General features: G+C 71.8%; 60 protein-coding genes, 1 other RNA gene and 4 pseudogenes (1 of these 65 cut by a window edge). 30 read left to right on the forward strand and 35 right to left on the reverse strand.

Annotated elements, in window-relative coordinates:
- The 5 genes and pseudogenes from ACZ59A_RS02840 to ACZ59A_RS02860 all read right to left on the reverse strand — a co-directional run.
- A protein-coding gene (locus tag ACZ59A_RS02840; protein WP_470954607.1) for a type I polyketide synthase crosses the window boundary here: on the reverse strand, nt 1-1,007 show its 5' end (the start). It extends 8,902 nt beyond the left edge of the window; only the first 1,007 of its 9,909 coding nucleotides appear in the window; the start codon lies at nt 1,005-1,007; its stop codon lies beyond the left edge, outside the window.
- A gap of 34 nt (nt 1,008-1,041) precedes the next feature.
- Nucleotides 1,042-11,361, reverse strand: a pseudogene (locus tag ACZ59A_RS02845) (SDR family NAD(P)-dependent oxidoreductase); the annotation flags it as partial.
- A 65-nt stretch (nt 11,362-11,426) separates the two neighbouring features.
- Nucleotides 11,427-21,260, reverse strand: a complete 9,834-nt coding sequence (locus tag ACZ59A_RS02850; RefSeq protein ID WP_470954610.1) for a type I polyketide synthase — start codon at nt 21,258-21,260, stop codon at nt 11,427-11,429.
- Nucleotides 21,261-21,322: 62 nt separating this feature from the next.
- Nucleotides 21,323-26,908 (reverse strand): annotated as a pseudogene (locus tag ACZ59A_RS02855) (type I polyketide synthase); the annotation flags it as partial.
- A 73-nt stretch (nt 26,909-26,981) separates the two neighbouring features.
- Nucleotides 26,982-36,548: an SDR family NAD(P)-dependent oxidoreductase gene (locus tag ACZ59A_RS02860; protein WP_470952643.1), complete on the reverse strand. Its 9,567-nt coding sequence runs from the start codon at nt 36,546-36,548 to the stop codon at nt 26,982-26,984.
- 236 nt (nt 36,549-36,784) lie between these two features.
- On the opposite strand from ACZ59A_RS02860, the gene ACZ59A_RS02865 reads away from it, so the two are divergent.
- Complete coding sequence (locus tag ACZ59A_RS02865; protein WP_470952646.1) at nt 36,785-37,852, forward strand: 3-dehydroquinate synthase family protein; 1,068 nt, start codon at nt 36,785-36,787, stop codon at nt 37,850-37,852.
- An 11-nt stretch (nt 37,853-37,863) separates the two neighbouring features.
- Here ACZ59A_RS02865 and ACZ59A_RS02870 read toward each other — a convergent pair whose 3' ends face one another.
- Both ACZ59A_RS02870 and ACZ59A_RS02875 read right to left on the reverse strand, forming a co-directional pair.
- Nucleotides 37,864-38,790: an ROK family protein gene (locus ACZ59A_RS02870; RefSeq protein WP_470954613.1), complete on the reverse strand. Its 927-nt coding sequence runs from the start codon at nt 38,788-38,790 to the stop codon at nt 37,864-37,866.
- Entirely contained in the window at nt 38,787-39,221 is a 435-nt protein-coding gene (locus ACZ59A_RS02875; protein ID WP_468056110.1) for a type II 3-dehydroquinate dehydratase, read from the reverse strand. The genes ACZ59A_RS02870 and ACZ59A_RS02875 overlap by 4 nt, the downstream gene beginning before the upstream one ends.
- Nucleotides 39,222-39,444: 223 nt before the next feature.
- Between ACZ59A_RS02875 and ACZ59A_RS02880 the strand changes: the two genes are divergently transcribed.
- From ACZ59A_RS02880 to ACZ59A_RS02890, 3 genes are read left to right on the forward strand one after another with little or no spacing between them, the layout of a single operon-like run.
- Nucleotides 39,445-40,611, forward strand: coding sequence for a DegT/DnrJ/EryC1/StrS family aminotransferase (locus tag ACZ59A_RS02880; RefSeq protein WP_470952649.1), 1,167 nt, complete (start codon nt 39,445-39,447; stop codon nt 40,609-40,611).
- Nucleotides 40,608-41,726 (forward strand): Gfo/Idh/MocA family protein, encoded by a 1,119-nt coding sequence (locus ACZ59A_RS02885; RefSeq protein ID WP_470952652.1) that lies wholly within the window; start codon nt 40,608-40,610, stop codon nt 41,724-41,726. Before ACZ59A_RS02880 ends, ACZ59A_RS02885 begins: the two co-directional genes overlap by 4 nt.
- Nucleotides 41,723-42,418, forward strand: a complete 696-nt coding sequence (locus ACZ59A_RS02890; protein ID WP_470952654.1) for an HAD-IA family hydrolase — start codon at nt 41,723-41,725, stop codon at nt 42,416-42,418. The genes ACZ59A_RS02885 and ACZ59A_RS02890 overlap by 4 nt, the downstream gene beginning before the upstream one ends.
- A gap of 90 nt (nt 42,419-42,508) precedes the next feature.
- On the opposite strand, the gene ACZ59A_RS02895 is transcribed toward ACZ59A_RS02890, so the two are convergent.
- Nucleotides 42,509-45,346: a helix-turn-helix transcriptional regulator gene (locus ACZ59A_RS02895; protein WP_470952657.1), complete on the reverse strand. Its 2,838-nt coding sequence runs from the start codon at nt 45,344-45,346 to the stop codon at nt 42,509-42,511.
- Between the two features lie 552 nt (nt 45,347-45,898).
- Here ACZ59A_RS02895 and ACZ59A_RS02900 point away from each other — a divergent pair.
- Entirely contained in the window at nt 45,899-46,471 is a 573-nt protein-coding gene (locus ACZ59A_RS02900) for a hypothetical protein (RefSeq protein ID WP_470952660.1), read from the forward strand.
- A 303-nt stretch (nt 46,472-46,774) separates the two neighbouring features.
- Here the strand turns inward: ACZ59A_RS02900 and ACZ59A_RS02905 are convergent.
- The 4 genes and pseudogenes from ACZ59A_RS02905 to ACZ59A_RS02920 all read right to left on the reverse strand — a co-directional run.
- Nucleotides 46,775-47,020 (reverse strand): annotated as a pseudogene (locus tag ACZ59A_RS02905) (transposase); the annotation flags it as partial.
- Between the two features lie 136 nt (nt 47,021-47,156).
- A complete protein-coding gene (locus ACZ59A_RS02910) occupies nt 47,157-47,804 on the reverse strand; it encodes a hypothetical protein (protein ID WP_470952663.1) in 648 nt (215 codons plus the stop codon).
- Nucleotides 47,805-47,826: 22 nt separating this feature from the next.
- Entirely contained in the window at nt 47,827-48,477 is a 651-nt protein-coding gene (locus ACZ59A_RS02915; protein ID WP_470952666.1) for a hypothetical protein, read from the reverse strand.
- A gap of 84 nt (nt 48,478-48,561) precedes the next feature.
- Nucleotides 48,562-49,309 (reverse strand): annotated as a pseudogene (locus ACZ59A_RS02920) (transposase).
- A gap of 143 nt (nt 49,310-49,452) precedes the next feature.
- Between ACZ59A_RS02920 and ACZ59A_RS02925 the strand changes: the two are divergent.
- Nucleotides 49,453-49,752, forward strand: a complete 300-nt coding sequence (locus tag ACZ59A_RS02925) for a hypothetical protein (RefSeq protein ID WP_470952669.1) — start codon at nt 49,453-49,455, stop codon at nt 49,750-49,752.
- A 468-nt stretch (nt 49,753-50,220) separates the two neighbouring features.
- Entirely contained in the window at nt 50,221-50,361 is a 141-nt protein-coding gene (locus ACZ59A_RS02930; RefSeq protein WP_470952672.1) for a helix-turn-helix domain-containing protein, read from the forward strand.
- Nucleotides 50,362-50,627: 266 nt separating this feature from the next.
- On the opposite strand, the gene ACZ59A_RS02935 is transcribed toward ACZ59A_RS02930, so the two are convergent.
- The 4 genes from ACZ59A_RS02935 to ACZ59A_RS02950 all read right to left on the reverse strand — a co-directional run bounded on the left by ACZ59A_RS02935 (nt 50,628) and on the right by ACZ59A_RS02950 (nt 53,321).
- Nucleotides 50,628-51,113 carry a glycine-rich domain-containing protein gene (locus ACZ59A_RS02935; RefSeq protein WP_470952675.1) on the reverse strand — a complete coding sequence of 162 codons (486 nt, stop codon included), beginning with the start codon at nt 51,111-51,113 and terminating at the stop codon, nt 50,628-50,630.
- A gap of 318 nt (nt 51,114-51,431) precedes the next feature.
- Nucleotides 51,432-51,626 (reverse strand): hypothetical protein, encoded by a 195-nt coding sequence (locus ACZ59A_RS02940; protein ID WP_470952678.1) that lies wholly within the window; start codon nt 51,624-51,626, stop codon nt 51,432-51,434.
- On the reverse strand, nt 51,623-52,030 hold the full coding sequence (locus ACZ59A_RS02945) for a hypothetical protein (RefSeq protein WP_470952680.1): 408 nt from the start codon (nt 52,028-52,030) through the stop codon (nt 51,623-51,625). The genes ACZ59A_RS02940 and ACZ59A_RS02945 overlap by 4 nt, the downstream gene beginning before the upstream one ends.
- Nucleotides 52,031-52,136: 106 nt before the next feature.
- Entirely contained in the window at nt 52,137-53,321 is a 1,185-nt protein-coding gene (locus tag ACZ59A_RS02950; RefSeq protein ID WP_470952684.1) for a helix-turn-helix domain-containing protein, read from the reverse strand.
- Between the two features lie 151 nt (nt 53,322-53,472).
- Between ACZ59A_RS02950 and ACZ59A_RS02955 the strand changes: the two genes are divergently transcribed.
- Nucleotides 53,473-53,622, forward strand: a complete 150-nt coding sequence (locus ACZ59A_RS02955; protein ID WP_470952687.1) for a hypothetical protein — start codon at nt 53,473-53,475, stop codon at nt 53,620-53,622.
- 375 nt (nt 53,623-53,997) lie between these two features.
- Here the strand turns inward: ACZ59A_RS02955 and rnpB are convergent.
- Together rnpB and ACZ59A_RS02965 are read right to left on the reverse strand one after the other, a co-directional pair.
- Nucleotides 53,998-54,401: RNase P RNA component class A (rnpB, locus tag ACZ59A_RS02960), an RNA gene on the reverse strand.
- A gap of 40 nt (nt 54,402-54,441) precedes the next feature.
- The gene (locus ACZ59A_RS02965; protein WP_470954616.1) at nt 54,442-55,017 is read right to left on the reverse strand and encodes a Uma2 family endonuclease; all 576 of its coding nucleotides are present in this window, start codon (nt 55,015-55,017) and stop codon (nt 54,442-54,444) included.
- A 218-nt stretch (nt 55,018-55,235) separates the two neighbouring features.
- Here ACZ59A_RS02965 and ACZ59A_RS02970 point away from each other — a divergent pair, with 218 nt between their 5' ends.
- The 3 genes from ACZ59A_RS02970 to ACZ59A_RS02980 all read left to right on the forward strand — a co-directional run bounded on the left by ACZ59A_RS02970 (nt 55,236) and on the right by ACZ59A_RS02980 (nt 58,509).
- The gene (locus tag ACZ59A_RS02970; RefSeq protein WP_470952690.1) at nt 55,236-56,900 is read left to right on the forward strand and encodes a glycoside hydrolase family 13 protein; all 1,665 of its coding nucleotides are present in this window, start codon (nt 55,236-55,238) and stop codon (nt 56,898-56,900) included.
- 78 nt (nt 56,901-56,978) lie between these two features.
- Nucleotides 56,979-57,776, forward strand: coding sequence for a peroxide stress protein YaaA (yaaA, locus tag ACZ59A_RS02975; RefSeq protein WP_470952693.1), 798 nt, complete (start codon nt 56,979-56,981; stop codon nt 57,774-57,776).
- Nucleotides 57,777-57,873: 97 nt separating this feature from the next.
- The gene (locus ACZ59A_RS02980) at nt 57,874-58,509 is read left to right on the forward strand and encodes a bifunctional 4-hydroxy-2-oxoglutarate aldolase/2-dehydro-3-deoxy-phosphogluconate aldolase (protein ID WP_468054139.1); all 636 of its coding nucleotides are present in this window, start codon (nt 57,874-57,876) and stop codon (nt 58,507-58,509) included.
- A gap of 13 nt (nt 58,510-58,522) precedes the next feature.
- Here ACZ59A_RS02980 and ACZ59A_RS02985 read toward each other — a convergent pair whose 3' ends face one another.
- From ACZ59A_RS02985 to ACZ59A_RS03000, 4 genes are all read right to left on the reverse strand, one after another.
- Nucleotides 58,523-59,656, reverse strand: coding sequence for a bifunctional RNase H/acid phosphatase (locus ACZ59A_RS02985; protein WP_470952697.1), 1,134 nt, complete (start codon nt 59,654-59,656; stop codon nt 58,523-58,525).
- A 3-nt stretch (nt 59,657-59,659) separates the two neighbouring features.
- Nucleotides 59,660-60,403 (reverse strand): zinc ribbon domain-containing protein, encoded by a 744-nt coding sequence (locus tag ACZ59A_RS02990; RefSeq protein WP_470954619.1) that lies wholly within the window; start codon nt 60,401-60,403, stop codon nt 59,660-59,662.
- A gap of 64 nt (nt 60,404-60,467) precedes the next feature.
- On the reverse strand, nt 60,468-61,337 hold the full coding sequence (locus ACZ59A_RS02995) for a Nif3-like dinuclear metal center hexameric protein (RefSeq protein ID WP_470952700.1): 870 nt from the start codon (nt 61,335-61,337) through the stop codon (nt 60,468-60,470).
- A 90-nt stretch (nt 61,338-61,427) separates the two neighbouring features.
- Complete coding sequence (locus tag ACZ59A_RS03000) at nt 61,428-62,462, reverse strand: ABC transporter substrate-binding protein (RefSeq protein ID WP_470952703.1); 1,035 nt, start codon at nt 62,460-62,462, stop codon at nt 61,428-61,430.
- A 204-nt stretch (nt 62,463-62,666) separates the two neighbouring features.
- On the opposite strand from ACZ59A_RS03000, the gene ACZ59A_RS03005 reads away from it, so the two are divergent.
- Both ACZ59A_RS03005 and ACZ59A_RS03010 read left to right on the forward strand, forming a co-directional pair.
- Nucleotides 62,667-64,484, forward strand: coding sequence for a hypothetical protein (locus tag ACZ59A_RS03005; RefSeq protein ID WP_470952706.1), 1,818 nt, complete (start codon nt 62,667-62,669; stop codon nt 64,482-64,484).
- A 104-nt stretch (nt 64,485-64,588) separates the two neighbouring features.
- Nucleotides 64,589-64,759 (forward strand): hypothetical protein, encoded by a 171-nt coding sequence (locus ACZ59A_RS03010; protein ID WP_470952708.1) that lies wholly within the window; start codon nt 64,589-64,591, stop codon nt 64,757-64,759.
- A gap of 150 nt (nt 64,760-64,909) precedes the next feature.
- On the opposite strand, the gene ACZ59A_RS03015 is transcribed toward ACZ59A_RS03010, so the two are convergent.
- The 3 genes from ACZ59A_RS03015 to ACZ59A_RS03025 all read right to left on the reverse strand — a co-directional run bounded on the left by ACZ59A_RS03015 (nt 64,910) and on the right by ACZ59A_RS03025 (nt 67,864).
- Nucleotides 64,910-65,863, reverse strand: coding sequence for a 3-oxoacyl-ACP reductase (locus ACZ59A_RS03015; RefSeq protein WP_470952711.1), 954 nt, complete (start codon nt 65,861-65,863; stop codon nt 64,910-64,912).
- Nucleotides 65,848-66,933, reverse strand: a complete 1,086-nt coding sequence (locus ACZ59A_RS03020) for a Zn-dependent alcohol dehydrogenase (RefSeq protein ID WP_468054127.1) — start codon at nt 66,931-66,933, stop codon at nt 65,848-65,850. The genes ACZ59A_RS03015 and ACZ59A_RS03020 overlap by 16 nt, the downstream gene beginning before the upstream one ends.
- 76 nt (nt 66,934-67,009) lie before the next feature.
- Nucleotides 67,010-67,864, reverse strand: coding sequence for a MaoC/PaaZ C-terminal domain-containing protein (locus ACZ59A_RS03025; protein ID WP_470952715.1), 855 nt, complete (start codon nt 67,862-67,864; stop codon nt 67,010-67,012).
- A gap of 300 nt (nt 67,865-68,164) precedes the next feature.
- On the opposite strand from ACZ59A_RS03025, the gene ACZ59A_RS03030 reads away from it, so the two are divergent.
- A complete protein-coding gene (locus ACZ59A_RS03030) occupies nt 68,165-69,358 on the forward strand; it encodes a sensor histidine kinase (protein WP_470952717.1) in 1,194 nt (397 codons plus the stop codon).
- The gene (locus tag ACZ59A_RS03035) at nt 69,355-69,960 is read left to right on the forward strand and encodes a response regulator (protein ID WP_470952720.1); all 606 of its coding nucleotides are present in this window, start codon (nt 69,355-69,357) and stop codon (nt 69,958-69,960) included. Before ACZ59A_RS03030 ends, ACZ59A_RS03035 begins: the two co-directional genes overlap by 4 nt.
- A 7-nt stretch (nt 69,961-69,967) precedes the next feature.
- Here ACZ59A_RS03035 and ACZ59A_RS03040 read toward each other — a convergent pair whose 3' ends face one another.
- Together ACZ59A_RS03040 and ACZ59A_RS03045 are read right to left on the reverse strand one after the other, a co-directional pair.
- Complete coding sequence (locus ACZ59A_RS03040) at nt 69,968-71,467, reverse strand: MFS transporter (protein ID WP_470952723.1); 1,500 nt, start codon at nt 71,465-71,467, stop codon at nt 69,968-69,970.
- An 86-nt stretch (nt 71,468-71,553) separates the two neighbouring features.
- Nucleotides 71,554-73,770, reverse strand: a complete 2,217-nt coding sequence (locus ACZ59A_RS03045; RefSeq protein ID WP_470952725.1) for an acyl-CoA dehydrogenase — start codon at nt 73,768-73,770, stop codon at nt 71,554-71,556.
- A gap of 268 nt (nt 73,771-74,038) precedes the next feature.
- Between ACZ59A_RS03045 and ACZ59A_RS03050 the strand changes: the two genes are divergently transcribed.
- The 5 genes from ACZ59A_RS03050 to ACZ59A_RS03070 all read left to right on the forward strand — a co-directional run bounded on the left by ACZ59A_RS03050 (nt 74,039) and on the right by ACZ59A_RS03070 (nt 78,044).
- Nucleotides 74,039-74,632 carry a class I SAM-dependent methyltransferase gene (locus tag ACZ59A_RS03050; RefSeq protein ID WP_470954622.1) on the forward strand — a complete coding sequence of 198 codons (594 nt, stop codon included), beginning with the start codon at nt 74,039-74,041 and terminating at the stop codon, nt 74,630-74,632.
- A gap of 24 nt (nt 74,633-74,656) precedes the next feature.
- The gene (locus ACZ59A_RS03055; protein ID WP_470952727.1) at nt 74,657-75,559 is read left to right on the forward strand and encodes an N-acetylmuramoyl-L-alanine amidase; all 903 of its coding nucleotides are present in this window, start codon (nt 74,657-74,659) and stop codon (nt 75,557-75,559) included.
- Nucleotides 75,560-75,721: 162 nt separating this feature from the next.
- On the forward strand, nt 75,722-76,579 hold the full coding sequence (locus ACZ59A_RS03060; protein ID WP_470952729.1) for a hypothetical protein: 858 nt from the start codon (nt 75,722-75,724) through the stop codon (nt 76,577-76,579).
- Nucleotides 76,580-76,701: 122 nt separating this feature from the next.
- Entirely contained in the window at nt 76,702-77,712 is a 1,011-nt protein-coding gene (locus ACZ59A_RS03065; RefSeq protein WP_470952732.1) for an LLM class F420-dependent oxidoreductase, read from the forward strand.
- Nucleotides 77,713-77,750: 38 nt separating this feature from the next.
- Complete coding sequence (locus tag ACZ59A_RS03070; protein ID WP_470952735.1) at nt 77,751-78,044, forward strand: hypothetical protein; 294 nt, start codon at nt 77,751-77,753, stop codon at nt 78,042-78,044.
- Nucleotides 78,045-78,165: 121 nt separating this feature from the next.
- Here the strand turns inward: ACZ59A_RS03070 and ACZ59A_RS03075 are convergent, their stop codons facing one another.
- The 4 genes from ACZ59A_RS03075 to ACZ59A_RS03090 form a co-directional block, all read right to left on the reverse strand.
- Nucleotides 78,166-79,617 (reverse strand): hypothetical protein, encoded by a 1,452-nt coding sequence (locus tag ACZ59A_RS03075; protein WP_470952738.1) that lies wholly within the window; start codon nt 79,615-79,617, stop codon nt 78,166-78,168.
- Nucleotides 79,618-79,742: 125 nt separating this feature from the next.
- Nucleotides 79,743-80,843, reverse strand: coding sequence for a prenyltransferase/squalene oxidase repeat-containing protein (locus ACZ59A_RS03080; protein ID WP_470952741.1), 1,101 nt, complete (start codon nt 80,841-80,843; stop codon nt 79,743-79,745).
- A complete protein-coding gene (locus tag ACZ59A_RS03085; RefSeq protein WP_468054103.1) occupies nt 80,840-81,574 on the reverse strand; it encodes a class I SAM-dependent methyltransferase in 735 nt (244 codons plus the stop codon). Before ACZ59A_RS03085 ends, ACZ59A_RS03080 begins: the two co-directional genes overlap by 4 nt.
- 59 nt (nt 81,575-81,633) lie before the next feature.
- Nucleotides 81,634-83,004 carry a glycosyltransferase family 4 protein gene (locus ACZ59A_RS03090; protein WP_470952743.1) on the reverse strand — a complete coding sequence of 457 codons (1,371 nt, stop codon included), beginning with the start codon at nt 83,002-83,004 and terminating at the stop codon, nt 81,634-81,636.
- 362 nt (nt 83,005-83,366) lie between these two features.
- Here ACZ59A_RS03090 and ACZ59A_RS03095 point away from each other — a divergent pair, with 362 nt between their 5' ends.
- Both ACZ59A_RS03095 and ACZ59A_RS03100 read left to right on the forward strand, forming a co-directional pair.
- Nucleotides 83,367-83,984, forward strand: coding sequence for a TetR family transcriptional regulator (locus ACZ59A_RS03095; RefSeq protein WP_468054099.1), 618 nt, complete (start codon nt 83,367-83,369; stop codon nt 83,982-83,984).
- Nucleotides 83,985-84,167: 183 nt separating this feature from the next.
- The gene (locus tag ACZ59A_RS03100) at nt 84,168-84,794 is read left to right on the forward strand and encodes a response regulator transcription factor (RefSeq protein WP_468054097.1); all 627 of its coding nucleotides are present in this window, start codon (nt 84,168-84,170) and stop codon (nt 84,792-84,794) included.
- 209 nt (nt 84,795-85,003) lie between these two features.
- Here the strand turns inward: ACZ59A_RS03100 and ACZ59A_RS03105 are convergent, their stop codons facing one another.
- Together ACZ59A_RS03105 and ACZ59A_RS03110 are read right to left on the reverse strand one after the other, a co-directional pair.
- Nucleotides 85,004-85,237 carry a ferredoxin gene (locus ACZ59A_RS03105; RefSeq protein WP_470952746.1) on the reverse strand — a complete coding sequence of 78 codons (234 nt, stop codon included), beginning with the start codon at nt 85,235-85,237 and terminating at the stop codon, nt 85,004-85,006.
- On the reverse strand, nt 85,237-86,703 hold the full coding sequence (locus ACZ59A_RS03110) for an aldehyde dehydrogenase (RefSeq protein ID WP_470952749.1): 1,467 nt from the start codon (nt 86,701-86,703) through the stop codon (nt 85,237-85,239). Before ACZ59A_RS03110 ends, ACZ59A_RS03105 begins: the two co-directional genes overlap by 1 nt.
- A 67-nt stretch (nt 86,704-86,770) precedes the next feature.
- Here ACZ59A_RS03110 and ACZ59A_RS03115 point away from each other — a divergent pair, with 67 nt between their 5' ends.
- Genes ACZ59A_RS03115 through ACZ59A_RS03125 form a run of 3 tightly spaced genes read left to right on the forward strand, consistent with a single transcriptional unit; the run spans nt 86,771 to nt 88,797 of the window.
- Nucleotides 86,771-87,862 carry an MBL fold metallo-hydrolase gene (locus ACZ59A_RS03115; protein WP_470952751.1) on the forward strand — a complete coding sequence of 364 codons (1,092 nt, stop codon included), beginning with the start codon at nt 86,771-86,773 and terminating at the stop codon, nt 87,860-87,862.
- A 46-nt stretch (nt 87,863-87,908) separates the two neighbouring features.
- The gene (locus ACZ59A_RS03120) at nt 87,909-88,304 is read left to right on the forward strand and encodes a nitroreductase/quinone reductase family protein (RefSeq protein ID WP_470952754.1); all 396 of its coding nucleotides are present in this window, start codon (nt 87,909-87,911) and stop codon (nt 88,302-88,304) included.
- A gap of 28 nt (nt 88,305-88,332) precedes the next feature.
- Nucleotides 88,333-88,797, forward strand: coding sequence for an SRPBCC domain-containing protein (locus ACZ59A_RS03125; protein WP_470952757.1), 465 nt, complete (start codon nt 88,333-88,335; stop codon nt 88,795-88,797).
- 12 nt (nt 88,798-88,809) lie between these two features.
- On the opposite strand, the gene ACZ59A_RS03130 is transcribed toward ACZ59A_RS03125, so the two are convergent.
- Both ACZ59A_RS03130 and ACZ59A_RS03135 read right to left on the reverse strand, forming a co-directional pair.
- Nucleotides 88,810-89,916 (reverse strand): LCP family protein, encoded by a 1,107-nt coding sequence (locus ACZ59A_RS03130; RefSeq protein ID WP_470952760.1) that lies wholly within the window; start codon nt 89,914-89,916, stop codon nt 88,810-88,812.
- Between the two features lie 306 nt (nt 89,917-90,222).
- Nucleotides 90,223-90,597, reverse strand: coding sequence for a hypothetical protein (locus tag ACZ59A_RS03135; protein ID WP_470954625.1), 375 nt, complete (start codon nt 90,595-90,597; stop codon nt 90,223-90,225).
- 509 nt (nt 90,598-91,106) lie between these two features.
- Between ACZ59A_RS03135 and ACZ59A_RS03140 the strand changes: the two genes are divergently transcribed.
- From ACZ59A_RS03140 to ACZ59A_RS03160, 5 genes are read left to right on the forward strand one after another with little or no spacing between them, the layout of a single operon-like run.
- Nucleotides 91,107-92,387: a prenyltransferase/squalene oxidase repeat-containing protein gene (locus tag ACZ59A_RS03140; protein WP_470952763.1), complete on the forward strand. Its 1,281-nt coding sequence runs from the start codon at nt 91,107-91,109 to the stop codon at nt 92,385-92,387.
- The gene (locus tag ACZ59A_RS03145; RefSeq protein ID WP_470952766.1) at nt 92,387-93,019 is read left to right on the forward strand and encodes an SCO2322 family protein; all 633 of its coding nucleotides are present in this window, start codon (nt 92,387-92,389) and stop codon (nt 93,017-93,019) included. The genes ACZ59A_RS03140 and ACZ59A_RS03145 overlap by 1 nt, the downstream gene beginning before the upstream one ends.
- Before the next feature lie 5 nt (nt 93,020-93,024).
- Nucleotides 93,025-94,194 carry a CbiQ family ECF transporter T component gene (locus ACZ59A_RS03150; RefSeq protein WP_470954627.1) on the forward strand — a complete coding sequence of 390 codons (1,170 nt, stop codon included), beginning with the start codon at nt 93,025-93,027 and terminating at the stop codon, nt 94,192-94,194.
- A complete protein-coding gene (locus ACZ59A_RS03155) occupies nt 94,191-95,813 on the forward strand; it encodes an ABC transporter ATP-binding protein (RefSeq protein WP_470952768.1) in 1,623 nt (540 codons plus the stop codon). Before ACZ59A_RS03150 ends, ACZ59A_RS03155 begins: the two co-directional genes overlap by 4 nt.
- Entirely contained in the window at nt 95,810-96,655 is an 846-nt protein-coding gene (locus ACZ59A_RS03160; RefSeq protein ID WP_470952771.1) for an ECF transporter S component, read from the forward strand. The genes ACZ59A_RS03155 and ACZ59A_RS03160 overlap by 4 nt, the downstream gene beginning before the upstream one ends.
- Nucleotides 96,656-96,779 lie beyond the last annotated feature (124 nt).

Here is a 96,779-nt window from a genome sequence, read left to right on the forward strand (position 1 = left end):
ATCGGATCGCCCAGCGACGTACCGGTCCCATGTGCCTCCACCGCGTCGACCTCGACGGACGACACACCCGCATTGGCGAGCGCCTGCCGGATCACACGCTGCTGCGACGGACCATTCGGCGCCGTGATGCCGTTCGACGCACCATCCTGGTTCACCGCGCTGCCCCGCACCACGGCAAGCACCTGGTGGCCGTTCGCCCGCGCATCCGACAACCGCTCCAGCAACAGCAGACCGACACCCTCGGCCCACGCCGTACCGTCCGCACCAGCCGCGAACGACTTGCACCGACCATCCGGAGCAAGACCACGCTGCCGCGAAAACTCCACAAAACTCCCCGGCGTCGCCATCACCGCGACACCACCGGCCAACGCCAGCGAACACTCACCCGACCGCAACGCCTGAACCGCAGAATGCAACGCCACCAACGACGACGAACACGCCGTATCCACCGTCACCGCAGGCCCCTCGAAGCCGAACGCATACGCCACCCGGCCCGATACCAGACTCCCTGCCGCTGCCGCCGCTTCGTAATCGTGGTACATCAATCCGGTGAATACGCCGGTCCGGCTGCCCTTGAGCCCGGTGGGGTCGATACCGGCGCGCTCCAGCACCTCCCATGACGCCTCCAGCAGCAATCGCTGCTGGGGGTCCATCGCCAGGGCCTCACGCGGGCTGATCCCGAAGAACGCGGGATCGAATGCGTCCGCGTCGTGCAGGAATCCGCCCTCCCGCACGTACGACTTGTCCGGCTGGCCAGGTGTGGGGTCGTAGACCTTGCCGATGTCCCAGCCGCGGTTCACCGGAAACGAGGAGATGCCATCGCCACCGTCGGACACCAGCTGCCAGAGCTGCTCGGGCGAAGCGACGCCGCCCGGCAGGCGACAGGCCATCGAAACGATCGCGATGGGCTCGGCCGCGGCCGCCAGGGCCTGGTCTCGCTCCTCCTTGAGCTGCTCGTTCTCCATGAGCGAGGCGCGCAAGGCGGTGATGAGCTTTTCCTCGGACACAGACATTTCAGTTCCTCCGTAGCCCGCGACGGGGTCAGTTGTTGGTGGTGCCCATCGCCCGTTCGATAAGGCTGTCGACGTCCATGTCTGCGATGAGATGCGATTGGCTCTCTCGGATTTGAGGTGCCGTCGCCCCGGAGTTCATCAGCTCCACCAGCTTTTCCAGCACCCCCAGATCCTGGAATCGCTGGAGCGGCACGGTCGCCAGCACACGGCGCAGTCCGGCCTCATCCACTTCGGAAATGTCACTTATACCCGCCTCCGGCACCAGTTCCGTTCGCAGGTGCTCGGTGAGAACCGCAGGCGAGGGATAGTCGAAGATCAGCGTGGCGGGCAGCCGAATTCCCGTCGTGCTGGCCAGGCGATTACGCAGCTCCACGGCGGTGAGCGAATCGAAGCCGAGTTCGCTGAATGCCTGCCCCGCCGCGATATTCGTCGCATCGGCGTGCCCCAGCACCACGGCGATCTCTCCGCACACCAGCTCCAGCAGCAGTGCCGTCTGCTTCTCGACGGGCAGCGCCGTCAGCCGGTCCGCCAGGGGCTCACCCGTCGGGACACCGCCACCGGCGGCGGCACGGCGTGGCTGACGCACCAGCCCGCTCAACATGAGCGGCAGCTGTCCGGCCCGCGCCTGTTCCGCCAAGCTGATGAAGTCGAACTTCAGCGGAACCAACACCGGTTCCTCAGCGCGCAGACCGGCGTCGAACGACGTCATGCCTTCTTCGGTGGACAGCGGCTGCACTCCGCCGCGATTCATGCGGGCCTGGTCGGCCTGGTCCAGCGAGTTGGTCATACCGCTGATCTCGCCCCACAGGCCCCATGCCAGGGACACGGCGGGCAGCCCCTGCGCCCGCCGCCACTGCGCGAATGCGTCCAAGAAGGCGTTCGCCGCCGAGTAGTTGCCCTGCCCCGGACTGCCGAGCACTCCGGACGCGGAGGAGAACACCACGAAGGCGTCCAGATCCAGATCCGCGGTCAGCTCATGCAGCACCCACGCCGCATCGACCTTCGGCCGGAACACCGCGCCCAGACGCTCCGGGGTCAGGCTCGCGATCACCCCGTCATCGAGCACACCCGCCGTATGCACCACACCCGTCAGCGGCGCATCCGCGGGAATGCCCGCCAGCAGCTCGCGCAGGGAGGCACGATCGGCCACATCGCAGGCCATGATGTCGACCCGGGCGCCAAGGGCCTCCAACTCGGTCCGCAGCTCCTGCGCACCGTCCGCCGCCGCTCCTCGGCGGCTGGTCAGCACCAGGCTCCGCACACCGTGTGTCGACACCACATGCCGCGCAATCGCTCCGCCGAGCGTTCCGGTTCCCCCAGTGATCAACACCGTGCCTTCGGAGTCGAAGGCGGGCGACGTTTCCTGCTGGGGAGAGGCAGAGGTTGCCACGAGTCGTGGCGCGTATGCGGTGCCTGCGCGGACCGCGACCTGGGACTCGTCCGAGGCCAGGATGCTCGCGATCAGCTCCTCGGACGGCTCGCCTCCGTCCACATCCACCAGCACCACGCGGCCGGGGTTCTCCACCTGCGCTGAGCGCACCAACCCCCACACCGCCGCACCAGCCGGATCGCTCACCTCGGCGTCACCCTCAACGCCCACAGCACCCTCGGTGACCACGACCAAGCGGCCGGGCTCGGTCGAGGCCAGGAAGGTCTGCAACGACCCCAAGACCTCGGCACACAGCCGGTGCACTCCCTCGGCACCCTTCTCACCGGACCGGGCCCCCACCACCGTCACAGCAACCGGCTCCGCACCGGCCTGCGCCTCCAGCGCAACCCGCGACCACTCCACCCGGAACAGCCCATCGCTCCCCGCCGCAGCCCTCAGCTGCTCACCGGATACAGCCCGCATCACCAACGACTCCACCGACGCCACCGGCACACCGCCACCATCAGCGATCTCCAACGACAGCCCCTCAGACCCCACAGACGACAACCGCACCCGCAACACCGACGCCCCCGCCGCATGCAACGTCACCCCGTTCCACGCAAACGGCAACAACACCCCGTCGTCGTCCGGCTTGACGAACGCACCCGCGTGCAACGCCGCATCCAGCAACGCCGGATGCAACCCAAACCCCGACTCGCCGCCCGCATCCGAACCCAAAGCGACCTCGGCGAACACCTCGCCATCGCGCCGCCACACCGACCTCAACCCCTGGAACACCGGCCCATAGCCATAACCCCGCGCAGCCAGCTCCCCATACAGGCCCGACACGTCCACCGCCTCGGCCCCCACCGGCGGCCAGACCTCAAAGCCAAACCCGGCAGCCGGGCGCTCATCGCCCAACACACCGCGAGCGTGCCGAGTCCATGCCCCATCAGTCCCAGGCCCCTCGGCCCGCGAGTACACGGCGACCGAACGCGCCCCATCGGCCTCAACCCCGCCGACCGACACCTGCACCCGCACCGCACCCGTGTCCGGCACCACCAACGGCGCCTCGATCACCAACTCCCGCAACGACCCCGCGCCCACCTCATCCCCAGCACGGACCGCCAGCTCCACCAACGCCGCACCGGGCAACAGCACCACACCCGACACCGCGTGATCAGCCAGCCACGGCTGCACAGCCAACGACAACCGACCACTGCACACCACACCACCGGAGTCGGGAACACTCACGACGGAGCTGAGCAGTGGATGGCCCACCGACAGCGCAAGGTCGCCCGCAGATTCGTCCGGGATCAGCCAGTAGCGCTGCCGTTGGAAGGCGTACGTCGGGAGGTCAATGCGGTGTGCGCCCGTGCCCGCGAACACCTGCTCCCAGGCGACCTCGACCCCCCGGACGTGCAGCCGCCCAACGGCGGTGAGCAGCGCGCGGGGCTCATCGGCCACATCGCGGCGCAGGGTCGGCACACCGTCCTGCCCCACCATCGCGGTCAGAACACCATCCGGACCCAGCTCCAGGAACGTGGCCACCCCCTGCTTCCGCAGCACCTCCACCCCGTCGGCGAAGCGGACCGTGCCACGCACGTGCTCGACCCAGTACTCCGGCGAACACAACCGCGCAGGATCAGCCAGCTCACCCGTCAGGTTCGACACCACCGGAAGGCTCGGCTGGCTGTAGCTCAGACCGGCCGCGACCTGGCGGAAGTCGTCCAGCATCTCGTCCATGAGCGGCGAGTGGAAGGCATGCGACACCCGCAACCGCTTGACCCGACGACCCCTTGATTGCAGCTCGGCCGCGATGCGCAGCACCCCGTCCTCACCGCCGGACACCACCAGCGACGTCGGTCCGTTGATGGCCGCGATGCTCTCGCCGTCGGTCAACAGCGGGGTGACCTCGTCCTCGGCAGCCTCGACCGCCACCATCACGCCGCCCGCCGGAAGCCCCTGCATCAGGCGACCCCGGGCCACCACCAACGCCGCCGCGTCCTCCAGGGACCACACACCCGCCACATACGCGGCCACGACCTCGCCGATGGAGTGTCCCGCCACGTAATCGGGCCGCACGCCCCACGACTCCACCAGACGGAACAGCGCCACCTCCACCGCGAACAACGCAGGCTGCGCAAACCCCGTCTCGTCCAGCAGCTCGGAATCCCCGAAGACGATCTCCTTCAACGACCGCCCGAGAGGAAGGTCCACGGCAGCACACACCTGGTCGAACGCCTCCGCGAACACCGGATACGCCGCATACAGCTCACGCCCCATACCCACCCGCTGCGACCCCTGACCGGTGAAGACAACCCCCAACCGGCCGGAGGACACCTCCTCACCGCGCACCGAGGCCAGCGCATCCCGCGCCGCGTCGGCAGAGTCCGCCACCACCACCGCACGGTGATCAAAATGCGCCCGCGACGTCGCCAACGAGAACGCCACATCCGCCAGACTCACCGTGTCGTGATCGCCCAGGTAGGCCGCCATCCGCTCCGCCTGCGCCTGCAAGCCCTCAGCCGACTTCCCCGACACCACCAACGGCACCACCAGCGGCACCACACCACCGGACACCACACGCTCGACGGCAGGCTCCTCCACCACCTGCTCCAGCACCACATGCGCGTTCGTCCCGCTGATACCGAACGACGACACCGCCGCCCGGCGCGGCCGATCCGTCTCCGGCCACTCACGCGCCTCGGTCAGCAGCTCCACCGCACCCGCAGACCAATCCACCTGCGGCGAAGGGGCATCCACATGCAGCGTCTTCGGCAGCACACCATGCCGCATCGCCTCGACCATCTTGATAATCCCGGCCACACCCGCAGCAGCCTGCGCATGCCCGATATTCGACTTCAACGACCCCAACCACAGAGGTGAGTCGGACGGACGCTCCTGGCCGTACGTCGCCAACAGCGCCTGCGCCTCGATCGGATCGCCCAGCGACGTACCCGTACCGTGCGCCTCCACCACATCAACCTCGACGGACGACACACCCGCGTTCGCCAGCGCCTGCCGGATCACACGCTGCTGCGACGGACCATTCGGCGCCGTGATGCCGTTCGACGCGCCGTCCTGGTTCACCGCGACGCCTCGGACCACGGCAAGCACCTGGTGGCCGTTCGCCCGCGCATCCGACAACCGCTCCAGCAACAGCAGACCGACACCCTCGGCCCACGCCGTACCGTCCGCACCAGCCGCGAACGACTTGCACCGACCATCCGGAGCAAGACCACGCTGCTGCGAAAACTGAATGAAGGCGATAGGCGTCGACATGACGGCCACGCCGCCCGCCAATGCCAGGGAGCATTCTCCGGACTGCAATGCCTGGACTGCGGAATGCAATGCCACCAACGACGAAGAACACGCCGTATCCACCGTCACAGAGGGACCTTCGAGGCCAAGGGCATAGGAAACGCGGCCCGAGACCAGGCTTCCCGCGGCTACGGCCTCGGAGTAGTCGTGGTACATGGCTCCGGCGAAGACTCCGGTCCGGCTCCCGCGCAACGAGGTCGGGTCGATACCCGCCCGCTCCAGCACCTCCCACGACACCTCCAGCAGCAACCGCTGCTGCGGATCCATCGCCAGCGCCTCACGCGGACTGATCCCGAAAAACCCCGGATCGAACTCACCCGCATCATGCAAGAACCCGCCATGACGCACCGACGACTTCCCCACCCGGCCAGGATCCGGATCAAAAAGATTCGCCACATCCCAGCCACGGTCCTCCGGGAACAGGGAAATACCATCCCGGCCCTCCGACACCAGCCGCCACAGATCCTCGGGCGAACTCACACCACCCGGCAGACGGCAGCCCATCGCCACAATCGCCACCGGATCATCCGACACCGGCCCTACGACAGCCGAACCCACCACCGGCTCAGCCGCCACCTCGCCCACCAATTCCCCGCGCAAAAACTCCGCCAACACCACCGGCGACGGATAGTCAAAAATCAACGTCGCAGGCAACCGCAAACCAGAAACCGCATTCAACCGATTCCGCAACTCCACCGCCGTCAGCGAATCAAATCCCAAATCGCTGAACGCCTGCCGCGCCCCCACACTCCCGGCACTCGCATGCCCCAACACCACCGCCACCTCACCACACACCACATCCACCAACACCCGCCCCTGCTCCTCACGCGACAACCCCAACAACCGACCGGTCAAGGAGTCGCCGGTGGTGGTGTCGCCGGAGCTGGCGGTGCGGCGCCGTGGCTGGCGCACGAGCCCACGGAGCATCGCGGCCAGTTGGCCCGTCTCCGCGTGGTGGGCAAGGGAGGTGAAGTCGAACTTCACCGGCACCAACGTCGACTCGTCGGCGCAGAGGCCGATGTCGAACTGCGCCATGCCCTCATCGGAGGACAGCGGCTTGATGCCACTGCGGATCATCCGGGCCTGGTCGGCCTGGTCGAGCGTGCTGGTCATACCGCTGGTCTCGCCCCACAGGCCCCATGCCAGGGACACCGCGGGCAGCCCCTGCGCCCGCCGCCACTGCGCGAACGCGTCCAGGAACGCGTTCGCCGCCGAGTAATTGCCCTGCCCCGGGCCACCGAGCACTCCGGACGCAGAGGAGAACACCACAAAGGCGTCCAGATCCAGATCCGCGGTCAGCTCATGCAGCACCCACGCCGCATCGACCTTCGGCCGGAACACCGCACCCAGACGCTCCGGGGTCAGGCTCGCGATCACCCCGTCATCGAGCACACCCGCCGTATGCACCACACCCGTCAGCGGCGCATCCGCGGGAATACCCGCCAGCACATGGCTCAGATCCTCGCGGTCGGCCACATCGCACACGATCACCCGGACGTTCGCCCCGAGCTGCTCCAGCTCGGTGTTCAGCTCCTCGGCTCCGGCCGCGGCCATGCCTCGACGGCTGGCGAGCACGAGGTTGCGTACGCCGTGCTCCGATACGAGGTGGCGGGCGACCACACCGCCCAAGGTCCCCGTACCCCCGGTGATCAGAACCGTGCCCTCGGGGTTCAGCGGGGATGCCGACGTGGCGTTCTTCGCAGTCGTGCGCACCAGCCGTGGCGCGTATGCGGTGCCTGCCCGGACCGCCACCTGGGACTCGTCCGAGGCCAGGATGCTCGCGATCAGCTCCTCGGACGGCTCACCTCCGTCCGTATCCACCAGCACCACGCGGCCGGGGTTCTCCACCTGCGCGGAACGCACCAACCCCCACACCGCCGCACCAGCCGGATCGCTCACCTCAGCGTCACCCTCAACGCCCACAGCACCCTCGGTGACCACGACCAAGCGGCCGGGCTCGGTCGAGGCCAGGAAGGTCTGCAACGACCCCAAGACCTCGGCACACAGCCGGTGCACCCCCTCGGCACCCTTCTCACCGGACCGGGCCCCCACCACCGTCACAGCAACCGGCTCCGCACCGGCCTGCGCCTCCAGCGCAACCCGCGACCACTCCACCCGGAACAGCCCATCGCTCCCCGCCGCAGCCCTCAGCTGCTCACCGGATACAGCCCGCATCACCAACGACTCCACCGACGCCACCGGCACACCGCCACCATCAGCGATCTCCAACGACAGCCCCTCAGACCCCACAGACGACAACCGCACCCGCAACACCGACGCCCCCGCCGCATACAACGTCACACCATTCCACGCAAACGGCAACAAAACCCCATCCCCACCACCGCCGCCCGACTCCACGAACGCACCCGCATGCAACGCCGCATCCAGCAACGCCGGATGCAACCCAAACCCCGACTCGCCGCCCGCATCCGAACCCAAAGCGACCTCGGCGAACACCTCGCCATCGCGCCGCCACACCGACCTCAACCCCTGGAACACCGGCCCATAGCCATAACCCCGCCCAGCCAACTCCCCATACAGACCCGACACGTCCACCGCCTCGGCCCCCACCGGCGGCCAGACGTCAAAGGAGCGGGCAGGGGCCGGTACCTCGTTCGCGAGCTGACCGCTGGCGTGGCGAGTCCACGGCGTCTCGGACACCGCATCGTCGGGCCGCGAGTACACCGCGACCGGACGCGCCCCATCGGCCTCAACCCCGCCGACCGACACCTGTACCCGCACCGCGCCCGTGTCCGGCACCACCAACGGCGCCTCGATCACCAACTCCCGCAGCGATTCCGCGCCGACCTCATCCCCGGCACGGACCGCCAGCTCCACCAGCGCCGCGCCGGGCAACAACACCACACCCGACACCGCGTGATCAGCCAGCCACGGCTGAACAGCCAACGACAACCGACCACTGCACACCACACCACCGGTATCCGGCACCGGCATGACAGTGCTGAGCAACGGGTGCTCGGCCGCCAATGCCCCATCGGCTGCCGAAACGCCAGACGTCAGCCAGAAGCGCTGCCGCTGGAAGGCGTACGTCGGCAGATCGACGCGGCGCGCACCCGTCCCCGCGAACACCTGCTCCCAGTCGACCTCGACACCGCGCACGTGCAGCCGCCCGATGGCGGTGAGCAACGCGCGGGCCTCGTCGGCCACGTCGCGGCGCAGGGTCGGCACACCGTCCTGCCCCACCATCGCGGTCAGAACACCATCCGGACCCAGCTCCAGGAACGTGGCCACCCCCTGCGCCCGCAGAGCCTCCACCCCGTCCGCAAAACGGACCGTGCCACGCACATGCTCGACCCAGTACTCCGGGGAGCACAGCCGCGCAGGGTCAGCCAGCTCACCGGTCAGGTTCGACACCACCGGCAACTGCGGATCGCTGTAGGACAGACCCGCTGCGACCTGGCGGAAGTCATCCAGCATCGCGTCCATCAGCGGCGAGTGGAAGGCATGCGACACCCGCAACCGCTTGACCCGACGCCCCTCAAAACGCCCGACCACCGCCAAGACCGCGTCCTCAGCCCCAGAGAGCACCAGTGACGTCGCCCCATTGATGGCCGCGATGCTCACACCCTCGGTCAGCAGCGGGGCGACCTCATCCTCGCTGGCCTCGACCGCCACCATCACGCCGCCCGCCGGAAGCGCCTGCATCAGCTGGCCCCGCGCCACCACCAACGCCGCCGCATCCTCCAACGACCACACACCCGCCACATACGCGGCCACAGCCTCGCCGATCGAATGCCCCGCGACGAAGTCGGGCCGCACGCCCCACGACTCCACCAGACGGAACAGCGCCACCTCCACCGCGAACAACGCAGGCTGCGCAAACCCCGTCCCATCCAGCAGCTCGGAATCCCCGAAGACGATCTCCTTCAACGACCGCCCGAGAGGAAGGTCCACGGCAGCACACACCTGGTCGAACGCCTCCGCGAACACCGGATACGCCGCATACAACTCACGCCCCATGCCAAGCCGCTGCGACCCCTGACCGGTGAAGACAACACCCAACCGGCCGGAGGACACCTCCTCACCACGCACCGAGGCCAGCGCATCCCGCGCCGCATCAGCAGAATCCGCCACCACCACCGCACGGTGATCAAAATGCGCCCGCGACGTCGCCAGCGAGTAGGCCACGTCGGCCAGGCTCACCGCGTCGCGACCCTCCAGATAGGCCGCCAGCCGCTCCGCCTGCGCGCTCAGCGCGTCCGCCGACTTCCCCGACACCACCAACGGCACCACACCACCGAAAGCGACACGCTCAACCGCAGGCTCCTCCACCACCTGCTCCAGCACCACATGCGCATTCGTCCCGCTGATACCGAACGACGACACCCCCGCACGCCTCGGCCGATCCACCTCCGGCCACTCACGGGCCTCGGCCAGCAGCTCCACCGCACCCGCCGACCAATCCACCTTCGACGACGGCGCATCCACATGCAGCGTCTTCGGCAGCACACCCCGCCGCATCGCCTCGACCATCTTGATCACGCTGGCGACTCCGGCCGTCGCCTGGGTGTGGCCGATGTTGGACTTCAACGAGCCCAGCCACAGGGGACGGTCGGCCGGGCGCCCTTGGCCGTACGTGGCCAGCAGCGCCTGGGCCTCGATCGGGTCGCCCAGCGACGTACCCGTACCGTGCGCCTCCACCGCATCGATGTCCGTACCGATGAGACCGGCATTGGCGAGGGCCTGCCGGATCACCCGCTGCTGCGACGGACCATTCGGCGCCGTCAGACCATTCGACGCACCATCCTGATTCACCGCACTGCCCCGCACCACCGCAAGCACCTGGTGGCCGTTCGCCCGCGCATCCGACAACCGCTCCAACAACAGCAGACCGACACCCTCAGCCCACGCCGTACCGTCCGCACCGTCGGCGAACGCCTTGCAGCGGGCGTCCGCCGCCAGGCCGCGCTGCCGGGAGAACGCGACGAACGCACCCGGGGAGGCCATCACCGCGACGCCACCGGCCAGCGCGAGCGAGCACTCGCCCGAGCGCAGCGCCTGCGCGGCCAGGTGGATGGCCACCAGGGCCGAGGAGCACGCCGTGTCGATGGTGACCGCGGGGCCTTCGAAGCCGAAGCTGTAGGCCACGCGCCCCGAGGTGACGGCGCCCGCGCTGCCCGTGAGCGCATAGCCCTCGGCGCCGTCCTCGCCGTCCTCCAGGCTGGGGATGTAGTCCTGCGGCTTGGCTCCGGCGAACACGCCCACGCTGCGTCCGCGCAATGTGGCCGGGTCGATGCCAGCCCGCTCGAAGACCTCCCAGGACGCCTCCAGCAGCAGCCGCTGCTGCGGATCCATCGCCTGCGCCTCGCGCGGGCTGATGCCGAAGAAGGCCGCGTCGAAGTCGGCCGCGTCGGCGACGAAGCCGCCTTCCCTGACGTACGACTTCCCGGAGCGCTCGGGGTCCGGGTCGTAGATGCTCTCCAGGTCCCAGCCCCGGTCGGACGGGAAGGGGCTGATGCCATCGGTGCCACCGGCGACGAGCTCCCACAGGTCCTCGGGCGATGCCACCCCGCCCGGCAGACGGCAGCTCATGGCGACGATCGCGATCGGGTCCGTCTTCTCGGACTCGATCTCACGCAGCCGCGTATGGGCCTGGGAAAGGTCGGCGAGCGCACGCTTGAGGTAACCGCGGAGCTTGTCGTCGTTCGTCGTCATGGAAGGTTCTCCCCCTCAGGAGGTTCGGGCGGTGGTGCCGACGGTCACGAGGAGCCGAGCTCGCTCTCGGCGAAGTCGAAGAGCTCGTCGTCGGAAGCCGAGTCGAAGTCGAACTCCTCGTCGGCCTCGAAGGCGCCGTCGGCCGACGCCCACCTGGTGGCCAGCGCCTGGAGGCGCTTGACCACCTGTGTTTTCACCGTGTCCTCCAGGGCCGTGGATCCGAACGCCGCTTCCAGACGGTCGAGTTCGGACAGCACGGACACCTCGGGAGTGACCAACTGGTCCAGCAGATACCCGGCAAGAGCGGCAGGCGTCGGGTGGTCGAACACCGCGGAGGCGGGCAGTGTCAGCCCGGTGGCAGCCGTGAGCCGGTTGCGCAGCTCCACGCCGGTGAGGGAGTCGAACCCGATGTCCTTGAAGGCGCGGTCCGGCGCGATGACGTCCTTGCCCGGTCGGCCGAGGACGGTCGCAGCGTCGCCACGTACCAGCTCCACCAGGGTGCGCCGCTGCTCCGGTTCCGGCATCGACGCCAGACGGTCGGCCAGCGAGCCACCGGCAGCGGGGATCCCACCGGCCGCCGCAGGCACGCCCGCGGTGCGGCGAGGCCGGCGCACCAGCCCCCGCAGCATCGGCGGGAGCAGGTCTGCCCCCGCCTGTTCCGTCAGGGAGGCGATGTCGAACTTCACCGGCGCCAGCACCGCGTGCTCGCCACGCAGACCGACGTCGAACAGGTCCATGCCCTCTTCCGAAGACAGCGGTTCGATACCGGCGCGGCTCAACCGGGCCAGATCCGCGTCGCTCAACTTCCCCGTCATGGCGCTGGATTCGGCCCACTGCCCCCATGCCAGGGACACCGCGGGCAGCCCCTGCGCCCGCCGCCACTGCGCGAACGCGTCCAGGAAGGCGTTCGCCGCCGAGTAGTTGCCCTGCCCCGGACCACCGATCATTCCGGACGCGGACGAATACAGGACGAACGCGTCCAGGCCCAGATCGGCGGTCAGCTCGTGCAACACCAGGGCCGCATCGACCTTCGGCCGGAACACCCCGCCCAGCCGGTCCGGGGTCAGGCTCGCGATCACCCCGTCATCGAGCACACCGGCCGTATGCACCACTCCGGTCAGCGGCCTGTCCTCGGGTACGGCGTCCAGCACCGTACGCAGGGCATCGCGATCCGCCACGTCGCACGCGACCAGTGCGACGCTCGCCCCGAGCCCTTCCAGCTCGGTCTTCAGTTCTTCGGCACCTGCCGCCGCCGGTCCACGGCGGCTGGTGAGCACCAGATGGCGGACGCCGTGGGCGGACACCAGGTGACGGGCGACCACGCCACCGAGCGTTCCGGTGCCACCGGTGATCAGCACCGTGCCCTCGGGGTTCAGCGCCCGCTCCGCACCCGCCTGGGCGGACGTCGTGGAGTGCCGAGCCAGCCGCGGCGCGTAGACGTTCCCCGCCCGCACCGCCACCTGCGGCTCGCCCGAGGCCACCACGGTCGCGATCAGCTCATCGGACGGCTCATCCCGGTCCACATCCAGCACCACCACGCGGCCCGGGTTCTCCGCCTGCGCCGAGCGCACCAGACCCCACACCGCGGCACCCGCCGGGTCGGTGACCTCCGCGTCGCCGGACACCCCGACCGCGCCCCGCGTCACCACGACCAGGGGGTGCGTGGCGGACGAGGCGAGGAATGCCTGCAGTCCGGTGAGCACCTGTGCGACAAGCGCGTGGGCGCCCTCGGCCCCGTCCTCGGACGACATCGCCTCCAGCGACGTCACCTCCCCCAAGGCGACGGAACCGGCGGTGCCGACCCGATCGCCCTCGGGCCGTATCGCCACTGGGGACCACTCGACGTGGAACAGCGCGTCCTGTCCGGCCGTCGCCCTCAGTTCCTCGTCCGCGATCGGCCGCAGCACGAGCGAGTCCACCGACGCGACCGGCGCGCCCTCGCCATCAGCGATCTCCACCGACAGCGACGCGGGGCCGGTGGACACGAGCCGCACCCGCACCTCCGACGCGCCCGTGGCGTGCAGGGTTACGCCACGCCACTCGGCGGCCCGGCCCGGAAGCCCGGCAGCCTGTGCCGCGAACTCCAGAAGCGCCGGGTGGATGCCGAAATGCCCGGCAGTGGCGGTGTGCTGCTCGCCGAGTCCGATGTCGGCGAAGACATCGGTGCCGCGAGTCCACACCTGACGCAGCTCTCCGGAGAGGGCTTCCACCGGGGCGGGCTCCGCGTCGGCCGGAGGCCATACGTCCACGTTCGTCGGCGGGTTCGCCTCGGCGGCCGCCAGCGTCCCGGTCGCATGACGGGTCCAGGGCGCCTCGCCCTTCTCGGGCCTGGAGTAGATGTCCACCGGTCGCCGACCGGTGTCGTCCGAGGCGCCCACCGAGACCTGTACCCGTACCGAGCCCGTTTCCGGCAGCACGAGCGGCGCCTCGCTCACCAGCTCCGACAGGGAGCCCGCGCCGACCTCGTCACCCGCCCGAAGCGCCAGCTCGACCAGCGCCGACCCGGGTACGACGGGCACGCCCGACACCACATGATCGGCGAGCCACGGCTGCGCGGCCAACGACAACCGTCCGGTGCACAGCACACCGCCCGTGTCCGGAACGGCCACCACGGCGCTGAGCAGCGGATGATCCATCGATACGTCGCTCATGGCCGGTGTGCTCGCGGCCAGCCAGAACTTCTCCTGCTGGAAGGCGTACGTCGGCAAATCGACGCGGTGCGCGCCCGTGCCCGCGAACACCTGCTCCCAGTCGACCTCGACCCCCCGGACGTGCAGCCGCCCGATGGCGGTGAGCAGCGCGCGGGCCTCGTCGGCCACATCCCGGCGCAGGGTCGGCACACCGTCCTGCCCCACCATCGCGGTCAGAACACCATCCGGACCCAGCTCCAGGAACGTGGCCACCCCCTGCGCCCGCAGAGCCTCCACCCCGTCCGCAAAGCGCACCGTGCCACGTACATGCTCGACCCAGTACTCCGGGGAGCACAGCCGCGCAGGGTCAGCCAGTTCGCCCGTCAGGTTCGACACCACCGGAAGGCGCGGCTGGCTGTAGGACAGACCGGCCGCGACCTGACGGAAGTCGTCCAACATCGCGTCCATGAGCGGCGAGTGGAAGGCATGCGACACCCGCAGCTTCTTGACCCGACGACCCTCAAAGCGCTCCGTCACCGCCGAGACTGCATCTTCAGCTCCGGAGAGCACCAGAGACGTCGGTCCGTTGATGGCCGCGATGCTCACGCCGTCGGTCAGCAGCGGGGCGACCTCGTCCTCGCTGGCTTCCACGGCCACCATCACGCCGCCCGCCGGAAGGGCCTGCATCAGGCGACCACGGGCCACCACCAACGCCGCCGCATCCTCCAACGACCACACACCCGCCACATACGCGGCCACAACCTCACCGATCGAATGCCCCGCGACGTAGTCAGGTCGCACGCCCCACGACTCCACCAGCCGGAACAGCGCCACCTCGACAGCGAACAGCGCAGGCTGCGCAAACCCCGTCTGGTCCAGTAGCTCGGACTCGCCGAAGACGATCTCCTTCAACGACCGCCCGAGAGGAACATCCAGGGCCGCGCACACCGCATCGAACGCCTCCGCGAAGACCGGATAGGCCGCGTACAGCTCACGCCCCATACCAACCCGCTGCGACCCCTGACCGGTGAAAACAACCCCCAACCGGCCCGAAGCCACCTCCTCACCACGCACCGAGGCCAGCGCATCCCGCGCCGCATCAGCAGAATCCGCCACCACCACCGCACGGTGATCAAAATGCGCCCGCGACGTCGCCAGCGAGTAGGCCACGTCGGCCAGGCTCACCGCGTCGTGATCGCCCAGGTAGGCCGCCAGCCGCTCCGCCTGCGCCTGCAGGCCCTCAGCCGACTTCCCCGACACCACCAACGGCACCACACCACCGAAAGCGACACCCTCAACCGCAGGCTCCTCCACCACCTGCTCCAGCACCACATGCGCGTTCGTCCCGCCGATGCCGAATGCCGACACGCCCGCACGCCTCGGGCGGTTCGCCTCCGGCCACTCGCGCGCCTCCGTCAGCAGCTCGACCGCGCCCGCCGACCAATCCACCTTCGACGTCGGCGCGTCCACGTGCAGCGTCTTCGGCAGCACGCCCCGCCGCATCGCCTCGACCATCTTGATGATCCCGGCGACACCCGCCGTGGCCCCGGTGTGGCCGATGTTGGATTTCAGGGCTCCCAGCCACAGGGGCCGGTCGGCCGGGCGTTCCTGGCCGTACGTGGCCAGCAGCGCCTGCGCCTCGATCGGGTCCCCCAGCGACGTACCCGTACCGTGCGCCTCCACCGCGTCGACATCGGCGGACGAGACACCCGCGTTGGCGAGGGCCTGCCGGATCACCCGCTGCTGCGACGGACCGTTCGGCGCCGTCAGACCATTCGACGCACCGTCCTGATTCACCGCACTGCCCCGCACCACCGCAAGCACCTGGTGGCCGTTCGCCCGCGCGTCCGACAACCGCTCCAGCAGCAGCAGACCGACACCCTCGGACCACCCCGTGCCGTCGGCGGCCTCCGCGAACGCCTTGCAGCGGCCGTCCGCCGCCAGGCCGCGCTGCCGGGAGAACTCCACGAACACGCCCGGCGTGGACATCACCGCGACGCCACCGGCCAGCGCCAGCGAGCATTCGCCGCTGCGCAGGGCCTGGGTCGCGGAGTGCAGCGCCACCAAGGACGACGAGCATGCCGTGTCGATGGTGAGCGCGGGCCCTTCGAGCCCCAGCGTGTAGGAGATGCGCCCGGAGGCGACGCTCCCCGCGCTGCCGGTCAGCGCGTAGCCCTCGGTGCCCTCGGCGCCGCCGCCGAGGCGCGGGGTGTAGTCCTGCGATCCCATGCCGGTGAACACGCCCACGTCCTTGCCACGCAGGGACGTCGGGTCGATTCCGGCCCGTTCGAAGACCTCCCACGAGGTTTCCAGCAGCAGCCGCTGCTGGGGGTCCATCGCCAGCGCCTCACGCGGGTTGATGCCGAAGAATCCGGCGTCGAAGGCCGCGACGTCGTGCAGGAATCCGCCGCGACGCACATACGACGTGCCTGCGGCGTCCGGGGCGTCGGAGAACAGATTCTCCAGGTCCCAGCCCCGGTCGGTCGGGAAGTCGCAGACCGCTTCGCGCCCCTCGGACAGCAGGTCCCACAGCTCCTCCGGGGACCGCACCCCGCCGGGCAGTCGGCAGCTCATCGCCACGATCGCGATGGGGTCGTGGGCGGCGGACGAGCCCGGCTCGGCCACGGTATCCGCAGGGGCAGCGGCAACCTCCGTTGCCTGGTCGCCGAGGAGTTCGGTGCGCAGATGGTCCGCCAGCGCCACCGGGTTGGGGTAGTCGAAGACCAGGGTGGCCGGGAGTCGCAATCGGGTGGCGGCCATCAGGCGGTTGCGCAGTTCCACCGCCGTGACCGAGTCGAACCCGATCTCCTTGAACGCCCGTGCCGCCGCCACGGTCTCGCGGTCCGCGTGTCCCAGTACGGAACCCGCCTCCCCGCGCACCAGGTCCGTCAGGGTCCGGCGCTGCTCGGCGCCGGACAGCTCCAGCAGCCGGGCGCGGAGCGCGGAGGCGGTGCCGTCCGTCGCGTCCTCGCTGGTGGCGGCCAGCAGGTCGGTGACCTCCGGGAGGCCGCGCAGCAGCGGCCGCGGCCGCGCCATGGTGAACGTCGGCGCGAAGCGGCTCCAGTCCATTCCGGCGACGACCAGGTGTGCCCGGTCGTGCTCGACCGCCCGTGCCAGTGCGGTGACGGCGAGGTGCGGGGCCATGAGGGTGACGCCGAGCCGGGTCATCTCGGCGGCCATCGACTCGTCCACCATGCCACCGCCCGCCCAGGCGCCCCAGGCGATCGAGGTGGCGGTGCGGCCTCGGGCGCGGCGGCGCTGGGCCAGGGCGTCGAGGTAGGCGTTGGCACCGGCGTACGAGGTGAGGCCGGAACTGCCCCAGGCGGTGGCGCCGGAGGAGAAGAGCACGAACGCGTCCAGTTCGTGATCGGTCAGCACCTCGTCAAGGTTCCTGGCCCCGGCGATCTTGGCGTTGCCCATCTCGACGAACCGCTCCACGTCGAGTTCGGACAGGGGCGCCTCGGTCTGGTTCGCCCCGGCGAGGTGCAGTACGGCGGTCAGGGGGTGTTCGTCGGGGACGAGGTCGAGCAGCCCGGCGACGGCGTCCCGGTCGGCGACGTCGCAGGCGGCGATGGTGACCTGTGCGCCCCGTTCTTCCAGCTCGGCGCGGAGATCGGCGGCGCCCGGGGCGTCGTCCCCCCGGCGGCTGGTGAGGATCAGATGCGTGGCGCCCCGCTCGGCCAGCCACCGGGCCACATGTGCGCCGGTGCCGCCGGTGCCACCGGTGATCAGTACGGTCCCGGCCGGTGTCCAGGGGGTGGCGGGCGGGCCGTCCAGGGGCGCGCGCAGCATACGTCGGGCATAGAGGCCGTCGGTACGGATGGCGAGCTGGTCCTCGCCGTCCGCCGCCGCCAGCGCCGCGCAGAGCAGGCCGATCGTGCGGCCGTCGGCGTCGGCGGGCAGGTCGACCAGACCGCCCCAGGTGTCCGGGTGGTCGAGTGCCAGTACGGTGCCGACCCCCCACATCATGTGCTGGAGTTCGCTGGTCAGCTCGGCGGAGTCGGCCACCGCGACGCCGCCGGAGGTGACCGCCCAGAGGGGGGCGGTGATTCCCGCGTCGCCGAGTGCCTGCACCAGGGTGACGGTGTTGATCGCGCCCCGTGACCAGGTGGAGTGGACGGGGTGGGGGCGGTCGTCGAGAGCCAGGAGGGACAGGACACCGGCCACCGGCTCGTCGGGCAGCAGTTCGGCGAGCTGCTCGCGCTCGCGGTCGTCGGCCTCGATGCGGAGGATGCGTACGCCGCGCTCGGTGAGGCCGTCGAGGATCGCGTCGGTGAGTGTGCCCGGCTCGGCGCCGAGCACCACGAGCCAGGTGCCGGAGGCCGTGTGGGGGCCGGAGTTCACGCGCTCCCAGTCGAGGCGGTAGAGCCATCCGTCGACAACGGACTGTTCGTGCTGTCGGCGCCGCCAGGACGACAGCGCGGGCACCACCTGGTCCAGCACCGAGACGTCCAGTTGCAGGTCGTCGGCGAGCGAGCCGGTGTCTCCGGAGTCGATGGCGGCCCAGAACACCGCGTCGGCCGGGTCGGCCGCCCGCATGGGCTTGTCCCCCGCGTCCAGCCAGTAGCGCTGGTGCTGGAAGGGGTAGGTGGGCAGGGTGACATGCCGGGTACCGTCCTGGTCGAACGCGGCCGTCCAGTCCACGTCCACACCCGCCGCGTACGCCTCACCCACCGAGGACAGGAAACGTCGCAGCCCGCCCTCGTCACGCCGCAGCGAACCCACGACGACGCCATCGACGCCTGCCGCGTCCATGGACTCGCCCAGCACGAACCCGAGCACGGGATGCGGGCTCATCTCGACAAACACCCGCTGGCCACGGTCCAGCAGCTGCCCGGTGACCTCGTCCAGCAGCACCGTCCGGCGCAGATTCCGGTACCAGTACGCGGCGTCCAGACCGGCGGTGTCCAGCACCTCACCGGTCACCGTCGAGTGGAACGGAATAGCCGAGGAGACCGGGCGCACCGAGCCCAGCACCTCCAGCAACTCCGCCTCGATCTGCTCCACCTGGGCCGAGTGCGAGGCGTAATCCACCGGCACCCGGCGAACCCGCACCCCCTCCGACTCCAGGGCCTCCATCAGCGCGTCCAGCGCACCGACCTCACCGGCCACCACCGTGGACGACGGACCGTTGACCGCCGCCACCGACAGCCCCTCGCCCAGCCGGCCCGCCACCACGTCCACCGGCAGCGCCACCGACGCCATGCCCCCACCACCGGCCAGCCGCGAAGCGATCACCTGGCTCCGCCGCGCCACCACCAAGGCACCGTCCTCCAACGACAGCCCACCCGCCACACACGCCGCCGCGATCTCCCCCTGGGAATGCCCCACCACACATCCCGGCACCACGCCGAACGAACGCCACAGCCCGGCCAGCGACACCATCACCGCCCACAGAACCGGCTGGACCACATCCACCCGCTCCAACAGGGCCTCATCGCCCAGCGCGTCGCGGAGCGACCAGTCCACGAAGGGCGCCAGCGCCTCTTCACACGCGGTCATGTGCTCCGCGAACACCTGGGACGAGGCGATCAGTTCGCTGGCCATCCCCACCCACTGCGCCCCCTGCCCGGGGAACACGAACACCACATCACCAGCACCAGCACCCGCACCACCGCCGCTCCCACCCGACAACCCCAGCAGCCCGGACAGGGCGTCACTACGAGAGTCCGCCACCACCACACCACGACACTCAAAGTCCGAACGCCCCACCAGAGACGCGCCCACATCGCGCAGCTCGACCTCGGGGTTGCTCCCCACGAAGGACGCCAGCCGCTCCGCCTGCGCGCTCAGCGCCTCCGGCGACTTCGCGGACAGCACCAGCGGCACCACACCCTCCGGCGCCGGGGCCCGCTCCACGGCCTCGCTCTCCACCCCTTCGAGAATCACATGGGCGTTGGTGCCGCTCAGCCCGAAGGAGGAGACGCCGACGCGGCGCGGCTCATCGCGCCGGGGCCACTCGCGGGCCTCGGTCAGCAGCTCCACCGCGCCCGCGGACCAGTCCACTTCCGGTGTCGGCTCGTCCACGTGGAGTGTCTTCGGCAGCACCCCGTGCCGCATGGCCTCGACCATCTTGATGACCCCGGCCACACCGGCGGCCGACTGGGCGTGGCCGATGTTGGACTTCAGGGATCCCAGCCACAGGGGACGGTCCTCGGCGCGCTCCTGCCCGTACGTCGCCAGCAGCGCCTGCGCCTCGATCGGGTCGCCCAGCGACGTACCCGTACCGTGCGCCTCCACCACATCGACATCCACCGCCGACAACCGCGCGTTCGCCAACGCCTGCCGGATCACCCGCTGCTGTGCCGGACCATTCGGCGCCGTCAAACCATTCGACGCACCATCCTGATTCACCGCGGAACCCCGCACCACGGCCAGCACCTCGTGGCCATGACGCCGCGCGTCCGACAGCCGCTCCAGCAGCAGCAGCCCCACGCCCTCGGAGAAGCCGGTGCCGTTGGCGCCCGCCGCGAACGCCCTGCACCGGCCGTCCGGGGAGAGCCCGCGCTGGCGGGAGAACTCCACGAACATCTGGCTGTCGGACATGACGGCCGCGCCACCGGCGAGCGCCATCTCCGATTCGCCGGAGCGCAGCGACTGCACGGCGAGGTGAATGGCCACCAGCGACGACGAGCAGGCGGTGTCCACCGTCACCGACGGGCCTTCGAGGCCCAGGGTGTACGACACCCGGCCCGAGGCGAAGCTGCCCGCGCTGCCCCGCCCGAGGTACGCCTCCAGGTCCTCGGGAACCTCATGCACCCGGGGGGCGTAGTCGTGGTGCATCAGCCCGGTGTAAAAGCCGATGTTCCGGCCGCGCAGGGAGGCCGGTGCGATACCGGCCCGTTCGAAGACCTCCCATGAGGTCTCCAGCAGCATCCGCTGCTGCGGGTCCATGGCGAGGGCCTCACGAGGGGAGAGCCCGAAGAACGCCGCGTCGAACCCGGTGGCGTCCTCGATGAAGCCGCCCTCGCGCACGTAGGACTTCCCGGGCACGTCGGGGTCCGGGTCGTACATCCCCGCCACGTCCCAGCCGCGGTCCGCGGGGAACTCCGAGATGGCGTCGACGCTCTCGGACACCAGCCGCCACAGGTCCTCGGGAGAGGTCACCCCGCCCGGCAGACGACAGGCCATGCCGACGATCGCGATGGGTTCCCACGCCTTTTCCTCGACCTCGCGCAGCCGCCGAGTGGCCTGACGCGCGGTGGCGACAGCCTTGTTGAGGTAGTCGCGGTACTTCGTGTTGTCCACCATGGAAGGTCAGCTCCTCGCGGGAATCCAGCAGGCCGGGGCGTCGGGAATCACTGAATTCGTCAGGAAATACTGAATTCGTTGTCGATGATGTCGAAGACCTCGTCGTCGCTCACCGACGCGAGATCGTCGTCGCTCTCGCCTCCGGCCGTTGAGTCCGGGCTCCACTTGGCCGCGAGGGCCTGCAGGATCGTGGTGACCCGGCCGCGCACGGCGGGGTCGTCGGCCACCGAGGCGAGCGCGGCCGCCAGCTTCTCCGCCTCGGTCACCGCGTGGTGGACAGCGGGACCGCTCTCCGGGACCAGCCCTTCCCGCAGATGGCGCACCAGGACTTCCGGCGTCGGGTGGTCGAAGAGCAGGGTGGCGGGCAGCCGCATCCCGGTGGCCGCGGACAGCTTGTTGCGCAGTTCTACGGCCGTGAGCGAGTCGAGCCCCAGTTCCTGGAAGGCCCGGCCCGGCTCGATGGCCTGCACGCCGGTGTGTCCGAGCACCACCGCGGCCTCCGCCCGCACCAGGTCCAGCAGGGTGGCCGCCTGCTCGTCCTCGGTGAGCCCGGCGAGTCGTCGGCGGAGCGAGTCGGCCGTGGCGAGATCGGTGCGCCGGGCCCTGGCCTCGGCGGCGACGATGCGGCGGGCCTCGGGCAGGCCCTGGAGCAGCGCGCTCGGCCGGGCGGAGACGAAGGCCGGGACGAACTTCTTCCAGTCGATGCTGGCGACGGTCATCGTGGTCTCGCCGCCGGTCAGCAGCTGCTCCAGCGCGGAGAGCATCGGCTCGGGCGGTACCGGGCCGATGCCCTGACGGCGCAGCTGTGGCGCCGAGGTGGCATCGACCATGCCACCGCCCGCCCAGGCTCCCCAGGCCACCGAGGTGGCGGGCTTGCCGAGGCCGCGCCGGTACTGGGCGAGGGCGTCCAGGTAGGCGTTTCCGGCGGAGTAGGCGCTTTGGCTGCCGCTCCCCCACACTCCGGCGATCGAGGAGAACAGCACGAACGCGTCGAGGGAGTGCCCGTCGAGCAGTTCGTCGAGGTGTGCGGCCCCGGCGGCCTTCGCGGACACGATGTCGGCGAACTCCGCCACGGTGGTGTCGGCAAGTGCGCCGAAGCCGTTGACTCCGGCGGCGTGCACCACGGCCCGGACCTTGTCCCCGTCGGCCTCCAGCCGCGCCAGGAGTTCCGCGAGCGCCTGCCGGTCCGCCACATCGCAGGCGCCGAGGGTCACGCGGGCGCCCATCGCGGCGAGTTCGGCCTGGAGGTCGGTGGCACCGGGGCTGTCCGCGCCGCGACGGCTGACGAGTACGAGGTGTTCGGCGCCCTTCCCCGCGAGCCACTTCGCGACATGGGCGCCGAGTGCTCCCGTACCGCCGGTGATGAGGACCGTGCCCGAGGGCCGCCACGCGGGCTCGTCCGCGGAGCGGTCGAGCCGCGCCCGCTCCAGGCGGCGTACGAACACCCCGTCCTCGCGCAGCGCGAACTGGTCCTCGCCCTCGCAGCCCCCGCCCAGCACGGTGGCCAGCCGCGCACACGCCGGGGCGTCGAGCTTCGCGGGGAGGTCGACCAGTCCGCCCCAGCGCGCGGGGTGTTCCAGCGCGGCCACCTGGCCGAGGCCCCAGTGCGCGGCCTGGGCCGGGCACCGTACCGGGTCGGTGGCGTCGATGGTCAAGGCATCGGTGGTCACCGCGCCCGTGGTCACCGCGCCCTGGGTGGCGGACCACAGGGGTGCGTCGATCGCCGCGTCGCCCAGCGCCTGGACCAGGGTGAGCGTGGCGGCGAGTCCTCGGGTGACGCCCGGCCGGTCGGGGAGCGCGGTCTCGTCCAGGGCGAGCAGCGACAGTACGCCCGCGAGGTCGTGCCCCTCGGCGAGTTCACCGATCCGCTGGGCGAGCGCCGCACGGTCGGTGTCGGCCACCGGCAGCAGGAGGGGCTGCGCGCCGTGCTCGCTCAGCGCGGCCAGGCTCGCCCGTACGACATCGTCGTCCGCGTGCGCGGCGGGAGCCGCGACCAGCCAGGTGCCGGTGGTCGAGGGGGCGTCGGGCACCTCGGCCTGGACCCAGCCGGTCCGGTACGCCAGGCTGTCGAGACCGGACGCGTGGTTCTGGCGCGCCAGCCGGGCTTCGGCGAGCTGTTCCGGTGTGACCTGGCGCCCGATGAGCGCGTCGATCCGCGCGACGGGCATGCCGCTCTGGTCCGTGACGGTCACCTGCCACACGTCGTCGCCCTGGGGTACGAAGTGCGCGCGCAGCCGTGCGGCGCCGTGCGCCCACAGCGTGACGCCGTTCCAGGAGAAGGGCAGGCGGGGAAGGCCGGTGCCGTAGATCAGCGGGGCGTGCAGCGACGCGTCGAGGAGCGCGGGGTGCAGGGCGAACCGGGCCGCGTCCTCCCGCTGCTGCTCCGGCAGGGCCACCTCGGCGAAGATTTCCTCGCCGCGGGTCCACACCGCGCGCAGCCCCTGGAACGCGGGCCCGTACTCGTATCCCCGCTCCGCCAGTCGCTCGTACACCGTGCCGACGTCCAGCGGTACGGCGGTGGCCCCGGCCGGTGGCCAGGCCGCCGGCGGCTCGGCGGGCTCCGGGCTCTCGGCCACCAGGGTGCCGCTGGCGTGGCAGGTCCACTCCGCGTGGGCCCCCTCCGCCACCGTCCCGGACTCGGGCCGGGAGAACACGGACACGGCCCGGCGGCCGGTCTCGTCCACCCCGCCGACCTCGACGCGCACCTGGATGTCGCCGTCCGGCGGCAGGATCAGGGGCGCCTCGATCACCAGTTCCTCGATGACGCCGCAGTCGACCTCGTGGCCCGCGCGGAGGACCAGGTCCACGAAGCCGGTGCCGGGCAGGAGGGCCGTGCCCCACACCGCGTGGTCGGCCAGCCAGGGGTGCGTACGGGTGGACCAACGCCCCGTGAGAACAAGGGCGTGGGAGCCGGGCAGCTCCACTGCCGCGCCCAGCAGGGGGTGGTCCGGTGCGGACAGCCCCGCGGTCGCCACATCGCCCGTCGGACGCTCGGCCCGCAGCCAGTAGCGCTCGTGCTGGAAGGGGTAGGTGGGCAGGGTGACATGCCGGGTGCTGGACTGGTCGAACGCGGCCGTCCAGTCCACGTCCACACCCGCCGCGTACGCCTCACCCACCGAGGACAGGAAACGCCGCAGCCCACCCTCGTCACGCCGCAGCGACCCCACCACGACGCCGTCCACGCCCGCCGCGTCCACCGACTCGCCCAGTACGAATCCGAGCACCGGATGCGGGCTCATCTCGGCGAATACCCGACGCCCGCTCTTCAACAGCGCACCGGTCACATCCCCCAGCAACACCGGCTGCCGCAAATTCCGATACCAATACCCCGCATCGAGTTCAGCGGTATCCAGCACTTCGCCCGTCACCGTCGAATGGAACGGAACCGACGAGGACACCGGGCGCACCGAACCCAGCACCTCCAGCAATTCGGCCTCGATCTGCTCCACCTGAACCGAATGCGACGCGTAATCCACCGGAATCCGCCGGACCCGCACCCCCTCCGACTCCAGAACCTCCACCAAAGCCTCCAGCGGGCCCACCTCGCCCGCGACCACCGTCGACGACGGACCGTTCACCGCCGCCACCGACAGCCCCTCGCCCAACCGCTCCGCCACCACATCCGACGGCAGCGCCACCGACACCATTCCCCCGCCCCCGGCCAGCCGCGAAGCGATCACCTGGCTCCGCCGCGCCACCACCAGCGCACCGTCCTCCAACGACAGCCCACCCGCCACACAGGCCGCCGCGATCTCGCCCTGCGAATGCCCCACCACACCCACCGGCTCGACTCCGAACGACCGCCACAGCCCCGCCAGCGACACCATCACCGCCCACAGAACCGGCTGGACCACATCCACCCGCTCCAACGCGTCCTCGTCGCCCAGCACATCGAACAAAGACCACCCCACAAACGGCGCCAGGGCCTCGGCACACCGCTCCATCCACCCCGCGAAAACCTCCGACTCCCCCAACAACTCCGCCGCCATACCCACCCACTGCGCCCCCTGCCCGGGGAACACGAACACCACATCCCCGGAACCCGCGCTCACGCCCGCGCCCGCCAGTCCCGACAACCCGCTCGCAGCCTCACCGCACGAACCCGCCACCACCACACCACGGCACTCGAAACCCGAACGCGCCACCAACGACGCCCCCACATCGGAAAGCTCAACGGCGGGGTTCGCGGCCAGGAAAGACACCAGACGCCCGGCCTGCGCGCTCAACGCCTCCGGCGACTTCGCCGACAGCACCAGCGGCACCACGCCGCCCGGCACCACCCGCTCGTCCTCCGCCGCCGCCTCGGGCTGTTCGAGGATCACATGGGCGTTGGTGCCGCTGATGCCGAACGAGGACACCCCGGCCCGGCGCGCACGGCCCGTCTCCGGCCACGCACGCGATTCCGTCAGCAGCTCCACCGCGCCCGCCGACCAGTCCACCGCCGACGTAGGCGCATCCACATGCAGCGTCTTCGGCAGCACCCCGTGCCGCATCGCCTCGACCATCTTGATGACCCCGGCCACACCGGCAGCCGCCTGCGCATGCCCGATGTTCGACTTCAACGACCCCAGCCACAGGGGCCGGTCCTCGGCCCGCTCCTGCCCGTACGTCGCCAGCAGAGCCTGCGCCTCGATCGGATCGCCCAGCGACGTACCCGTACCGTGCGCCTCCACCACATCGACATCCACCGCCGACAACCGCGCGTTCGCCAACGCCTGACGAATCACCCGCTGCTGTGCGGGGCCGTTCGGCGCCGTCAAACCATTCGACGCGCCGTCCTGGTTCACCGCGGAACCCCGCATCACAGCCAGCACCTGGTGGCCGTTCGCCCGCGCGTCCGACAGCCGCTCCAGCAGCAGCAGACCGACACCCTCGGACCAGCCCGTGCCGTCGGCGGCGTCCGCGAACGCCTTGCAGCGGCCGTCCACGGCCAGGCCGCGCTGCCGCGAGAACTCGATGAAGCTCCCCGGCGTGGACATCACGCACACGCCACCGGCCAGCGCCAGCGTGCACTCGCCCGAGCGCAGGGCCTGCGCCGCGAGATGCATCGCGACCAGCGACGACGAACACGCGGTGTCCACCGTCACCGCCGGGCCCTCGAAACCGAGGGTGTACGACACCCGGCCGGACACCACGCTGCCCGCGCCACCGGTCAGCACATAGCCCTCGATCTCCTCGGATCCCGTGCCCATGCGCGGCGCGTACTCCTGACCGGCGACACCGGCGAACACTCCGACGTGGCGGTCGGGCAGCCCGGTGGGGTCGATCCCGGCCCGTTCGAAGACCTCCCACGACGTCTCCAGCAGCAGCCGCTGCTGCGGGTCCATCGCCAGCACCTCACGCGGGCTGATCCCGAAGAACCCGGCGTCGAACCCGGCGACGTCGTCGAGGAAGCCGCCCTCCCGTACGTACGAGGTCCCCGACGCGTCCGGGTCCGGGTCGTACAGCCCCGCCAGATCCCAGCCACGGTCCGCCGGAAACTCCGAGATCCCGTCCACACCCTCGGACACCAGCCGCCACAGATCCTCGGGCGAGGCCACCCCGCCCGGCAGACGGCACCCCATCGCCACGATCGCGATGGGTTCCGTCCGTGCGCTCTCGGCCTCGCGCAGCCGCTCACGGGTCTTCTGCAGCTCGGTCGAGACCCGCTTGAGGTAAGCGAGGGACTTGTCTTCGTTCGTCATGGTTCCTCGTCTCGTATGTCCGTAGGGCGGCGGGTCAGGCGAGCCCGAGTTCGTTGTCGATGAAGGCGTAGACGTCGTCCGCCGTGGCCGAGGCGAGCTGGTCCGCGTCGGTGCCGTTCGTCTCGGCCGCGGCCTCGTTGAGCCGCGCGCCCAGGACGCGCAGCCGGGTGCTGATCCGGGCATCGGTGAGGTCCTGGGTGAGGAGGGCGGCCACCGTCGCCTCCAGCGAGTCCAGGGTGGACGCGACCGGGTCGGTGTCCTGGGACAGCTCCTGACGCAGATATCCGGCGAGCAGGGTCGGGGCCGGGTAGTCGAAGACCGCGGTCGCGGGCAGCCGCAGACCGGAGGCCCGGCCGAGGCGGTTGCGCAGTTCCACCGCGGTCAGCGAGTCGAATCCGGCGTCCTTGAACGCGCGGTCGGGCACGATCAGCTCCGGGTCCCGGTGGCCGAGTACGGTGGCGGCCTCCTTCCGCACCACCTCCAGCACGTGGTCCGCCCACTCCTCGGCGGGGAGCGTGGCCAGCCGCTCGGCGAGGCTCCGGCCGGTGGGCGCGCCCGCGCGCGCCGCGCGGCGCGGGGGGCGTACCAGGCCGCGCAGCAGCGGATGCAGTTCGCCGTGCTCGGCGTGGCCGCGGAGCGCCGTCAGATCGAGCCGGGCGGGCACCACGGCCGCGTCGTCGCCCAGGAGCGCCGCGTCGAACAGGGCCGTTCCCTCGTCCGCGGTCAGGCCCACCATGCCGTCGCGCCGGGTGCGCTGAAGGTCGGCCTCGGTCAGCCCGCTGGTCATCTCGCTGGCCAGCGACCAGAAGCCCCAGGCGAGGGAGACGGCGGGCAGGCCCTGGGCGCGGCGCTGCCGTGCGAGGGCGTCGAGGAAGGCGTTCGCGGCGGCGTAGTTGGCCTGGCCGGGGTTGCCGAGGACGCCCGCGGCCGAGGAGAAGAGGACGAACGCGGCGAGGTCCAGATCGCGGGTCAGCTCGTGCAGATGGAGCGCGGCGTCGGCCTTCGGCCGGAACACGCCCGCGATGCGCTCGGGGGTGAGCGCGGGGACCACTCCGTCGTCGACGACGCCCGCGGTGTGCACCACGCAGGTCAGCGGGGAGTCGGCGGGGAGGGACGCCAGCAGGCGGGCCAGCGCGTCGCGGTCGGCGGCGTCGCACGCCTCGATGCGGACGGTGGCGCCGAGCCCGGTCAGTTCGGCCCGGAGTTCCGCCGCGCCGGGTGCGTCGGGGCCCCGCCTGCTGGTGAGCAGCAGGTTGCGGACTCCGTACGCGGTGACCAGGTGGCGGGCCAGCAGGGCGCCCAGGGTGCCGGTGCCGCCGGTGATGAGCGCGGTGCCGTCGGGGTCCGGGCGGCGGGGCACGGTGAGGACGGCTTTGCCGGTGTGGCGTGCCTGGCTGAGGTGGCGGAAGGCGTCCGGGGCGTGGCGTACGTCCCAGGCGGTCAGGGGAAGCGGGGTCAGGGTGCCGTTGTCGAAGAGTGCCACCAGCTCGGCGAGCATCTGCCCGATGCGCTCGGGTCCGGCTTCGGCGAGGTCGAAGGCGCGGTAGGCGACGTCGGGGTGGCGCTCGGCCACGTCGGCGGCGTCGCGGATGTCGGTCTTGCCCATCTCCAGGAACCGGCCGCCGCGGGGCAGCAGGCGCAGCGAGGCGTCCACGAATTCCCCGGCCAGGGCGTCGAGTACGACGTCCACCCCTCGGCCCTGGGTGGCGTCGAGGAATTCCCGCTCGAAGGTGAGGGTGCGGGAGTTGGCGATGTGGTGGTCGTCAAGACCGGTGGCCCGCAGTGTCCGCCACTTGCCGGGGCTCGCCGTGCCGTACACCTCGGCGCCGAGGTGGCGGGCCACCTGGACGGCCGCCATGCCGACGCCGCCTGCCGCGGCGTGGACGAGGACCGCTTCCCCGGGCTGGACGGCGGCCAGGTCGTGCAGTCCGTAGTAGGCGGTGAGGAAGGCGATGGGGGTGGCCGCGGCCTGCGGGAAGGTCCAGCCCGCGGGGATACGGACGAGGGTGCGGTGATCGGCGACGGCCTCGGGGCCGAAGGCCCGGCCGGGGAAGAGGCCCATCACGCGGTCGCCGGGGGCCAGTCCGGTCACTCCGGGCCCGGTATCCAGGACGACTCCGGCGCCTTCGCCGCCGATGGCGGCGCTGCCGGGGTACATGCCGAGCGCGATGAGGACGTCCCGGAAGTTCATGCCCGCGGCGCGGACGCCCACGCGGACGTGGCCTTCGGGGAGGCTGTCCACCGGGTCGGCGGACACCAGGGCCAGATGGTCGAGCGTGCCGGGCTCGGTGGTGTCCAGGTGCCAGGCGCGGGTGCCGGTGGGGAGGGTGTCGTCGGGGAGGGCGAGTCCCTCGGCGGTGGCCCTGACCAGCCGGGGCGCGGCTGCCTCGCCCTCGCGTACGGCGAGTTGGGGTTCCCCGGTGGCGAGCGCCGTGGAGAGCGCGGTGCGCGAGGCGGGGTCCTGGTCGAGGTCGGCCAGGACGATCCGGCCCGGGTTCTCGGACTGGGCGGAGCGCACCAGGCCCCAGACCGCCGCCGCGGCCGGGTCCGCCGTCTCGCCGTCGCGTACGGCGACCGCGCCGCGGGTGAGCACGACCAGCCGGGCCGTGTCGTCCTCCGGTTTGGCGAGGAACGCCTGGAGTTCGGCGAGGACGCGCGAGGTCAGCGCGTGGGCGTGGGCGGTGTCCGGTCCCTCGGCGACGGCTTCGACGATCTGGGCCGCCTCAAGACCGCCGGGTCGCGCTTCGGTGGGCGGAGCGTCGGTGGGCAGGGCGTCGAGGGCCCCCGCCTCGGTGGGCAGCGGTGTCCACGCGGTGCGGAACAGCGCGTCGTGGAGGGGTGCCGCCTCCGCCGGGCGCAGCCGTTCGGCCGCCACGGGGCGGAGTACGAGCGCGTCGACGGTGGCGACCGGGGCGCCGGTCCGGTCGGCGATCCGCAGCGACACCGCGTCGCCGCCGACCGGTTCCAGCTGGACGCGGAGGGCCGACGCGCCGGAGGCGTGCAGCCGTACCCCGGTCCAGGCGAAGGGCAGCAGGCGCTCCTCGCCCTCGGGTTCGGCGATGGCGCCGAAGGCGCTGAGGTGCAGCGCGGCGTCGAAGAGGGCGGGGTGGAGGCCGAAGCGCCGGGCGTCGTCGTGGTGTTCCTCGTCGAGGGCGACCTCGGCGAACACCTCTTTGCCGCGGGTCCACACCGCTCGTACGCCCTGGAACACCGGGCCGTACGCGTACCCGGCGGCGAGCCGTTCGGGGTAGAAGTCGGTCACCGGGCGGGGCTCGGCGTCCGCCGGGGGCCACGCGGTGAGGCCGGGCCCGGCGTCCGGTGCCGCCGCCATCAGGGCGCCGGTGGCGTGCCGGGTCCACGCGGCGGCCGCGGGGTCCGCGTCGGCGGGACGGGAGTACACGCCCACCGGACGGTCGCCGGTGTCGTCCGGGCCGCCGACGCAGACGCGTATGTCCACGGCGCCGGTGTCGGGCAGCGGCAGGGGCGCTTCCATGACGAGTTCGCGCAGGCGGTCCGCGCCGACCTCGTCACCCGCGCGTACGGCGAGCTCGACGAGCGCGGTGCCGGGCAGCAGAACGGTTCCCGAGACGGCGTGGTCGGCGAGCCAGGAGTGGGTGACCAGGGACAGCCGCCCGGTGCACACCACACCGCCGGAGTCGGGGAGCTGGACGGTGGCGGTGAGCAACGGGTGCTCGGCGGGGCTGATGCCCGCCGCGCTCATGTCGCCCGCGAAACCGCCGGTGTCCAGCCAGTAGCGCTGGTGCCGGAAGGCGTAGGTGGGCAGGTCGACGCGGTGTGCGCCGGTGTCCGCGAACACCGCCCGCCAGTCCACGTGGGCGCCGCGCGTATACGCCCGGGCGACGGCCGTGAGCACGGCGTGGGGCTCCGGCCGGTCCTCGCGCAGGCTCGCCACGCACTCGGTCCCGGAGGGCAGGTACTCCTGGGCCATGGCGGTCAGCGCCGCGCCGGGGCCGAGTTCCAGGACGGTGGTCACGCCCTGCTCGCCCAGGGTGGCCATTCCGGCGGCGAAGCGTACGGTGGCGCGTACGTGGTCCACCCAGTACTCGGGGGTGCACAGCCGCTCGGGCTCGATGACCGTGCCGGTCAGGTTGGACACGACGGGGAGGGTGGGCGCGGTGTAGCGCAAGGCCCGGGCGACGTCGGCGAACGCGTCCAGCATGGGGTCCATCAGCGGCGAGTGGAAGGCGTGGGACACCCGGAGCCGCTTGGTCTTGTGGCCGCGGGCCGCGAATCCGGCCGCGAGATCGGTCACCGCCCGCTCGTCGCCGGAGATCACCACGGAGTCCGGCCCGTTGACCGCCGCGATGGCCACCCGGTCGGACAGTTCCGGGGTGATCTCGTCCTCGGTGGCCTGGATGGCCACCATGGCTCCGCCCGGGGGCAGTTCCTGCATAAGCGTGCCACGGGCCGCCACCAGAGTCGCGGCGTCCTCCAGGGACCACAGGCCCGCCACATGGGCGGCGGCCAGCTCGCCGATGGAGTGTCCGGCGACGAAGTCCGGCCGTACGCCCCAGGATTCGACCAGGCGGTAGAGGGCCACCTCGACGGCGAAGAGGGCCGCCTGGGTGCATCGCGTCTGGTCCAGCAGCGCGGCTTCGGGGGTGTCCGGCTCCGCGAACACCACGTCGCGCAGGGAGCGTCCGAGCCGGGCGTCCAGGGCGGCGCACACCTGGTCGAAGGCGGCGGCGAAGACGGGGTACGCGGCGTACAGCCGCCGCCCCATGCCCACGCGCTGGGAGCCCTGGCCGGGGAAGACGACGGCGAGCCGCCCGTCACCGGGGGTGGCGGGCGAGTGCTCGTCGTGGAACGCGGCGAGGGCGGCCAGCGCCTCGTCCCGGGACGCGGCCACCGCCACGCCACGGTGGCCGAACTCCGGCCGTGCGGCCAGCGACGCTCCGACGTCGGCGAGTTCGGCGGCGGGGTGATCGGCCAGGAAGGACGCCAGGCGTTCGGCCTGGGCGGTCAGCGCCTCCGGCGACTTCGCGGACAGCACCAGCGGCACCGCGCCCTCCGGCACCACCCGCTCGCCCTCCGAGGCCACTTCGGGCTGTTCGAGGATCACATGGGCGTTGGTGCCGCTGATGCCGAACGAGGACACCCCGGCCCGGCGCGGACGCTCCGTCTCCGGCCACGCACGCGATTCCGTCAGCAGCTCCACCGCACCCGCCGACCAGTCCACCGCCGAGGTCGGCGCATCCACATGCAGCGTCTTCGGCAGCACCCCGTGCCGCATCGCCTCGACCATCTTGATGACCCCGGCCACACCGGCAGCCGCCTGCGCGTGGCCGATGTTCGACTTCAACGACCCCAGCCACAGGGGCCGGTCCTCGGCCCGCTCCTGCCCGTACGTCGCCAGCAGAGCCTGCGCCTCGATCGGATCGCCCAGCGACGTACCCGTACCGTGCGCCTCCACGGCATCGACGTCGGCGGGGTCCAGCCCGGCGTTGGCGAGGGCCTGCCGGATCACCCGCTGCTGCGACGGACCGTTCGGCGCCGTCAGACCATTCGACGCACCGTCCTGGTTCAGCGCGGATCCCCGTACGACCGCCAGTACTTCGTGGCCATGGCGCCGGGCGTCCGACAGCCGCTCCAGCAGCAGCAGGCCGACGCCCTCGGACCAGCCCGTGCCGTCGGCGGCGTCCGCGAACGCCTTGCAGCGGCCGTCCACGGCCAGGCCGCGCTGCCGCGAGAACTCGATGAAGCTCCCCGGTGTGGCCATCACCGCGACGCCACCGGCCAGCGCCAGCGTGCATTCACCCGAGCGCAGGGCCTGCGCCGCCAGGTGGATCGCCACCAGCGACGACGAACACGCGGTGTCCACCGTCACGGCCGGGCCCTCGAAACCGAAGGTGTACGACACCCGGCCGGACACCACGCTGCCCGCGCCACCGACACCGAGGTAGCCCTCGATCTCCTTGGACGGCCGGTGCACACCCGAGGTGTAGTCGTGGTACATCACCCCGGCGAACACGCCGGTGTGGCTGCCGCGCAGCGTCGCGGGGTCGATTCCCGCCCGTTCGAAGACCTCCCACGAGGTTTCCAGCAGCAGCCGCTGCTGCGGGTCCATCGCCACGGCCTCGCGCGGGCTGATCCCGAAGAACTCCGCGTCGAAGCCCGCCGCGTCGTCGAGGAAGCCGCCCTCGCGCACATACGACGTCCCTGCCACGTCCGGATCCGGGTCGTACAGCCCCGCCAGATCCCAGCCACGGTCCGCCGGAAACTCCGAGATCCCGTCCACACCCTCGGACACCAGCCGCCACAGATCCTCGGGCGAGGCCACCCCGCCCGGCAGACGGCACCCCATGCCCACGATCGCGATGGGCTCGTCCGCGAGAGACGTGGCGGGCCGGGTGGCGGCCGGTGCGGCGGTGTGCTCGCCGAACAGCTCCGCGCGCAGCCGACGCGCCAGGGCGAGGGGGGTGGGGTGGTCGAACGCCAGGGTGGCGGGCAGGCCGAGCCCGGTGGCCGACCGCAGCCGGTCGCGCAGCCGGACGGCGGTGGCCGAGGTGAACCCCAGCTCGCTGAAGGCCCGTTCGGCGTCGATCCGGTCCGCCGCCGGGAGTTCGAGCACCACGGCGGCTTCCGCGCGCACCATCGCGAGCAGCGCGGTGGTCCGTTCGGCCTCGGGGAGCGCGGCGATCCGCTCGCGCAGGGCGGACCCGGCGGTGTCGCCGGGCGCGCCGGGCCGGGCGGGGGCGTCGATCAGGCCGCGCAGTACGGCGGGGACCGGGCCGTCGCGCAGCGCGGCGTGGTCGAGCTTCAGCGCGACGAACGCCGCTTCGTTCCTCGCGCAGGCGGCGTCGAACGCGACGAGCGCCTGCTGCTCGGCGAGCGCTCCCGCGCCGGGCGGTACGGCCCCACCGGGCGGTACGGCACCGTCGACAGGTGCGCCCTGCCACGGGCCCCAGCCCAGGGACAGGGCGGGCAGGCCGTGTGCGCGGCGGTGGTGTGCCAGCGCGTCGAGCGTGGCGCTCGTGGCGGCGGCGTCCCGGTGGTCTCCGGTGGCGCCGAGGGTGCCGGTGGCGGAGGAGAGCGTCAGGAACAGGGACAGTTCGCGGTCGCGGGTCAGCTCGTGCAGGGCGAGCGCACCGGCCACGGCGGCCTCGGGCCCGGCCGCGTGCACCACGGCCGTGAGGGGTGGCCGCGCGGCGTCCAGGGCGGTCCGCAGGGCGGCGCGGTCCGTGAGGTCGCAGACGGCCACGGCCACCCGGGCGCCGAGACCGGTCAGCTCGGCGCGGAGGTCTTCGGCCGCCTCGCCCCCGGGGCCGGGTGCGGTGAGGAGCAGCAGGTGGCGTGCTCCGTGCGCGGCCACCAAGTGGCGGGTGACGGCGGCGCCCGGCACGGTGGCCGATCCGCTGACGACCACGGTGCCCTCGGGGTCGAGGGGCGGCGCGGACACCTCGTCGGGGTCCAGCGACACCCGGGCGAGCCGGGGCAGCAGGACGACGCCGGAGCGCACCGCGAGCTGCGGTTCGTCGCAGGCCACGGCGGTCGCCAGCGATGCCGTGCCGGTCGGGCCGTCCGCGTCGAGGTCGATCAGCGCGATGCGGCCGGGGTGCCGGGTCTGCAGCGAGCGGACCAGGCCCCACAGGGGTGCGGCCGTGAGGTCGGTGACGTCCTCGTGTCCGCCGGTGGCCACCGCGTGGCGGGTGACGACGGCCAGCCGCACGGAGCTGAGCCGGTCGTCGGCGAGCCACGACTCCAGTTCGGCGGCGGTTTCGGCGGCGCGTCGCGTGGCCGGGTCGGGGTGGGCGGGGCCGCCGGTCAGGTCCAGCAGCAGCACCTCGGGCAGCGTGCCGTCCGCCGCCTCCGCCAGCGCGGCGCGCGCGGCCGCCAGGTGGGGGTGGACGTCGTACGCCACGCCCTCGGCGTCCAGCTGCGCGGCCGGGCCGCCGAGCGGGTCCGGTCCCCCGGCCAGGGATCCCCCGACCAGCGCCCAGCGGTGCGGCGGTTCCGCCGTGGGCGACAGGGGGGTGCGCGGAATCCAGTCGAGCCGGAACAGGCTGTCGTGGTGGCCGCTGCTGGACGCGCGCAGCCGGGCGCGGACCTCCAGCAGCTTATGGCGGGTGATCTTGCCCGACGCGGTCCGGGGGATCGCGTCGATCTCGTACAGCTCCTCCGGCACCTTGAAGTACGACAGCCGGTCGCGCCACGCGGTGAACAGCCGCTGGGTGTCGATCCCCTGGGGCCCGGGCACCACGAACGCCACCGGGACCTCGCCGAGCAGATCGTGCGGCTTCCCCACCACCGCGATGTCGGCCACGCCCGGGATCGCCCGGACGGCCTCTTCCACCTCGCCGGGGTGGATGTTCTCGCCCGCGCGGATGATGAGTTCCTTGATGCGGCCGGTGATGGTGAAGTACCCGGCCTCGTCACGGCGGGCCAGGTCGCCGGTGTGGTACCAGCCGTCCTTCAGGGCGGCGGCGGTGGCCTCGGGCTGGTTGTGGTAGCCCGACATGACGCTCGGGCCGCGCACCCACACCTCGCCCTCCGCCCCGTCGGCGACGTCCACGCCGCGCTCGGGGTCGACGAGCCGTACGCCGAGCCCGGGCACCGGAAGCCCGCACGAGCCCTCCACCCGGGCACCGACGGGCCAGTTGACGGTGATCGAGCCGCAGGTCTCGGTGGATCCGTAGGCGTCGATCAGCGGGACGCCGAAGACCTCCTCGAACGAGCGGCGGAGCGCGGCGGTGGTCACGGCGCCGCCGACCAGCGCCACCCGCAGGTCGGGCGCGGTGAAGCCGTGGTCGCGCGCGGCGTCGAGCAGATAGTGCAGCAGGGTGGGGACCCCGGCGAGGAGGGTGGCCCGCTCCTCCTTCAGGGCGCGCAGGACGTCCTCGGCGGAGAGCCCGTCGACGATGCGGGCGGTGGCGCCGACGGAGGCTACCGAGAGCACACAGGCGATATGGGACAGGCTGTGGAACAGGGGCAGCGGCCACACCACGCGGTCCTCGGGGCCGAGCCCCGGCACGGGCACGTAGCAGGCGGCGACCGACCACAGGCAGTTGCGCTGGGTGGACAGCACGCCCTTGGGCTTGCCGGTGGTCCCTGAGGTGTAGAGCATCCACGCCAGGTCGTCCAGGCCGAGGTCGTCCCGGGCGGGGGTGGCGGGGTCGGTGGTGGTGAGGGTCCCGTAGGGCAGGAAGCCGGACGGTGTGGCGGGGGCGGTCTCGTCGTGGACCAGCACCACCGTCAGATGCGGTCGCCGGGGCAGCAGTCGGCCGAGCTGCCCGGCGTGGGCGTGATCGGTGATGATCACTCGGGCGCCGCTGTCGTCGAGCAGATGGGCCAGCTCGGCGTCGGTGCTGCGGGGGTTGACCGGTACGCCGACCGCACCGGCCCTGGCGATGGCGTAGTAGCTCTCCACCGTCTCGACGCGGTTGCCGAGGCATATCGCGGCCCGGTCGCCGGGCTGGAGGCGCAGTTCGGCGAGGTGTCCGGCCAGCCTGCGGGTGCGCAGCTCCAATTCCCGGTAGCTCACGCTGGTTCGGGCATCGCGGTAGGCCGGTTTGTCGCCGAAGCGCCGGGCCTGCGTAACGAGCAGCTCGTGCAGCGGGCGGATCAGCTCCGTGCGCAACATGTCGTTATCCCTCCGGACGGATAAGAGACGGGCATGCCGCGGTGGCAGAAGGGCGCCTCACCCGCTCCAGTCTCGTCACGGCAGGCCCCGAATTACCCCCTGATCACCCCCCTATGTCATCCCTAACTTGATGAGTGATGCAGGTAATGCCCGGGGGTCTTGGATGGCCCCGGTGCACCGGCACTAGATTCGGCGACGGGGAATTCCCGGCATCGCTCATGGAGGGCTGACAGCGCATGACGACGTCCGATCGTCCGCATACCCGCGTCACCGTGGAACTCGGCGACCGTTCCTATCCCGTCGACATTGGGCCGGGTGTCCGGAATTCGCTGTCCGAGGTGATCGCGGGGCTCGGCGCGCAGCGTGTGGCGGTGGTTTCCGCCCGGCCGGAGGACTGGCTGCCCGATCCCGGGGTGCCCTCGGTGGTATTGCCCGCCCGCGACGGCGAGACGGACAAGACGCTGTCGACGGTGGAAGAACTGTGCCGCGAGTTCGTCCGCTTCGGCCTGACCCGGTCGGACGCGGTCGTATCCTGCGGCGGTGGCACCACGACCGATGTCGTCGGACTGGCCGCGGCCCTGTATCACCGGGGCGTCCCGGTGGTGCATCTGCCGACCTCGCTGCTGGCCCAGGTGGACGCCAGCGTCGGCGGGAAGACGGCGGTGAACCTCCCCGACGGGAAGAATCTGGTGGGCGCCTACTGGCAGCCCGCCGCCGTGCTGTGCGACACCGACTATCTGCGGACGCTGCCGGCGGCGGAAATGCTCAACGGTTACGGGGAGATCGCCCGCTGTCACTTCATCGGCGCCGGTGACCTGCGCGGGCTCACGCTGCCGGAGCAAATAGCGGCGAGTGTGGCGCTCAAGGCGTCGGTGGTTTCCGCGGACGAGCGGGACTCCGGACTGCGCCATGTGCTCAATTACGGCCACACCCTGGGCCATGCGCTGGAAATCGTCACGAATTTCCGACTGCGGCACGGGGAGGGGGTGGCGATAGGGACGGTTTTCGCCGGACGTCTCGCCCTGGCCCTGGGCCGGATCGACGAGGCGCGGGCGGCGGAGCACCTGGAGGTGGTGCGGGGCTACGGGCTGCCGTACGCGCTGCCCGCCGACGTCGACCCGGGGCGACTGATCGACGTGATGCGGCTGGACAAGAAGGCGACGGACGGGCTCACCTTCGTCCTGGACGGGCCCGGCGGTCCGGAGCTGGTCTCCGGACTCGCCGAGGAGACGGTCGCCGCGGCGCTCGCCACCATGGACCGGGACACCGCCGACCGGGACACCATGGATCGGGACACCGCGTGAGGCGGCAGGGGTCAGGCCGGGCCCGGTAGTCCCTTGGCCAGCAGGACGGCGCCGTGCAGGGAGGACAGTCCGCCCAGCCGCGCCGGGCGGACCGGCGGCAGCGGATGCCCCGGCCGCTCCAGCGCCGCCGTCCGCTCGGCCACCATCGTCACCAGGTCCGGCATCGCCGCCGCGAAGCCCCCGCCGATCAGCACGAGCGAGGGGCTGAGCAGTTCGGATACGCCGGTCACGGCCGCCGCCAGGGCCGTGCAGCTCTCCCCCAGCGTCGTCAGGGCCCACCGCTCCCCCCGCCCCACGGCGTCGCGCAGCCCGGTGAACGTCACCTCTCCGCCGCGCCGTCGGCCCGCCCGGCGCAGCGTGGCCGGGCCCGAGGCCACCGCCTGGACGCAGCCGCGGCGGCCGCAGTCGCATGGCGGCCCGTCGCGGTCCACGACCAGGTGGCCGACCTCACAGGAGCCGCGGCCCACACCGGGGAGGGGAGCGCCGTTCAGCACGATGCCCCCGCCGATACCGGTGCCGACCCCGAGGTAGAGCAGGTCGGGGCAGCCCGCTTCGTGCGCTTCGGCGAGCGCGGCCAGATCGCCGTCGTCGGCGCAGCTCACCTCGACGTCGCCGAACAGCGCGGACAGCGCGCCGCGCAGGTCCACTCCGGCCCACGCGGGGCGGCTGGGCCAGGCGAGGACCGTGCCGGTGGCGTCGAGGGTGGCGGGCATGGCGACGCCGACGCCGGTGAGCCGCTCGGGGTGGCCGCCGGACAGCCCCCTGACGTGGTGCGCCAACAGCTCCAGGTCAGGCCCGGCGTCGCCGGTGGCGGGCCAGGGGAAGGCGGACTCGGCGATGCTCAGGTCGTCGTTTTCGAGCCGCAGCGCCACCTTGGTGCCGCCGACGTCGATTCCCAGATAACTGATGGCTACCTTCCTCCGGTAGCGGACACTCAGTCCGGCACCTTTTCCAGCAGGGCTCGGGCGGCGAGCCGGTACCCCAGTGCGCCGAGCCCGAAGATGACGCCCGCGGCCAGCGGACCCGTCACCGACTCGTGGCGGAACTGCTCGCGCGCCCAGACGTTCGACAGATGCACCTCTATCCATGGCCTCGGATAGTTGGCGAGGGCGTCCCTGAGTCCCCATCCGGCCATCATCAGGGCGGCCGGATTGATGATGGCGCCGACCGTGTCGTAGTTCCCCTGAATGGTTCGGATGATCTCGGCTTCACCGTCGAACTGGAAGGAATCCACTTTCCAGCCGCGGTCCGCGACCTCTTCGCCGACCCAGCGCTCGATGTCCTCAAGGGTGTCGGTGCCGTAGATCTCGGGCTGACGTGTTCCGAGTATGCCGAGATTCGGTCCGTTCACCAACAGCAGCCTACTCAATGCGTACCTCACCAGGTGGGGTTGGCTGAATTACAGCAGCTAAACGTGGCCGTGGCCATTTGTAGCACGGCGGCCGTGGAGGCGAGGCGAGAAAATGACCGAGCAGGATTGTAAGGGGGGCCATAGGGGGGTCCTCAGGGGAATGACGATTCCCCTGGCGCCGGTTAGCGTGCTATTGCAACCACCGGGGGCGTTTCCATAACGCAAAAGGAGTAGGGAAATCATGGGTAATGGTGTGCGACTGGGATCAGAGCTCCCGGCGTGGCCGCAGTTCGGCGACGAGGAGCGGGTCGGTCTGATCCGGGCCCTGGACCAGGGGCAGTGGTGGCGCATCGGGGGCGGTGAGGTGGACGCCTTCGAGGCCGAGTTCGCCGCGGCCCACGGCGGCGAGCACGCGCTCGCGGTCACCAACGGAACGCATGCGCTGGAACTCGCCCTGGAGGTGCTGGGCGTCGGCGCCGACACCGAGGTCATCGTTCCCGCGTTCACCTTCATCTCGTCCTCGCAGGCCGCGCAGCGGCTCGGCGCGGTGGCCGTCCCCGTGGACGTCGACCCGGACACCTACTGCATCGACCCCGCGGCCGTCGAGGCGGCCATCGGCCCGAAGACCCGCGCCATCATGCCGGTGCACATGGCCGGTCAGATGTGCGACATGGACGCGCTGGACAAGCTGTCCGCCGACTCGGGCGTGCCGCTGGTGCAGGACGCGGCCCACGCGCACGGTGCCCAGTGGCGCGGCAAGAAGGTCGGTGAGCTGGGCTCGGTCGCGGCGTTCAGCTTCCAGAACGGGAAACTGATGACCGCCGGGGAGGGCGGCGCCGTGCTGTTCCCCACCGCCGAGCTGTACGAGAAGGGCTTCGTACGGCACAGCTGCGGGCGTCCGCGCACGGACCGCGGCTACCACCACCGCACCTCGGGCTCCAACTTCCGGATGAACGAGTTCTCCGCGTCGGTGCTGCGCGCCCAGCTCGCCCGGCTGGAGGACCAGATCACCACGCGTGAGGCACGCTGGCCGGTGCTGAGCCGGCTGCTCGCCGAGATCCCCGGTGTCGTGCCGCAGTCGACCGACGACCGCGGCGACCGCAATCCGCACTACATGGCCATGTTCCGGATCCCGGGCATCACCGAGGAGCGGCGCGCCGAGGTGGTGGACACGCTCATCGAGCGCGGGCTGCCCGCGTTCGTGGCCTTCCGCGCCGTCTACCGTACGGACGCCTTCTGGGAGGTCGCCGCCCCGGAGCTGTCGGTGGACGAACTCGCCCGCCGCTGCCCGCACTCCGAGGCGCTGACCCGGGACTGCGTGTGGCTGCACCACCGGGTGCTGCTGGGCAGCGAGGAGCAGATGCACGAAGTGGCCGCCGTCGTCGCCGACGTACTCGCGAGCGCATGAGCGTCCCTTCGTATCGCGAGCGGCCGATCCGGACCGCGGTGGTCGGGCTCGGCTGGGCGGCCGGTTCGATCTGGCTGCCCCGGCTCACCCGCCACGCCGCCTTCACGGTGACCGCCGCGGTGGATCCCGACGAGCGCAGCCGCGCGGCCATCGCCGCGACGCCGGCCGGAGCGGAACTGCCGCTGCTGGCCGCGGTCCACGACATCGACCCCGCCACGGTGGACCTGGCCGTGGTGGCGGTGCCCAACCATCTGCACTGCGCCGTGGCCGCCGAACTGCTGGCCAAGGGCATCCCGGTGTTCCTGGAGAAGCCGGTGTGCCTGACGTCCGAGGAGGCCGAGCGGCTGGCCGACGCGGAGCGCTCCGGCGGCGCGGTCCTGCTGGCGGGCAGCGCGGCCCGGTACCGCGCCGATGTGCGCGCGCTGTATCAAATCGGCGCCCGGCTGGGCCACATCCGCCACATCGAGCTGGCCTGGGTGCGCTCACGCGGCGTACCCGACCGGGGCGGCTGGTTCACCCAGCGGGCGCTGGCGGGCGGCGGGGCGCTGGTCGACCTGGGCTGGCACCTGTTCGACATCGCGGTTCCGCTGCTCGGTTCCACCACGTTCCGGCATGCCGTGGGCACCGTGTCCTCCGACTTCATCACCCAGACGTCCTCGGGAGCCGCGTGGCGCGGCGAGGACGGCAGCGCGGCCCGCTCGGGCGACACCGACGTCGAGGACACCGCGCGCGGATTCCTCATCACCGAGGACGGCCGTTCGGTCGTCCTGCACGCGAGCTGGGCGTCGCACGAGGCGCTCGACACCACCCGGATCACGATCGACGGCAGCGGGGGCAGCGCGACGCTGCACTGCACCTTCGGGTTCAGCCCGAACCGTCTGGAGCGCTCGACCCTGACCCGCACCGTCGACGGCAGCACCCGCCCGGTGGCCGTGCACACCGAGCCGATCGGCACGGAGTACGACCGGCAGCTCGACGCGCTTCCCGCGCTGCTGGCCGATCCGGCGGAGCGGGGCCGCGCGATCGAGGAGGTCCGGCGGACCATCGGTGCCATCGAGCGGGTCTACACCTCGGCCCGGGTCGCCCGGGAGCCCCGGCAGCGGGAGTACATATGAGCAGCGAACCGAACAGCCACGGCCGACCGCCCTTCGACGCGGCCGCCACCCCGGTCACCTCGGTGGTCTTCGACCTCGACGGGGTGCTCGTCAACAGCTTCGCGGTGATGCGCGAGGCGTTCACCCTCGCCTACGCCGAGGTCGTCGGCGAGGGCGAGCCGCCCTTCGAGGAGTACAACCGGCACCTGGGGCGCTACTTCCCCGACATCATGCGCATCATGGGCCTGCCGCTGGAGATGGAGGCTCCGTTCGTCCGCGAGAGCTACCGGCTCGCCCACCGCGTGGAGATGTTCGACGGTGTGCCCGAGCTGCTGTCGGAGCTGCGCGACCGCGGGCTGGGGCTCGCCGTGGCCACCGGGAAGAGCGGCCCCCGGGCACGTTCGCTGCTCGAACAGCTCGGCATCCTCCCGCTGTTCGACATCGTCCTCGGCTCGGACGAGGTGGACCGCCCCAAGCCCGCGCCGGACATCGTGCTGAAGGCGATGGAGGTGCTGGACGCACGGCCCGACCGGACCGTGATGGTCGGCGACGCGGTCACCGACCTGGCCAGCGCGCGCGGCGCCGGGGTCACCGCCGTGGCCGCGCTGTGGGGTGAGACGGAGGAGGAGACGCTGCTCGCCGCGGAGCCCGACGTGGTGCTGCGGAAACCGGCCGAACTGCTGGAGCTGTGCCCGGTGGTGGCGGTTCCGTAAGGCCGGCTCCCTCTCAGGGTCCCCGCGTGGCGGGGCGGTGTGCGTACACCGCCCCGGCACTGCGATGTCCGGCGCCTGACGGCCCCGCTCTCAGGCGCGTTTGGCGAGATCGGCCCGCAGGCAGTCCGGCAGCCCCCGCCTGCTCTTGATGTCGAGCTTGCGGTAGACCCGGGTGAGGTGCTGCTCGACCGTGCTGGGGGTGATGAAGAACTTCTCCGCGATCTCGCGGTTGGTGTATCCCATCACCGCCAGGGAGGCGATACGCCGTTCCGAGTTGGTGAGGGAGGCGATCGCCGATGTCAGCTCCGGCTCGGCGCGCTCGTCGTAACCCCGCATGTCGGGAAGGAGCTCCTGGCACAGCGGCGCCGCCTTGCACATGTTCGCCACATGCCACGCCCGGCGCATGACCATGCGCGAACGGCGGTGCCTGCCCAGGGTGTGGTGGGCGCGGCCCAGATCGGCGAGGGCCCTGGCCAGTTCGAAGGTGTCACCGGCCGCCTCGACGATGTCGGCGGCCTCGCTGAGCAGCTTGGGCCGCTGACCGGGCGAGCTGAAGGTGGCCAGCAGCCGCAGCGACAGCGCGCGGGTGACGGTGTCGTTGACACCCGGCAGCGCGAGCTGATCCTTGACCAGCCGCTTGGCCTGGTCGCGGTTGTTCTGCCGCAGCCACGCCTCCGCCGCGCTGGTGCGCCACGGCACGATGCCGGGCAGGTCCAGGCCCCAGCCGCGCATGAGTTCACCGCAGGTGAGGAAGTCGGCGAGGGCGGCGTGAGTGCGGTCGGTGGCGAGGTAGTAGTGGCCCCGCGCCTGCAGATAGTGCAGCCCGTAGCGGCTCTGGAACAGGGTCACCGGGAAGGACTGGCTCACCAGTTCGGCAGCCGTCTCCAGGTTGCCCATCCTGGTGTGCGCCAGGATCAGACAGCCGAGCGGAAGCCCGACAGCGGTGCCCCACCCCCGGGCGGACACCAGATCCAGCGCCGCCTGGGCCTGTTCCGCCGCGGTCGGCAGATCCCCCTTGCGCAGCGCGATCTCCGCCTCCACCGCGGCGTAGATGGCCTGCCGGGTCGGCGTGGAGGTGGTGTCGCGCCTGCCGTCGGCGTTGTGGCAGCGTGCCGCGGCGGCGCTCAGTTCGCCGCCGTAGACCAGGCTGAGCAGGGCGAGCAGAGTGGACTCCTCCGCCCAGGGGGAGTCGTAGTTCAGATCCGACTGGCCCAGTGCCCGGGTGGTCCGCTCCCGCGTGTCATGGCTGTGCCGGTGGATGAGGCCGCTCGATAAGACGGCGACCGTACGCAGCCCCGGGTCCGCCCCCTTGGCCGTCGGGGTGCTCTGCGGACCGGCCGGTACGGCGCCGCCGTGGAGCCGGCCCGCGAGCGGCGGATACGAACAGGCCAGCCACATCTCCAGGTCCCGCACCTCGTCCGCGACCTCACCGGAGGGCTCGCGCGCGGTGTCCCGTACGAGGCCCAGCAGGTCGCCCGCCTCCTGCGCGCGGTCCAGCCACAGGAGCTGGCGTATGAGGGAGACCGTGTCCCCGAGGCCGAGCCCGCCGCCCCTCGCCGCGGCCGTCAGCGCGGTGAGGTGGCGGGCGGAGGCGGACGGGTTGAGCTGCCATTCGGCCTGGGCGAGCTTGGCCCGGATCGCCGTACGGGCCTTCTCGTCCGGGCTCGATCGCCGGGCCAGCTCCAGGCAGTCCACCGTCAGGCGCACCTCGCCGTGGAGCGACGCGTGCCCCGCCGCCTCCAGCAACAGGGCCGTCGCCCACGGGTCCCGGACGTCGCCCGCCCGCAGGAGATGGCGGGCGACGACGACCGGCGGGGCGCCCCGGCCGTGCAGCAACTGGGCGCAGCGATGGTGCAGGCGCGCCCGGTCCGGGGCGGGCAGGTCGTCGAGTACGGTGCGGGCGATGGCGGGATGCCGGAACCGGCCGTCCCGGAGCATCCCGGTCTCGGCCATGACCTGCAGGGCGCGTGCGACGGTGGTGGCATCGGTGTCGCTGTTGCCGTCGGCTCCGCCCTCGGTGTCGCCGTCGCCGTCGCCGTCGCCGTCGCCGTCGCCGTCGAGCAGCGTGACGAGATCCTCGGGCCAGACGTCGTCGCCGTGGACCGCCATGGCCCGGGCCACGGACAGCATCACCGGATCGCTGCGGTAGAGGCAGCCCAACAGGGCCCGGCCGTAAGCGCGTTGAGGACCGGCGCCGCCCTCGGCCTCGTCCTCGATCAGCGCGTGGAGCAGCAGCGGATTGCCACCGCTGAGGTCGTGAAAGCGCTCGGCGACGGTTTCGTCCATCGCCTCCGTGTGCTTCCGCTGGAGCACTTCGCGCACACCCGCGAGGGTCAGCCGCGCCAGCGGAAGCCGGACGGTGTGGGGCTGCCGGACGATTTCCGCGTGGAAGGGCGAGTGCGCCGCCCTCGGCTCGGGCTGTTCGGCGAGCAGAAGGAGCATGCGCGCCGAACCGAGCCGTCGGACCAGATGCAGCAGACACTGCCGGGACGCCTCGTCCGCGTGTCCGATGTCGTCGACCGACGCCACGATCGGGGTGTCGGCCGACAGGTCGAAGAGCGGGCCCAGCAGGTCGTAGTGGATCTGCGCCCGGTTGCGGTCCACGGCCTCCCGCATGGAGTACGTGGCCGCGGAGACCATGAGTTCGCGCAGTACCGTTGCCGCCCGCTGGCGCAGACCGGGCGGCAGGCCGGGGCTGTCGAACAACTGGCTGAGAACGCCGAAGGGCAGATCACGCTCTCCCGGAGAGCACGTGGCCGTCAGCGAGACGATGTCCGTCCCCGCCGCACGGTCAGCGACCTCGCGCAGAATCGCGGTCTTCCCGAAGCCGATGGCCCCCTCCAGCAGGACGACCCGGCCCGTCCCCATGGCGCAGTCCCTGAGCCAGCCATCGACCCGCATGAGCTGCTCATTTCGTTCGACCAGCACCCATAACCTCCTGATTCATTCCGGACTCGATGATATGAATCCAGTAGGTCAAATCTCCCTAGTTTCGATCACCAAGTACTGGGCAACGTCTTGCACCATGTGGCCCCCACGCACCAGGGTGTGAATGACCCATGGCGCGAATTGGTCCACGGCACGAAGGGCCGGGGTTCACGTCGCCGCGCCCCCGGCATCGCCGCGGCTCCCCGCCCCCTCGGAACTAGAGGGTGTCCCCGCACTCCGCGTTCCACGGAGACGAACGTTGCGGCGAGCTGGTCGTGGAGAGACACCGCGCGGGGGTGGGTGTCGGACGCACACCGCGCGCATGGCGCTCCACCAGGGCGCCCGCCCAGGCACGGCACCCTCGCGCATGCGTACGAGACCAGTCCGCGCCCGTGGCGCGCACGTACCCGCGATTCACTACTTGTGCGGAACGGTGGGTAGGCAACGGTGGAGGTACATCCGGGCGAAAACCCATGACACATCCTCATGACCCGGAAAAGTTTCCCGAGCAACTCTGGCTACGAGTTTCCAAACAGTGGGAGGGGAAGCGCCATGTGGGCCACCACGGAGTTCGGCTCGTTTCATGAGGGCAGGCCCGCGGCCGTCCTGGCTGACGGCAGCGAGCCCAAGCCGGTGTACTTCGACGTCGGCAGCTCGGGCACCGTCCCGTCCACGAGTGACTGGTGGGTGTACGACGGCACGCTGGGCGCACCACGGGCGGCACAGCTGCGGGGCGCGTGCGCGTGTGGCTGGCGTGGGGACAGCGTGTATCCCATCGACTGGGATGAGGTGGTCGACGCCCGGATCGACATGGACATCTCGGGCCCGCACGACGACTGGGAGCAGCACGTCGAGGAGGTCCGGGCGCGGTCGGTTCCGCTGCCGGTGGGGCTGGAGGCACTGCTGACGCAGGTGGAGGAGCAACTGACCGCACTGACGGTCGAGGCACCGCTGGCCGCGCTGAGAGGGGTGGCCATTCTGGAACGCGTCACCAAGCGCGTCGGGCACGAGGCGGCATACGGCGCGCAGGCCGACGAGCTGTCCTGGGAAGCGATCGGGCAGGCGCTGGGGCTCGATGAGAGGACCGCCCGTTCCCGTCTGCTCCACTACGGCCTCAGAAGCTGATCCGGGACCGAAGCGCTGATCCGGAACCGAAGCCCGGAAAGGGCCTCCGACGTGGGTCGCAGGCCCTTCCAAGCGGGTGGCGGCGGACGAGTCGGCCTGTACGCCGGGCCCTGTCTCCCTCCAGGGTCGATCAAGATCTGACCTGCCGGTTTGCCCGCCCCTCGCCGCCGGGACTTCCCAGGGACTTTCCGCCAGGTCCGTGCCACGCATCCAGCAGATCTCGTCGGCACATGACTCGCCCACCAGACCCCAAGCGGAAGCTCGGCGGCCCCTGCCTCCGGGGGTGAATGCCACTAAGAGCGGCTAACACAATGAGCTGAGTCGTCGGTGGGTGATCAGGCAGCAGGCGAGTTTGAGGAACGCTTCGTGGATGTCGGCTCGCCGTTCCCAACGGGTGCGCAGGCGCCGGAAGCCGTGGAGCCACGCGAAGGTCCGTTCCACAACCCAGCGGGCTGGCATGATGCCGCGGGCGCGGACCTGGTTGCGGTAGATGTCGTGGTCGTAGCCGCGGTCGGCGAAGAGTGAGTCGGGTCTGCGGCGGGGGTGGCCGACCCACTTCGTAGTCGCGGGTGGTCAGCTCCAACGCCCGTCCTCCGTCCGGATAGGTCGCATCGTCTTCGCTGGTCAGGATGACTACGGGTATAGAGGTAGACCTACGGTTGGCCCCCTGATCTACGGGGTTTGCCTACGCGGGGTACTTCCGCATGAACGCTTCCACCCCATCGATGAGTCGTCGCACCTGGTCTCGGTCGTAGGTGCCGTAGTCGCCGTGCGCTGCCTTGTTCCGGAGGTCCATCCAGGCGGTGACCTCCTTCTGCTGCAACCCGTCATAGACGTTGGCCTTCTTGAGGTCGGCGTTCATGGTGTCGGCCTTCTTCGGCCTACCTGCCACTTGGGTTACCACGCCGTTCTTCACGCAGAGGGCACGCACGTGGACTTCGAGGGACGTCCCCGTGATAACTGCCGCTGCGTCTTTGTACCCCTTGGCGAGCAGTTGTTCCGCCATCTCCAGGTAGTCCCGGTAGGTGTCTGCATGCACCAACTCAACGACCGATTCAACCCACCCAGAAACGAGGTCATCACGAAGACCAATAGCGACGACGCGTACTTCTCGAAGTCGGTGAGGCTGGATCTTACGGCGCGCAGCGTCCAGTTGCTTCATGTACGCGGAGTTCGGCCGCGACGCACGCTCAATCGCAGCTTCCAACCGGTTACTAAGCACCACGGCGTCCTCTCCATCTTCCAGAAGATGTCGAGTTCCGTTGCGTGTGTAGTTTTCAGATGCCTTGATCAGAAAGTTGAGCTGGTCGACTACCTTCTCAACGTTGGCCATCCCCGTTCCCTTCGTTTTCGCGCTACGCCGGGTACTTGAGCATGAAGTCACGAACGCCGCTTGCTAGCGCCCGAACTTCATTGATGTCGTACTTCTCGTAGCTCCCGTGGGCTGCTTGGTTCCGCAGATCCATCCACGCCGTCACCTGCTTCTCCTGAAGCGTCGCGTAGACGTCAGCCTTCTTGAGATCGGCGTTCATGACGATGGCCTTCTTCGGCGTTCCGTCAGCTAGCTCTGTGTCAACGCCGTTCTTCACGCACAGCGCCCGCACGTGGACCTCAAGGGCCGTCCCGGCAATGACCGCTGCGGCATCCTTGTACCCGGATCGGAGCAACGTCTCCGACATCTCCAGGTAGTCGCTGTGAGTGTCGGCGTGGACCATCTCAACAACAGACTCGGTCCAACCGGCATTTAGGTCATCGCGAAGGCCAAGTGCAATGCTGTAGATCGCGCGAATCCTATTTGTCGTCCGCATATCGTCGCGATGGTGGTCAAGCTGACGCACGTAACTGCTGCCAGGGACAGCCAAGCGATCGATGGCCGACTCAAGCCGACTCGCAAGGAGCTTCGCCCGGTCTGACGACAGCACCCCCTCTGCCCCCCTGCGGAGAATCTCCTGATACTCACCAATCAGGACGTCGAGCTGCTCCACCATCTTGGCTGTGTCCAGCAACGTAGCCTCCAAGCTCAAGTTGATCTCAACGGAACGGATCAGGATATGACCTGACTGTGTCCCTGCACCAGGGAGTTACAGCGGCTAGCACAATGAGCTGAGTCGTCGGTGGGTGATCAGGCAGCAGGCGAGTTTGAGGAACGCTTCGTGGATGTCAGCTCGCCGTTCCCAACGGGTGCGCAGGCGCCGGAAGCCGTGAAGCCACGCGAAGGTCCGTTCCACAACCCAGCGGTAGGTGCCCAGTCCGGTGCCATGCCGGGTTCCGCGCCGTGCGATGGCCGGCATGATGCCGCGGGCGCGGACCTGGTTGCGGTAGATGTCGTGGGCGTAGCCGCGGTCGGCGAAGAGTGAGTCGGGTCTGCGGCGGGGGTGGCCGACCCGGCCGCGGACCGGTGGGATCGCGTCGAGCAGGGGCAACAGCTGAGTGACGTCGTTGCGGTTGCCTCCCGTGAGCAGCCGGCCCGTCCTCGGTCGACCGGCGAGGGGCCCGTGCGCTGCCCCCTTTTAGTGCCCTGACATGGGAGGAGTCGACCACACAGTGGGACCAGTCCAGCCGCGAGGCCGCGTTGAGTTCGGCCAGCAGGACCTCGTGCAGCCGCTGCCACACTCCGGCCTCGTTCCAGTCCCGCAGCCGCCGCCAGCACGTCATACCCGAGCCGAAGCCGAGCTCCTGCGGCAGGTACTCCCACTGGATTCCGGTGTGCAGCACATACAAGATCCCGCACAGCACGTCCCGGGCCGGCAACGGCTTGCGACCCGGATATCGGAACCGCCGCTCACGCTGCGGCAGCAACGGCTCCAGACGATCCCACAGGTCATCGACACGATCCACGGCGACATCCCCACACCAGACCGAACGCTCAACTACTGCCCCGGACACGGCAACCAGGGCCGATCCACCTCATTTTGTTAGCCGCTGTAAGTGACGGGCAGGGTCAGCATCTGGAAAATCGCAATTTGGCGCACCGTCATACCGTGACAATTGAGAGCGTCAGCGCACTCGACCTCACCTGCGAGAGCTCCGAGGACAAGTTCGACGTGACCTGTATTATGAAGAATATGAATGCCCGATGGAATTTCTCATGGAGGGACGGAGAATGGCTGGCCACACGAACTCCTTCCGCTGACGACAACCTTCAGCTTGCTGTCGAGACGCTGGTCATCTCGTTCGGGGAGAGCTGGCAAGCGGTTGATAATTACTTTCAGGTGTGGCGCAATATGGAGCTGGAGCGCGGCACAGAGTATTCTGTCTCCACCCCGAGCGCCCTTGTGTGAAGAATTTCACATGACACGGCGGAGATCGGCGACTTGTATGACCAGTTCGAGGATGTACGCCTGCCTGTCGATGAATTCGTGGCCCTTCTGGTGGATCTTTCGGTGACCATGCGGACCCGGTGAGGCGCTTTGCTTCGCACTCAGCGGGGAGGGTGCGCCCTAGCTCACCGTGCAGGCGTACGTGCTCGGTCTCCGGGTTCACTCACCGACCCGTGCTGGTGCAGCAACGATTCGAGCGACGGCGCATGTATGTACTCGGTCGCGATCCATGGCTGCCCGGCATCGGGATCGGCGTCCACGAGCGCGGCGGCGTGAAATCCCCCGACGCGCCGGATTGCCTCCAACTCCTGGGAGAAGCGCTGACGGAAATACGTCCACCAACGCGGGCTTCACGACCTTGATCGCCACCGCGCGAGGACTGCGGTAGCCGAGGTAAACGACATCCATCGCGCCCGCGAGCGCGCGGGCATGGACAGGCAGGCGATGAACCGCATCGAGCAGGGGCACCAGGCGGCGTCCCTCGACAGCCTCATCCGGATCGCCGACCCCCTCGAAGTACCGCTCGCCGGGCTGGTGCACGGGGTGGAGCCCCGGGCCCCGGAGGGGTAGTACGCCGCAGCGGTCAGCATCTGGCGTACACGCCGACCAGCCGAGCGACTGCCCCGGGTTCCCCGTCCGCGCGCCACGAGGGCGACGCACAGACGGGGCCCGTGCTGGTCAGTCCTCCGGTTCAGGGTCCGGTGCCGGGACGATGAAACCGCGGAGCGGACGCCTCGGCGTCCCGCTCGCGACCTCTGCGTCCTGGCGGGCCCGGATAGCATCTACAACCGTCTGGTACTTCGGGTCTGTCCACTCCATGGCTTCAAGGTAGCGGCTCAGGTGCCCGGGTTCTTGGGCATCGGCGGCGGCGTGGGATTGGGCCCGATGGGACCACATCCGCCCGGCTTCGTGTGACCGCAGTCGGCCGCGACTGAGACCAGCCCATCATTCGGCAGCCGCCACAGGTCGCGGTCGACGCTGTACCCGGTTTCCTCGATGAGCGCCGTCGTGCGGTCGAGGATGTCCTGCGTCTGCCGCTCCGGGTCGGGCCGCTCCGGGTAGTGGTGGACGATCCCGCCGAAGCGGTCGCACAACTCGGCGTAGATGTTCGTGTGGAGGATGAGAGCGTGCCAGCCCTCGTCGACCACGCGGGACGGGGCGATGTCCGCGGTGCGGTACTGGGCTGCGGTAGCGACGAACGCGATGGCTTGGTCGACGATCCGGCCCGCCATGGCCTCGGTCATGCCGGGGTTGTTGTCCGTGACGGTCGCGACGACGGCGGAGTACTCGTCGTTCGCGAGTAAGCGGGTAGCTTCGGTCATGCGCCTATCTCTCTCTGTGTGTGGTGGTGCGCGGTCTCCGTCCCGGTCGCCAGCCGTCCAAGCACGCGATTGGGGCGGGGCTTTCTCTTTCGGCGGGGCCCCGGCATGGAACCGGATCAGCAACGGCCCGCCCGGTCTATGGGGCCGCGGCGGCGACGGCCTCTCGCACCGCGCGGTGCAGTCGGTCGCCGAAGTGGCACCGTTCGCTGTTCCGGCAGTCGGGGCAGTCCATGGCGTGGTCGAGGAATACGCTCCAGGCGGTCGGCTGGGCGACGCGCGGCGCGGCGGCCGTCCGGCGGACCTTCCTCCAACGGCCCTTCACTGCTGCCGCCTGGCGGGCTCGTGGCGGGCGAGGCGGGTGCCGTCGAACGGGTCGCGCTGCTTGGGGAAGGTGGGCGCGCAACTGGGGCAGGCGTAGACGGTGCCGCCCCCGGCGCTCCCGCCGTATCCGATCGCGACCACGACCGGTTGGCGGGTCGGCTTCTGGCAACGGGCGCAGACCTGAGACGTCACCGGGCGCCCTCCTCGTCGGGCTCGGCCAGCGCCCGGGCCACGGCCAGGCACAGCAGATGGAAGTCGGTCAGATACCCGTCGGGGTCCAGCGGGATGCGCCAGTGCAGGCGCGGGCCCTCCGTCCAGTCCTCGGGCGGTACGCCGAGGTACGTGATCTCGGCGCCGTGCGCGCCGAGGGCGTGGATGCCCCTCCGCGGACGGCCCCAGTCCTTGGCGTCACCGCTGGGGATGAACCAGTACATGAGGCTGTAGTCCGCGATGACGGCGCCGGACCGGTTTCCGAGTAACGCGAGGACACATTCGCCGATATCGGCGGGTACGCGGATGACGTCCCAGTACGGGCCGACCTCCACCATTTCTACTTCGTTACGTGGCGGGGTCCAGGGCAGAGCTCTGGTCGTCATGGTCGGCTCCATGCAGACGGATGTGTTGACCGTCACATCGTGCCGACGTGAAAAGGCCGGAACTATCAGAGCCGACTGATAGTCCCGGCCAGAGATTGACGGAGCGTTACGCGCCCAGCCAAGCGCCGAATCCGGTGAACGTCTCCGGCATCGACCGCCGAGCATGCGCCAGACCTGCGTACGTCTCACGCACCATCGGGTGGTACCTGGTCTGCTGCGGAGCCACCTTCCGAGCCTTCTGCAGGCTGCCGAAACTGTCCTCCGTGCGCCCCATCCACAGCTGCGCCCGCGCTACCTCAGCATGGTGGTGAGCCAGCCGCGACGGCGGCCAGTCCTCCGGCAGAGCCAGCCCCTTCGCAGCCGCCACCGCCTCGGGGTACATGTCCCGCTCGGCCAGGGTCGACACCTTGTGGACACCCACGTTGGACGGACCGAAAGCCAACCAATGCGTCTCGATCGCCTCGCCCGTGCGCGTCGCAATTCGCTCGGCCTCAGCGAGGTGCCCGTCCGCCGCGTCCCCGTCCTTACTGCGGGCCGACAGCACAGCGGCACCCAGATGGAGTTGCCCGGTCACCACGTCGCGCTCACGACTCGGCGCGGCCTGCTCCATGGTGGACATCCCCATCTTGATCAACCGGTGCCCAGTGCCGTACTGCGCGGCCCGCAGGTAGACGAGAGCGCGCATGTACTGGCGCATCCCGCTCAGCACCGGGTCGGAGCCGCGCTGAGCAGCCCACTCCACCCGGTCCAGTGCCACGGTGCACAGGTCCGCGTAGCCGAGCTTGGTGGTGACGTCGTAGGCGGTCCGGTACGCGGAGGCGAGGATCTGCCAGGCCCGGTCCGAGCCGTCCTCGTACGCCGCGGCGGTGGCCTCATGGATCAGCCCCGGCAGCTCGGCCGCCGCGTTCTTCAGATCCGTGGCACGCACCAGGGCGCACAACCGCTCGGCGTCACCGTGCAGTTCGTCGAGCCCGCGAGGAGCAACCTCGGGGTCGGCGCCGAGATCGTAGACGTCCAGAGCCTCCCGGATGGGCTGGATCAGGCCGTCAATGTGGTCGTGACGCAGCTCGGCGAGGTAGGGCTGGCCAGTGAGTTCGGAGACGGGCACGGACAGGGCGCGCGCCAGTGCGCCGATGACAGAGGGGCTGGCGGGCATGTTGCCCTGCTCAACCTTGGTGAGGGTTGAGTACGAGACGGCGCTCTTGTTGGCCAGCTCAAGCTGTGTCAGATGGCGGGTTTTGCGCGCCTTCGCGATCCGCGTGCCGGTGTGCTCTTCGATGCTCTGTGGCATGCTGAACTCTCCCGTTCTGTCTCGACATCAGAACGGTACCCCTGGTCGGCTCCGGGGGTACTTCGATCGGCCCCCGCTTGACTGCGGGGCCGACGTGTGTTCGGGCCCCGAGAGCGGGAGCGCCCGCTGGGCCGGTCTTATGATCCACGGCGTGGACATCCCCGACAGACTCATCGCCCTCCAGCAGACCGCCGACGCCGAGCACGACACCCAGTGGAAGCACTGGCGCGACGCCGCGGTCACCGAGCACGCCCGGGAAGCCGGGTTCGCGGTGAGCGCGGGAGCGGGCGTTCGTTCATGATCACCACCTGCGGGAGGCTCGGGGCTGGCGGACGGTGAGCCGGTTGCCGCGGGCGCCGTTGCACCGCAGGTGCGCGCTGCGGGCGTTGGCGGGATCAAGGAAGGCTGCCGCCCCGGCTGAGGGGCACGGCGTGGCACCGAGTGCGCCCTCCAGCTCCCCCAAGACCCCACACCCGACAACCTGGAGCGGGCCCGGCAACTCCTCGCCGCCTCCGGCACTCTGCCGGAGCAGCTTCGGGACCAGTTGGCGGACGTGCTCGCGGCAGCGGCACGAGGGCCCAATATGTGACTCCCGACTGGAACCCCCTCAGAACCCCCTTGGGGGTGGCAAAGAAGCGCTCCCCACCCGGTTTGACCAGGTGGGGAGCGCGGGCGGCGGACGAGTCGGCCTGTACGCCGGGTCCTGTCTCCCGTGGGCCTTGCGGCCCGCGGGGAGGCGGCCATCCATCTAGGACCGACGTTGCCGTCGGCCTCGTGCGGTCTACCCGCGGACTCGGGCGGGCAGCCCTCGATCATCCGCGCAGAGCCGCCTTGCGGTGGCTCCTCTTGACCTTGCTCCGGGTGGGGTTTACCTAGCTGCCCAGGTCACCCTGGGCACTGGTGGTCTCTTACACCACCGTTTCACCCTTACCGAGGACCAAAATCCCCGGCGGTCTGTTTTCTGTGGCACTGTCCCGCGGGTCACCCCGGGTGGGCGTTACCCACCACCCTGCCGTGTGGAGCCCGGACGTTCCTCGGCGGGACCCCGAAGGATCCCGACGCGACCGCCCGGCCGGCTCGTCCGCCGTAGTGACCATGGTACCGGCCCGGGTGGGGCGGCTCAGACGAAGTCGGTCGTCTCCAGCGAGAAGGAGAACGGGGCAGGCAGGTCGAGCTGCTTACCGAAGGGGACCGTGACGTGCTGGCGGTAGTCGGCGCCCTCCGGGTCGCTGAAGAGCGTCACGTCGCTCTTCTCCCGGTCGATGAGGAGGTAGAAGGGGATACCACCGCGCGCGTAGCAGTGGCGCTTGGCCTTGCGGTCCCGGTCCGGCTTGGTCGAGGTGACCTCGACGACCATAGATACGCCCTCGCAGGGCATCCAGGACTCGGCACCCCGGAACAGCCGCAGTTCGGTGGGGGCGAAGGTGCCATCGGGAATCATGTGGTTGCGTACACACAAACCCCCGCGCGGGACCTTGAGGCCCTTGTTGCCGGAGAAGTCCATGTCCGTGACGGACTTCCTGATCACCTGCTTCACGATCACATTGATGTGATCTTCGTGGTCCCCGTCCGGCGGCGGTGTCACGACGATTTCCCCCTCGATCAGCTCGGCCCGGAAGCCTTCCGGCGTATCCAGGGCCAAGAAACCCTCCAGCAGGACGTGGTCGTGGTCCTGCGTGAGCGGTTCGTGTGCCATGGCGCTCATGCCACCCTCTTCCCTGTCTCGCCGCAAGCCTAGGTACCGAGGGGGTCGGTACCCGGCCGAAAGGGTCTTCCTCACTCGATCGTGGCACAGAAGCGCGCACGCCGGGGCGGCTCCGGCGGGCGATCTTGCCCTCTCGACAGGGCGCGGCGGGGCCCTGGACACTGCTTCGACGGCTGGGCGCCAACGCCGATACCAGGAGCGAGGGCATCATGAGCAAGAACAACAGCGACTGGTGGCGGCAGGCCGTCGTCTACCAGATCTATCCCCGCAGCTTCGCCGACTCCGACGGCGACGGGATCGGCGATCTGCCCGGGGTCACCGGTCGGCTGCCGTACCTCGCCGGGCTCGGCGTCGACGCCGTGTGGCTGAGCCCGTTCTATCCGTCCGCGCTCGCCGACGGCGGGTACGACGTGGCCGACTACCGGGACGTCGATCCGCGGCTCGGCACCCTCGACGACTTCGACCGGCTGGTCGCGGAGGCGGACCGGCTGGGGCTGAAGGTGATGGTGGACATCGTCCCCAACCACACCTCGAACGACCACGCCTGGTTCCAGGAGGCCCTGCGCGCGGGCCCCGGCAGTCCGGCCCGTGAGCGGTATGTCTTCCGCGAGGGGCGGGGGCCGGGTGGGGGGCTGCCGCCGACCGACTGGGTGTCGTGCTTCGGCGGGCCCGCGTGGACCCGGCTGCCCGACGGGCAGTGGTATCTGCATCTCTTCGCACCCGAGCAGCCCGATCTCAACTGGGACCACCCGGAGGTGCGCGCCGACTTCCTCACCACGCTGCGGTTCTGGTCCGACCGGGGCGTGGCCGGTTTCCGGGTGGACGTCGCGCACGGGCTGGCCAAGGATCTGGCCGAGCCGCTGCGCGACATCGGCGCGGTGCCCGGCTACGAGCCGGAGGACCTGCCGGAGGACGGCAGCCATCCGCTGTGGGACCGCGACGAGGTGCACGGGATCTTCCGCGAGTGGCGCACGGTGTTCAACGCGTACGACCCGCCGCGGATGGCCGTCGCCGAGGCGTGGGTACGTAACTCCCGACGGGTGTCGTACGCCCGCGCGGACGAGCTGGGCCAGGCGTTCAACTTCGACTTCCTGGACGCCCCGCTCAACGCCCCCGCCCTGCACTCCGTCATCGACGGCGCGCTGTCCGCCGCCCGGGCGGCGGGGGCCTCGGCGACCTGGGTGCTCTCCAACCACGATGTGATCCGGCACCGCAGCCGGTTCGCCCTGCCGGACGATCTGACGAACGCGGGCCGGGACGCCTGGCTGCTGGCCGACGGCCGGGACCCGGAGACCGACCTCGCGCTGGGGCTGCGGCGGGCCCGGGCCGCGACGCTGCTGATGCTGGCCCTGCCCGGTTCCGCGTATCTCTACCAGGGCGAGGAGCTGGGGCTTCCGGAGGTCGCCGACCTGCCCGTGGACGTACTCCAGGACCCGACGTGGGAGCGCAGCGGCCACCGGGTCAAGGGCCGGGACGGCTGCCGGGTGCCGCTGCCGTGGACGCGCGGCGGCACGTCGTACGGCTTCGGCGCGGGCGGCGCGTGGCTCCCGCAGCCGGAGGGGTTCGGGGAGCTGTCGGTCGAGGAGCAGGCGGGGGCGGCCGGTTCGACGCTGGAGCTGTACCGGGAGGCGCTGCGGCTGCGGCGGGAGCTGCGAGGGGACGAGACGGTGGAGTGGCTGGGCTCGGTCGCCGAACTGAGCGCCGGGGTGCTGCACTTCCGCCGCTCCGGCGGCTGGCACAGCGTCACCAACCTGTCGGCGACGGCCGTACCGCTGCCCGCCGTGGGCGAGGTGGTGCTCAGCAGCGAGCGGATCGCGGAGGGGGACGGGCTGCCGCCGTACACCACGGTGTGGCTGCGGGGCGCGGGTGCGTAGGCCGTAGGCTGCGGGGCTGGGGTGGCGCCGACCGGCACCGCCCCCGCGCCGTGCCACCGAAGCTTTCGAGGAGAGACCGTGCTCGTCCTGCTGCCGCCGTCCGAGGGAAAGGCCACGGGAGGCTCCCGATCCCCGCTGGACCTGGGATCGCTGTCGCTGCCGGGACTGGCCGAGACCCGGGCCCGGGTCCTGGACGAGCTGGTCACGCTGTGCTCGGGCGACGAGGCGAAGGCGGCCGAGGTGCTGGGGCTCAGCGCGGGGCTGCGCGGCGAGGTCGCCAAGAACGCGGCGCTACGGTCCGCCGGGACCCGGCCCGCCGGGGAGATCTACACCGGTGTGCTGTACGACGCGCTCGGCCTCGCGACCCTCCCCGCCCCCGCCCGGCGGCGCGCCGCACGCTCGCTGCTGGTCTTCTCGGGGCTGTGGGGCGCGGTACGGATCGACGACCGCATCCCGTCGTACCGCTGCTCGATGGGCGTCAAGCTGCCGGGCCTCGGCGCGCTCGGCGCCTTCTGGCGTACGCCGATGGCCACCGCCCTCCCGGAGGCCGCCGGAAACGGCCTGGTGCTCGACCTGCGATCGGCGGCGTACGCGACGGCCTGGAAGCCGAAGGGGGAGGTCGCGGAGCGCACGGCCACGGTGCGGGTGCTGCAGTCGAAGATCGTGGACGGGGTGGAGAAGCGGTCCGTGGTGAGCCACTTCAACAAGGCGACGAAGGGCCGGATGGTGCGCGACCTCCTGACGTCCGGCACCGAGCCGAAGGGCCCCGGGGAGCTGGTGGAGGCGCTGCGAGGCTTCGGATACGCGGTGGAGGCGACGGCTCCGGAGCGGGCGGGCCGCCCGTGGGCGCTGGACGTGGTGGTGACGGAGCTGTAGCCCTGTGCGGGCGGCGGAGTCGCTGCCTGGGCCAGGCGTCGTTGCAGGGGACGCAACGGGCGTTGCGGGGGGTGTCGGTCGGCCGCAGAATGGGGCCGTGACTGACACCGCGCCCTCGCACTCCTCGCTGCTCGATCTCGCCCCCGTGATCCCCGTCGTCGTGATCGACGACGCGGCGGACGCGGTTCCGATGGCCCGTGCCCTGGTCGCGGGCGGTCTGCCCGCGATCGAGGTCACCTTCCGTACCCCGGCCGCCGCCGATGCCATTCGGGCGATCGTGGCGGAGGTGCCGGAGGCGATCGTCGGGGCGGGCACGGTGCTGAGCCCCGGCCATGTGGACACCGCCGTCGCGGCCGGGTCCCGCTTCCTGGTCAGCCCGGGGTGGACGGACCGGCTGCTGGGCGCCATGCGGGACTCGGGGATTCCGTCGCTGCCGGGCGTCTCGACCACGTCGGAGGTCGTGGCGCTGCTGGAGCGCGGGGTGACCGAGATGAAGTTCTTCCCGGCCGAGCCGTCCGGCGGTACGGCCTACCTCAAGGCGCTCGCCTCACCGCTCCCGGACGCCCGCTTCTGCCCCACCGGCGGCGTCAACGCCAAGCGCGCCCCCGACTACCTCGCGCTCCCCAACGTGGGGTGCGTGGGCGGCACTTGGATGCTCCCGGCGGACGCCGTGGCGGCGGGCGACTGGGGGCGGGTGGAGTCGCTGGCCCGGGAGGCCGCGGCGCTGCGGTAACCCCCAAGAGCGCCTACCGCAGGTGGGACGTGTCGTTCAGGAGGCGGAGCGAGGCGTTGCCGTCGGTGTAGTAGGCCACCGCCGACAGGGACGCCGCCGAGAGTTCCATGCGGAACAGGGACTCCGGCGGGGCGCCGAGGGCCAGGCGGGCCAGGGTCTTGATCGGGGTGACGTGGGTGACGAGGAGCACCGTGCGGCCCGCGTAGCGGGCCAGCAGCTTGTCGCGGGAGAGGGCGACGCGGCGGGCGACCGTGGCGAAGGACTCGCCGCCGCCCGTGGGGGCGGCCTTGGCGGAGCCGAGCCAGGTGTCGAGGTCGTCCGGGTAGCGGTCGCGCACCTCGGCGAAGGTCAGCCCCTCCCAGGCGCCGAAGTCCGTCTCGCGCAGCCCCTCGTCGACGCGGACGTCGAGCCCGAGGCGGGCGGCCACCGCCTCGGCGGTCTCGCGGCAGCGCTTCAGGGGCGAGGCGACGATGGCCTGGACGGTGCCGCGCGCGGCGAGTGACGCCGCGACCAGTTCGGCCTGGCGGTGGCCGATGTCGGAGAGGCCCGGGTCGGCGCCGCCGCTGCCGGAGAAGCGCTTCTCCGGGGTGAGCGGCGTCTCGCCGTGCCGGAGCAGGACGAACGTGGTCGGCGCGCCGAGGTCGGCCGAGCCCCAGCCAGCCGCCGGAGCGGAGGAGGCCAGAGAGGTGGCGGGGGTGTCGCCCGGCTCCGCCTTGGGCTGCCACTGCTCGCCCCGCTTGCCCGCGTCCATGGCCTCGTTGGCGAGCCGGTCCGCGTGCTTGTTCTTCTCGCGCGGGATCCAGTCGTACGTCACCTGGCCGGACGGCAGGAGCCCCTGGGCCTCGGCGGCGAGCGGCCGCATGTCCGGGTGCTTGATCTTCCAGCGGCCGGACATCTGCTCGACGACCAGCTTGGAGTCCATCCGGACCTGGACGTCCGCCTCCGGGTCGAGGGCGTGGGCGGCCCGCAGCCCGGCGATCAGCCCCTTGTACTCGGCGACGTTGTTGGTCGCCGTGCCGATGTACTCGGCGACCTCGGCGAGCGGTTCACCGGTCACCGCGTCCAGGACGACGGCGCCGTACCCGGCGGGCCCCGGGTTGCCCCGGGAGCCTCCGTCGGCCTCGACGATGAAACGACGCCGAGCCATCGCCTACAGTCCCGACTCGGGCGTACGGACCAGGATCCGGCCGCAGTTCTCGCACCGCACCACGGTGTCGGCGGCGGCCGAGCGGACCTCGTTCAGCTCGGTGATGGCCAGCTCCTGGCGGCAGCCGTCGCAGCGCCGCTGGTAGAGCCGGGCGGCGCCGACGCCGCCCTGCTGGTCGCGCAGCTTGTCGTAGAGCTTGAGCAGATCGGCGGGGATGGTCCCGGCGATGACCTCGCGCTCCTTGGTGACGGTCGCGACCTCGGCGTCGATCCCCTCGGTCGCCGCGTCACGCCGCGCCGTGGCATCGGTGATCTTGGCCTGGAGGGACTCCACCCGGTCGGTCAGCTCGGTGGCCCGCTCCTGGGCGGACTCCCGGCGCTCCATGACCTCCAGGACGACGTCCTCCAGGTTGCTCTGGCGCCGGGCGAGGGAGGCGATCTCGTGCTGGAGGTTCTCCAGGTCCTTGGGCGAGGTGACGGCCCCGGAGTCGAGACGCTGCTGGTCGCGGGCGGCGCGCTGGCGCACCTGGTCCACGTCCTGCTCAGCCTTCGTCTGCTCGCGGGCGGTGTCGCTCTCCTCGGTCTGGGAGGCGACGAGGAGGTCGCGCAGCTGGGTGTGGTCGGCGATCAGGGTGTCGAGCTCGGCGTGCTCGGGCAGCGTCCTGCGCTTGTGCGCGAGCTGCGAGAGCCGTACGTCGAGGCCCTGGACGTCGAGCAGGCGGATCTGGTCTGCGGGCGCGGCGTTCAGCGGGGGGCTCCAGTGGTGGTCGTAGGGGACGGAAGAGGTGGGCCCCACCCGGAAGAGGCGGGCCTCACACGGATGAGGCGGACTCGGGCACGAAGGCCCGGAACGGGGCGGCGGCCGCTGCGTGGGCCGTCCAGGGGTCGGTGACCTTACGGGAGACATGGGTGCGCAGGTCCCAGCCGTGCCGGTCGGAGATCTCGTCGAGCTGCGCCGCGGCCTGCTCGGTCCACGGCCATTCGGTGGCCCAGTGCGCGGCGTCCACCAGGGCGAGGTCGCTGTGCTCGCGCGCCTCGGAGGCCGGGTGGTGGCGCAGGTCGGCGGTGAGGTACGCGTCGACCCCGGCGGCACGCGCCTCGGCGAACAGGCCGTCCCCGGAGCCGCCGCAGACGGCGACGGTACGGATCGTACGGTCCGGGTCGCCCGAGACGCGGATGCCCTGCGCGGTGGCGGGCAGCCGGGCGGCGGCGCGCTCGGTGAACTCGCGCAGCGTCTCGGGGCTGTCGAGTTCACAGATCCGGCCGAGCCCCCGGCGCCCGGTGGGGTCGGTCGCGTCCGGCACCAGCGGGCGGACGGTCCGCAGGTCGAGCGCCCCGGCGAGGGCGTCGGATACGCCGGGGTCGGCGCGGTCGGCGTTGGTGTGCGCGACGTGCAGCGCGATGCCGGAGCGGATCAGGGTGTGCACCACGCGCCCCTTGAAGGTGGACGCGGCGACGGTGGTCGTGCCCCGCAGATAGAGCGGGTGGTGGGTGATCAGCAGATCGGCGCCGAGCGCCACCGCCTCGTCGGCGACCTCCTGGACGGGGTCGACGGCGAACAGCACGCGGCCGACCTGGGCATCGGGGTCCCCGCAGACCGTCCCGACGGCGTCCCACTGCTCCGCCCGCTCGGGCGGCCAGAGGGCGTCGAGGGCGGCGAGGACATCGGTGAGAGCGGGCACGGGGGCAAGGCTACCTCCCAGATCACCAGGAAGCCTTGCCCCCGCCTTCACTCAGCGCGACCGCCGCGCGGGGAACGATCTGAAGGGGGATCAGCGGACGAGGTAGCCGCGGAGGTCGTCCAGCACCCGGTCGGCGGCGGTGACGCCGAGGCCCAGGTACCAGGTCTCGTCCTTGACGTTCTCGGCGTGGCCCGCCTTGACCGCCTTGAGCTTCTTCCACAGCGGGTTGGACTCCGCCTGGTCCCGCTTGGTGGCCTTGGGGTCGCCGTAGACCCCGGTGAAGATCCAGTCCGCGTCGGCCTCGTTGATCCGCTCCGGGCCGATCTCCGTGGCCAGGTCCTCGACCTGCTGGTTCTTGGGCCGGGGCAGGCCGACGTCCTGGAGGATCGTGCCGATGAAGGACGCCTTGGCGTAGAGCCGGGTGAACTCCGGCATGAAGCGCAGCATGGTGACGGTCGGCTTCTTCGGGCCGATGTCCTCGCCCAGCTTCTTCGCCTTCGCCTCGTACGCGTCGAGCTTGCGCCTGGCCTCGGCGGTGCGGTCGAGGGCGGCGGCGTTGAGGAGGTAGTTCTCCTTCCAGGTGAAGCCGGGGCGGATGGAGAAGACGGTCGGGGCGATCTGCTTCAGCTCGTCGTACAGCGGCTCGGCGCGCAGCTTGCTGCCCAGGATCAGATCGGGGTGGAGGGCGTTGATGGCCTCAAGGTTGAGGTTGTTGATGGTGCCGACGTTCTTCGGGTTCCCGGCCTCCTTCTTGAGGTAGCCGGGGATGGCCTGGTCGCCCTCGGAGGGCGCGTAGCCGACCGGCTTGACGCCGAGCGACACGACGTTGTCCAGCTCGCCGACGTCGAGCACCACGACCCGCTTCGGCTTGCTCTTGATCTCCGTCTTCCCCATGGCCTGGGTGACGGTGCGCGGGAACTGGCCGGGCTTCGCCTCGGTGCCCAGCTTCGCGGTCTGCTCGGCGGCCTTGCCGAAGTCCTTGCCGCCCTGCGCGACGGACTTGCCCCCGCCGCCGTTCCCCTTCCCGCCGTCCTTGCCGCTGCCGGACGCGCCGCAGGCGGCGAGGGAGAGGGCCCCGGCCAGGGCCAGGGCGAGGGCGGCGCTGCCGCGGCGGTGTACGGACATCTGGTGCTCCAGGAAGTCGTGCGGAAGGTGGCACTTAGGCGTGCCTTACTTTAATCGCACCGCAGACTCGCCACTTACAGCACATTCATCCGCGACCTCTCAGGCGAATCGGACAACGGCCACACGTAAGGGTGGAGTCGACCCCTTATCGACCACCGGGAGGGGGTAGGAAACCTACGTTCAGTGGCCGGAGGTGACTGAACGATGACCGCCTGTGTCTTCGATGCCGCCCTCACCACGGGAGTCGGCTTCCGGCCACGAGAAAGGTCCGCGGAATTCACCATCACCCCGGACCGCTCGTACGGCGCCCGGCTCGCCCTCAGCGGCGACACCGGCTGCTGGTTCCCCGAGCGCTGGACGCTGGACGGGCCCGAGCCGTACGCCGTGCCGCTGCCGGGCACGCAGCCCGAGGAGCCGGACAGCGACGTGCTGCCGCTGTCCGACGGGCAGGTGCTGATCCACCGCCGGGTGGCCGGGCACCACGCCTTCTCGCTGCTCTACCCCACCGGCCCGGGGACGGGCGAGCGGGTGCTCGGCGGCATCGACCGCGCCGACGTCTCGCTGCTGCCGCCCGCGCCCGGCGGCACCTGTGCGTACGCGCTGGGGCGCGGCCCCCGCTCCACCTCCGTCTGGCTGATCCACGGCGGCGCCCGCGGGCTCCAGCACCTGGCCGAGGTTCCCGGGCGCTGCACGGGCGGCGCCTGGCTGGACCGCATGGGGCGGCTGCTCGCGCTCGACCGTGAGCTGGAGGGCCGTACGAAGACCGTCGTCGTCGACCTCGGCCGCGGCGGCGAGACGAGCCCGCTGCTGCAGATCACCGAGCGCAGCAACGACCGGCTGCTGCTCGCCGACCCCGACAGCGGTCTGCTGCTCGTACGGTCCGACGCGCCCGGCGACGAGCGGCTGGGGTGGGGCGTCCTGGGCAGCACCCTCCCGGTCCGCTTCCCGGACTGCCTCCGCCCGCCCGCCCAGGCGACGGCCACCCCCTTCGCGATCCAGCCGGGCCAGATGCTGACGCCGGAGGCGTGCGCGGTGGCCGTCCGCATCGACGCCGCGGCGGGCGGGCGCCCGTGGGTGGGCGTATGGCGGCCGTCCGAGCGGCGGTTGCGCCAGTTCTCGGCGCCGGACGGCTGGCTGGCCGGGGCGGGCCTGTGGAGCCGGGACGGCGAGCTGTGGCTGCCGTACGCGACGCGGCAGGTGCCGTGCGGGCTGGCGCGGGTGTGGCTGCCGGAGTCCGCGGCCCGGCGGCCGACCGCGGCTCCCCGGGTGATCCGGCGGGCCCCCCGCCCGGCCGACCCCCCGCGTCGGGCGGAGCCGACCGGGATCACGCCGTGGCGGAAGGTGAGCGGCGAGGGGGTTACGCATGCGAGTGGGGTGCCGTCTGCGGGGGCGGTCGTCCCTGCGGGCGCGGGCCGGAGCGCGGGCGTGCGCTTGGGCAGGGACGCGAGCCTGGACGCGGGCGCGGGCATGAGCCCCGGCGCGGGCGCGGGCTTGCGCCCGGCAGTGCGCTTGGGAGACGCGAGCGCGGGCACCGCCCCGGGGGTGGGCGCAAACGTGCGCGTGGGCACGGACCCCCGCGCGGGCTGGAGTGCGGGCGCGGGCCTGGGCCCGGACGGCGGTGCAGGCGTCAGCTTGGGCACCGGCTTGCGCGCGAGCGCGGGCATGGGCGCGGACTCGCGCGCGGGTATGCGCGCGGGCGCGGGCGAGGACCCGGGCACGCCCCCGCGCGCGGGGGCGGGCGGGAGACCGGGGGCGGGGTTGGGGCCCGCAGCGGCGCCGGGGGCGGGGTTGAGTGTGGGAGTTCGGTTGGGGGTGGGCTCGGGCGCGGGCGTCACGCGGGTGGAGTCCGGGGTCGAGCCATGGGTCGGGACGGGGTGCTGGCCCGGGGTCGAGCAGGAGACCGGCCAGGAGTCCGGGCTGACCGTGGTCGCCCCGCGGCCCGTCCCCCTTCAGCAAGCGCCTCTCGCCAGGTCAGCGGAGCCCCGGCCACCCCGCTGGGTTCGCGATCACCGCCCTGGTTAGACTCGGTCGCTGGGGCTGGCGCAGCCGGTTGGCAGGCGCGTAACGACGTTTGTGGCGGGCCCCTCGCGCAGAGTACGGAGCGACTTACCGGGGTGACTTCCCACATGTCCGAAGCCCGAACCGACATGCCCCAGGCGCGCCCGCAAGACGCGGCTGCCGCCGAGGCCGATGCCGCCGCAAGCCAGGGCAAGCACCGGGGTCAGCAGGCCGCGGCCGAGGAGCCGCAGGCCCCGGCGCACGGCCGCCACCGCCGCCCGAGCGAGAGCGCCTCGTAAAGCGAGAGCGCCTCGTAAAGCGGTCGGGAGCGCATTCCCCACCCCTCCCTCTCCCACAGCATGCGTTCACGGCTGTGGGAAAGGGAGGGGTGGGCGTCGTTCACCCCGGCGTCCACCCCGATGTCCACCCGGCGTCCGCCCCGGCGCCCCTCACCCCCGCTTCAGGCTCAGCACCTCCAGCGCCGCGAACCCCTCCCCGTGCCGCTCGCCGAAGTACGGCGTGAGCAGGCCGTCCAACTCGGCGAAGCCGAAGACGTCCCCCTTCGCGTCCAACTTCGCGGCCACCCGCGGCCGTTCCACGATCGCCACCATGCCCCCGTGGACCACGAACACCTGGCCGCTCACCCCCGTCGCCTGCGGGGAGGCGAGGTAGCCGACCACCGGGGCCACGTGTTCCGGGGACAGCGGGTCGGGGCGGCCATCCGCCGCGAGCCCGGCGTCGGGGAAGACGTCCTCGGTCATGCGGGTGCGCGCCCGTGGACAGATGACGTTCGCCGTCACCCCGTACTTGGCGAGCGCGCCCGCCGTGGAGAGGGTCAGGCCGACGATGCCGCCCTTCGCGGCCGCGTAGTTCGGCTGGCCGGGCGACCCGGCGAGGAATGCCTCGGACGAGGTGTTCACGATGCGGCCGTGCACCGGGCCGCCCCCGGCGGCCTTGGAGCGTGTCCGCCAGTGCGCGGCGGCGAAGCGGGTGGTGTTGAAGTGGCCCTTGAGGTGGACGCGGATGACCGCGTCCCATTCGTCCTCGGCCATCGAGAAGACCATCCGGTCGCGGAGGATGCCCGCGTTGTTGACCAGGATGTCCAGCGCGCCGTACGTGTCGACCGCGAGCCGCACCAGTCCGCGCGCCACCTCGAAGTCGGCCACGTCGCCCACGTGGGCCGTGGCCCGGCCGCCCGCCGCGCGGATCTCCTCCGCCACCTCCTCGGCGGGGCCGGAGGACGCCTCGCCCGAGCCGTCGCGGCCGCCCTGCCCGTAGTCGTTGACGACGACGGCGGCGCCCAGACGGCCCAGCTCCAGCGCCTCGGCGCGGCCGAGCCCGCGCCCGGCGCCGGTGACGATCGCGGCCTTCCCTGCCAGCGGACGCGTCAGATCTCGATGCATGTGCGCAGCGCCTCCCCCGTCCGCATCTGGTCGAGCGCGTCGTTGATCTCGCCGAGCCGCACCCGGTGGGTGATGAGCCCGGCGAGGTCGATGCGGCCCGCCCGCCACAGCGCGATGGTCCGTTCGTACGAGCGCAGCACGTCGCCGCCGCCGTACAGGGAGGGCAGGATCCGCTTCTCGTCGAAGAACAGCTCGAACATGCTGAGTTGGAGGAAGTCGTCCATCGCGCCCGCCCCGACGACGCACAGCGTGCCGCCGCGCCGTGTGGTCTCGTACGCCCGGCGGGCGGTGGCGGACCTGCCGACGACCTCGAAGACGTAGTCGAAGCCCTCGCCCGCCGTGACGCTGTTCTTGGCGTCGTCGAGCCCCTCCGGGGCAACCGCCTCGGTGGCGCCGAAGCGCAGCGCCGCCTCGCGGCGCGTGGTGACGGGGTCGACGGCGACGATATGGGCCGCGCCCGCCGCCCGGGCGCCCTGCACCACGCTGATGCCCACTCCGCCGCAGCCGATGACGGCGACCGACGAACCGGCCTCCACCCGCGCCGTGTTGAGGGCCGCGCCGAGTCCGGTGGTCACTCCGCAGCCGATGAGGGCGGCGATGTCGTACGGGACGTCGTCGGGTATCGGCACGGCGCAGGAGGCGGGGAGGACGACCTCCTCGGCGAAGGTCCCGGTCCCGGCCATGCCGAAGACCTGGGAGGCATCGTCGCCCGCGCGCTGGAAGTTGGGCGTTCCGGCGTTCATGAACCCGGACAGGCACAGCTGCGACTGGCCGCGCTTGCAGGACGGACAGCCGCCGCAGGCGGGCAGCCAGCACACCAGCACCCGGTCGCCGGGGCTCAGCCCGGTCACCCCGTCGCCGACCTCCACGACCTCGCCCGCGCCCTCATGGCCGGGGACGAAGGGCACGGGCTGCGGCAGGACGCCGCTCATCGCGGAGAGGTCGGAGTGGCACAGCCCGGTGGCCCGGATGCGCAGCCGGACCTTGCCGGGGCCGAAGCCCACGGCCTCGATGTCGTCGAGGACTTCGAGCTTGTCCTGTCCCGTCTCGTGCAGTACGGCTGCGCGCACAGCGGCTCCTCGGGTTATCTCGGTGTGCCTTGGTGTGTATGGGTGTGCCTCTGGTCCGACGTGGTGCGTCCGCGGTTCAGGCGTGGGCGACGACCGTGTCGCCGAGGACGGGCGCGTCGTCCCGCTCGACGGCGGTCGCCGTCAGCTGGACGCGTCCCTCGTCCCGCCACATCCGGATGCGCAGGGTCTCGCCCGGGTACACCACCCCGGCGAAGCGCGTGGTGTACGAGCGCACCCGGGCGACGTCGCCGCCCAGCTCGGTGTCCACGACCGCCTTGAGGGCCATGCCGTACGAGCACAGCCCGTGCAGGATCGGCTTGTCGAACCCCGCGACCTTGGCGAACCCGGGGTCGGCGTGCAACGGGTTCCAGTCCCCGGAGAGCCGGTACAGCAGCGCCTGGTCCTCCCGGATGACCCGCTCGACCGTCCGGTCGGGCTCGCGGGCGGGGATCTCCAGCCGCTCGGAGGGGCCGCGCTCGCCGCCGAAGCCGCCCTCGCCGCGGACGAAGATACGGCTGTCGCAGGTCCACAGCGGGCCGTCCGCGTCGGCCGCATCGGTGCGCAGCACGATGACCGCGGCCTTGCCCTTGTCGTACACCGCGGCGACCCGGGACGTCAGGGTGGCGTCCCCCGCCACCGGGATCGGCCGGTGCGTCTCGACGGTCTGGCCGCCGTGCAGGACGGCCGCGAGGTCGACGTCGATCCCCGGGCCGTTCAGCCCCCCGGCGAGCGCCATGCGGCCGCCCGCGACGGTGGCGAAGCTGGGCAGGACGTGCAGCTCGCTCTCCAGGGTGTAGCGCAGCTCGCCGGGGTCGGTGGCGGGGATTCCGGCGCCGATGCCCAGGTGGTAGAGCTGGATGTCCTTGTGACCCCAGGCGAGGGCGGCGGTCCGGGGCTCGGCGGAGACGGCCTTGGCGGCATCGATGGGCATAGGGCGACAGCACTCCTTGGCGGGAGGGGCGGGAAGACCCCGGCCCGCCCGTCCGCACCGTCGGCCGCGCCGGGGTCGTCACTGGTCGGCAGGGCCGCGCCGCATGTAGAACGCGTTCTAGCCGATGGCACCCATGTATAGCCCAATCCCCCCGGAGGGGGAAGACTGCTGACAGGTCGTCAGCTGCGTCGGTACCCGCGCGCCGGGGGCCGTTCGTCACCACCCCCGGGACAAATGTCACGGCCATTCCCCGACATCCGCATCTGCCCAGCTCACACTGGGTTGCGTAAGGTCCGTCCCATGTATGAGACCGCCGCGGGTATCGAGCGGCTCAAGCCGCCGGGCCGCCGGGCCTTCCTGCCCTGGCTGCTCATGCTCACCCCCGACGCGAGAACCCTCTTCGGGGGCGGAACGCCACTGCCCTGGCTCGCCGGTCTCGGGCTGGTGGCCTTCGCGGGGTGCTACGTGACCGCCGTCTACACCGGCCTCGACCCGCGGCGCCGCCCCACCCGGGCCCCGCTCCTGGCCCTCGCCGGGCTGGCCGCGGTCACCCTCGCCCTGGGCATCGGCTACGCCGGGAACTGGCTGCTGTGCTTCCCGCTGCTGTCCCTGGCCACCGGGATCGTGCTCCGGGGGCGCAGGCACCTGGGGCCCGTCATCCTCAGCTTCGCCGGGGCCGCCGGGATCATCGCGAGCCTGCGCGGCGGGGCCTCGGACTCGTTGACGGTCGGCTACGGCACCGTCCTGTCGGGCCTGGTGACGGCGGCCATCCTGTCCCTCTTCGAGACCGTCGCCCAGCTCCGCGCGACCCGCCAGGAGCTGGCCCGTACGGCGGTGGAGAAGGAGCGGCTGCGCTTCTCCCGCGATCTGCACGATCTCCTCGGGCACACCATGTCGGTCGTCGTGGTCAAGGCGGAAGCCGTACGCCGCCTCGCCCCGCGCGATCTGGAGGCCGCGCTGGGCCAGGCCGCGGACATCGAGGCGGTCGGCCGCCAGGCCCTGACCGAGATCCGCGAGGCCGTTACCGGCTATCGCGAGGGCAGCCTGGACACCGAGCTGGACCGGGCCCGCTCGGTGCTCGACGCCTCCGGCACCGAGGCCGGCGTACAGCGCTCGGGACCGCCGCTGTCGCCGCAGGCGGAAGCGCTGCTGGGCTGGGTGGTGCGGGAAGGCGTCACCAATGTGGTGCGGCACAGCGGTGCGGACCGCTGCGAGATCGACGTCCGCGGGGGCGTCGACCGGGTACGGCTGGTGATCACCGACAACGGGCGCGGCGTAGGCTCCCGTCCGGCCAGCGAGGACGGCAGCGGCGGCGGTACGGGCCTCAAGGGGCTGGCCGAGCGGCTGTCCGCGGCGGGCGGTTCGCTGACGTCCGGCCCCGACGGCCGCCGGGGCTTCCGGCTCGTCGCCGAACTGCCGGTGGATACGGAGGATCCGATGGAGAGCACGGAGGCCGGTCGGGCCCCGCAGACCAAGGGGGTCCGCACCGCGTGATCAAGCTGCTGCTCGCCGAGGACCAGGGGATGATGCGGGGCGCGCTGGCCCTGCTGCTCGGGCTGGAGGAGGACTTCGAGATCGTCGCGCAGGTCGCCGACGGCGACGAGATCGTGCCGCACGCGCTCGACACCGCACCCGATGTCGCGCTGCTGGACATCGAGCTGCCGGGCCGCAGCGGGCTGGACGCCGCCGCGGAGCTGCGCCGGGCGCTGCCGGGCTGCCAGGTGCTGATCCTCACCACCTTCGGCCGCCCCGGCTATCTGCGCCGGGCGATGGAGGCGGGGGCCGCCGGGTTCCTGGTCAAGGACGGGCCGGTGGAGGAGCTGGCGGTGGCGATCCGCCGGGTGCTGGCGGGTGAGCGGGTGATCGACCCGGGCCTGGCCGCGGCCGCGCTCAGCGCGGGCCCCAACCCGCTCACCCAGCGCGAGCGCGATGTGCTGTCGGCGGCGGTGGACGGCGCCACGGTGGCCGACATCGCGGCCAAGGTGCACCTCTCCCCCGCCACCGTGCGCAACTACCTCTCGTCGGCGATCGGCAAGACCCAGACCCGTAACCGCATGGAGGCGGTCCGGGCCGCCCGTCAGAACGGCTGGCTGTGACGGGTTTCTACGAGACCTCCGCGCGGGCCGCGGCAGGGGTACGCGGCAGGGCCACGGCCATCAGCACCACCGCCACCGCGATGATCCCCGTGGCCACGACGAACGCATGGCCGTACCCGGCGGCCAGCGCCTCCGGCCCGCCCCCGCCGCGGGCCGTGATGCGCTCGGCCGCGACGGTCGCCAGCACGGTCAGGCCGAGCGCACCGCCGATCTGCCGCGAGGTGTTGACCAGCCCCGACACCAACCCGGCCTCGGACGGGCCCGCGCCCGAGGTGGCGGAGGCGGCGAGCGGGGTCATCATCAGCCCGGATCCGAGGGACATGACGATCGCGGGGCCCAGCACCGTACCGGCGAAGGTGCCGTCCGCGTCCATCCGGCTCTGCCACGCGTAGCCGACGACGGCCAGCGATCCGCCCGCGATGGCGAGGAACTTCCCGTCCAGCCGGGCCATCAGCCGGGGTGCGAGCTTCGAACCGAGGACGATGGACAGGCTGTGCGGAAGGAAGGCGAGACCGGCCCTGACGGGGCTGAAGTGCAACACGTTCTGCAAGTAGAGCGACATGAAGTACCACATGGCGAACATGCCGCCGCCGCACACCACCATCACCGCGTTCGCCGCCGTGACCGCCCGGATCCGGAACAGCCGCAGCGGCATCAGCGGCTCCTTCGTCCGCGCCTCGACGGCCACGAAGAGCGCGAGCAGCGCCACCCCGGCGAGCAGCGGCCCGAGCGAGGCGGCGGCGCCCCAGCCGTACGGCTCGGTCTGCACGATGCCGTACGCGAGCGCCCCGACGCCCGCCGTGACCAGCACCGCGCCCGGGACGTCGAGCCGTCGCGCCACCCCGGAGCGGCCCTCGGTCAGCCAGAACACCGCGGCCACCAGCACCACCACGCCCACCGGCACGTTGACCAGCAGCACCCAGCGCCAGGACAGATATCCGGTGAGCACCCCGCCCACCAGTCCGCCCGCCGCTCCCCCGCCCGCGCCGACCGCCGCTCCCCCGCCCGCGCCGACCGCCGTCCAGGTGCCGATGGCGCGGGTGCGGGCCGCGCCGTGCGGGAAAGCGGTGGTGAGGATGGTCAGCGTGGCCGGTGAGAGCACGGCCGCGCCGAGGCCCTGAAGGGCGCGGGCCGCGACCAGTTGCCACGGCTGCTGGGCTATGCCGCCCGCCAGGCTGGCGGCGGTGAACAGCCCGAGCCCGGTGAGAAAGACCCGCTTGCGTCCGAAGAGGTCGGCCGCGCGGCCGCCGAGCAGCAGGAACCCGGCGAAGGTCAGCGCGTACGCGTTGACCACCCACTGCAGCGCGGTCTCGCCGAGCCCCAGGTCCGTACGCATGGACGGCAGGGCGACGTTCACCACCGAGACGTCGAGGACCACCACGAACTGTCCGGCGCAGGCGGCCAGCAGCACCGCCCAGACCGGTGGCGAGGCCCTCGGCGGGCGCGGGGCGGAGGCGGAGTCGGTTGTCGGGGGAAGGGCATGCGGAGGGGGAGTTGGGGTGGACATGGCGGCGATGCTCGCATTGTGTGCGGGCCCCACGCATCGGCATTTCTGCGCATTTGCGGACGGTTGCCGGTCCTAGGACCACCGTCCTACCCGGTCGGCGCCGGGTCGCGGGGCAGTCCGAGCAGCCGTTCCGCGACGACGTTCAGCTGCACCTGCGTCGTACCGCCCGCGATGGTCAGACAGCGCGACATCAGAAAGCCGTGCAGGGCCCGCTCCCCCGCGCCCTCACGCACCGCGCCGTCCGGGCCCAGCAGCTCCAGGGCGAGTTCGGCGACCTTCTGCTGGTGGGCGGTCTGGACGAGCTTGCGGACACTCGCGCCCGCACCCGGCTCCACACCGGACACCTGGCGCAGGGTGGTCCGCAGCCCGATGCAGGCGAGCGCGTGGGCCTCGGCCATGAGCCCGCCGACCCGCTCGCGCACCACGTCGTCCGAAGTGGCGGCGGCGTAGGCGATCAGCGCCTCCAGACCGGTGTCGAAGGTCAGCTGGTCGGCCATGTGGACGCGTTCGTTGCCGAGGGTATTGCGGGCGACCGCCCAGCCCGCGTCCACCTCGCCCACCACCGCCTCCGGCGGGAGCAGCACCTCGTCCAAGTACACCTCGTTGAAGAGGGATTCCCCGGTGATCTCCCGCAGCGGTCGGATGGTGACCCCGGCCGTCCGCTTCATGTCGACCAGGAAGTAGCCGAGCCCCTTGTGCTTGGGTGCCGTGGGGTTCGTACGGGCCAGCAGGATGCCGTAGTCCGCCGACCTGGCCCCCGACGTCCACACCTTCTGCCCGCTGACCCGCCACCAGCCCTCCGCGGTCCGCTCGGCCCGGGTGCGCAGGGCGGCGAGGTCGGAACCCGCGTCGGGTTCGGAGAACAGCTGGCACCAGCGCAGTTCGCCGCGGAGCGTCGGCAGCAGGAAGCGCTCGCGCTGGGCGTCCGTGCCGTACGCGAGGAGCGAGGGCACCACCCAGGTGGCGACGCCCAGATCGCTGAGGGCCACGCCCGCGTCGCGCAGCTCGCGCTCGATGGCGAGCTGTTGCAGGGGGCCCGCGCCGAGGCCGTACGGGGGTGGCAGATGCGGTGCCGCATACCCGGTGGGCGCCAGCGCGCGCCGGGCGGCGCCCGGGTCCAGACCGCGCGCCGTCGCGAGGGCGGCGCGGGCGCCGCGGCGGTGGGTCTCGGCCTCGGGCGGGAGGTCGAGCCGCAGTTCGCGCCGGGCGCCGGTGGCGGCGAGGCGGGCGGCGCGTAACCGGTGGTGTGCGCCGGTGCCGAGCAGCGCGCGGGCCGCGGTGGCGCGGCGCAGATGGAGGTGGGCGTCGTGTTCCCAGGTGAAGCCGAGGCCGCCGAGGATCTGGACGCAGTCCTTGGCGCAGCCGTACGCGGCGTCCAGCGCGGTGGCGGCGGCGAGCGAGGCGGTGAGGCCGCGTACGGCGCGGGGCTCGCCCGCCGGGGTTTCGTCCGCCGGGGCTTCGTCCGCCGCCCGGGCCGCGTCCCAGGCGAGGGCGCGGGCCTGCTCGACGCGGACGAGCATGTCCGCGCACAGGTGCTTCACGGCCTGGAACTGCCCGATCGGCCGCCCGAACTGCTCCCGCGTCCGCGCGTGCCCGACCGCCGTCTCCAGCGCCCAGCCCGCGGTACCGCACGCCTCGGCGGCGAGCAGGACGGACGCCAGGTCCGTCACCAGCGCGGGGTCGATGTCCAGCACCCGCCCCTCGGGGACGGCCACGCCGGAGGCGCTTACCTCGGCGGTCGGGCGGGTGGGGTCGGCGCTGTCGTGGACGCGGAGGGTGAGGGCGGCGCGGTCGACGGCCAGCCATACGGTCGCCGCGCCCCGGGCCGCGGCGAGCACGAGCACGTCGGCGTCCCCCGCGCCCAGGACCGGCGGCGCGCATCCGTCGAGGACCAGCCCGCCGTCCGCGCCGGGTGCGGCGGTGAGCGACCCGGCGCCGAACGCGACGGCACCGGCGCGGGTGCCGTCGGCGAGGCCCGCGACCAGTTCGTCCCGTCCGGCCCGGTGCAGTACGGCGGAGGCCAGCACGGTGGGCAGATACGGCCCGGGCAGCGCGGCCCGCCCCGTCTCCTCCAGGACGACGGCGAGGTCCGCCAGCCCTCCGCCGCCTCCGCCGCGCTCCTCCGGCAGATGCGGGCCGAGCAGGCCCTGTGCGGCCATCCCGGGCCAGTACGAGGCCCTGCCCCCGGCCCCGGGCGCGGCGTCGAGCGCCTTCCGCACCGCCTCCGGCGGCACCGCCCGCCCCAACCACCCCCGCACCGCGCGCGCCAGCTCCTCATGGTCTTCCGTGACCCCGATGCCCATGGCGCGGATACTAGAACCCGTTCCAATCTGACGGAAGGTCAGCCGCGGCACCGGTTTGTGGGCAATCGTTCCGCTGGGCGGAACGGGTGGGCACAAACCGGCCACCGGCCCGCACCCGGCAACGAAACCCCCGCCAAAGGCGGCCCCGGCCGCACCACCCACCGGCCCGCACCCGGCAACGAAACCCCGGCACCCCATACGGCAGGATGACCCCGTGACTCACCCCGCCACCGCCGTCCTGGACGCCTTCGAAGCGGCCAAGGGCTTCATGCCCACAGACGAGGGCCTCGCCCTCCACGCCGCCGCCACCGACGCCGGACGCATGGGCCTGCCCCTGCTCGAAGTGGGAACGTACTGCGGCCGCTCCACCATCCTCCTCGCCGACGCCGCCCGCGCAGCGGGAACCATTGCCGTCACCGTCGACCACCACCGCGGCTCCGAGGAGCAGCAGCCCGGCTGGGAGTACCACGACCGGGACGTCGTCGACCCCGAGGTCGGCCGGATGGACACGCTGCCCACCTTCCGGCGCACCCTGCACGCCGCGGGCCTCGAAGACCACGTGATCGCCGCCGTCGGGCGGTCCCCGCAGGTCGCCGCGGTGTGGGGAAAGCCACTCGGGCTCGTGTTCATCGACGGCGGGCACACCGATGAGCACGCGACCGCCGACTACGAGGGCTGGGCACCCCACGTGGCACCCGACGGCCTCCTCGTCATCCACGACGTGTTCCCCGACCCGGCCGACGGCGGCCAGGCCCCGTACCGGATCTACCGCCGCGCCCTCGCCTCCGGCGCGTTCACCGAGGTCTCCGCGACCCGCTCGCTGCGCGTGCTGCGCCGCACCGGGACGACCCCGCCCGCCTGACGGCCAGCCGATAGCATCGCCGACGTGTCCAACGGCAGCTTCTTCTCCGCCCCCGGCCGCCGACGCGGCAGCACCCTCGCCCTCGCACTGGCGGTCCTGGCCGCCCTCGGCGGCTGGCTGCTGTGGGACAACCTGGGACAGGACGACAACGGCGGCGGCACCCCCGCGTCCTCCCTCCCGACCGTCTCGTCCACCTCGTCACCACGGCCCCCTCAAGCACCACCGGCCTCGCCCACACCGAAGAGCGACGACAGCCCCCTCACCGGCAAGGTGATCGTGCTCGACCCCGGCCACAATCCGAACAATCGCGATCACACCTCCGAGATCGCCCGCCGCGTCGACATCGGCACCAACAAGAAGGAATGCGACACCACCGGCACGTCCACGAACGCCGGTTACGCCGAGGCATCCTTCACACTCGATGTTGCCCGCCGCGCCCGCGCGCTCCTCGAAGCGCGCGGCGCGACGGTGAAGTTCACGCAGGACGGCGACCGCCCGTTCGGGCCGTGCGTGGACGAGCGCGCGCGGATCGGGAACAGCGCGCACGCCGACGCCGTGGTGTCCGTCCACGCGGACGGCGCCCCCGCCGGGGAGCACGGCTTCCACGTCATCCTGCCCAAGTCCGTACGCGGCGGCGGTGCCGACACCTCGAAGATCGCCGCGCCTTCCCGGCTGCTGGGCGAACGCGTGCGCAGCGAATTCATGGATGCCACCCACAGCGAGCCCGCCGACTACATCGGCGACGGCAGCGGGTTGAATGTTCGCGGCGATCTTGGCGGTCTCAATCTCTCCACGGTTCCGAAAGTGTTCATCGAGTGCGGCAATATGCGCGACTCCAAAGACGCCGCGGAACTGACCGACCCGAAGTGGCGTGAGCGCGCCGCCCTCGGGATCGCGCAGGGCATTACGGACTTCTTGAACCGCTAAGTCTCCGACAACCGAACGCGAGGTCACGACCGGGATACCGATGCCCCACCCCCGGTCTCATCAGCTTGATTCCCCCGTACGATGGGTCCACCCCCGACGCCTTCGCGCCATCCGCGCCTGGCGGCCAGCGTCCGTATACAAGAAAATGACTAAGGACTCACGTTGAACATCCGCTCGCTCACTCGAGGCGACGGAGTGGTGATCGGAGCAGCGGTGTTGCTCTTCATCGCCTCCTTCCTCGACTTCTACTCGGCCGATTGTGACGGCAGCTCGTACTGCGACGAGATCGACATGCCGAATGGCTGGGACACGGACACGCTCATGGTCGTGCTTCCGTCGGTGTTCCTGATCGGGCTGATCGGCGCGGGGCTGGTCATCGCCGGGCGTTTCCAGCCTGAGAGCCGTAAGGTCAGCGGGCTCACCCTCGACCAGTGGGGCGCCGGTTTCGTCGTCGTCGCCGCCTGGGACTCGCTGTGGTCGCTCATGGTCACGCCGGACAAGGGCAGCCCGGGTGTCGGCGCCATCCTCGCGCTGGTGGCGACCCTCGCCATGGCCGCGGCGGTCATCGCGACCCCGCGCGTCCCGGCCCTCAAGGCGCCGCTGATGAACGCCGCGGCTCCGGCGGCCCCGTCCCCGTACGGCGCCCAGGCCCCCTACGGTGGGCAGGCCCCGTACGGCGCGCAGGCCCCGCAGCCGGGCTACGGCTACCCGGGCCCGGGCGGCGCCCAGCCCGGTCAGCCGGGCCAGCCGGGTCAGCCCTCGTTCGGCGGTCAGCCGGGCCAGCCCGGTCCGGCCGCTCCGGCCCCGGCGGCGGGCGGCTCCGACTTCACGCCGTTCTGGTTCGCCGTGCCGGTGGCCCGGCCGCTGTACGCCGAGGACGGTTCGTCGAGCACCATCGCCGAACTGGCCCCCGGCACCTGGTACCTGGCGGTCGAGCAGCGCGGTCAGGCGCTCGTCGCGCAGACGCAGGACGGGCGGCGCGGCGTCCTCCAGGACACCACGGGGATCCAGCGCGGCTGATCCCACCCGCCGCACACGGCCCCCCGCCCGGCACACCGGGCGAGGGGCCGTTGCCATGTGCGCACCCCGGCCGTACAGTCCAGGCGACATACGGCCTGACACGTAGTCAGAGAGGGGTTGTCATGCGGCTCGGCCTGGCGCTCGGCTACTGGGGCCGCGGCCCCGACCCCCGCCATCTGGAACTCGCCCGGCAGGCCGAGGAGCTGGGCTACCACTCCGTGTGGACCGCCGAGTCCTGGGGCTCGGACGCCTTCACCCCGCTCACCTGGATCGCCGCCCACACCTCCCGTATCAAACTCGGCACGGCCATCGCCCAGATGGCCGCGCGCACCCCCACCGCCACCGCGATGCAGGCGCTCACCCTCGACCATCTGTCCGGCGGGCGCATGATGCTCGGCCTCGGCCTGTCGGGGCCGCAGGTCGTGGAGGGCTGGTACGGACGGCCGTTCCCGGCGAGCCCGCTGACCGCCACCCGTGAGTACGTCGACGTCATCCGGCAGGTGCTGCGCCGCGAGGCGCCCGTACGGCTCGACGGGCGCTACCACGCGCATCCGTACGCCGGACCGGACGCCACCGGCCTGGGCAAGCCCCTGAGGCCCATCGTCCACCCGCTCCGCCCCGACCTCCCGGTGCTGCTCGGCGCGGAGGGGCCCAAGAACATCGCCCAGACCGTGCGCATCGCCGACGGCTGGCTGCCGCTGTACTGGTCGCCGCAGCGGACCCCGCTGTACGAGGCGGCCCTCGCCGAGGCGCCCGACGGCTTCATGGTGGCGCCGATGGCCCAGGCGCGGGTGTGCGACGACATCGCGGAGGGGCTGCTGCCGGTGAAGGCGATGCTCGGCTTCTACATCGGCGGCATGGGCCACGCGGCCCGTAACTTCCACGCCGATCTGATGGCGCGCATGGGCTACGAGGACGAGGCGCGCCGGGTGCAGGAACTGTTCCTCGCGGGCCGCCGCGAGGAGGCCATCGCGGCGGTGCCGGACGCCTTCGCCGACGAGGTGTCCCTGATCGGCCCGCCCGGGCGCATCGCGGAGCGGCTGGAGCTGTGGCGCCAGGGCCCGGTCACGGACCTGCTGGTGATCGCGCCGGACCCGGAGACGCTGCGGGTGCTGGCCGATCACGCGGCGTAAAGCGTTTGGGAACGGTTGACGGGGCAATCCGTTTGAGCATGTCCCGAACTTATCGCTACGGAAACAATCAGGCGGCGACCGTCGTGATGGTCGTCGCGGACATCACGGCCGTGATCCTCGGCCTGTGGATCGTCTTCGCCCTTCTGGACGCCAACCCCGCCAACGACCTCGTGACCGTGGTCCGCGACGCGGCGGGGTGGCTCGCGGGCTGGTCCCACGACCTGTTCACGATGGACACGGACTGGCTGCGGACGGTCCTCAACTACGGCCTGCCCGCGGTGGTCTACCTGTTCATCGGCCACGCCGTGGCGGGCCGCATCCGCCGCGGCTGAGGCGGATGCGGGCGCCCGCGGCGGGGCGCGCGCGGCGGCCGACAAGCTGAACGCCGCCCACGGGGAACGGCCGGGCCCGCGAGGCCTTGTGGGCCCGGCCGGACGGACGTTGCCACCGCGGCTACGAGGACGCTGTCCGGTCGGCGGGGTGCGCCTTGGCCTCCTTCGAAAGAGCTTCCATCCAGGGCGTTTTGGCGAACTCCTGGAGCAGCACGTCGACCCTCTCCTGAAGCCTGGTGAACCTCTTCGGGTCGCCTGCCCCGAAGAGGCCGCCGCGCGGCGCCGCGTCGTCGCCCAGGTGGTCCTTCACCCACGCCTCGACCGTGTCCAGCTTCTCGAAGCGCCTTCGTTTGAGCATGACCGCGACCTGGGAGAGCGCCTCGAAACCGCCCTCACCCGAGAGTTCCAGGGGCTCGGTCGCCATGGTGATCTCAAGCGGTTTGAAGACGTTCTTTTCCAGCTCGGTGGACTTGTCGCTGTACTTCCTGGCCTGATCGAGGTAGTTCATGAACCTGGCGAGCTGCGTCCGCGCGAGTCCGCCGAAGACCCGGGCGGTGTAATCCACTTCGCCTCCCGGGGTCATGCGCAGGCGACGGCTGCGGAACTCCGCGATGCGCGCGTCGCCCATGTCGGTCGTGCTGACGCGATTCTCCTGGCTGAGGACCTCCCAGCCGTCCGGGCCCTTCCACAGCATGTTCGTCGTCTCGAAGCTCCGCCCGTCATCGGGGCTCTCGTACTCCTCGGGGCCGAACCAGTCCGTGGGGGCCCGGTCCCGGCGAAAGTCCCCGGCCAGGTCCAGGTGGCTGGTGGGGGACGGATAGTGCCAGGCGGTGAAGTGGCCCTGCTGTGCGCTGCCCGTCACGGCGAAGGCGCAGCCGTTCATGGTGGCGGTGAAGACGAACTCGGATCCGGGGCCCCGGTCCTGCTCCCCCGGGTCATGGGGGATGTCGGTGTGACCGACGGACGTGTCGGGCTCCTTCGGCCTCTTGTTGAGGTACGGGACGTACGACGAGGCGAGATACTCGTTCGCGGGCCCCGCCGACGGCAGCGCGGCGTGTCCCACGAGCGGGGAGAGCAGGGAGTCGCTGCTGCCGAACGCCTCGACGTACTTCTCCACGGCCGGGGCCAGCAGGTAGGCGGGCCTGCCCTCCTTGCTGCGCCGGCGGTCGGGGACCAGGACGAACCAGTGCCGACTCCACCGGCCCATCTGATCCGCGAACGTCTGGCAGTCCAGCGGGAGCTCCGGCGCCCGCTGCTTCATGCCCAGGGCGAAGGCGAGGGCCAGGGCGGAGTCCGAGAGGAACTTCTTCGGATCCCGCACCAGAGCGGCCTGGGCGGCGTGTTGTCCCGCGGCCTGATCCGCGGCCGCGTGGGGCTGCTCCTGCCCTCCGAGGGCCTTGCCCACGGCCGCGTTTCCCATGGTGCGCTGCAGCACGGCCAGCGTGCCCGCCGCGGGGTGCCCGGCATGGACCGTGTGCGGGGCGCACTCCCGCTCGGCCGTGACGGGGCTCCCTGCCCGGCCACGGAAGACGGCGGGCGGCTCGGCCCGCTCCCCCTGCTGGTGCCTGTACACGCCCGTTCCCTTCGCGCTGTGACGGTTGCCCCGTTCAAATGTGCGGAAGAGGGCCCTTCGGCGAAAGGCACGCGGGGGACGGACCGGGGGCAGCGTGCGCTGCCCCCGGGAGTGTCGGAAAGGTCCTAACCGCAGCAGTCCGAGTCCAGCCCCCGCGGCAGGTGCTCGCCCCCGAAGACGGCCGTGGTCGCCTCGTCCCCTCCCAGGGCGGCCACGGCCAGCAGCAGGGAGCCCGCGGTCCAGGTGGTGCGCTCCTCGGGCCAGATGGCGTCGTCCTCGTAGACGTACCCCGTCCAGTACATCCCGTCGTCCGCGCGCAGCCGCCGCTGGATCCAGCGCAGGATCTCCACCGCGCGGTCGGACTCGCCCATCACCCACAGCGCCAGGGCGAGTTCGCAGCTTTCGCCGCCGGTGACCCAGGGGTTGGGCGAGACGCAGCGGATGCCCTGGCCCGGGACGACGAAGCGGTCCCAGCCCGCCTCGACGCGGGCGGTGGCGGCGGGGCCGGTGAGGGCTCCGGCGAGGATCGGGTAGTACCAGTCCATCGAGTAGCGGTTCTTGTCGAGGAAGCGCTCGGGGTGGTGGCGTATCGCGTGCCCCAGCAGCCCCGCCGACAGCTCCCAGTCCGGCTGCGGGTCCTCGCGGTGTTCGGCGATGGCGAGCGCGCAGCGCAGGGCCTGGTAGATGGAGGAGGAGCCGGTGAGCAGGGCGTCCGGGTCGACGGTGCCGTCGGCCTTGCGCCGCCAGCCGATCTGGCCGCCGCTCTGCTGCAGGGTCAGCACGAACTCGACGGCGGCGAAGACGGTCGGCCACAGCCGGTCGAGGAACGTGTCGTCGCCGGTGGCCAGATAGTGGTGCCAGACGCCGACGGCCACGTACGCGCAGAAGTTGGTCTCGCGGCCGCGGTCGGTGGGCGCGTCGGCGGCCACCCCGGCGGGGGTGTCGGGGTAGGCGGCGTACCAGGAGCCGTCCGGGTTCTGGTGGTCGGCGAGCCAGCGGTACGCGGCCTCGGCGCGCTCGTGCTCGCCCGCCGCGTCCAGCGCCATCGCGGACTCGACGTGGTCCCACGGGTCGAGGTGGTGGCCGCGGAACCACGGGATGGCGCCATCCGCGCGCTGGACGGCGGCGATGCCCTCGACGGTGCGCAGGGCCTCCTCGGCGGTGAGGATCCCCGGCAGCGCCAGCCGTTCGGTACGGGGGCCGGGGCGCGGGCCGCGCGCGGTCACGCCCGGTCCTCGCGGGAGGCGTGGGGCTTGGTCGCGTACGCCACGAAGCTCTTGCCGATCAGCGGGTTCAGCGCCTGTTCGGCGACCCGCGTGGCCAGCGGCTTCTTCATGATGTCCCAGACCAGCAGCTTGTGGTAGGCGCGCACCGGCAGCGCCTTGTCGTTGTCCACCCCGAAGGCGCACTTCAGCCACCAGTACGGGCTGTGCAGGCCGTGCGCGTGGTGGGTGCCGTACGGCCGCAGCCCGGCCTCGCGCATCCGCTCCAGGAGTTCGTCGCCGCGGTAGATGCGGATGTGGCCGCCCTCCACCTCGTGGTACGCGTCGGACAGCGCCCAGCACACCTTCTCGGGCCCGTAGCGCGGCACGGTGACGGCGATCCGGCCGCCGGGGCGCAGCACCCGCACCATCTCGGCGAGCACACCCTTGTCGTCGGGTATGTGCTCCATCACCTCGGAGATGATGACGACGTCGAAGCTGTCGTCGGGGAACGGCAGGGCCAGCGCGTCGCCCTCCATCGCGGTGGCGGTGGCCCCGGCGGGGGCCTCGCCCGCCTCCTTCATGGCGGCGAACCACTTCGCGACCTCGCGTATCTCGTCGCCGTTGCGGTCGAGCGCGACGACCCGCGCACCGCGCCGGTAGCACTCGAAGGCATGGCGCCCGGCGCCACAGCCCAGGTCGAGGACGCGATCGCCTGCGGCGAGGGGGAAGCGGGAGAAATCGACGGTCAGCACGGGGGTCTGCTTTCGTCAGGCGGGGTCGTGGGGCTCGTGTCAGGGCTCGGGGAGGGCGGTCAGCGCGTGGCGCGGGTCCGTGCGGCGCGCGCTTGCGCGCCGACCGCCGCGCGGTAGTGCTCGACGGTGCCGCGGGCGGCCTGCTCCCAGGTGAAGCGGCTCAGCACCCGCTCCCGTCCGGCGGCGCCGAGGCGCTTGCGCAAGGCGGCGTCGGCCAGCAGCCGGTTCAGGGCGGCGGCGAGCGCGCCCGCGTCGCCGGGCGGTACGGCGAGGCAGGTCTCGCCGTCCGTCCCCGCCACCTCGGGGATCGCGCCGCCGGTGGTGGCGACCAGCGGGGTGCCGGTGGCCATGGCCTCGGCGGCGGGCAGCGAGAACCCCTCGTACAGCGAGGGCACGCAGGCGATCTGGGCGCCGCGGATGAGGCCGACCAGTTCGGGGTCGCTGATGCCCTTGACGAACTCGACGGCGCCCTGGAGCCCGTAGCGGGCCATGGCGGCGGCCACCGGCCCCTCCTCGGGGCGCTTGCCGACGACGACGAGGTGGGCCTCGGGGTTCTCGGTACGGACCTTGGCCAGCGCCTCGACGAGGTGGACGAGACCCTTGAGCGGCACGTCGGCGCTGGAGGTGGTCACGATCCGCCCGGGGATCACGGGCACGGCGGGGTCGGGCGAGAACAGCCCGGTGTCCGCGCCGATGTGGACGACGTGCACGCGCCCCGGCCGTACGCCGAGGTGGTGGACGATCTCCCGGCGCGAGGAGCCGGAGACGGTGAGCACCGAGGGCAGCCGCCGGGCCACCCGCTTCTGCATGCGCGTGAAGCCGTACCAGCGCTGCACGGAGAGGCGGCGCTTCCAGCCCTCCGCCGCGTCCAGCTCCAACTGGCGGTCCACGGTGATCGGGTGGTGGATGGTGGTGACGAGCGGGAAGCCGGTCTGCTCCATGCCCAGCAGCCCGTAGCCGAGGGTCTGGTTGTCGTGGACGACGTCGAACGCGCCGCGCCGGGCGGCCAGATGGCGGCGGGCGCGCAGGCTGAAGGTGAGCGGCTCGGGGAAGCCGCCGGTCCACATGGTGGCGACCTCCAGGGCGTCGACCCAGTCCCGGTACTCCCCGATCCTGGGCGTACGGAAGGGGTCGGGCTGGCGGTAGAGGTCGAGGCTGGGCAGCCGGGTGAGGGTGACGCCGTCCTCGGCGTCGAGCACCGGGTACGGCTGGGCGCCGATCACCTCGACGGTGTGGCCGAGCCGGGCGAGTTCGCGGGAGAGATGACGTACGTAGACGCCCTGGCCTCCGCAGAACGGGTTCCCCTTGTAGCTCAGCAGCGCGATGCGCAGCGGCCGGTCGCCGTCCTGGGCCCGGTCCTCCGCCGCGGCGGTGGGGGGCACCGTCCGAAGCGGGTCGACTCCGGTCTCCTGCGCGGCCTCTGCGGTCACTCGCGCCCCCTCCTTGATGAACTTCAGCGGGAGCGTAGCCGCTCACGATTATTTAGAACAAGTTTCACTAACAGATAGCCCGAGAAGTCTCGAAGATACCTGGCGAACCTCCCGCTCCCGGCGCCGGGGCGGGTGATCCCTACCACTCGGTAGCCCCTTGCGCGCGAGACCTTCTTCCGGGGGCATGGCCATATCGACCCGAGCCCGACAAACACCCCTTCCACCGGCCGGGCGGCGGGCTCGAGCGACACGCGACCCTAGAACGAGTTTCACTGACTCGCGCCCCTAGGCCGACCCTGCCATCATGCACGGTGTCCGTTTGTCAACCGCAGCGCAGACACTATGCATCCGAAGTGAGACAAATGACCGCAGAAGTCAAGCCAGCCTCCCTGCAGCTGACCGAGCGGCAGGAGGCGCGCCGTCGGCGCATCCTGCACGCCAGTGCCCGGCTGGCCAGCCGGGGCGGCTTCGACGCGGTCCAGATGCGCGAGGTGGCCGAGCACTCCAGCGTGGCGCTCGGCACCCTCTACCGCTACTTTCCGTCCAAGGTGCATCTGCTGGTCGCCACCATGCAGGACCAGTTGCAGCACATGCACGAGACGCTGCGCAAGCGCCCGCCGACCGAGGAGGATCCGGCCACCCGGGTCGCCCAGACCCTGATGCGCGCCTTCCGCGCGCTCCAGCGCGAACCCCATCTCGCGGACGCCATGGTCCGGGCCCTCACCTTCGCCGACCGCTCGGTGAGCCCCGAGGTGGACATGGTCTCCCGGCTCACCACCACGATCATCCTCGACGCGATGGGCCTGGAGGGCCCGCCGACGGCCGAGCAGCTGTCCGCCGTGCGGGTCATCGAGCACACCTGGCACTCGGCGCTGATCACCTGGCTGTCGGGACGGGCCTCGATCGCCCAGGTCAAGATCGACATCGAGACGGTCTGCCGACTGATCGACCTGACGGCCCCCCACAACGGGGCGCGGTAGGGGCGCATGCGGCGCACAATGCGCCCCCGGGGCGCGCAGAGGCAGCAAGATGTGCGCCCGCACGCCCCCCTTTGGCGCAAATTTCGCGTTCACGGATTGGCCAATCCCGGTATTCATGAACGGCGCGCGACAGAGCGACGACGGCGTGCGACGGAACAACGTCTACAGGGGGTGAAGAACTCCGTGATACGAGTTCTTCTGGTACATGATTCATACCTGCTGCGGTCCGCGTTGGCCGCACTGATACAAGCCGAACCTGAGTTCGAGGTGGTTTCCGCCGCCTGGCGTGACGCGCGTAGCAGAGCCCGCTCCTTACAACCGCACGTCTGCGTGGTCGACACGGACTGCCCAGGATCCGACAAGGCCGCGCGCAAGGGCGAGTTGGGCAAGCTGATGGCCGAGGCCCCGGCCGTGGAGAGCGGCCCCGAGTCCGGACTGCTCGTACTGGCCAACGCCGGGCGCCCCGGCCAGCTGCGCCGCGCGCACAAGGCCCGCGCCCTCGGGTACATCGACAAGAACGCCCCGCCCCAGCGGCTGCTGGACGGCATCCGGCATGTGGCGAAGCGGGAGCGGTTCATCGACGACTCGCTGGGCTACAGCTTCCTCAAGGCGGCGGAGATCCCGCTGACCGAGCGCGAGCTGGGCGTTCTGTCGCTGGCGGCGGACGGTGCCTCCATCGCGGAGATCGCCCGGACCCTGCATCTGTCCAACGGGACGATACGCAACTACCTGGCCGCGATCACCCGGAAGACCGGGGCACGGAACCGAGTGGACGCCATCCGCATCTCACGGTGTGAGGGCTGGGTCTGACGGTCGCCCCGGGGCGGCCTTGACGGCGGTGCCGGTCTCCGTATCGGTGCCGTCGTAGCCGCCGCCGGGACCGATGTTGCCCCGATGGTGGAGGCCGTCTTAGACGGTGTCGGAGAAGACGTACGCCATACGACGGATCAGCACCCACCGAAACGGCCCCACCACCCCCGTAGGACGCGTCTGCCACTCGTCCGGGTTACCGACCACCGCTACTCATCAGGCGGGAACACCTGTTCGCCGCCTCCGAGCAGCCGGATCGCGATGGCCTCGACCGGGCACCCCTCGGCCGCCACCAACACCGCCTCGGACGCGTCCGCCTCCGGCTCGACCGGATGCGACTGGCGCGCCGCGTCCAGCCGGAATCCGCCGGGGGCGCTGCTCACGCAGAACCCCGAGCCGATGCACACGCCGCGGTCGACCTCGACCCGCCAGCGGTCCCCCATCAGCCCTGCTCCCCGTCCCACCCCTGCGGCAGGTGGATCATCTTGTGCTCCAGATACGCCGCCAGCCCCTCGGGGCCGAACTCCCGCCCCAGGCCGGAGTTCTTGTAGCCGCCGAACGGCCCGAGCATGTCCAGGCTGAAGGTGTTCACGGAGTACGTACCGGTGCGGACGCGCCGCGCGAAGTCGATGCCGTGCGCCACGTCCGCCGTCCATACGCTCCCCGACAGCCCGTAGTCGGAGTCGTTGGCGATCCGGGCCGCCTCCTCCTCGTCCCCGTACGGCAGCAGGCAGATGACCGGGCCGAAGATCTCCTCCCGGGCGATGCGCATCGAGTTGGCGACGTCCCCGAACAGCGTCGGCTCCACGTACCACCCCGTGGCCTGCGCCTCGGGGCGTCCGCCGCCCGTCAGCACCTTGGCGCCCTCGCGCTGCCCGAGCGCGATGTAGTCCAGCGAGCGCCGCTGCTGCCGCCGCGCCACCAGCGGGCCGACCTGGGTCGCCGGGTCCAGCGGATCGCCGACCACCAGGGCCGAGGCGGCGGCCGCGAAGCGCTCGGCCAGCTCGTCGTAGTGGCCGCGCGGGGCGAGGATGCGGGTCTGGGCGACGCACGCCTGCCCGTTGTTCATCCACGCGTTGGGCACGATGCCCGCGACCGCCGCGTCCAGATCCGCGTCCGGCAGGATCACCGCGGCCGACTTGCCGCCCAACTCCAGGGTCACCCGGGTCAGATGGCGCGAGGCCACCTCCATCACGCGCTTGCCCGCCGTCACCGACCCCGTGAACGACACCTTGTCGACCCCCGGGTGCCCGACCAGGTACTCGCTGACGTCCCGGTCCGCCGGAAGGATCGACAGCACTCCCTCCGGCAGCCCCGCCTCGGTCGCGATCTCCGCCAGCAGATACGCGTCCAGCGGCGTCTCCGGCGACGGCTTGAGGATCACCGAACACCCGGCCAGCAGCGCCGGGGCCAGCTTCGCCGCCGCCACGAACTGCGGCACGTTCCACGGCACGACGGCCGCCACCACCCCGACCGGCTCCCGCCGCACCAGCAGCGGCCCGAGCACCCCGGCCCGGCGCTCCTCGAAGGTGAAGTCGCGCGCGACCGTGATGGCCGAATCCCACACCATCATCGCGCCGAGCGCCTGGGCGAGGACGCTCCAGGAGTACGGCGAGCCGTTCTGCGCGCTGATGACCTTCGCGATCTCCTCGTGCCGTACGGCGACCGCGTCCTTGATCCGCGTGACGACGGCGATCCGCTCCTCCAGCGAGGTACGCGGCCACTCCCCCTCGTCGAATGCCCGCCGCGCCGCCGCGACCGCCCGGTCCACATCGGCCCGCGCGGCGTGCGGCACCCGCCCGATGACCTGTTCCGTATGCGGCGAGACGACCTCGATGGTCTCCGCCCCGGCCGGATCGACCAGCGCCCCGCCGATGAAGAGCTGCCCGTACTCGATGAGGTCGCCCATCGCTGATGCCTCCCGCCGATACCTGACGATGCATCAGAACTGATACCAGTTCCAGTTATAGTCAGCAATGCATGCGCTGCTGCGGCCCGGCCGCACGCGCGGAAAGGGGACCCCCGTGCCAGAGGCGACCGGCGTCACCGACCACGGCGGCGGGGTGTGGAGCATCCCCGTCCCCATCCCCGACAACCCGCTCGGACACACCCTCGTCCACCTCCTCGACACCGACCGCGGGCCGGTCCTCATCGACACCGGCTGGGACGATCCCACCGCCTGGGACACGCTCACCGCCGGGCTGGCCGCCTGCGGCACCGACGTCTCCGAGATCCACGGCGTCCTCGTCACCCACCACCACCCCGACCACCACGGGCTCTCCGGCCAGGTGCGGGAGGCATCGGGCGCGTGGATCGCGATGCACGGCGCCGACGCGCACGTCGTACGCCGCACCCGCGAGGCCGAACCCACCCTCTGGCTCGACTACCTCGCCGAAAAGCTGGCCGCGGCAGGCGCCCCCGAGGATCATCTCGCCCCGCTGCGCGCCGCCCGCGCCGAGGGGCGCCCGAGCCTCCCGGGGCAACGCGCCGCCCTCCCCGACCGCGAGATCGCCCCCGGCGAACTCCTCGACCTCCCGGGCCGCCGCCTCCGCGCCGTCTGGACACCGGGCCACACCCCCGGCCACGTCTGCCTCCACCTCGAAGAGGCCCACCCCGCCGCCGCCCGCGGCCACGGCCGCCTCTTCTCCGGCGACCATCTCCTCCCCGAGATCAGCCCGCACATCGGCCTGTACGAGGACCCGGCCGACGCCACCCGCACCGACCCGCTGGACGACTACCTCACCTCCCTGCGGCGGGTCGCCGCCCTCGACCCGGCCGAAGTCCTCCCGGCCCACCAGCACGCCTTCACCGACGCCCCCGCCCGCGTCCGCGCCCTGCTGCACCACCACGAGACCCGCCTCGCCGACCTCCGCGCCCTCCTCGCCACCCCGCTCACCCCCTGGCAGCTCGCCGAGCGCATGGAGTGGAACCGCCCCTGGGCCGACATCCCCTACGGCTCCCGCAACATCGCCGTATCCGAGGCCGAAGCCCACCTCCGCCGCCTGGTCAACCTGGGCCGGGCCGAACCCGTCCCCGGCACCGACCCGATCGCCTACCGGGCCCGCTGACCCCGCTCGTGCACCATGGACGGACCGACGAACGAGAGGGCCCCGGATGTCCCGCCACCACGACCGCAAGCACCGCATCGTCACCACGTTCCAGCGGCGCATCGGCAACCCGCTGCTCTCCCGGCTGCCGTTCCAGACCCTTCTGGAGACCACCGGCCGGGTCTCGGGCCTGCCCCGGCGCACCCCCGTGGGCGGACGCCGCACCGGCGACGCGTTCTGGTTCGTCTCGGAGTTCGGCGACAGGTCGCAGTACGTACGGAACCTCCGGGCCGACCCCAGGGTCCGGGTCCGCATCAACGGCACCTGGCACACCGGCACCGCCCATCCCCTCCCCGAGGACGACCCCCGCGCCCGCCTCAAGACCCTCCCCCGCTACAACAGCGCCGCGGTCCGCGCCCTCGGCAACGACCTGCTGACCGTGCGCGTCGACCTCACCGGCTGAGCGGCGCCCGAGGCGCTATGTTCGGCCCATGCACACCACGAGGGTCTCCGGACATGTGCGGGCTTCGCGGGCGGCCGTCTACCGGGCGCTGGTGGACGGGCGCGCGATCGCGACGTGGCGGGTGCCGGACGGGATGAGCGGCCGGGTGCACGAGTTCGAGGCCCGCGAGGGCGGGAGGTTCCGCGTCTCGCTCACCTACGACGCGCCGACCGGCACCGGCAAGTCCGCCCCGCGCACCGATACGTACCACGGCCACTTCGTGGAACTCGTACCGGACGAGCGGGTGGTGGAGGCGATGGGGTTCGAGGCCGAGGATCCCGCGCTGCGCGGCACGATGACGATGACGACCACCCTCACCGACGCGGACGGCGGCACCGATGTCGTCATCGTGCACGAAGGAATCCCCGACAGCGTGCCCGCCGCCGACAACGAGGCGGGCACGCGCATGGCGCTCGCGAAGCTCGCGCGGTTCGTGGAGGCGGGGGGCACGTGACGCGTCGGCGGGTCAGGGCGTGTCGGTGACCGTGACCGGCTCGTCGTTGTTGAGCTGCCGCACGAGCTGCTTGACCTTGGCCTGGTCCCACTGGAGGTTGCCGCCGACGCTGCCCGCGGTCGGCATGTTCAGCGACTTGCCCCCGCTGCCGGTGACGTCCTTCATGGCGAGGAACATCTGGGCCAGGTAGTACGGGTTCATGTCCTTGTCGACGATCAGGGTGTCCAGTCCGGCTCCCATGGCGGGGTAGAGCTTGAAGGGGTTCAGCACGGTGCCGGGCGCCGCGGTCTGGGAAGCGAGGGAGGACAGGAACTTCTGCTGGTTCTTCGTGCGCTCCAGGTCGCTGGCGGCGAACGCGTGCCGGCTGCGGACGAACGCGAGCGCCTGCTGCCCGTTCATCGTCTGCTCGCCCGCCTGGAAGTCGGCACCGGCCTGCTTGTCCTTGAAGCCCTTGTCGAGGTTCATGTCGACGCCGCCGATGGCGTCCACGATGCCCGCGAAGCCGGAGAAGCCGACCTCCGCGTAGTGGTCGATGTGCAGGCCGGTGTTGGCCTCGACGGTGCGGACGAGCAGCTGCGGGCCGTCCATGGCGTACGCGGCGTTCAGCTTGGTGGCGCCCATGGGGCCCTTGATCTCCCCGGACTCCGACCCGCGGAACTTCGGGATGGTGACGTTCGAGTCGCGCGGCAGGGATATGAGCGTCGGGCCGGAGGATCCGTCGTGCAGGATCATCATCGAGTCCGTGCGCTTGCCGTCGGCGGAGCCCGTGTGCAGGTCCTTCTTCTGCTGGTCGGACATGCCCTCGCGACTGTCGGACCCGACGATCAGGTAGTTGGTGCCGTCGCCCGCCTCGGGGCGGTCGATCACCTGGCTGAGGTCGACCTCCTTGCGCAGCTTGGAGTCGGCCCAGAAGTACGTGGCGACCGAGGCGACCAGCAGGACGACGACCAGGGTGATCAGGACGCGTTTCACGGTCCGGCCGCGGCGTCGTGGTCGGTACGGCTCATCGACGTATCCGTCGTCGGGCCGCTGAGACGGAACGCCGTACTGAGGCGGTACGCCGGGATGCCCGCCGGGGGCCTGGAAATTATCGACTCTGCTGTCGTTCCATGAGCTCATGCCCGGCAGTCTGCATTACTCATGGGGAGAAAATCCAAATCGATGAAGGAGACAACCGAATGGCACGACAGAATGACACCGATGCAAGAAAGGGCAGCAGCGCGTACGGCTCCACCGCACGTCTGGCGATCTTCCATTCTTCGGTGCGTTCGGTGACCCTCCGGTGGTCATGTGATTACGGCGCCGGATTCCTTTGAGGTGACCTCATCGTCGTCAGCGCCAACCGCTCCGGAAGTGTTACCCGGGCGCCGCGGGGCACCCCCGGCAGGTGGGAATGCCCCGGCGAGCGCGAGGCTGAGCGCGAGGTCAGAGCCGCCGCACCCAGGCGGCGGCACCATGACCGATAGCGAGGTAAATCACCGCAGGCAGGGCGTAGTTGAAGAAGACGCGCACACCTTCGGGTTCCATCGTGAAGATGTCCTGCGACCATCCGGCGAGCCAGTCCGCCACACCGTGCACGAAGTCGACAAAGACATTCGCCTGGTTGGCGTCGAGCAGGTACAGCAGCAGCCACAGCCCCAGGAAAACCGCGGCGATGTCCGCGAGGCTGTGAATGATCAAGGCTGTCCGATCCGCCCCGCGACCACTCGAATTGCCTGCTCGGCGTCGGTTGGTGGGGGCGTGGGGATCACCCTGATAGGAAGCATTCGGGTGGTGTGGGTACGAAGCGTTATCCGCTATGTGGCCATGGGGGTTGCTCATGGGCCTCTTTTTACCGGGCCGAACCCGCCGAAACGGCCTTCACGCTCGTTTCACACCGATGTTTTCGACGCGTTACCAATTCTTTTGGCGAGGGGTGCGGCTCGGTTTTTCAACTCGGCTTTTCGGTCTTGGAGTTGTCATGGATACCGCCGCGCGGGGCGGACGGACCGGACGGGGACGCGGCGTCGTCGGCGGGTGAAGCGTCCGGTTAAAGTGGGCGGGAGAACTTCATCCGCGTTCGTTCAGGGGAAGTCGGTGGAAGTCCGGCGCTGACCCGCAACCGTGAGCACGCGCCCGTGCGGGCCGTGCGAGCCGGAGCACCTGGGCGGGCGCGACGCAGGAGGCTCCCGCCGTCCGGGTGTCCGGCGGCGGCACCGTCGTGGGATGCGGAGCTGAGCCCGGCGCCATCGGCGCGGCGGAGTGTTCCGTACGCGGGTGGGCGGCCGTGCGTGGCTGCGTAACGCCCCTGATCGAGAGGCACCCCAGCCATGAACGTACGCCGCAGCGTCGCGGCCCTGGCCATCTCCGCCGCCCTGTGCGCGACCGTCGCGCCCACGGCCGCCTTCGCCGCTTCCACCGCTTCCACCGCTTCCGCCGACGACGGCAAGCGCCCGGAGGGGCTGTACGGCACGAAGGACCCCAAGTTCGACGGGGTCTGGCGGCAGTCGCTCGCGCTGCTCGCCCAGGACACGGTGGGGGTCAAACCGGCCAAGTCGGCCATCGACTGGCTCGCCGGGCAGCAGTGCGCGGACGGCGGCTTCGCCGCGTACCGGGCGGACACCGGCAAGGCGTGCGACCCGAAGAAGGGCGAGTTCACGGACGCCACCTCGGCCGCGATACAGGCGCTGGCCGCGGTGGGCGGCCGGTCGGCGGCGGTGGAGAAGGGCATCGGCTGGCTCAAGCACAGCCAGAACGAGGACGGCGGCTGGGGCATGAACCCCGGCGGCACGAGCGACGCCAACTCCACCTCGGCCGCGGTCGGCGCGTTCGCCGCGACCGGCCTGGACCCGGTGGAGGTCGCGTCCGCGGCGAGCGGCAAGACGCCGTACGACGCGCTGCTCGGGCTGCAGCTGGACTGTTCGGCGAAGGCGGGGCAGCGGGGGGCGTTCGCGTACACCTCGGGGAAGGGCGAGCCCGCCGCCAACGACCTGGCCACGGTGAGCGCGGCGCTGGCCACCCGGGGCTCGGGCTTCGTCTTCGACCCCGTGGGCAAGGACGACGACAAGAGCCCCAAGGCGCTGGCGTGCGACGCGAAGGGCGGCGGGAAGGGCGGCGGCACGGACCGTACGCCGGAGGACGCCTCCGAGGCCGCGCTCTCCTACCTCTCCACCACCATGTCCGGCAACGGCATGCACCTGAAGTCCACGACGCCCGGCGCCGCCAAGGCCCAGCCCGACTTCGGCGCCACCGCCGACGCGATCATGGCGCTGGCCGCGGGTCAGCACAGCGCGGCCGCGGCCAGGCCGCTGCAGTGGCTGCAGGGCAAGGACAGCGGCGCGGCGGCCTGGGCGAAGGGCGACCCCGGCGCGCTGGCCAAGCTGGTGCTCGCGGCGCACGCGGCCGGTGGGGACCCGCGGCACTTCGGCGACGCCGACCTCGTACAGCAGCTCAACGCCACCGGCCCGGCCCCTGCCGAGGCTTCGGACAAGGCAGACGAGAAGGATGAAAAGGGTGGAACGGGCAGCGTCTGGTGGATAGTCGGAAGCTGCGCGGTGGCCGGTGTGGGCATCGGTTTCCTGCTCAGCGGCCGTAAGAAGCAGCAGTTTTGATGGTCGGCCGTTCGGCGACCGCCGTCCTCCTGTCGCTCATCGCCGCACTCACCGTGCTGGCCGGTGCCGCGCCCGCGCAGGCCGCGGGATACCGCTACTGGTCGTTCTGGCAGCGGGGCGGCGACGGCGGCTGGACGTACGCGGCGCAGGGCCCCTCCGCGGCCCGGCCCGACGACGGCGACATGATCGGCTTCCGCTTCGCCGTCAGCGAGGACTCCCGGGACGCCGCCCGGCCGCGGGGCGCGGCCCGCTTCGCCACGGTCTGCGACGCGGACACGCCCGCCAAGGGCGGCTCGAAGCGGATCGCGGTCGTCCTCGACTTCGGCACCGCACGGGACGCGCCGGACGGCCGTACGCCGCCGAAGTCCCGTACCGCGTGCGCGCGGGTGGCCGAGGACGCGACGGCCGGGGAGGCGCTGGCGGCGGTGGCGAAGCCGCTGCGCTACAACTCCTCCGCGCTGCTGTGCGCCATCGCGGGCTACCCGAAGGCGGGCTGCGGCGAGGCGGTGTCCGCCCACAAGGGGGACGAGGAGACCGACGGCGGCCCGTCGGCCGGACTGATAGGCGGCGCGGCCGCCGTGCTCGCCCTGGCCGCGGCGGCGGTGTGGCAGACCCGCCGCCGCCGGACGTGAACGGGATGGGTGCGGGGGCGGCGGGGGCCTTGCGTCGTACGGCGCGCCCGTACCGTACGCCCGGCGGGCGTGGGGCCGCGCCGCGCCATCCGGGGGCGTTGCATGCCGGGGCGTGGTGGGTGTGGGCGCTGGGGCTGGGGACGGCCGCGTCCCGGACCGGCAATCCGCTGCTGCTCGGGCTGATCGTCGCCGTCGCGGGCTATGTCGTGGCGGTGCGCCGCACCGACGCGCCGTGGGCGCGCTCGTACGCCGCCTTCCTGAAGCTCGGGCTGGTCGTGCTCGCGATCCGGCTTCTCTTCGCGCTGTTCTTCGGCTCGCCGATCCCCAGCACCCGCGTGCTGTTCACGCTGCCCGAAGTGCCGTTGCCCGACTGGGCGCAGGGGCTACGGATCGGGGGGCGGGTCACGGCCGAGGGGCTGGTGTTCGCGCTGTACGAGGGGCTGCGGCTGGCCACGCTGCTGGTCTGCGTCGGCGCGGCGAACGCGCTGGCCAGCCCGGCGCGGCTGCTCAAGTCGCTGCCGGGCGCGCTGTACGAGGCAGGCGTGGCGGTGGTCGTGGCGATGACCTTCGCGCCGCATCTGGTGGCGGACGTCCGGCGGCTGCGCGGGGCGCGCAGGCTGCGCGGCCGCCCCGACCGCGGGGTGAAGGCGCTGCTCCAGGTGGGGCTGCCGGTGCTGGAGGGCGCGTTGGAACGGTCCGTGGCGCTGGCGGCGGCGATGGACGCGCGCGGTTACGGCCGCACCGCGCAGGTCCCGCCCGCCGTGCGCCGTACGACGGCCGCGCTGACGCTGGGCGGGCTGCTCGGGGTCTGCTGCGGTACGTACGGGCTGCTCTCCTCCGAAGGCGCGGCCTACGGGCTGCCGCTGCTGCTGGCCGGGCTCGCCGCCGCGCTGGGCGGGCTGTGGCTGGGCGGGCGGCGGTCGGTCCGCAGCCGGTACCGGCCGGACCGCTGGGGCGCCCGGGCCTGGCTGGCGTCGGGGTCGGGGGTGGCGGTCGCGGCGCTGATGATCTGGGCGGCCTCGTACGCACCGGGGTCCCTGAATCCGCCCGCCGTTCCGCTCACCGCGCCGGACCTGCCGCTGTGGCCCGCTGGGGGCGTGCTGCTGGGACTGCTCCCGGCGTTCGTCGCGCCAGCGCCAGCCGTGCCGTACGAAACCCAGGAGGTCACACAGTGATCCGCTTCGAGCAGGTGTCCGTCACCTACGACGGCGCCGCCCGGCCCGCCCTCCACGGGGTGGAACTCACCGTGCCCGAGGGCGAACTGGCCCTGCTCGTCGGCCCCTCCGGAGTCGGCAAGTCGACACTCCTGAACGCCGTCTCCGGGCTGGTGCCGCACTTCAGCGGCGGCACCCTGCGGGGCAGGGTCACGGTCGCGGGGCGGGACACCCGTACCCACAAGCCCCGCGAACTGGCCGATGTCGTCGGCACCGTGGGCCAGGACCCGCTCGCGCACTTCGTCACCGACACCGTCGAGGACGAACTCGCCTACGGGATGGAGTCGCTGGGCCTGCCGCCCGACACGATGCGCCGCCGCGTCGAGGAGACCCTCGACCTCCTGGGCCTCGCCGAGCTGCGCGCGCGGCCCATCGCGACCCTCTCCGGAGGGCAGCGGCAGCGGGTCGCGATCGGGTCGGTACTCACCACCCACCCCCGGGTCCTGGTCCTGGACGAGCCCACGTCGGCGCTCGACCCCGCCGCCGCGGAAGAGGTGCTGGCCGTGCTGCAGCGGCTGGTGCACGACCTGGGCACGACCGTGCTGATGGCCGAACACCGGCTGGAGCGGGTGGTGCAGTACGCGGACCAGGTGATCCTGCTGCCCGCCCCCGGCGCGGCCCCGGTCGTCGGCGAACCGGCCGAGATCATGCCGGTCTCGCCCGTGCAGCCGCCGGTCGTGGCGCTGGGCGGCCTCGCGGGGTGGACGGCGCCCGTCCCCCTGTCCGTACGGGACGCGCGCCGCAAGGCGGGAGCGCTGCGGGAGCGGCTGGCACCGCTCGCCCCGCCGGTACGAGGCGAGGCGCCGGACGGGACGCCCGTGGGCCGGACCGAGCGGCTTTCCGTACGGCACGGGCGCGTCGAGGCGCTACGGGACGTCAGCCTGGCGGTGCGGCCCGGTGAGACGGTGGCGCTGATGGGCCGCAACGGGGCAGGGAAGTCGACGCTGCTGGCCGCGCTCGTCGGGATGCACGAACCGGCCGCCGGGACGATACGTATCGGCCCGGACGGAAGCGCCCCGCACCGCACCCGCCCCGCCGAACTCCTGCGCCGCGTAGGGCTCGTACCGCAGGAGCCGCGCGATCTGCTGTACGCGGACACGGTGGCGGCCGAGTGCGCGGCCGCCGACGAGGACGCGGGGGCGGCGCCCGGCACCTGCCGGGAGCTGGTCGGCACCCTGCTGCCCGAGGTGGCGGACGGCACCCACCCGCGCGATCTGTCCGAGGGGCAGCGGCTCGCCCTCGCGCTGTCCGTCATCCTCACCGCCCGCCCGCCGCTCCTGCTGCTGGACGAGCCGACGCGCGGACTGGACTACGCGGCGAAGGCCCGGCTGACGCGGGTGCTGCGCGGGCTGGCGGCGGACGGCCACGGCATCGTGCTGGCCACGCACGACGTGGAGCTGGCGGCCGAACTCGCCCACCGGGTCGTCATCCTGGCCGACGGCGAGGTGGTCGCGGACGGGCCGACGGCGGAGGTCGTGATGTCCTCCCCCGCCTTCGCCCCGCAGGTCGCGAAGATCCTCGCGCCGCTGCCGTGGCTGACCGTGCCCCAGGTGCGCGAGGCGCTGGAGGGGGCGCGATGACCGGGCCCCGCACACCGGCCTCCCGCAGACCAGCCACCCGCGTACGGGCCATCCGGCTCGGGCCGCGCTCGGTCGTCGCCCTCGCCCTTGTCTCCGCGATCGGCGTCGCCGCCTTCACCTGGCCGCTCCTCGCGCCCGCCCACTCCGGCGTCACCGCCCACGCCGCCGACGCGCCCTGGCTCTTCGCCGCGCTGCTGCCGCTGCTGCTGGCGGTGGTCGTGGCGACGATCGCCGACACCGGTCTGGACGCGAAGGCCATCGCGATGATCGGGGTGCTGGCGGCGGCGGGCGCGGCGCTGCGGCCGCTGGGCGCGGGCACGGCGGGCATCGAGCCGATGTTCTTCCTGATGGTGCTCTCGGGGCGGGTGCTCGGCCCCGGCTTCGGCTTTGTGCTCGGCGCGGTGTCGATGTTCGCGTCGGCGCTGCTCACGGGCGGCGTCGGGCCGTGGATGCCGTACCAGATGCTGGCGATGGGGTGGGTCGCGCTGGGCGCGGGGCTGCTGCCCGGCGCCGGGCGGCTGCGGGGCCGCCGCGAGGTGGCGCTGCTCGCGGCGTACGGGGCGATCGCGTCCGTGGCGTACGGGACGGCCATGAACCTCCAGGGCTGGACGCTGACGCAGGGGATGTCCTCGGGGATCAGCTATGTGCCGGGCGACCCGGTCGGCGCGAACCTGGCCCGCTTCGTCGCGTACTGCCTGGCGACCTCGCTCGGCTGGGACCTGCCGCGCGCGGTGGTGACGGTGGCGCTGACCCTCACCCTCGGCGTGCCGATCCTGGGGGCGCTGCGACGGGCCACGCGCCGGGCGGCGTTCGAGGCGCCGGTGGCGTTCGAGCGCACATGACTGCGCAGGGCATACGACGAGCGGGCCCGGTGGGCAAAAATTCGCCCCAGGACCCCCCGTCACCGCCCCCCCCCCGGTGGAAAAACCGCACGTCCCCCCGGGCGACCCACCAGCCATCCCCCAA

It is taken from the genome of Streptomyces sp. NPDC040405 (genome assembly GCF_055595765.1).

Excerpts from the sequence above, each read along its gene's own strand:
- ACZ59A_RS02860 (WP_470952643.1), bottom strand. The coding sequence starts at position 36,548 with ATGTTGCGCACGGAGCTGATCCGCCCGCTGCACGAGCTGCTCGTTACG.
- ACZ59A_RS02865 (WP_470952646.1), top strand. The coding sequence starts at position 36,785 with ATGACGACGTCCGATCGTCCGCATACCCGCGTCACCGTGGAACTCGGC.
- ACZ59A_RS02880 (WP_470952649.1), top strand. The coding sequence starts at position 39,445 with ATGGGTAATGGTGTGCGACTGGGATCAGAGCTCCCGGCGTGGCCGCAG.
- ACZ59A_RS02885 (WP_470952652.1), top strand. The coding sequence starts at position 40,608 with ATGAGCGTCCCTTCGTATCGCGAGCGGCCGATCCGGACCGCGGTGGTC.
- ACZ59A_RS02890 (WP_470952654.1), top strand. The coding sequence starts at position 41,723 with ATGAGCAGCGAACCGAACAGCCACGGCCGACCGCCCTTCGACGCGGCC.
- ACZ59A_RS02900 (WP_470952660.1), top strand. The coding sequence starts at position 45,899 with ATGTGGGCCACCACGGAGTTCGGCTCGTTTCATGAGGGCAGGCCCGCG.
- ACZ59A_RS02910 (WP_470952663.1), bottom strand. The coding sequence starts at position 47,804 with ATGGCCAACGTTGAGAAGGTAGTCGACCAGCTCAACTTTCTGATCAAG.
- ACZ59A_RS02930 (WP_470952672.1), top strand. The coding sequence starts at position 50,221 with ATGGACAGGCAGGCGATGAACCGCATCGAGCAGGGGCACCAGGCGGCG.
- ACZ59A_RS02935 (WP_470952675.1), bottom strand. The coding sequence starts at position 51,113 with ATGACCGAAGCTACCCGCTTACTCGCGAACGACGAGTACTCCGCCGTC.
- ACZ59A_RS02945 (WP_470952680.1), bottom strand. The coding sequence starts at position 52,030 with ATGACGACCAGAGCTCTGCCCTGGACCCCGCCACGTAACGAAGTAGAA.
- ACZ59A_RS02950 (WP_470952684.1), bottom strand. The coding sequence starts at position 53,321 with ATGCCACAGAGCATCGAAGAGCACACCGGCACGCGGATCGCGAAGGCG.
- ACZ59A_RS02965 (WP_470954616.1), bottom strand. The coding sequence starts at position 55,017 with ATGGCACACGAACCGCTCACGCAGGACCACGACCACGTCCTGCTGGAG.
- ACZ59A_RS02970 (WP_470952690.1), top strand. The coding sequence starts at position 55,236 with ATGAGCAAGAACAACAGCGACTGGTGGCGGCAGGCCGTCGTCTACCAG.
- ACZ59A_RS02985 (WP_470952697.1), bottom strand. The coding sequence starts at position 59,656 with ATGGCTCGGCGTCGTTTCATCGTCGAGGCCGACGGAGGCTCCCGGGGC.
- ACZ59A_RS03000 (WP_470952703.1), bottom strand. The coding sequence starts at position 62,462 with ATGTCCGTACACCGCCGCGGCAGCGCCGCCCTCGCCCTGGCCCTGGCC.
- ACZ59A_RS03005 (WP_470952706.1), top strand. The coding sequence starts at position 62,667 with ATGACCGCCTGTGTCTTCGATGCCGCCCTCACCACGGGAGTCGGCTTC.
- ACZ59A_RS03010 (WP_470952708.1), top strand. The coding sequence starts at position 64,589 with ATGTCCGAAGCCCGAACCGACATGCCCCAGGCGCGCCCGCAAGACGCG.
- ACZ59A_RS03015 (WP_470952711.1), bottom strand. The coding sequence starts at position 65,863 with ATGCATCGAGATCTGACGCGTCCGCTGGCAGGGAAGGCCGCGATCGTC.
- ACZ59A_RS03025 (WP_470952715.1), bottom strand. The coding sequence starts at position 67,864 with ATGCCCATCGATGCCGCCAAGGCCGTCTCCGCCGAGCCCCGGACCGCC.
- ACZ59A_RS03030 (WP_470952717.1), top strand. The coding sequence starts at position 68,165 with ATGTATGAGACCGCCGCGGGTATCGAGCGGCTCAAGCCGCCGGGCCGC.
- ACZ59A_RS03040 (WP_470952723.1), bottom strand. The coding sequence starts at position 71,467 with ATGTCCACCCCAACTCCCCCTCCGCATGCCCTTCCCCCGACAACCGAC.
- ACZ59A_RS03045 (WP_470952725.1), bottom strand. The coding sequence starts at position 73,770 with ATGGGCATCGGGGTCACGGAAGACCATGAGGAGCTGGCGCGCGCGGTG.
- ACZ59A_RS03050 (WP_470954622.1), top strand. The coding sequence starts at position 74,039 with ATGCCCACAGACGAGGGCCTCGCCCTCCACGCCGCCGCCACCGACGCC.
- ACZ59A_RS03065 (WP_470952732.1), top strand. The coding sequence starts at position 76,702 with ATGCGGCTCGGCCTGGCGCTCGGCTACTGGGGCCGCGGCCCCGACCCC.
- ACZ59A_RS03070 (WP_470952735.1), top strand. The coding sequence starts at position 77,751 with ATGTCCCGAACTTATCGCTACGGAAACAATCAGGCGGCGACCGTCGTG.
- ACZ59A_RS03095 (WP_468054099.1), top strand. The coding sequence starts at position 83,367 with ATGACCGCAGAAGTCAAGCCAGCCTCCCTGCAGCTGACCGAGCGGCAG.
- ACZ59A_RS03105 (WP_470952746.1), bottom strand. The coding sequence starts at position 85,237 with ATGGGGGACCGCTGGCGGGTCGAGGTCGACCGCGGCGTGTGCATCGGC.
- ACZ59A_RS03110 (WP_470952749.1), bottom strand. The coding sequence starts at position 86,703 with ATGGGCGACCTCATCGAGTACGGGCAGCTCTTCATCGGCGGGGCGCTG.
- ACZ59A_RS03115 (WP_470952751.1), top strand. The coding sequence starts at position 86,771 with ATGCATGCGCTGCTGCGGCCCGGCCGCACGCGCGGAAAGGGGACCCCC.
- ACZ59A_RS03120 (WP_470952754.1), top strand. The coding sequence starts at position 87,909 with ATGTCCCGCCACCACGACCGCAAGCACCGCATCGTCACCACGTTCCAG.
- ACZ59A_RS03125 (WP_470952757.1), top strand. The coding sequence starts at position 88,333 with ATGCACACCACGAGGGTCTCCGGACATGTGCGGGCTTCGCGGGCGGCC.
- ACZ59A_RS03130 (WP_470952760.1), bottom strand. The coding sequence starts at position 89,916 with ATGAGCTCATGGAACGACAGCAGAGTCGATAATTTCCAGGCCCCCGGC.
- ACZ59A_RS03140 (WP_470952763.1), top strand. The coding sequence starts at position 91,107 with ATGAACGTACGCCGCAGCGTCGCGGCCCTGGCCATCTCCGCCGCCCTG.
- ACZ59A_RS03145 (WP_470952766.1), top strand. The coding sequence starts at position 92,387 with ATGGTCGGCCGTTCGGCGACCGCCGTCCTCCTGTCGCTCATCGCCGCA.
- ACZ59A_RS03150 (WP_470954627.1), top strand. The coding sequence starts at position 93,025 with ATGGGTGCGGGGGCGGCGGGGGCCTTGCGTCGTACGGCGCGCCCGTAC.
- ACZ59A_RS03160 (WP_470952771.1), top strand. The coding sequence starts at position 95,810 with ATGACCGGGCCCCGCACACCGGCCTCCCGCAGACCAGCCACCCGCGTA.